This window comes from Arthrobacter sp. 05N33_2 (assembly GCF_056397425.1).
On record NZ_JBFTNJ010000010.1, the window covers coordinates 1 to 86495 of the forward strand.

An 86495-nucleotide genomic window follows, 5' to 3' on the forward strand; every position below is an offset into this window, starting at 1 on the left:
CACTTCGCCGGGCTGGTCGCGGCCGGGCTGCACCCGTCCCCGGTCCCGCACGCCCACGTCACCACCTCCACCACGCACAAGACCCTCGCCGGTCCGCGCGGCGGCATCATCCTCTCCAACGACGCCGAGATCGCCAAGAAGATCAACTCGGCGGTGTTCCCCGGCCAGCAGGGCGGCCCGCTGGAGCACGTCATCGCCGGCAAAGCCGTGGCCTTCAAGATCGCCGCGTCCGAGGAGTTCAGGGAACGCCAGGAGCGTGTGCTGGCCGGCGCCCGGATCCTCGCCGAGCGCCTGGTCCAGGACGACGTGACCGCCAAGGGCATCAACGTGATCTCCGGCGGCACCGACGTGCACCTGGTCCTGGTGGACCTGCGCGAGTGTGAGCTGAACGGGCAGGAAGCCGAGGACCGCCTCGCGGACATCGACATCACGGTCAACCGCAACGCCGTGCCGTTCGATCCGCGCCCGCCGATGGTCACCTCCGGGCTGCGGATCGGCACCCCGGCGCTGGCCACCCGCGGCTTCGGCGAGGCGGCCTTTACCGAGGTTGCCGACATCATCGCCGAGGCCCTGACCGCCGACGCCGGCGCGGACCTGTCCGGTCTGCGTTCCCGGGTGGAGGCCCTCGCCGCCGCCCACCCGCTCTACCCCTCGGTTGCTAACCTCGCCCAGGCGACGTAAGACTGAAGTAGCAGCAGTACAGAACTAACAGCAGTACAGATCACGACGCCGGGTTGCCGCCACAAGCCGCCGCCCGGCGTCGTGCATCCGGCATGCGGCCGCCAACCAGCGCCCGCAGCGCCTTCCGGCAGGACCCTCTGCCGGGCCACAGCAAGACCTAGTTAGGAACCGACAATGGCTGTTGGAGTCTTCGACCTCTTTTCCATCGGAATAGGGCCATCCAGCTCACACACCGTGGGGCCCATGCGGGCCGCCGCCCTCTTCGCCGAGGAACTCAAGGCCTCCGGGGACCTGGAGAAGGTAGCGTCGCTGCGGGTGGACCTGTACGGTTCCCTGGCCGCCACGGGCCAGGGGCACGGCACTATGACCGCGATCCTGCTCGGCCTGGAAGGCTTCCACCCCGAGCTGATCCTGCCCGAGGAAGTGGAGGAACGGCTGGCCACGATCGCTGAGACCGGCACTCTGCAGCTGGCCGGCTCGGTCGCCCTGCCGTACGGGGTGAAGGACATGATCCTGCGGCCGCTGACCATCCTGCCCCGGCACACCAACGGCATGACGTTCACGGTCTCCGACGCCGATGGCGAAGTACTCCACAAAGCCACGTTCTTCTCCGTCGGCGGCGGCTTCATCGTCCGCGAGGGCGAGGAGGACGCGGCCCTGAAGGAACTCGACGAATCCAAGAAGGAACTTCCCCTGCCGTTCCGCACGGCCGCGGAACTGCTGGGCCGCTGCCAGTCCAAGGGCCTCTCGATCGGGCAGATCATGTTCGTCAACGAGCGCGCCTCCCGCACCGAAGCGGAAATCCGCGACGGGCTGCTGCACATCTACTCCGTGATGGAAGGCTGCGTCGAGGTCAGCCTCAAACGCGAAGGGCTGCTGCCGGGCGGGCTCAAGGTCCGTCGCCGGGCGCCCGACTGGCACAAACGGCTCATGAAGGAAACCCGCGGCCAGGACCCCGACTACCGGGACCCGAAGTACTGGCAGGAATGGGTCAACCTGATCGCGCTGGCCGTGAACGAGGAAAACGCCTCCGGCGGCCGCGTCGTCACCGCCCCCACGAACGGCGCCGCCGGCATCATCCCGGCCGTGCTCTACTACGCGCTGCACTTCGCCCCCGGCATGGACCAGGCCACCCAGGCCGACCGGGACGAGACGATCGTCAGGTTCCTGCTGACCGCCGGCGCCATCGGGGTGCTCTACAAGGAGCAGGCCTCGATCTCCGGGGCGGAAGTCGGCTGCCAGGGCGAGGTGGGCTCGGCGTCGTCGATGGCGGCCGCCGGCCTGGCCGAAGTCATGGGCGGCACGCCCCAGCAGGTGGAGAACGCCGCGGAAATCGCGATGGAACACAACCTGGGCCTGACCTGCGATCCGATCGGCGGGCTCGTGCAGGTCCCGTGCATCGAACGCAACGCGATCGCCGCCGCCAAGGCCATCAACGCCGCCAAAATGGCGCTCTGGGGCGACGGCACGCACCGGGTCTCCCTGGACGAAGTCATCGTGACCATGCGCGAAACCGGCAAGGACATGAGCTCCAAATACAAGGAAACCGCAATGGGCGGCCTCGCCGTCAACGTCGTGGAGTGCTAGGAAGCTGACCGCCGCCGGCCGGGACTGACGTGGCGCTGGCCGGCTGCTCCGGCCATGCGGCCTACAGCTGTGCGGCCTGCAGCTGTGCAGGCGCTAGTTGTGCAGTGCCGCCCACAGGTTCAGCGAGGATGCGTACACGATCCACGACAGGTAGGGCAGCATCAGCAGTCCTGCCGTCCGACTGATCGGTCCGAAGAGCACCACCGTCACGGCCACGGCCACGGCCAAAGCCACGATGATCCCGAACGCGATCCACAGCGCCGGCGTCCCGAGCGCCGGGTACAAGGCGAAGAAGACCGGCGTCCAGAGCAGGTTCAGCCCCAACTGCACGCCGTAGGCTGTCAGGGCCGCTTTGGAGCCCGGGGCGCGGCTGCGCCAGACCAGCCACGCCGCGACGGCCATGGCGGCGTACAGGACCGTCCAGACGGGCCCGAAAACCCAGTTCGGCGGGGACCACGGGGCCTTGTCCGCGGTGGCGTACCAGCCGTTGACGTGGTTGGCCGTGGCCAGGCCGCCCAAGGCCGCAACGAGCGCCGACGCGCCGAGGAACAGCAGCAGCGCGACCACGTGGGAGAAGCCGCTGCCCGCGCCGCTTCCAACGCCCTTAGAGTGGCCGCCGGGCGCCCCGGGACGGCCTTCCAGCGGTTGTTGCTGAGCCTGCATGAGACCAGCCTAACCGCCTGACCCGGACCGGCGGCAGGGTGCGGACCGATAGACTTGGGGCTGCATGTCCGCATGCCGCCGAAGCTCGTACCGCAATGATTGGATACCGCACCCTTGCGAGAATTCACTGCCCGTTTTGCCTCTGCCGAAGAGATTGCCAACTGGGATGCCCACGTCACGGCGAACCCCAACGGCGGCAATCTCCTGCAATCGGAAGCCTTCGCCGAGGTCAAACAGCACTTTGGCTGGAAGCCCTTGCACCTGGTGTACGAGTCGGCCGATTACACGAGCTACAACCTGATCCTGGAGAAGTCCTTTCCGGTCCTCGGCAAGCTCTGGTACCTGATCAAGGGACCCGACGTGGCGTCGGTCGAGGACATCCCCGGGATCGTCGCGGCGAACGCGGACTTCGTCAAAAGGGCCAAGCTGGGCGTCTTCGCGATCAAGATCGAACCGGATGTTGTCTTGTCCGACGACGCCGCGCGGATCCTTGAGGCCGCCGGACTGGTCAAGACCCACAACCTGCAGCCGAACGACTCCACGGCGCTGCTCGATATTGCGCCCGAGGAAAACCAGCTGCTGCGCAACCTGCACTCCCGGGGCCGCAACGCCGTGCGCCGCGCCATCCGCGAGGGCGTGGAAGTCCACAACGTCGAGCCCACGGAAGAGAACTTCCGGGCCATGTATGCCCTAATGACCACCACGGTGGAAGCCAAGTCCCAGGTCCGGGTGCGCGAGTACGAGTACTACCGCCAGTTCTGGACCAACTTTCTGAAGCGGGATCAGGGCAGGCTGCTCTTCGTGTACGAAAACGGCGTGCCCTCGGTGGGCGCGTTCGTGATCAACTACGGCCGCAAGGGAACGTACAAGGACGGCGGCTCCCTGCAGAAGCGTGGCCAGTACGGTGACTCGCACCTCGTGCAGTGGACCGCGATCAACCAGGTCAAGGACCTCGGCTGCACCGAATACGACTTCTGCGGCACGCCCCCGAGCGACAAGCTCAAGGACACGTCGAACCCGTTCCATGGGCTGGGGCTCTTCAAGACCAGCTTCAGCAAGACCGTGACCGACTTCGTCGGCTGCTATGACCAAGTCCTGAGCCCACTGAAGTACAAGGCCTGGATGATGGCGGGGGAGCGCGTGGCCCGCCAGGTCTACACCCGGCGCACGGGCCAGCAGTTTTACTAAACCGAGCCAGAGACAATCAAGGTCAGCCAAGGACAGTGAGGAGGCCGGAATGAACAACGGAAACGACGGCCACCGCAGGCCACCCACGGACGGCCTGCCCCGGACCCAGCCAATGTCGGCCATGCAGGTGCGCCAGAACGCCGCCGCCAAGAGGATGCTGCGCCGCCTGGTCCAGGGCGAGAACCCGCCCACCGCGCCGATGAGCATCGTCGACCGGCTCGCCGGCAGCCCCTACGCCAACCCGATGATCCAGGTTGGCGGGGTGGACGCCTCTGCCCGCAAAACCATCGACTTCGCCCTGAAGCTGGCCGAATCCATGTTCCGATACGGGGCCGGCGCCCTCGAAGTCGAGACCAGCATCATCGCCATCACCGCCGCGCTTGGCCTCAAGAACATCGAGGTGGACATCACCAACCAGTCGGTGGCCATCAACTACGCACCCAAGGACCAGACACCCATCTCACTGCTCCGCGTGGTGCGGTCCTGGACCAACAACTACGCGGGCCTCTCGCAAGTGCACCAGCTGGTCACGGACATCGTGGCCGGCGGCGTCGGCCGCGAGGAAGCCGTGCGCCGGCTTGAGGACATCACCCGCAGCGCCAAGCCGTTCCCGCGGTGGATGGTCACCGTGGCCTTCGGCGTGTTCTCTGCCGTTTTCGTCGGTGTCCTGGGCGGCGGACTGGGCGCCTCGGTCGTCGCGTTCCTCTCCAACCTTCTGGTCAGCCTGCTGGCCCGCCAGCTGGGTCGCTGGCGTACGCCGGACTTCTTCATCACTGCCTCGTGTTCGTTCCTGGTGACCATCATCGCCCTGCTGCTGTGGCGCTTCGGCAGCCCGCTGGGAGTGCAGATTGCCCCCGAGATCGTGGTGGTCGGCGGGATCCTGCTGCTCCTGCCGACGGGACGCCTGGTGTCCTCGGTGCAGGATGCGATCAACGGCTTCCCCGTCACGGCGGCCGGCCGGTTCCTGTCCACCATGCTGACTTTCGGGGCGCTGGTCGCCGGAATCGCCGTCGGGTTCGTTGTGGGGGACATGACCGGCATGGATCCCATAGACGTCACCAAAACATTCCCGCCCAAGTATGACTTGTGGGTGATCGTCATCCTGATCGCCATCGCGGTGCTGATGATCGGCATCACGGAACAGACCAGCTGGAAGCTGCTGCTGCCGACGGCGGCCGTGGGGGTGGTGGGCTACCTGGTCCTCATCGGCGGCGACGCCCTGGGCATCGGATCCCGCTTCGCCCCGGCCCTCGCTGCCGTGGTGATCGGCCTGCTGGCCCGCGTCGTGGCCCTCCGGATGGGCGCCCCACAGCTAGTGGTGGCCGTTCCCGCCGCGCTGATTCTGCTCCCCGGACTCACTATATTCCGGTCGATGTATGTATTGACCATCGAGGAATCGGAGATTCTCATGGGCGCCGGCGGCATGCTCAACGCCGGGGCCATCGTGCTCGGTGTCGCTGCCGGCATCGTGCTCGGCGACACCCTGGCGCGGCCCCTGACGCGGAGCCTGGCGAGCAACGAACGGCGCAGGGCCCGCCGCCGCTAGATCTTGCGAGGAATGCCCGTCCGGCTCCCCTAAGGCGCCGGGTTTCCCCACTTTTGCCGGGACGCGACGGCGTGTCAGCCCGCCGCGCCGGCGTGTCCCGGCGTCGTGGTGGCAAAGGTGGGGAAACTCCGCAGCGCAAAATCTCGCGCCGCCTAATCTCGCGCCGCTAGATCTTGCCTCGTTAGATCTTGCCGATGGGGAGCTTCTTCTCCGCCTGGAAGTCGTCCTCCACCCGGCCCTTGGCCCAGTAGCCCGAGAGGGACACCTGGGCCCGCCCCAGCCCGCGCTGCACGTAGAACACGTCCCGGAGGCCCTTCATGTAGCCCCGCTCGCCGTGGGCGAAGACCTGCACCCGGCCCTCGGGCCACTCGGCGTCGCGCACCGCCGTGACCAGCAGTTCGCTCTCACCGGCGGGTGCGCCGCCGCGCAGCAGCCAGCGCAATTCGACGCCGGCCGGCCCGGCGATGGCCTGGACGTCGGCGTCGCTGTCCACTTCGAGCAGGGCGAGGCCGCGGGCATCTTCCGGCAGGGATTCGATCGCCGCGCCGATGGCCGGCAACGCTGATTCATCGCCGGCAAACAGGTACCAGTCCGCGGCCGGATCCGGGTTGTACCCGCCGCCGGGGCCGGTGAAAGTCAGGCGATCGCCGGGCTGGGCCGAGGCCGCCCAGGGGCCGGCGAGCCCCTCGTCGCCGTGGATCACAAAGTCAATGGCCAGTTCCTGCGCCTCCGGGTCCACCCAGCGGACCGTGTAGGTCCGCGTATGCGGCCACTGACTGCGCGGCATGGTTTCCCGGATGGCCCACAAATCCAGCGGATCCGGGTATTCGACGCCGGGTTGCGGAAAGACGATCTTGACGTACCGGTCCACATAGTCGTTGTTGACGAACCCGGCGAAGCCGGGGCCCCCGGCGATGATCCGGACCATGTGCGGGGAGAGCTGCTCCCTGCGCAGGACCGTCAGATCGGTCTGGGGGCGCGAGTTCCGGGTGGCGGTGGTGGCTGCGGGGACGGATGTCATGCAGCTAAGCCTAACCAAGAACCCCCGGCGGGAGCTTTGCGCGGGGGCCTGTTACGGCAACGGCGGAAGCTCCCAGTCGACCGTCCCGTTGCCTTGTTGCAGCAGCAGGGCGTTGGCCCGGCTGAACGGCCGGGACCCGAAGAAGCCGCGCGAGGCCGAGAGCGGGCTGGGGTGGGCGCTGGCGATCACGGCTGCGGACCCCAGCAGCGGCCGCACGGACTCGGCATCCTTCCCCCACAGGATCGCCACCAGGGGGGCATGGCCCGCGCCGGATACGGACGAGCGGCCGGCGACTGCCCGGATGGCCGCCGCCGTCACAGCCTCCCAGCCCCTGTTCCGGTGCGAGCCCGCCGCGCCGGCACGGACGCTGAGCACCCTGTTGAGCAGCAGTACGCCTTGGTCCGCCCAGTGGCTGAGGTCCCCGTGGACGCGCGGGGGGAAGCCGAGATCGGCCTGAAGTTCCTTGTAGATGTTTGCCAGGCTGCGGGGGATCGGCCGGGTGGCGCCGTCCACGGCGAAGGACAACCCCACGGCGTGCCCCGGCGTCGGATACGGGTCCTGGCCCACCACCAGCACGCGGACGCCGGCCAGGGGCTGCCGGAAAGCCCGCAGCAGGTTTGCCGGCGATGGCAGAACGCCATGCCCGGCGGCCACTTCGCCCGCGACAAAGGCGAGGGCTTCGCGCAACTGCGCCTCCACCGGCGCCAGCGGCTCCGCCCAGTCCGGAGCAACCAGCGCGTCCAGCGGCCTGCGTGCCAGGTCCGCGAAGCTAAGGGTGTCCGCGGCTGCGGGCTCCAGCTCGAACAGCGCGTCGGGTTCACTGGCGGGGTCAAACTCGGCATCAAACACAGCACCCATTCTTCCCCAGCTAAGGCCCGTTTCTGCGCCCGCCCGAATGACAACCCTGTCATTCGGCCGTAGCATTGGGACTGACTTTTTAACGGATACCAGCCAGGTTTTTCGGAATCAACCAGGAGTGTGTCGTGGCCGAAACAGCGCAAGAGCACGTGCTCGCGGGGGATTCTGCCGGATTCCCAACCGCCGGCGCGGGCCCGGACGGGGTGTCCGCGGAGTCTGCGCTGAGCGCCCGCGACCAGCAGATGCTGGCCTTGGAGCGGCAATGGTGGAAGTACGCCGGGGCCAAGGAACAGGCCATCCGCGAGCTGTTCGATCTGTCCGCCACGCACTACTACCAGATCCTCAATGCCCTCATCGATACCGAGGATGCGCTGGCCCACGATCCCATGCTGGTCAAGAGATTGCGTAGACTACGTACATCACGCCAACGTGCCCGCACTGCCCGTCGTCTGGGAACAGATTCGTAAAGTCGCGTCACGAGCAGCCGGATGCGCACGTCCTGTTGCGTCCGTTCCGGCCTCGGGCACCCCGTATGAAATCAGCAAGGACGTCGTTTTACCATGACCAAATACGCTCGGGATGAATTTGATCGGGTCCCGGAGACCTCTACCCGGCAGGGAGTCCACCGGGCCGTCGCGGCATCGCGGCGGCGGAGCCTGGCGCCGATCCTGGCGGCTGGCTGCGTAGCCCTGGCCATCGGCCTGGTGGCCTTCCTGATCCTGCCGAAGCTCGGCTTCTCCGCAGGCCAGGCCGCGGCCGTGACGGCCGGTGGCAGCGCGTCCGCATCTGCCAGCAGCAGCCCGTCCGCCACGAGCACCATGAGCCCCAGTCCCACGCCGACGAGCCCGGAGCCGGCCGGCACGGACGCCGCCGCCGCGCCGGCGGCTTCGCCGTCAGCTACGCCGAGCGCCACAGCCGCCGCCGTCGACAAGACGCAGCCGGTGACGATCTACAACGCGACCACCACCGCCGGCCTCGCCACCCGCGTCGGCGGCACCGTCACCTCCGACGGCTGGGTCCTGGGCGAGACAGGCAACTGGGGCGGTGTCCCGCAACAGACGTCGGTGATCTTCTACAGCGGCATCGAGCAGAAGGGCAATGCGGAGGCACTCGGAGCCCTCCTCGGCGTCGACACCCTCGTGGACTCTGCCGAGTTCAACATGCCCCTTGTCGTCGTGCTCGGCCCCGGCTACCAGTAGCCAATCCGGTTACGCCTCAATAACTATTAGGCGGGGGCCCTGCCCGCCGCCGGCGTTCCTGGGGGACGCTGTGGGTACAGTATCTGCGGATTTCTTTTCGCAGTCCGCGGCGCACATCGAGGTGGGCCGCACGCAAGCTAGCTGAAAGTGTGGACACCATGGCACTGGGAACCGTCAAATGGTTCAACGCCGAAAAGGGCTACGGCTTCATCGCCGTGGACGGTTCCGAGAACGACGTCTTCGTGCACTGGTCCGCGATCGTCGGGGAAGGCTACCGCGCCCTGGACGAGGGCCAGCGGGTGGAACTGGAAGTCGGCGAGGGCGAAAAGGGCCCGCAGGCCGAAAGCGTCCGGCCCGCCTAGTGGTACTGGCTGCCGTCACGAACGCCCCAAGGAACGCGGCCGGGCGCCGCGGAGGACATTTGCCGCTGGGCCGCGCCCTGGCGGCGGGCACAGTAGCGGCCCTGGCCCTGACGGGCTGCCTGGGCCCCGCGGGCAGTGCCCGCGTGGCCAGCGCCGACGCCAGCGGTGACGGCACCCTGCGCATCGGCCTGATCCTGGACAACACGGGCAATCAGAACTTCCTCAACGCCTCCGAGCTCGCGGCGGCCAAACTTGCCGTCAAGGAGATCAACGCTGCCGGCGGGCACAAAGGCAAACCGGTGGAGCTGCTGCCGGAAACCATCAGCACGGACACCGCCGCCCAGGCGAAAGCGCTGGTTGCCGCCAAGGCCGACGTCGTGATCGGCCCGACCGATTCCAGCCGTGCCCCGGCCGCCATCGACGTGCTCGCCAACGCCAAGGTAGCCGTGATCTCCCCGGCCAACACCGCCGCCGCGCTCAGCAACTACAAGAGCGGCGGCTACTATTTCCGCACCTCGGCCGCCGACGTCGCCCAGGCATCCGTCCTCGCCAAACTGGTCAAAGACGGCGGCGCCAGGACCCTGGCGGTGCTGCATGAGGAAGGCGACTACGGCAAAGACATCGCCGCCGCCGTCGTTGGTGCGGCGAAACAGTCCGGACTGGAGGTCGTGGCGGACGCGGAGTTCACCCCCGGCCAGGCGCAGCAGGCTGTCGCCGCCGCTAAGGCCGCCAACCCCGACGCCGTCATCCTGGTCTCGCGCGACGGCGCACAGGGCGCCATCGCCGAGCTGAACAACGCCGGCCTCGCCGGCAAGAAGCTGGTCCTCAGTGACGGAGCAGTCAGCAAGTACGGCTCTGGTCTGGGCGCCCGGGCGCTCGAGGGTGCACGCGGGATCCTGCCCGGCGTGTTTCCCTCCGCCGCCTTCCAGGCGGACCTCGTGGCCGTTGATCCCGGGCTGAAGGACATGGTGTTCGCCGCCGAGACGTACGACGCCGTCGTCCTGGCCGCCGTCGCCGCCGCCGCCGCAGAGGACGACGCCGGCACCTCCATCGCGGCGTCCCTCGTCGCGGTCTCCGGCGGAACCCCGGCAGCAGGCGGAACCGGGGCCGGCGGCAGCCAGCCGCCCAGCGAGTCATGCACGAGCTACAAGGACTGCGTCGGCGTCCTCCGGGCAGGCCAGCGGCCGGACTACGACGGCCAGTCCGGACGGATCAACTTTGATGCCCACGGCGACATCACCGAAGCGAACTACATGGTTTCGACCTACGGCGAGGACAACCTGCCCACGGTGGACGGCACAGAAGCCGCGAGCAGCAGCGGCGGCTGATCGCTCGTAGCGTATTGTGCCCGCGTGGCGGCCGGTTCCGGCCCGCCACTGCTTGCACTCTCCCCGGGGGAGTGCTAATTATTGATTTAGCACTCCAGCGCACTGACTGCTAACACGACGCCCGGTCCGCCCGGCCGCGAAGTGGGGCAGCCGGTCCAGGAGCTAAAGAAACACCTTGCTGGGGTGAGATCCCGGACCCGGCGGCATACAGAGGCCGCGGGGTTGGGATCGTCCGTCGCGGGCACCACAGCGAAGGTTCATTCTTAACGACTGTCCCGAAAGGACTACTGCCGTTATGGCCAAGATCATTGCATTTGATGAAGAGGCACGCCGCGGTCTTGAGCGGGGCCTGAACATCCTCGCCGACGCCGTCAAGGTCACCCTCGGCCCGCGGGGACGCAACGTCGTCCTCGAAAAGAAGTGGGGCGCCCCCACGATCACCAACGATGGTGTTTCCATCGCCAAGGAGATCGAGCTGGACGATCCCTACGAAAAGATCGGCGCCGAGCTGGTCAAGGAAGTTGCCAAGAAGACGGATGACGTCGCAGGCGACGGCACCACCACGGCAACCGTGCTGGCACAAGCCCTGGTCAAGGAAGGCCTGCGCAACGTCGCGGCCGGCGCTGACCCGCTGTCCCTCAAGCGCGGCATCGAGAAGGCTGTTGACGCGGTCACCGTCGAGCTCCTGGCCTCCGCCAAGGAAATTGAGACCAAGGAAGAGATCGCCGCCACCGCGTCCATCTCCGCCGGCGACAACGAGATCGGCGCCCTGATCGCCGAAGCCCTCGACAAGGTCGGCAAGGAAGGCGTCATCACCGTCGAGGAGTCGAACACGTTCGGCCTCGAGCTGGAGCTGACCGAAGGCATGCGCTTCGACAAGGGCTACATCTCCGCCTACTTCGTCACCGACGCTGAGCGCCAGGAAACGGTCCTTGAGGATCCGTACATCCTGATCGTCAACTCCAAGATCTCCAACGTCAAGGAACTGGTTGCTGTCCTGGAAAAGGTCATGCAGTCCAACAAGCCGCTGCTGATCATTGCCGAAGACATCGAGGGCGAGGCCCTGGCCACCCTGATCGTCAACAAGATCCGCGGCACCTTCAAGTCCGTCGCCGTCAAGGCTCCGGGCTTCGGCGACCGCCGCAAGGCGCAGCTGGCCGACATCGCCATCCTCACCGGTGGCCAGGTCATCTCCGAGGAAGTCGGCCTCAAGCTTGAGACCGCCGGACTCGAACTCCTTGGCAAGGCCCGCAAGGTTGTTGTCACCAAGGACGAGACCACGATCGTCGAGGGTGCAGGCGACGCCGACCAGATCGCCGGCCGCGTGTCCCAGATCCGCGCCGAGATCGAGAACTCCGATTCCGACTACGACCGCGAGAAGCTGCAGGAGCGCCTGGCCAAGCTGGCCGGCGGCGTTGCAGTCATCAAGGCCGGTGCCGCAACCGAGGTCGAGCTCAAGGAACGCAAGCACCGCATTGAGGACGCCGTCCGCAACGCCAAGGCTGCTGTCGAAGAGGGCATCGTCGCCGGCGGTGGCGTTGCCCTGATCCAGGCCGGTGCCAAGGCATTCGCGAACCTGCAGCTCTCCGGTGACGAAGCAACGGGCGCGAACATCGTCCGCGTTGCCATCGACGCCCCGCTGAAGCAGATCGCCTTCAACGCCGGCCTCGAGCCCGGCGTCGTCGTGGACAAGGTCCGCGGCCTGCCCGCAGGCCACGGCCTCAACGCCGCCACCGGCGAGTACGTCGACCTGCTGGCCGCCGGCATCAACGACCCGGTCAAGGTAACCCGCTCTGCCCTGCAGAACGCGGCTTCCATCGCCGGCCTCTTCCTCACCACCGAGGCCGTTGTAGCCGACAAGCCCGAGAAGGGTGGCGCCCCGATGGGCGGCGGCGACGACATGGGCGGCATGGGCGGCATGGGCGGTTTCTAACCACCCGCGCCAGCCATCACCGGCTGTTCGACGACGGCGGTCCCACCTTCGGGTGGGGCCGCCGTCGCCGGTTAAGCGCTGCCCCTGTCCAAGGGAGCGTCGGTGGGCGTCGGCGGGTTCTGGCAGGATAGGTCAGTGACGATTACAGCAGCGGCCGACGGTTCGGCCTTAGGAAATCCTGGCCCGGCCGGCTGGGCCTGGTACGTGAATGACGACTGCTGGCGGGCCGGGGGGTGGCCCCACGGCACGAACAACCAGGGCGAACTGATGGCGGTGCTGGACCTGTTCCGGGCAACGGCGCACATGCCCAGGGAAGACCTGCTGATCCTCTGCGACAGCCAGTACGTCATCAACGCCGTGACCAAGTGGATGCCCGGCTGGAAACGCAAGGGCTGGCGCAAAGCCGACGGCAAGCCGGTGCTGAACGTGGACCTCCTCAAGGACATCGACCAGGCGCTCGTGGGCCGCAAGTACACCTTCGAGTGGGTGCGGGGCCACGCGGGGCACGAGCTCAACGAGGCGGCGGACGTCCGCGCCCGGGCAGCGGCCACGGCGTACCAGCAGGGCGTGGCCGTCCGGCAGGGTCCCGGGTTCGGCACCCCGGAGGGCGAACCGCCAGCGGGCGAACCCCCAGCGGGCAAAACACAGCAGGGCATGACACAGCAGGGCATGACACAGCAGGACAAGATGCAGCCCGCCGCCCAGTCCGCCGCCGCCCCTGCGGCCGCGACCCGGCCGCAGGCAGCCCCGGCGCCGGCCGGCCAGCAGGAACTCTTTGGCGCGCCGGGGACCTACGACGAACCGGACCTCTTCAGCGAACTCGAAGAAGAACCTGCCGTAGACCGGGCGGAGGCCAGCGCCGAAGCCGTCGTCGAGTCCCTCGAACGCGAACTGCTCCGCCCCGAAACCCGGGCGGACCTGGGCCGCACGGGCGTGCTGCTCCACCCGGACTTCACCGAAATCGGCAGCTCCGGCCGGATCTGGACCCGCGACGCCATGATGATGTCACTCGAGGACAACCCGGGCGGAGCCGTGGAGCTGGAACTGTTGGGCGCGGACCGGCTGGGTGAGAAGACCATCCTGCTGACCTACCGCAGCCACACCCGTGAGGGATCAGCCCTGCGCAGCTCCCTGTGGGTCCTTGAAGGCGCCCAATGGCGCCTGCGCTTCCACCAGGGCACACCCGAGGCCTGAGGGCGCGTGCGGCTCACGTGAAGCGCTGCGCATTGCCCAGTTCCGCCTGCGCATAGGTGGCGGCAGCGGAGTTCAGCGCGAGGTTGATGGACGCCAGGGACGCCTCGACCCTGCCCTGGGTCAGCGTCCACTCGGCCACGAGGGTTTGGAAATTAGTCGCCGCGGAGCCCCGCCAGCTGCCCTGGAGCTCGTCCAGCCCCCGTTTCATGGCGTGGACGTCCGCGCTGATCCTCTCCACTGTGGCCTGCACGTTGGCGGACTTTAGCTGGAGGAGTTCGGTATCGACGGAGATGATGCTCATGGAAATGCCTCTCGAATGCTCGGGAGGCGGCCGCGGCCCGGCGGAGCACGGTGAACGTCAGCGGGTCTGCGGTGAGGTATTGCGGTGACATTTTCGGTGAGAGCTGGCGGGGAGCGGCTGCCTCATCCGGATCTTCCGGACACCTCGAGCGTAGGCGGGCGGCGTGCCGGCCGGACACCGCCGTCGGCCCCTATGTGGATAAGTCCGCTGTGGACCGTTCCGTGGCCTCTTCGTCCAGGAGCGGGATGCTGACCACCAGCGTGGCACCGCCGCCGTCGGTCTTCCCGACCCGCACGGACCCGGAATGCGAGCCGACGATGGCGGCCACGATCGCCAGGCCAAGTCCGCTGCCGCCGGTCTCCCTGGTCCGGGAGGTGTCGGCCCGGTAGAAGCGCTCAAAAATACGGGCCGCCTCCTCATCCGGAACCCCCGGTCCGTGGTCCCGGACCTCGATCACGGACTGCCGTGTTCCGTCCGGTGCGGTCCGGACCCCGACGCCAATTTCGACTGGGGTGCCCTCCGGCGTGTAGCGCAGGGCATTGCCGACCAGGTTGCTGACCACTTGGCGCAGTTTGGCTTCGTCGCCCAGCACCGGGGCGGCGGCCGGGGCCGCGCCGTCAATCCCGGTGAGGGTGATGGTGCGGCTGCGGTCGCTCGCCTGGGTGTCCACCACGGCGTCGTTGGCCAGCAGCAGCAGGTCCGCGGGCTTCTGCTGCAACGGCCGCTGTTCGTCGATCCTGGCCAGCAGCAGCAGGTCTTCGACCATGGCTCCCATGCGTTTGGCTTCGCTTTCGATCCGCCCCATCGCCGTGGCCACGTCTTCCGGGGTGGACAACGCCCCGTGCCGGTACAGCTCGGAGAACCCGCGGATGGTCACCAGCGGGGTTCTCAGTTCGTGCGAGGCGTCGGCGGCGAAGCGCCGCATCCGCGCCTCGGACGCCATCCTGGCGGCGAAGGCCGTCTCAATGTGCGCGAGCATGGCATTGAGCGAGCTCCCAAGCCGGCCCACCTCCGTGCCCGGGTTCTCCACCTCCACACGCTGGGACAAGTCTCCCGCGGCGATCGCGGCGGCCGTCTTCTCCACCCGGGCCAGCGGCCGGAAGGACCGCGTGACGGTCCATGTGGCGATGAAGAACGCCAGGACGAGCGTGAGCAGCCCGACTCCGACCACCACCAGGGCGGCGTGTTCCATGACGGAATCGACCGGGTTCAGGGGGAGGCCGATGACGACGACGGCGCCGCGGTTGTTGTTGTCCACGACGTTGACCGCCACGACCCTCCAGTTGCCGCCATCGGATCCGCGCACCTGGAACGGGACCTGATGGCTCTCCCGGGCCTCGACCGCGGAAAAGGTGGTGATGGCCGGGTGGGAGTCCTTGTCCCCGCCGAAGACCCAGGGCTTCACGCCCGGGCTGAAGAGCATCAGCGAGTAGTCGGTGGGGACGTTGGACGCGGTTTCCTGCAGTTGGGTGAAGGACTGCTGCGATTCGACGGCAGCCCGAAGTTTGTCGTCCACCTGGCCTTGCAGGAAGCTGTGGAGCAGCGTCAGCGTGCCCGCGCCCGTGGCGGTGAGGGCCACGAGCATGAGCGCCATCATGATGGCGACGAGCTGAGAGCGCAGCGACGCCGATTTCCAGCGGTGCAGCAAGGTCAGCGCTTCTCCGCGGTCCGCAGGACGTAGCCGACGCCGCGCTTGGTCTGGATCAGCGCGGGCGCGTCGGGGTCGATATCCACTTTGCGGCGCAGGTAGGAGATATAGGACTCCACGATCGAGGCGTCGCCGTTGAAGTCGTACTCCCATACATGGTCGAGGATCTGGGCCTTGGACAGGACCCGGTTCGGATTGAGCATGAGGTAGCGCAGGAGCTTGAATTCCGTGGGCGAGAGCTCGATCACGGTCCCGCCGCGGCGGACCTCGTGGGCGTCGTCGTCGAGCTGGAGGTCATCGACCCGGATCACGGCGTCGTCGTCGACCTGGGGTTGCGTGCGCCGGAGTACGGCGCGGATGCGGGCCACCACCTCGTCGAGGCTGAACGGTTTGGTGACGTAATCGTCCCCGCCCACGGTCAAGCCGGTGACTTTGTCCTCGGTGTCGTCCTTGGCCGTGAGGAACAGGACCGGGAAGTGCTTGCCGGCGGCGCGCAGGCGGCGGGTAACGGTGAAGCCGTCCATGTCCGGCAGCATGACGTCCAGCACCGCCAGATCGGGGGAGTGCAACTCAGCAGCAGCCAGCGCCTCGCGTCCGCTGCCGGCCGAGACGACTTCAAAACCAGCGAAGCGCAGGGACGTGGAGAGCAGCTCGCGGATGTTCGGTTCGTCATCGACGACGAGGAGCTTGGCTTCGGGACCGTTCTTCTTCATGTTCCCATGATGCTCCCAGACTCTGGGAGTTTTCTGAATGGAGGTTGTGTGTTGCATGGCCGCATCCCCGGCCCCCGCCTAGCCCGCGGTGCCGACGTCCTTGGCGTCCATGATCCGGTAGGCGTACCCCTGCTCGGCGAGGAACCGCTGCCGCTTCGCGGCGAAATCCTGGTCCAGGGTGTCCCTGGCCACGAGCGAATAGAACCGGGCGGAGCGGCCGTCCTTCTTCGGGCGCAGCAGCCGGCCCAGGCGCTGGGCCTCCTCCTGGCGGGACCCGAATGAACCGGAGACCTGGATCGCGACCGACGCCTCGGGCAGGTCGATGGAGAAATTGGCGACCTTGGACACCACCAGGGTCTGCACCTCGCCGGCGCGGAACGCGTCGAACAGCCGCTGGCGCTCCTTCACCGACGTGTCGCCCTTGATCACCGGCGCGCCCAGGCGCTCGCCGATCTCGTCGAGCTGGTCGATGTACTGCCCGATCACCAGGAGCTGTTCCCCGGCGTGTTCGGCGACGAGTTCTTCGACTACCCGGGTCTTCGTCTCGGAGGTTGCACACAGCCGGTATTTGTCGGCGTCCTCGGCCATGGCATAGGCCACCCGTTCGTCGCGGGGCAGGTCCACCCGGACTTCCACGCAATCGGCCGGGGCGATGTAGCCCTGGGCCTCGATGTCCTTCCACGGCGCGTCGTAGCGTTTCGGCCCGATCAGGCTGAAGACCTCGCCCTCCCGGCCGTCCTCCCGCACCAACGTGGCGGTCAGCCCGAGCCGCCGGCGGGCCTGCAGGTCCGCCGTCATCCGGAAGATCGGCGCGGGCAGCAGGTGGACCTCGTCGTAGATGATCAGGCCCCAGTCGTTGCCGTCCACGAGCTCCAGGTGCGGGTACAGCCCGCCGCGCTTCGTGGTCAGGACCTGGTAGGTGGCGATCGTGACCGGCCGGACTTCCTTAACGGAGCCGGAGTACTCGCCGATCTCCTCCTCGGTCAGCGACGTGCGTTTGAGGAGCTCGTCCTTCCACTGCCGCGCGGCGACGGTGTTGGTCACCAGGATCAGTGTGGTGGTGGAGCTGGTGGCCATGGCGGCCGCGCCGACCAGCGTCTTGCCGGCGCCGCAGGGAAGGACGACGACGCCGCTGCCGCCGGCCCAGAAGTTCTCCGCGGCCAGTTGCTGGTAGGGCCGCAGCTTCCAGCCCGATTCGTTGAGCATGATGGGGTGCGGGGTGCCGTCCACGTAGCCGGCCAGGTCCTCGGCCGGCCAGCCAAGCTTGAGCAGCAGCTGCTTGAGCTGGCCGCGCTGGGAGGAATGCACCACCACCGTCTCGCCGTCGATCCGTGGCCCGAGCAGCGGGGCGATCTTCTTGGCGCGGCTGATTTCCTCGAGCACCGGGTAGTCGGAGGTGCGCATGACCAGGCCGTGCTGCGGGTCCTTCTCCAGCCGGAGCCGGCCGTACCGGGACATGGTCTCTTCGACGTCGATCAGCAGGGAATGGGGCACGGGGAATCGGGAGTACGTGAGCAGGGTGTCCAGCACTTTTTCGGCGTCCAGCCCGGCCGCCCGGGCGTTCCAGAGCCCCAGCGGCGTCAGCCGGTAGCTGTGCACATGCTCCGGGGCCCGTTCCAGCTCGGCGAACGCCGCGATGGCGTGACGGGCCTCCGTTGCGAGTTCGTGGTCGACCTCCAGCAGGATGGTCTTGTCACTCTGGACGATCAGGGGCCCGTCATTCACTGGAACAATTCCTCTGTAGCTTCTACGTCGATAATGCGGTGGATGGACAGGACCCGCTCGATTTCCTTGTCCGGATCGAACACCCGCACCCGCCCGCCATTCACTGCTACCGGAACAACCGTCTCGCGGGTGGCATTCCCCATGCTGTCCACGACATTCATGATGACCCGCTGCCTGAGGCGGATCGCCTTCAGCAGGGTCTCGAGGCCCAGCTGGGTCGCTTCCTCGCTGCCCGGTGCCGCCGGCGGGTGGGCGCCGGAGCCCGGCGCCCGGGACCCGTTGGCGCGCAGCACGGCCAGCTGGGCCTCGATGTCGGCCTCCGGCGGAGCGGTCCGAGGGGCGGTGTAGACCGGCCGGCCGCTGCCGGGCGCAGGGGTGCTGCGGCGCAGCCGGACGATGGCGGAGGCAGCTTCCTCCAGGACCGGGGCGAGCCCCAAACCCCGGAGGGCCTGGGCGGTTTCCCGGGGCGCGGCGTGGGAGACGACCACGGTGGGCGCGATGCGCACCAGCCCGAGGCCAGCCACGGCCGGGGCGTTGAGCAGTTCCAGCAGGGCAGCCTCGTCCTCGCTTTGGATAAAACTGGCCGCGGCCCCCACCCGGAGCCGGGAATGGCGCGCGGCGGTGTCTTCGATGAGGTACTGGAGGGGCTGCGGGATGGCGGTGGCCGAATGCTGGCGCAGGAAGTCCAGCATCGCCGCGGCGTCCTGGCCGGTGTCGAGGGCCCGGCGCACGGAGGAGACGGAGAACCGGTAAATGGTGGCCGGTCCCTGCCCTTCGGCCGTGGCCATGGTCAGGAGCCGTTCGCTCAGTTCGGGGTCGAGGTAGCCCGGCGCCACCGCCGTCAGGTCCGCCTGCAGCAACACGTGCTGCAGGGCCGCCGGCAGGTGTTCGCCCAGGATCCCCAGGGCGTCGTCCGGCTGCTCGGCGGCGATCGCGGCGCCCAGCTGGCTCAGCGCCCCGGAGCCGATCAGGCCAAGCATCTCGGCCTCCGCGAGGATGCCGCGGATCAGCGAGCTGAAGCGCCTGGCCATCCGGGGCTGCGTCCACTCGGCACGCTCCAGCACGGCGGCGGCATCGAGGACGGGGGCCTGCCCGTTGGGCGCCACGGCCTCAAGGGTGAGTTCGTGCAGGATTTCCAGGACCCTTTTCCGGACCACCGGGGCGTCCGGCCGCTGCGCCTCGGCGGAGAGCGCATTGATGGTGGTCCCGGCCGGGCCCCGGTGCCCGGCCGGGCCCGGGGCGGCAGCATTCACCGGCTGGCCCACGAGGGACGGTGCGCGCTCGCTGGCCAGCCAGGCGTTGACCAGCCACAGCCACTGCTCCTGCCGCGGCAGCGACAGCCACTCCAGCTGCGGCGGCTGCACCCACGCAGAACTGTCGACGTCCAGCCGCAGCAGACCGGCCATTCCGCAGAGCTCCGCGAGGACGCCGGCCTCGTGCACGTCCATCCGCAGGGAATCCGCCAGCCGCTTCATCTCCCGGACCCCGACGCCCCCGCTTCGCAGCGTCGCCAGCGGCTGTTCGCGCACGGTGTAGAGCACTTCGCCGACGAGCCGCAGCGTCTCGGCGATGGCGCCCAACGCGGCGTTTCGGCGCAGCCCCGCGCTCGTGTTGCCCAGCCGGGGGACAGGCGGCGTGAGCGAAAAGTTCTCGATGACAAACCCGCCGCGCAGCGACACTCCGACGCTGTGCGGCAGTTCGACGTGCGCGGCGTCCAGCGGTACCAGCAGCCCGCGCGCCAGCAGCCAGTCCACGGGGCCGACGTCGGCGCCTTCGTGGAGCACGGACGCCCGGCGCTGCGCCTGCGGGACGGCGCCCATGGCCCAGTTCCCGAACCGGGCCAGAAGGGCGGCGGTCCGGTCCGGTGCGGTGGCCAGGATTTGCTGGAGCGATTCCGGTGTTGCCGTCCAGTGCTGCAGGGACAGGGCGGCTTCCATCGGCGTCGTGGCGGGAGAGATGGACGCCCCGGCGCGGTGAAGTTCCCCCACCAGCTGCACCACGCGCTGCGCGAAAGCAGGCTGGAGCCGCACCAGTTCGGTGTAGCTGCGCCCCAGCCCCGCAGGGTAGATGCCAATCACGTCCTTGAGGCTGCCGACCGGAAGGTAGTGGCGCTGCTTGGCGGCGGCGGGGGTCGCGCCGTGCGGCGGATCTGCGCGGTGGACGAGGGCCAGTTCCTGCAGGGAATGGAGGAGCCGGTCGACGGCGGCAACCGAGGAGCCGTTGATCAGTTTCTTCAGCATCGCCGCCGACGCGCTGTGCCCGGTATCGGCGTTGGTGCACAGGTGCAGGGTTTCCAGGACCTGCATCTGCGGGCGGTTGAGCCGTTCGAGTGCCCGCTGGACGCTGACGCGTCCGCTGGCGCGGGCGGCGAGGGCGGCGAAGTCCGGGACGCCGGGAGAAATCAGGTCCGGCCGCGCGGAGAACAAGGCCCGCAACGATTCGTCGCTTCGTGCCTGAAGTTCCTTGCTGAGCGCGCGGATGAGGGACATCGCTCCAACGTTACCTTTCGTCGGGCCCGCGCGGGCGGCGCCGGGCTGCCACCGCGTCTACAACGAGGGCCAGCATGAGCAGGAATGCCACCGGGAGGCCGTAGAGGGCCGTCGAGGTAATCCAGGCGGGCGCCACGGCATTGTTGAAGGCCATCGCCATGACAGCGCCGACGGCAACGAGGGACAGCACAGCAAGGGTGGCCGCTACGATCATCAAAGGCCGCCGGTAACGCGTCAGTGTCATGGGGGCAACGCTAACAGTCCGGCATCGCCCGCGCCTCAAGCCGTTAAAGTGAACCAGGCAGGATAACCTTGGAGATACAGACCAACACGGTCCGGGCAGTCATACCCTGAACCCGCGTATCCATGCGGATGCGGTGACCGCCGGCCGTGTCCCCGCAGAACGAAGAAGGTTGATTACGTGCCTACCGGCAAGGTCAAGTGGTATGACAAGGAAAAAGGCTTCGGATTCCTCGCGGGCGAGGACGGCCAGGAAGTCTTCCTGCCCAAGTCCGCGCTGCCCGAAGGCATCACGGAGCTCAAGGCCGGCACGCGTGTTGAATTTGGTGTAGCCGACGGACGCAAGGGTGCCCAGGCCCTGGGCCTGCGCGTGCTGGACAAGACGCCGTCCATCGCCAAGGCAAAGCGGCCCAGCGCCAAGGACCTTGCCCCGCTGGTCCAGGACCTCGTCAGCGTGCTGGATAACCTGTCCGGGACCCTGTCCGCGGGCAAGTACCCGGAAGGCAACAAGGGCAAGGCGATCGCAGCGGCCCTCCGTAAGGTTGCCGACGAGCTGGACGTATAAGGCTTTTGATGACTCAGGAACCTGATCAGTTGCCGGCGCCGGATGCCGGAACCGCAGCGCCCGCCGGGGCCAAAGCAACCGGCTCCAAGCAGGGAATCCGCCCGCGCGCCGGCGTGCCCGTCTGGCGCACCGGCAAGCCTGACGCCTTCCTGGCCGCCGCCGTCGACGTCGCCCGCACCGCGGTGGAGGGCATTGCCCCCGCCGAGCAGATCGGCGAGCACATCGGTGCCCGGAGCGAGGGCGACCGCCTGGTGACCCACCTGTTCGAATCCAGGCTCCCCGGATACCTGGGCTGGCAGTGGTACGCCGTGCTGACACGCAACTCGCGCTCCAAGGTGGTCACGGTGGACGAACTTGGGCTCCTGCCCTCCGAGGACTCCATCCTGGCACCGGCCTGGGTTCCGTGGGCCGAACGGGTCCGCCCGGAAGACGCGCAGGCTGACGAGGCTGCCGAGGCGCCGTCCGGTTCCGAAGCGCCGTCACAGGCGTCCGATGCCGACCAGCAGGATGACGCCGACGCTGACACCGACGACGACGCTGACACCGACGACGACACCGACACCGACCACGACGCCGCTGACACCGACCCCGACGTCGACACCGACACCGACCACGACGCCGCTGACACCGACCCCGACGTCGACACCGACGACGCCGAGCGGGAACGCTCAACGGGCGAGGCCGACTAGCGGTTGGAAGCGTCCGGGAGCGTGTCTGGGGAGGGCTGGGGCTGATGTCCACGTTCAAATCCCTGCACATCCTGAACTACCGGATCTGGTTCGTCGGCGCCCTCATTTCCAACGTTGGCACCTGGATGCAGCGCACCGCCCAGGACTGGCTGGTGTTCGCTCACCTGACGGCGCACGATGCCGGGGCGGTGGGAATCACAATGGCCCTGCAGCTGGGCCCGCAACTCTTCCTGGCACCCGTGGCCGGACTGGTCGCCGACCGGTTCAACCGCAAGCGGCTCCTGGTGCTGACGCAGTCCGCCATGGCGCTGCTGAGCGCGGGGCTGGGCATCCTGGTGGTCACGGGCGCGGCGCAGCTCTGGCACGTCTACGCCTTTGCCCTGATGCTCGGGGTGGTCTCAGCCCTGGACGCCCCCGTCCGGCAGACCTTCGTCTCGGAACTCGTCCAGGACGACTACCTGCCCAACGCCGTGGCCCTAAACAGCGCGTCTTTCAATGTTGCCCGGATGATCGGTCCGGCCGTCGCCGGCGTGCTCACGGCCGTCGTCGGGCCCGGCTGGGTCTTCCTCATTAATACGCTCACCTTTGTGCCCCTGTTGCTGAGCCTGGCGAAAATCCCGTCGTCGTCGCTGCGCCGGCTGCCGCGGGCACCGGCGGGCAAGGGCAGGATCCGGGAGGGGCTGCGCTATGTGAGGTACCGTCCGGATTTGGTCGTGGTGCTGGTGGCGATCTTCATCGTGGGAACCCTGGGGCTGAATTTCGCCCTGTTCATCGCGGCCATGGTGGGGACCGAATTCGGCCTGGACGCGGGGGCGTTCGGCCTGATGAATTCGATCATGGCCATCGGATCCGTCGCCGGGGCCCTGCTGTCCGCCGGGCGCGGCAAGCCACGGCTGCGGGTCATCTTCGGGGCGGCCGCCGCCTTCGGCGTGACCTCGGGCATCGCAGCGATGGCCCCGAACTACTTCTGGTACGGCGTCGCACTTGTGCCCGTGGGGCTGTTCGCGATCACCATGATGACGAGCGCCAACGGGTACGTCCAGACCACGACAGAGCCCGTAATGCGGGGCCGGGTGATGGCCCTCTACATGGCGATCTTCATGGGCGGAACCCCCCTTGGTGCGCCGCTCGTCGGCTGGGTGGCAAACACCGCCGGCCCCCGCTGGTCCATGGCGGTCGCGGCGGGCGCCGGCTTGCTGGCGGCCCTGATCGGGCTGGTGTGGATCATCCGCGCGAAGCACCTGCGGCTCCACTTCAACCGCCGCGCCCACGGGATGCGGTACTTCCGCGTCGAAAGCCGGACCGGGGCGGCCGGTGCCGGCAGGGACGCGCTGCCGGAGGCTCAGCAGGGCGGACGGACCTGAAACGACGATGGCGCCGTCACGGCTTAGGTTCTCAGGGGCCGTGACGACGCCGGACGCGGGGCTACTTCTTCAGTTCCGCCACGACGAAATCGATGCACTCGAGCAGTGCCGAGACATCGTCGGGCTCGATCGCCACGAAGGTGGCGATGCGCAGCTGGTTGCGGCCCAGCTTGCGGTACGGCTCGGTGTCGACGACGCCGTTGGCGCGGAGCACCTTGGCGATGGCCGCGGCGTCGATCGAGTCATCGAAGTCGATCGTGGCGATCACGTTCGAGCGGTCCTCGGCCTTGGCCACGAACGGCGTGGCGTATTCGGACGCTTCGGCCCAGCGGTAGATGCGGCCGGCAGAATCCGCGGTCCGGCCGGCGGCGAAGTCCAGGCCGCCGTTGGCGTTGAGCCACTGCACCTGGGCGTCCAGGGTCACCAGGGTGGCCAGTGCGGGGGTGTTGTAGGTCTGGTTCAGCCGGGAATTGTCGATCGCCGTCTGGAGGTCAAGGAAGTCGGGAATCCAGCGGTTGCCGGCCTTGATCCGTGCCGCCCGTTCCAGCGCGGCCGGGGAGAACAGGCCCAGCCACAGGCCGCCGTCGGACGCGAAGTTCTTCTGCGGTGCGAAGTAGTACACGTCCGACTCCGCCACGTCCACGTCCAGCCCGCCCGCGGCCGAGGTCGCGTCCACGAGCACCAGCGACCCCTCGTCGGCGCCGGCCACCCGCTGGACGGGGGCGGCTACGCCGGTTGAGGTCTCGTTCTGCGGCCACGCATAGACGTCGACGCCGGCCTCCGCCCGGGCGGTGGGGCGGGTGCCGGGTTCGGCCTTGATGATGGAGGACTCGGCAAGGAACGGCGCCTTGTTGGTGGCGGAGGCGAACTTCGAGCCGAACTCGCCGAAGGACAGGTGCTGCGCTTTGTTCTCCACGAGCCCGAAGCCGGCAATGTCCCAGAACGCGGTAGATCCGCCGACGCCCAGCACGACTTCATAGCCTTCCGGTGCCCGGAAGAATTCGCTGAGGCCGCTGCGCACCGAGCCGACCAGGTTCTTCACGGGTGCCTGGCGGTGCGAGGTCCCCAGCAGCTTCGACGATGCCGCGGTCAGGGCGTCCATCTGTTCCGGCCGGACTTTGGACGGGCCGGCGCCGAACCGTCCGTCCCTGGGCAGGAGGTTGGCGGGGATCGTGATGCTGGTGTCGCTCACAGTGGCTCCAATTTTCGGCTGGTTCGTAGCGTGGCTGGGAGGTGGCGGGCAGGGATGGCTACCACGGACACCCCTTTTCATTCTGCCTGTTTCATTCTGCCTGTTTTATTTTGCCTGACAGCTCCCGGCGATACGGAAAAAGGCCTGTCATAGTCCGGTCATTGAGACGCCGGGGACGGCCGGCCGGCTGGGGCTGGGACAATAGCTCCAGGTCGATCGAAAGATTATCCGGAGTAATTCAAAATAGGCTAGGCTGGCATGCGAACGTACGGCGGTTCCCGCCTGGGCGCATCCTGCATGCAGCCCGCACGCGGTACGGTGGGAATGACGCTAGGACTGCGCTCGAGGAGCTGAGCTGAATGACGGATCTGATCGATACCACGGAGATGTATCTTCGGACCATTCTGGAACTTGAAGAAGAAAACATCGTTGCCCTCCGCGCCCGCATCGCCGAACGGCTCCGCCACTCCGGCCCCACCGTGTCCCAGACCATCGGCCGGATGGAGCGCGACGGGCTGGTGGTTGTTTCCGGCGACCGGCACCTTGAGCTGACGGAAACCGGACGGAAACGTGCAATCGGTGTCATGCGCAAGCACCGTCTGGCCGAACGCCTCCTCGCGGACGTGATCGGGCTCGACTGGGCCTACGTCCACGAGGAAGCGTGCCGCTGGGAACATGTCATGAGCGAACGCGTCGAGCGAAGAATCTTCGAGATGCTCAACCACCCGACAGTCTCGCCCTACGGAAACCCTATTCCGGGGCTTGCGGATCTTGGCGGCGTTCCCAATGGCGCCCCCGTGGACAGGCCTGTGAACCTGCTGGAGGCCATGGCCGGCTACGGGGTAACTTCCCGGGTTACGGTCAACCGACTCGCGGAGCCGATCCAGGTGGAGCCGGAGCTTCTGGCCCAGCTCGACGAGGGCGGAATCAGGCCTGGCGCGCTTGTCTCGCTGGAGCGGGTGGGGGAGTACATCTCGGTCCGCGTCCCCGATATCGAAGGTGCCCTGGAACTGCCGCCCGAGGTTGCCGCGCACGTCTTTGTAACAGTCGCCTGACCAGCCACTACGCGCCGGTCATGGGACGACCCATGAGTTGTCCACAATTGCGGTTACGGATTTATTACCGGGCGGCTTAATCGCCTATAGTTAGTGCCCAGTACCGATACCAAAGCGTTACCTGATCCGAAGCCGAGCCCTGCCAGCGGATCAGTCGCAGAACTACCTCCTGGCAGGGGCGGGGGAACCACTTTCGGCTGCTACTTCGGCAGCCTTGGGGTGAAGTCCGTCAGCGGCAAGCAGCTTCCACCGAAGGATCCCCTGGGATGCATCTGCGCGTGGCTGCTTGCAACGGCGGACCGGGTCTTTGATCTCTCTGACCCGAATCCGACAGCTAACTTCGCAGGCCATCCAGAGAGGAACCGTTCTTGACCACCCAGACCTCCAGGGGCCGTCGCCGCGCGACCGGTCCCGCACCGGAGCCGCGTCCCGTCGTCGCACACACGGCCGAACGCCCGCGGGACGTGCACCGGGATGAACGCCGTCGCCGTCGCAGTCCGTTCCGCCAGGTCACGGACTTTGCCGCGGCCAGCGGGGTCGGGCAGAAGGCCGGGATCGCCCTGGCCGCAACTGGTCTGGTTCTGACCGTGACGGTCCCCGTCACGAGCCCGGTGATGGCTTCGAATCCGGGCGGGTCCGGCGCACTCTCCGCTGCCGTGCAGCCGGATGTCACCGCTGCTGCCGCCGCCAAAGTCGACTTCAACCGCACGGCCGTCACCACGAAGGGCGATCCGGACGGGAAACTCAAGCAGCTGCTGAGCGCCCAATCTGTGGGAACCATCACCCGCGCGGCATCGGCCGGCACCCTGGGTGCGCCGCTCGACCAGCTGGTCACGGCCTCGCCCTTCGGCTACCGTGTCAGCCCCATTACCGGGGGCGCGGGGGAGTTCCACCGCGGCCAGGATTTCGCCGCCCAGTGCGGCACGGCGGTCCACGCGGCCGCCAGCGGCACCGTGACCTTCAACGGCTGGCATCCCTTCGGCGGGGGGAACCGCGTGGTCATCGATCACGGCAACGGCCTGGAGACCACGTACAACCACCTGTCCTCGGCCTCGGCCAAGGTCGGCCAGAAGGTTTCCCGCGGTGACGTCGTCGCCATGAGCGGAACCACCGGCGCCTCCACGGGCTGCCACCTCCACTTTGAAGTGATGGTCAACGGCGATGTCGTTGACCCGCTCGGCTGGCTCTAAAAAGACGATGGGCTGCTCTCAACTTCCTGTGACACGCCGTGATCTGAATGTGACATTGGATCCGGACTGCTGTAGGGTTTGAAGCACGCCAACTTTTCCGAAGTTGGCGCTCTTGAGTGGATTGCCTAGCTCTGCCACCGCTCAAGGTCCGTTCGCATTACATCGTCTGGCAGGGGCGGGGGAACCAATTTTGGCCTTCGAAAGAAGGCCTTGGGGTTAAGTCGCAAAGCTTCCCAGGAAGCAGCGCGGCCGGGTGACTCCCATCCGAATCCGACAGCTCACCTCGTAGGCATTGGGAGAGGCTACTTTCGTGTCTTCACGCCACAATTCTGCGCGCATGCGCACCGGCGAGGCTCTGTCGAGCCCGCTGGAATCCACATCACGTGCCGCCCTTGCCGGCGCCCGGATTGGATCACGTTCCGCAGGCTCAATCTCTAGCGAGCCCGGACAGCATGCAGTTTCCGCTTTTGGCGCGTCTTCGCAGTACACCCTTCGCTAAGTAACCCATTTCGGGGCGATCCGGCGTACCCCCAAGATGCCGGAGCGTCCTCAGTCCGCGCCCGAAAGCGCGCGGTCCAAGGATCACGAAAGAGAGAACTTAATGACTACTCGTGCAAACGTTGCACGGCACCGCGCCGAGGTCACCAAGACCAACTCGCTGGCTGTTATTGCTAAGGCTGTCGGCGACAACGCCGGCGGCGTGGGCCGTCAGGCTGCGGTCATCGCCGCAGCTTCCGGTCTGGTCCTGACCAGCGGAATCGCAGCCAACGCTGCTGAAACCAATGTTCAGCGCGAATCCACCTCCGCTTCGGCCCTGGAAGTCCAGTCCGCAGCTCCGGCCACCATCTCGGCCGCTTCCACCATCGCGATCTCCTACGAGAAGCCCGCCGTGACCACCACGCCGGCTCCCGTTGTCGAGGCTCCCAAGCCCGTTGTCAAGGTCCAGGACGCCACGGCCACCCGCGCCGGCGGCACCGAGGTTGGCGTCAGCGGCGGCGTCGCTGCCCAGGCCCCCGCTGGCATCGGAAGCGGCGCAGGCGCGACCATCGCCGCCGCTGCCTACGCACAGATCGGCGTGGCGCAGGACTGCACCGCCCTCGCCACCAACGCCCTGGCCGCGGCAGGCATCCACTACCACGGCTGGCCGGCAGGTTACCTGTCCCTGGGCCGCACCGTGAGCGCCGCCGAGGCACGCCCGGGCGACCTCGCTTACTACCAGAACGGCGGCGTGGGCATGGCTCACATCGCGGTCTACGTCGGCAACGGCATGGCAGTGCACGGCGGCTGGAACGGCGGCACCACCGCGCTGTACAGCGTCAACGTCGGCTCCGGCCCGGTCTTCATCCGCGTCGGCGCCTAAGCACGAACCCCAGCATTCCGAAAGACCCCCGCCTGCAGGCGGGGGTCTTTTGCGTTGCCGTGCAGTGAACTTTCCGCGCCCGGGACCGCACCGGTGAAAAAATATTCGGTGATCCGGCACTTGAGTGTTTACTCTTGTGTTGTCGATCCATAGCCCGACCATGCAGAGGGCAGCCGGCCCTCGTGCCGCTGGCGGGTGCGGCCGTGAAGAGGTATGCGGATGCGCACTCTCGTTCTGAATGCTGGATATGAACCGCTGGCGGTCATCACCTTCCGCCGGGCGCTCGTCCTTGTCCTGACCGGAAAGGCCAGCGTGGTGGCCGAAGGGGACGACCCCGTGGTCGGCCCCCAGGACATTTTGGGCCGCCCGTCCGTGATCCTGCTGAACCGCTACATCCGGCCCAGGTACAACACGATGACTGCGGTGAGCCGCCGCGGCGTGCTGCGCCGGGATGCCCACCGCTGCGCGTACTGCGGCAAGGCTGCCCACACCATCGACCACATCCAGCCCAAATCGCGGGGCGGGGCCGACTCCTGGGAGAATCTGGTGGCGGCGTGCCTGCGGTGCAACAACGCCAAGAGCGACCATACGCCGGCGGAGATGGGCTGGAAGATCGGTTTTGTTCCGGGCCCGCCAAAGGGTGCCATCTGGCAGATCAAGGAACTCGAGAAGCCGACGCCGGCCTGGGATCCGTTCCTGCTGCCTGAATCGGCTGCCTGATCTGCCCCCTTGCTGATTGATCAGCCGGTGAAGACGCTGCCGGCGCACGTGACGGCTTGTTCGGTCGCCGCTGGCGCCGCGCTAGGCTGAAACGATGGAGTTCGATGCCATCATTCTCGCCGGGGGGCGGTCCTCACGCCTCGGCGGCGTGCCCAAATCCGGGCTGGTCTACGACGGCGCCACCCTCCTGGAGCGGTCACTGCGGGCCGCCGGCGCGGCGGGGCGCACCGTCGTCGTGGGCCCCGACCCCGGGGGCCTGCCCGGCGGCGTCCTGACCTGCCGGGAAGAGCCGCCCTTCGCGGGTCCGGCCGCAGCCATCGCGGCGGGGCTGGCCGCCCTGGCCGCCGATCACGCGAGCCGGCACGCAGTAGCCGCGCCCTATACCCTCGTCCTGGCGTGTGACATGCCCCGGTCGGAAGGCGCGGTCCATGCCCTGGCCGAGGCGCTGGCCGCGTCCGGTGCAGGCACGCCGGAAAGGGACGCGGCCGACGGCGTCATGGCCGTCTCGGCCGACGGCCGGAAACAGCCGCTCGCGGGCTTTTATGGCACGGCCGTGCTACATCGTTCTGTCGCGGACGCCGCGTCCCGGGACCGGCTGGAAAACGCGTCGGTGTTCGCCCTTCTTGCTAGGCTGGACGTGCGGGAAGTTCGCGTTCCCCCGGGTTCCACGGATGACGTCGACACCTGGGATGACGCGTCCGCACTGGGGGTATCCGGCAGGATTCCCGACGGCGGTCCGGGCTCCGGCCCGGCTCTGCACAGCTGAACTCGACCATGGAGGCAAACGGTGAAAAGCCAGGACGAAACACTGGAAGACTGGTGCCGTGCCCTGCTCCAGGCCCTGGAGCTGGACGACGTTGAGATTGACGTGAATGAGGTCCTCGCCCTGGCCGGCGTGGCCGCCCATTCCGTGGTGCGCCCGGCGGCACCGCTGACCACATTCATTGCCGGCTTTGCGGCCGGCCTGGCCTCAGGCTCCGGGCAGGCCACGGACTCCGTGTCCATGGAGTCCGCGATGGCCGTGGCCCGCCGGCTCGCCAAGGACTACGCAGCCGCCGAAACTTCCGGGGCATGACGGCTGCGGCCCCGGACGGCAACGGCCCCACCACCGCCGCAGGTGGAGATGGCGTCAGAGATGGCGGTGAAGATGGCGTCAACGATACCGGCGGAAATGGCGTCGGAACTGGCGGTGGAGAGGCTCCCGTAGACGGCCCTGGTGGCCCTCACATCGCGGCGCACCAGGATGCAGCGGGCGAAGACACTGCGGACCAGGATGCAGCGGACGAGGAGGCAGGGGACCAGGGCGCCGCGGGCGAAGACACTGCGGACCAGGATGGAGCGGACGAGGACACTGCCGCGGAGCCGCACAGGCACCTGGCCCACACGTGGCAGGAGGCCCGGCAACTCGCGTTCGAGTGCGCTGTTCCCATCCCGGCCGCCCCTGTTCCGCTGCGGCAGGCGCTCGGCCGGACGCTCGCGGCGGACGTCGGTGCCCGGCAGGACATGCCCCATTACGCTTCCTCTGCCATGGACGGCTGGGCCGTCAACGGCAGCGGCCCCTGGATCCTGGCCGAACCCGGCCAGCGTCTGGCACCACATCAGGCCAGCCCGATTGCCACCGGCGGCCTCATCCCGCCCGGGGCCAAGGCAGTGTTGCGCAGCGAAAGCGGCATCATCGACGTCGACGAGGACGGCCTCCCCGTCCTGAAGCTGGGCGGCACCGCGAAGCCGGGAGACCCGCGCAACGGCGACCACATCAGGAAGGCCGGGGAGGAAGCCGCCGCCGGGGACGTACTGATCAAGCGCGGCACGGTCCTGAACCCGGCCCATCTGGCCCTCGCCGCGCTGGCCGGAAGTGACACCCTTCCCGTGCTCGGCAAGGCCGTGGTCCGCCTCGTTTTCACTGGCTCCGAGGTCGTGACGAGCGGGATACCGGCACCCGGGCAGGTCCGCGACACCTTCGGACCCCAACTGGCCGCCGTGGTGGGAATGCTCGGCGGGATCTGTACCGAAGAAGTGAAAGTCGGCGACACCTACGCCGAATGGCTCGCCGCCCTCGAGGACACCGATCCTGCCGGTGAAAACCTGCCTGCCGACGTCGTGGTCACCACCGGCGGCACGGGGCGCTCCGGGACAGACCACCTCAGGCGCTCGGTCGCCGAGCTCGGCGGCCGCCTGCTGATCGACGGAATCGCCATGCGCCCGGGCCACCCCGCCGTGCTGGCCGAGCTGCCGGACGGCCGTTACATCCTCGGCCTGCCAGGAAACCCGCTAGCGGCCATGATGGCGCTGTCCACGATCGGTGCCCCACTCCTGGCGGCACTCGGGCACAGCGCGATCCCCCCGCTCAGCGAGGTGCCCTGCGGCTCGACAATTGACGCCGACCCGGGCCGGACCCGGCTCATGCCCTTCCGGCTGCTCTATGGCATGGCATCGCCGGCGCAGCACACCGGCCCGGGAATGATGCGGGGGCTGGCCGCCGCCGACGGTGTGCTGGTGGTCCCGCCCCATGGCGTGCAGCTGGGGGAACTGGTCCCCGCCTTCGCCCTCCCGTGGGGTGCGCCGTTGCCTGACGCGTCGGCAGCGGCCGCCGAACAGAAGCCGGCGGCGAAGCGGACCGCAAGGAAAACCTCGGCCAGTGACGGGCCGGTGGACTGGAGTGCCCTTTTGGGCTGAGTCCTGGCCCGCTGCGCCGGCGCAGAGACAAGGCACGCCGCCAGGACCAGGCACTTACAATGATGGAACCAGCCAAAGATTCAAACAGCCGCTAGCCTCAACAGCGGCACACTATGTTGCTTAGGAGCACCGGATGGGCCGTGTGACACAGCGCCGCAAGGTGCACAAGATCGTCCTGGACGGGTCCCCGCAGGCCCTCGAATTCCCGGTCCGGCACCGGGAGGACGTCCTTGCCGTCGAGGAACCGCTGGAAATCCGGCTCGGCAACATGTCATTCTCCGTCACCATGCGAACGCCGGGCAATGACTTCGACCTCGTCGCAGGCTTCCTCGTCTCGGAGGGGATCATCTGGGCTCCCGAACAGCTGGTCTCGCTCAGGTTCTGCGCCGGCGAAGACGCCGACGGCATGCAGACGTTCAACGTGGTGGAGGCGCAGCTCAGGCCCGACGTCGTACGGCCCGAGACCGGACGCAACGTCTTCACCTCCAGTTCCTGCGGCATCTGCGGCACTGACTCGATCGATGCCGTACGGAAGTCCTCGCACTACAGCCCGGCACACGATCAGCTGACCGTCCCCGTCGAAACGCTCGCGGCCCTCCCGGACGCCCTCCGGTCCGCCCAGGAGGTCTTCGAAGTCACCGGCGGCGTGCACGCCGCCGGGCTCTTCAGGATCTCCGACGACGGCTCGGCCGAATTGCTGTGCCTGCGCGAAGACGTGGGCCGGCACAACGCGGTGGACAAGGTGGTGGGCTGGGCGCTCCGCGAAGGCCTGCTCCCGCTCCGGGGCACCGTGTTGCAGGTGTCCGGCCGTGCATCCTTCGAGCTCGTCCAAAAGGCGGCCCTCGCCGGCATCCCGGTCCTCGCCGCTGTCAGTGCCCCCTCCAGCCTGGCCGTCGAGCTCGCCGAGGCCAGCGGGATGACACTGGCCGGGTTCAGCCGCGGGACCAGCCTGAACGTGTACGCGGGCCAGCAACGCGTAGCCGTTCCGGCGCCCGCGGCCGGCTAGGGGCAACAGTTGGCCAACGGGTTCTCCGCGGCGTAAGTTTTATCCATCGATTGGAGTCGATCGGCCCCCCCCAGCGCTGAAGAGGATCACATTGCACGACGACCGCCGTCTTACGGAAGTCCGGCTGGACCGCTTTCTGCGTGACCGGATCGGCCCGGCCGTCTACCCGCGCAGCGTGCCGCTGACGCTAAGCAACTGGAACGCGCCGGACGAACCCGTGCCGGTGCTCGAGGCCCTGCGGCAGGAGTTCACGCCCCAGGAACACGGCGCGGCCTGGGGCCGGCCCTGGAGCACCAAGTGGCTCCGGCTCCGGGGTGAGGTGCCGGACGCCTGGGGAACCGCGGCCGGAACCTCCGTGGAAGTCCTCGTGGACCTCGGCTTCAGCGGCGACCTCCCGGGATTCCAGTGCGAAGGCATTGCCTGGCGGTCCGACGGGACCATCATCAAGGCGATCTCGCCGCGGAACCAGTACATCCCGCTCAAGCTCCTGGGCAGTGGCATGGCCGTTGACTTCTACGTCGAAGCCGCGGCCAATCCCGACTTGTCCCAGAACTGGACTTTCGCCGCCACCCCCTACGGCGACAAGGCGACGTCGGGCAGCGAGCCGAAGTACCGCCTCGGCAGGATCGCCATCGCCGAACGCAACCAGACCGTCTGGGAACTGCAGCAGGACATCCTCACGCTCAGCGGGCTGATGCACGAACTGCCCATGGACCTGCCCCGCCGCCACGACATCCTGCGGTCGCTCGAACGCATGCTGGACATCATGGACCCCGACGACGTTGCCGGGACCGCGGAGGCCGGACGGGCCGCCTTGGCCGGAGCCCTGTCCAGGCCGGCCTATGCCTCGGCGCACCAGCTCGTGGCCACGGGCCACGCCCACATCGATTCGGCCTGGTTGTGGCCGGTCCGGGAAACCATCCGCAAGTGCGCCCGGACGTTCTCCAACGTCGTCGCCCTGATGGACGAGAATCCCGATTTCATCTTTTCGTGCTCCTCCGCCCAGCAGCTCGCGTGGATGAAGGAGTACTATCCGGAGCTCTTCGGGCGCATCCGGGACAAGGTCCGCGCCGGCCAGTTCGTTCCCGTCGGTGGGATGTGGGTCGAATCCGACTCCAACATGCCCGGCGGCGAGGCCATGGCACGGCAGTTCCTCGAGGGTAAAAGCTTCTTCCTGGCCGAATTCGGGGTCGATTGCCAGGAGGCGTGGCTGCCGGACACCTTCGGGTATTCCGCCGCCCTGCCGCAGATCATCAAGGCCGCAGGCAGCCGCTGGTTCCTGACCCAGAAGATCTCCTGGAACCAGGTCAACAGGATGCCTCACCACACCTTCAACTGGGAAGGAATCGACGGCACCCGCATCTTCACCCATTTCCCACCGGTGGACAGCTACAACTCCGACCTCAGTGCCCGGGACCTGGCGCACGCAGAACGGAACTACCGGGACCACGGACGCGGAGGCACGTCGCTGGTTCCGTTCGGGTACGGCGACGGCGGCGGGGGCCCAACCCGCGAGATGCTGGCCGCAGCGCAGCGAACGGCGGATCTGGAAGGATCCCCGAAGGTGCGGGTCGGCTCGGCGGCCAGCTTCTTCAGCCAGGCCCAGGCCGAGTATGAGCCCCTTCCGGTCTGGGTGGGGGAGATGTACCTGGAACTGCACCGCGGCACCTACACCAGCCAGGCCAAGACCAAGCTGGGGAACAGGCGCAGCGAGCACCTCCTCCGGGAAGCCGAGCTCTGGAGTGCCACCGCGGCTGTGCGGACCGGGCACCGCTACCCGGCTGCGGAGCTCAAGCGCCTCTGGCGGCTGGTCCTGCTGCAGCAGTTTCACGACATCCTGCCGGGAAGTTCCATCGCCTGGGTCCACCAGGACGCCGAACGGAACTACGCCGCCGTCGAACGGGGACTGGAAGCGATCATCACGAACGCCGCGGCGGCGGCCCTCGGCACCGGCAGCCGGAAATTCCTGCTCAACGCCGCCCCGCACGAGCGCCTGGGCGTGCCTGCCCTGGCGGCTGCTGAACCGGTCCGGCCCGGGCAGCCGGTAGAGGTCACTGAGGACGGCGGCGGCTACATCCTGGACAATGGCATCATCCGTGCCGTGGTGGATGCCCGCGGACTGCTGGTCTCCCTCACGGACCGGGCCACCGGACGCGAGGCGATTGCTCCCGGCGAGGTGGGAAACCTCCTGGAGCTGCACCGGGACACGCCCAATGAATGGGACGCGTGGGACATCGACGCCTTCTACCGCAGGAACGTCGTCCGTCTGGAACAGGCGCTTTCGGTGGCGCTGGAGCGCGACCCCCGGGGCGAAAACCCGGCCGCCGTCGTGGTGGTGGAGCGGATGGCCGGGTCCTCCGCGGTGACCCAACGGATTACACTAGCGCCGGGTGCAGACTCGCTCGCGATCACTACGGCCGTGGACTGGCAGGAGAGCGAAAAGCTGCTCAAGCTGGGTTTTGCATTGGATGTCAGGGCCGACCGGTCGGCGGCGGAGACGCAGTTCGGGCACGTGTTCCGCCCGACCCATGTCAACACGTCCTGGGAGGCCGCGAAATTCGAAATCTGCGCCCACCGCTGGATCCACGTCGCCGAGCCGGGCTATGGGGTGGCGATCTCCAACGCTTCCAGCTATGGCCACGACGTCACCCGCAATGTCCGGGAGGACGACGGCGGCACCACCACCACAGTGCGGCTCTCGCTCCTGCGGGCACCGAAGTTTCCGGATCCCGGCGCGGACCAGGGCAGGCACGAGCTGCACGTCACGGTCCGTCCGGGCGCCACGATCGCCGACGCCGTCGAAGAGGGCTACCGCACCAACCTGGCGCCGCGGATGGTGCACGGGGCGCACGGGGTGGAACCGCTGGTCACGGTGGTCAATCAGGCCCTTGTCATTGAAGCGGTCAAACTCGCTGAAGACGGTTCCGGGGATGTGATTGTCCGGTTCTACGAAGCACTGGGGGAGCGGTCCACCGGCGCGGTGAAGGCCAATTTCCCGGTCCGCGGGCTGCACGCCGTGGATCTGTTGGAACGGCCCGTCGATGCCCCGGGAGTGACGGCGGGCGGCAATTCCGCCGAGCTGACGTTGCGGCCCTTCCAGCTGGTCACGCTGAGGTTTGTGCGCTAACAGGCAGGGCCGCCTGACGCCGCCTTTCCCGCAGGGGAATCCGGCCGGCAGTGTCGGGGAATCCGAATACTGTCGGGAACAACCGGAAAACCCCTTAAACAGGCTGAGTGGGAGCGGTCCTACCGGACCGCTACCACTCATCCCCCCAATGGCGCTTGGACGGCTGCCTCTGCTTCGCACGGCTGACTTCCGTACACGAAGCGATTGCCGCATTCACACATTCATGATTCTCTCACGGTCTAATGATTTTGTGAATGCCTACTTTTGGTTCTTGCGAAATGTTGCGCGAGCGTTATGAGATTCTTTGGCGGCGAGCCCGGAAGCCCAGAACAGTCCCAGGCCCAGGACATAGCCCAGGACGGCCAAATAGTTGACCGTCTGCTGAGCGAGGGTCCACGCTTTCGGGGCGAAGGAGGCAGGTACGCTGCAGGCGGTGGCGAGGGCGCCGAGGCATGTCAGGAGGGCCGCGGCACGCACCAGCCGCGGCAGCTGGCTCCTGGTGGTGGCCACCAATGCCGGCAGCAGGGCGAGGGAGACGAAAGCAGGATAGGTGCGGCCGGCCGCGGCGTAGAACGGCGCCAGGGCGGCATTGCGTCCCCCGTTGTCCGCGATGTCCAGCATGCCGGCCGAGGACCCGCGGGTGTCCATGAAGAAGAAGGTCACCGCCACGACGACGGCGCTGAGGGCCAGGGCCCAGCGCCCTGCCGGCCCAGCGATGAGGCGGTAGCCGGGCTCGTCTGCCAGGCCCCGCGCCACGCGCAGACCGACCAGCAGGACCGCGGCGAATACGAGGAAGCGCAAGATCAGGTGGGCGAGGTTCCATCCCCCCAGCGCCCCATCGATCGCCTCATAGGGGCCGGGCACCGAGAGCAGGCTGCACAGGGTCGCGAGCACCAGGATCCAGAAGACGGTCCTGTTCCGCCCCTGGACCGCATCCGGAACGCGGAGGAGGAGCACCACGGTGCAGATGATCAGCGTGCCCCACTGGAGGGTTGCAATCATTCCCGGTTCTCCCACATCGCTTGCCTGCTCAGCCCCAAAGTGGTCAGATCATGCCAGCATGCTTCTTCGGCGCACGCTTCGCAAGCGTCTTAGCCAGCCAGATCATGCACAGTCCCAGGACAAGGCACAGGACCGCCGAGTAGTTGATGACGAACCGCATGAACCCGAGGGGCGGAGGGATGACCGGGGAGAGCAGGCTGAGGCAGATGGCCACGGTGCCCACGGCCAGCAACCCGGCGCTGGACCGGACAAGGGCCGGAAGTCCGCTGCGCAGGGTCCGCAGCATCGCCGGAAACAGGGCCGCGGTGATGAACGCGGGGTACAGGCGCCCGGCGGCCCCGTAATACTCCACCAGGGCGGCATTGCGGCCGTCCTTGGCGAACACGGCGACCAAACCCGCCGAGGAGCCGGCGGTATCCATCATGAGGAAGACCACCACCACCACAGCCGAGGCGGCAGCGGCTACTGCGATGCCGATGGGGCCGGTGATGAGCCGCAGGGCGTCGCACGCGCTGAAGCCCCGGGCCATCCGGAGACCAAGGAAGAAGATGACGGCGAAAATGACGAAGCGCAGCAGCAGGTTGGCGACGTTCATGCCTCCCAGGGCTTGGTCCACGGCCAGATACGGGGCATCGATGCTGAGCAGGATTGCCAGGGTCATCAGCGCAAGGATCCAGAACAGGGACCGGTTTTCACCCCGCAGGACACTGGGCACGCGGACGAGCGTGGCGACGCAGCACATCGCCAGTGTGGTCCACTGCAGGATCGCGATCATCCGAGGTTCTCCCAAATCTTTTGTGTTTGTGCCTGCTCCTGCTCATGGCGCCGCAGCGATTTTCCGAGCGCCTGAAGACGTTCCCCGGCCAGGGCGCTAAGGTCGCCGTCGGAAAGAGCGTCCAACGCGGCTTGCTTCGCTCCGGCCGTCCAGCCGGCCTCAGCCTCAGATATCAGGCCCGTGGCGACGAGCCCGCCGGTGAAGCCTACGCCCGCCGCGCGGGCCGTCGCGACCGCAAGCTCGGGGGACAGCCGGTTTGCCGTGAGCTGCGCGGAGTAATTTTGCGGTGCCACCCCGGTGGCGGCCGAAACCCGGTGGCGCAATTCACCATCGTCAATCGCATCCACCCAGTTGCGGACCGACGTGGCGTGCGGTGCGGGGCTCAGAGCCGGGGTCATTGAGCTGCCCTGGTCACCGTAGCCGCCGTAGGCCGGGGAAGAACGCGAAATGACGGCGCGCAACAGGTCCATAGTGGCGACCTGGCTGACGAGTTCGGCGGGGGTCGGCGGCTGCGGCGGGGCGGCCAGCTCCGCATAATGCTCGAAGGATGCGAGTTCCGCCAGCGGACTCAAATCCAGGGCCCGGCTGATGCTGACCAGGGTGGTTTCGGCCACCTTCCCGCGGACCAACTGCTGGGCGAAGGTGGTGCGCTTGATCCCGGAGATCCGGCAGAGATCGGCTGTGCTCGCGGACGGGGCAACCCGATGAAGCCAGAGTTGGAACGCCTTTGCGGGTAGTGGCATCTAGGGCTTCCTGCGGAGTCGACGGGCAGTATGTCTACTGGCATGCGGTGGGGCAGCGGCGATTGAGGCGGGGGGTGGCGGCGGTGTGGCGGTGCGGGCTGGGATTTTGCGTGAGGTCCTAATTCAACTATGCTAAATGGTCGAACCCGCTGGTCCGTACACCCCCCAAGTCCGGACCGGCGGGTTCTTCTATGCCCGGCCGGTTTTCTGTCCCGTCCGGACCCGCAGTTTCTCCCAGACGGGAGGCCCGTTTTGGGCCGCAGTGAGAGGATGAAGTAATGACTGCAACCCTTGTTGCCAAGGATCTTTCCGGTGGACACGATCACCGCACACTCTTCTCGAAGCTGTCCCTGACCGTAGCCCCCGGCGACGTCGTCGGCGTCGTCGGCGCCAATGGTGCCGGCAAATCAACCCTGCTGCGGCTGCTGGCCGGCGTCGACGGTCCGCAGGAAGGCACCGTGAGCCTGGCCCCCGCCGACGCCTTTGTCGGCTGGCTGCCGCAGGAACACGAACGGATTGCCGGCGAAACGGTCGCGGGCTACATCGCCCGGCGCACCGGCTGTGCCCAGGCGACCCTGGAGATGGAATCCACCGCGGAGGCGCTGGGCTCCGGCGCTCCGGGCTCCGACGACGCCTACTCCCTGGCCTTCGACCGCTGGATGGCCTCCGGCGCCGCTGACCTGGAGGACCGCATCCCGTCCGTCCTGGCGGACCTTGGCCTCGATGTGGGCCCCGACGCCGGAATGACTGGCCTGTCCGGTGGCCAGGCGGCCCGCGTGGCGCTCGCCGCCCTGCTGCTGAGCCGGTTCGACATCGTGCTCCTGGACGAACCCACAAACGACCTGGACCTCAACGGCCTGGCCAAGCTCGAGGCCTTCGTGCAGGGCCTGCGCGGCGGCGCCGTCCTGGTCTCGCATGACCGCGAGTTCCTGGCGCGCTGCGTCACCACGATCGTGGAACTGGATCTGGCCCAAAACTCGGTGGCGGTATACGACGGCGGCTACGAGGCCTACCTGGAGGAACGCGCCGTCGCCCGCCGGCACGCCCGGGAACGTTTCGAGGAGTACGCGAACACCAAGGCGGACCTCGTCTCCCGGGCCCGCACCCAGCGCGAATGGAGCTCCCAGGGCGTCCGCAACGCCATGAAGAAGAACCCGGACAACGACAAGATCCGCCGGGCGGCCAGCACCGAGTCCTCCGAGAAGCAGGGCCAGAAGGTCCGGCAGATGGAGTCCCGCATCGCCCGGCTCGAAGAAGTGGAAGAGCCGCGCAAGGAATGGCAGCTGCAGTTCAGCATCGGAGCGGCACCCCGCTCCAGCGCCGTCGTGGCCACCTTGCGCGACGCCGTCGCGGTGCAGGGCGACTTCACTCTCGGCCCGGTGAACCTGCAGCTGAATGCGGGGGAGCGGATCGGGATCACGGGTCCCAACGGCGCCGGCAAATCCACCCTGCTCCGGCTCCTGCTCGGCGTCCAGCAGCCCGACTCCGGTGACGCGTCCATGGGCGCGTCCGTGGCCGTCGGCGAGATCGACCAGGCGCGCGGGCTCTTGGCCGGCGGACTGTTGCTCGCAGACGCCGTTGAGGACGTCCTGACAGAGCAGACCCCGGCCGAGGTGCGCACCCTGTTGGCCAAATTCGGCCTCAAAGCCGATCACACCAACCGGGCCGTGGACTCCCTCTCCCCGGGGGAACGGACCCGGGCAGCCCTGGCGCTGCTGCAGGCCCGCGGCGTGAACCTGCTCGTTCTGGACGAACCCACCAACCACCTTGACCTGCCCGCCATCGAACAGCTCGAGGAAGCCCTCGACAGCTATGACGGCGCGCTGCTGCTGGTCACCCACGACCGCCGGCTTCTGGAAAACGTCCGCCTGGACGTGCGCTGGAACGTCGAAAACGGCGTCGTCACCGAACTGCACGCCGATGCCCCGAAAGGCAACACCAAATGAGCATGGACCGGGTCGCCTGGAGCTCCCTCTACAACATCACCCGCGCCTCCAGCGGGTCCAAGCCGTTCTCGAAGGAGACCCTGAAGCGCGTCTTCAGTTTTGCCCGCCCCCACCGCGGCAAACTGATCGCCTTCGTCCTGCTGTCCATCGTGATGGCCTTCCTGGCCGTCGCCACCCCGGTCCTCGCCGGGCAGGTGGTCGACGCGATCATCGCCCACGCGGAGGCCTCCACGGTGATCTGGCTCGCCGTCCTGATCGCCGTCGTCGCGATCGCCGAGGCCGGAATCGGCTTGGTGACGCGCTGGATGTCCTCCACTATCGGCGAAGGCGTGATCGTGGACCTGCGCACGAAGGTCTTCGACCACGTCCAAAAGATGCCGATCGCGTTCTTCACCCGGACCCGGACCGGGGCCCTCGTCAGCCGGCTGAACAACGATGTCATTGGCGCGCAGTCAGCCTTCGCCGGCACGCTCTCCGGCGTGGTCAGCAACGTCGTGGCCCTGGCGCTGACCCTCGCGGTGATGCTGAATAAATCGTGGCTTGTGACCGTGCTCGCCATGATCCTGCTGCCGATCTTCCTGATCCCGGCCCGCCGGATGGGCTCCAAGCTGGCCGATCTGCGGCGCGAAGCCGCCGAACACAACGCCACCATGGGCACCCAGATGACCGAGCGCTTCTCCGCGCCCGGCGCCACGCTGGTCAAGCTCTTCGGCCGCCCCGACGAGGAATCCCGCGAGTTCGCCCTCCGGGCCGGCCGCGTCCGGGACATCGGCGTCCGCACCGCCATGCTGCAGTTCACCTTCGTCACGGCGCTGACACTGGTCTCGGCCTTGGCACTGGCACTGGTCTACGGCCTGGGCGGCTGGCTCGCGCTCGCCGGGCAGTTGAACGCGGGCGACGTCGTCGTGCTGGCACTGCTGCTCACCCGCCTGTACGCGCCGCTCACGGCACTTTCAAACGCACGGGTCGAGATCATGAGCGCCCTGGTCAGCTTCGAACGCGTCTTCGAGATCCTGGACCTCAAGCCGCTCATCCAGCAGAAGCCGGACGCGGTGGCCTCCCCGTCAGGTCCGCTCTCGGTGGAGTTCGACAACGTCCGCTTCGCCTACCCCTCGGCGGACAAAGTCTCGCTGGCCTCCCTGGAGGACGTGCTGACCCTGGACACCCGCGGCGGCGAGGAAGTGCTGCACGGCATCAGCTTCCGGGTGGAGCCGGGCCAGACGGTGGCCCTCGTCGGCTCCTCCGGGGCGGGCAAGTCCACCATTGCGCAGCTCCTGTCGCGCCTGTACGACGTCGACTCAGGCGCCATCCGCTTCGGCGGCACGACGCCCGGCGCGGGCGTGGACGTCCGTGACCTCACGTTCGACTCGATGCGCGCGACCCTCGGCATGGTGACGCAGGACGGTCACCTGTTCCACGAGAGCATCGCCTCCAACCTGCGCCTGGCCCGGCCGGAGGCCACCGAAGAGCAGATGTGGGATGCGCTGCGCCGTGCCCGGCTCGAAGACATGATCCGGTCCCTGCCCGATGGGCTGGACACTGTGGTGGGGGAGCGCGGCTACCGGCTCTCCGGCGGCGAGCGGCAACGCCTGACGATCGCCCGCCTGCTGATCGCCCAGCCGCGGGTGGTCATCCTCGACGAAGCCACCGCCGCGCTGGATTCGACCAACGAGGCCGCCGTCCAGGAGGCGCTGGGCGCCGCGCTGGAAGGCCGTACCGCCGTCGTGATCGCGCACCGTCTCTCGACGATCCGTGCGGCGGACGCGATCCTGGTGGTGGAGGACGGCTCGATCGTGGAGCGCGGCACCCACCGGGAGCTTCTCGCCGCCGAGGGCCGCTATGCGGAGCTGTACCGGACGCAGTTCTCCGAGGCCAGCGCGGTGGCACAGGAATCCGTGCCCGGCTACTGAGCCGCCGTTTGGAAGCCGGCGTTGGAGGTCCTGGCCGGTGGAGGTCCTAGCAGGACGGCTTGGCGGACAGGGCCGGCAGCACATGGTCCGTCAGCAGCGGGGCGAGGTCGCCGGGCAGCTCGGCGGACAGGTCCAGCCAGCGGATCTCGGCGATTTCCGCCGACGGCCGGGCGCTCCACACCCCGGGCGCCGTGAAGACCGTGGCCTCGATCTGGGTGGCCGCCTCGTTGGCGGCATCCGCCAGCCAGCAACCCAGCAGGTCCAGGCGGTCCGGGGCCAGCACGATCCCCACTTCCTCCTGGAGCTCGCGCGCCGCAGCCTGGGCCGCTGTTTCGCCGGCCTCGGGTTTGCCGCCGGGGTGCATGAACTTGTCCGTGCCGCGTTTGCGGACGGTCAGGAGGCGTCCGGAGCGATCGAAAACGCAGACGGCGGAGACGACGATGCGCGGGTTCACCCGGCGCGCCCTGAATCCGGCGCGGCATCCGGTGTCGCATCGGGGGTCACATCCGGCATCACGCGTGGCTTTGTCTCCGGATCCGGATCCGGGCCTGTTCCTGGTCGTGCCTCTGGTCTTGCGTCTGGTTTTGCTTTCAGCCGTCGCAGGACCGACTCCAGCAGCTGGTCCTTGGCCGGCCCGGTGACGTCCCAGCGGTAGCCGCATTGGTCCGGACCGCGGAAGGTGTACGTCACGCGGTACGTGTCAGGGTCGCACCAGTGCTCGTCCTGATTGGTTTGCCCGGCGAAGCCCATGCGGTGGAAGGGACGGCCGTCCGGGAAGTACACGTCCAGGACATCGGGGGTGTCCGCCGGCTGCAACAGATATTCCCGGCTCGCCGGGCCGGAGAACGGCGCGCCGCCCGGGGGTGCCCAGCGCACGGTGCCTTCTTCACGCCACCACAGGCCGCCGTCGTCGTCGGCAGTGAAGCGTACGACGCCGGTGAAGGTTCCGCTGGTGCCGGTGCTGCGGTCCAGCAGGGTGCGGTCGACGGACCAGGAACCGCGCAGGTAGGCGCGGAGGTCAAAGCCCGGACCCGTGTCCGGGGTTTCGTCCGGGGCAGGAATGTTCAAGTGCCCTCGATTGGAATCGAACCAACGACACCGGCTTTAGGAGAGCCGTGCTCTATCCACTGAGCTACGAGGGCGGGTATCCGCGGGCGGCCGGGGCCGGTCCGGTCGGACACGGATATAAGCATACAAGGTGAGCGCGCGTACTACGCTCTTGGCATGACTGCAGGAACCACCGAGCTTTCCGCCGGAGCCCTCTACTACCCCGATGTGGCCGCGACCAGGTTTTACGTCGGGGCCCTGGCGAAGCTGAGCGTGCTGCAGTATTTCGTGGCCGAGTCGGCTGTGATCGGTGCCTGGGCGGGAGCGGAGCCATACAGCCGCCGCACGGGCTACATCAGCGACCTCGGCGCCGTGGCGTGCGGAGAGTTCTCCGGCCGGGACGTCTGCTCGCCGGCGCACCTGCTGATGAACGCGTCATTTGTGGTCCAAGGCCTTGGCATGGTGGTCGGCGCGTTGCTGCTCGGCTCGGCGCTCCTGTGCTGTGCCGCGCGGACCGCAGTGCCAGTTGGGCGCGGCCGGGTATCGGGGCAGGCGCACGGCCGCCTGCGCTGGGGCGCAGGGGTGGTGGCAGCGGCCGCCGCGCGGCTGCTGACCGGCGCCGCCGGGGCAGGAACGGTCATCGTGGGGCTGGTGCCCGAGGACACGGGATCGGCCTGGCACCTGGCCGGCGCCCTGATGTACTTCGCCGCCGGCGCCCTGGCGCTCCTGATTCTCGGTTGGCTTTGGCTCCGGCAGACGCCGCTCGGGTGGTTCATCCTGGGCTGCGGGGCGGTGTCCTTGGGGGCGCTCATTGCGGGCGGGCTGACGGGCATGCACGTGCCGGAACCCGGTGCCCTGGAACGGCTCATGGGCTATCCCATCACCGTCGGCGTCGCCGCGGCCGGCCTTGTCATCGCCCAGCGGGTCCAGCACGAACGCACGGCGCGCAAGCTCGCCCGGGCCCAGGCCCGCTGAGGCAGGCACGTTGAGGCGGGCCCGTGCAGGCCACAAGGCCCGGGCTGGAGGGCCCGGGCCCGGTGAAGCGGGCCCTTAGGGCGCCGGCGCGGACGCCGTCGCGCTGGGAAGCGGGGTGGCAGTCGCCGTCGCCGGGGCCATGAGCTTCATCAGTTCCTCGTCCCGCAGCTTTGACCACGGCGACTCCGGCGATCCCTGCAGCGCAGCTTCGGGGCTGTCGGTCTGGGTCCACCATTTTGCTTCGAAGACCCGACCTTCGAAGAGCACCCGTGCGCCCTTGCGGTAGACCGTGGCGGGCTGCCACGCCGGGGCGGTCCCGGCCGGTGCCGTCAGCTGCGGGGTAGGCCGGTCAGCGGCCAGGACCGGACCGATAATGCGCCAGGGGGTCGCGGTGCCCTGGAGGACGGGATCATCCGGGGTGTCGGCGCGGGTCCACCATTTGGCCTCGTAGACGTTCGAATGCCATACGATCCGCTCCCCGGCGGTGTAGGCGGTGTTCTCGGACCACACCGGGTACGGGCTGGTGGAGGGATTGTCGCTGACGGCCGGGACCGGCGTCGGCGCTGCCGCGGCGGCAGGCGCAGACGACGGGCTGGCCATGACACCCGCGCCGAGGATCGTGGCGAAGGACGAGCTTCCCTGGTCCACGCCGCTGCAGCCATCGGAAACCTTCGTGACGTCCGGGAAGTTCTGGCTGCAGGTGCGGTCACGGTTCAGGGACCACATGGAAAGCCGGCCGATGCCGCGGGCACTGGCGTAGGCGCTGAGTTCCTGGGCGTCCTTGAGGGTGAATATTTCGCCGGCGACGTCGTTCTGGCCGATCATCGGCGTCAACCCGACTTTGCGCCACACCGTTCCGCTGCCGAGTTCGGTGCCGGCGGCCCGGTACAGGCCGGTCAGTTGCTGATGGGTGGCTTCCGCGGCGGATACCGCGTTCTCGTACATCGACCGGCCCGGCAGCATGCTCCCGCCGTAGTCCATGGTCATGGCGTTCACGCCGGTGAGGTCGACCCCCGCAGCGATCATCTTCTGGACAGCGTCGCTGCCGGTCGCCGTGAGGCCGTTGGGATCCGCCGGCAGCGTCAGCCAGACGCTCAGGGACTTGCCCTCGCGCTGGCGCTCCTGCTGGAGCGCGGCGATGGCCACTGAGCGCCGCTGAAGGGCCGCGGGGTCGGACAGGGCCTCGCCTTCCACGTCCAGATCGATGCTGCTGACCTGGTAGCGGTCGACGACGGTCCGGTACGCCGACTTGAGCTGGGCAGGATCGGTGCACGTGACGGCCAACTCCTGGTTGGCCAGCCCGCCGAAGGACACCGCCACGCTGCCGCCGAGCTGCTGAAGCCGGGCCACCCGCCGGTCCAGGTCCAGTGAGGCCGCGGCGTCGGAGAGGGAGTAGGCCGCCCCCCAGGAAGGTGAGCACGGCTCCTTGGGATCAGCCACCACGAAGGACAGCACGACCTTTTCGGCTTCCTTGGACGCCGGGTCCTCGAATGCGTACCGGGGCGTGGCCGTGACATCGACATATCCCGAGAAAACGGACGGGATGGCCTCGGCCGCCCGGACGTCCTGGAAGTTGCCCCATGCGACAACGCCGCCGCCGGCGGCCGCCACCACGGCGCCGATGAGTACACCCAGCCGGACCACAGATAGTTTGCGGCCTGGGAATCGTTCGGACACGGGGCCCCCCTTGTGCGTCTTTCGTTGGGCAGCCGGGCACGCGCCGGCAGCCGGCATCAGCTCGTGAAATTTCCGGGGTGTCTGATGTCCGGCAAGCCTCTGACCTTGCATTATCATAAGGGCACTCACCGGAACATTCCGGTGCGGCGTGCGGGTTTTGCCGTAGGCGCGCGCCAATATGCCGACTTTGCAGTCTTATGGGGACTAATGCCAGATCAGCTTGTCTTGCCGCGCTTGGATTCGGAAAGCGCGACCACCGAACAAAAAGGTGCGGTCCGGCGCCGTCAATGGGGAGCAGAGCGGCGTTCCGAGCCGCTGTCAATTGTTCATCCGAGACCGTCCCGGCGCAAAATAATCCTTGGCCGCCTGGGAATTCTCACGACGCTGGCGGCCTGGGTAACATACGTTATTTCCACCATTCTGAAAGAGCTCGCGGACAACCCCAATGCGGGTTTCCGGTTTCAGTTTGAGACGGTCTCCTACCTAATCGTCGTAACATTCCTGACGTTTTCCGCCCTCATGTACCTGATGGCCCGGCAGGGCGCCCTGTACCGGTTCCGGGACCATGCCAGGGTGCCGCGCGGCGAGCTTGACCGGCACTTCGCCGAGTACGCCGAGGGCATCACCGTGCTGGTGCCCTCCTACGCCGAAGAACCCCAGGTGGTGCGGGCGACGCTGTGGTCCGCGGCGCTGCAGGAGTTCCCGGACCTCAAAGTGGTGTTGCTGCTCGATGACCCGCCGCATCCCTCAGACCTTGGTGACCGGGTCCGGTTGGACAAGACCCGCGCACTGACCGCGGAGATCGCCGCAGAACTCAGCGTCCCGGCGTCGCGCTTCAATGCTGCCCTGGCCGATTTCCGCAACCGGGAAAAGGCGCACGGGCGCGGCACTGCCGCTGAGGTGGCCCTGCTGATCGCCGAATATGAGGCAGCCGCCGAATGGCTTGAATCGATGGCTGCTGCCGAAACGGTGGAGGACCACGTCGACGAGTTCTTCGTCGACCTCGTCCTGATGGGCCTGGCCCGCGAGCTGAGGCTCGTACTCCTGGGACTGAACGCTGCGCTGGCCCAGCAGACCTCGCCGCCGCGCACCCGGATCGAAGAGCTGTACCTCCGGCTGACCTGGATCTTCAACGTCTCCACCGAAACGTTCGAACGCAAAAAATACGAGAGCCTTTCCCACGAGGCGAACAAGGCCATGAACCTCAATGCCTACATTTCCCTGATGGGCCACACCTGGCAGAAGGAAACCACCGCCGACGGCGTGATCCTGCGCAAGGTGGGCGCCGGCGTCGCCCCGGAACTGGACTGCGAGATCATGGACGTCCGGGACACGACTTACCTGTTGACGCTCGACGCCGACTCGCTGCTTCTGCGCGACTACTGCCTCCGGCTGGTCTACTTCCTGGAATCGGCCGGCAACGAGCGCGTCGCGGTCACCCAGACGCCGTATTCCTCCTTCCGTGGTGCCCCCACCCGCATCGAACGGGTCGCCGGAGCCACCACCGACCTCCAGCACATCCTCCACCAGGGCATGACCTACTACGGTGCGACGTTCTGGGTGGGCGCCAACGCCGTCATCCGCAAACGCGCCCTGGAGGACATCGTCGAGGTGGAAACCAACGGGGCCTTCGAGATCCGGACCTACATCCAGGACCGAACCGTCATCGAAGATACCGAATCCAGCATCGATCTCGGCCAGCACGGCTGGACCCTGGTGAACTATCCGGAACGGCTCAGCTACAGCGCCACGCCCCCGGACTTCGGCTCCCTCGTAGTCCAGCGCCGGCGCTGGGCGAACGGCGGCCTGCTGATCCTGCCCAAGCTGTGGGTCCAGCTCCGCCAACACCGGTCCGAGCGCCGCGCGATCCTGTTCCGGGAGGTGCTGCTGCGGGTGAATTACATGGCCTCCATCGCGTGGGCCAGCTTTGGTCTCGTCTTCCTCCTGGCGTACCCCTATGACAGCCGGCTGCTGAGCCCGATCGTATTCATCGCCGCCCTGCCGTACTTCCTGGCCATGGGCAGCGACCTGCGCGACTGCGGCCACCGCTTCAGCGACATCCTCCGGATCTACGGCTTCAACCTCGTGCTGCTGCCGGTCAACCTGGCGGGCGTGCTGAAATCGCTGCAGCAGGCCGTCACAGGCGACAAGATTCCCTTCGCCCGCACGCCCAAGGTCAAGGACCGCACCGCCGCCCCGGCGATCTACGTCCTGACCCCGTACGCGATCGTCGCCTTCTCGCTGCTGACCGTATGGCGGGACGCGCAAGTGGGGAACTGGGGCAATGTGGCCTTCGCCTCCGTCAACGCCATCCTCGCTGCCGGCGCGATCCGCGCCTACATCGGAGTCTTCAACTCCGCGGTGGATGTCTTCCTCGGGGTGGTTAACTGGCTGTATGTCAGTCCCAGGCCCAAGAAAGTGAAGGAGAGTCCCGTGATTGCCAAGACAGCCGAGGAAGTCGACTGGGAAACGATTCTCTATCACGGCGACCGACGGCTGAACCGTGACCTCCGGGGCTCCGCGGACCGCCGCCGTCGAATTGCGGTCCGATGACGCTCGAGGCCCTGGCCGGGCCCGAGGGGCGGCTGCCGGAGGGCCTGCCGGACACGGCAGCGGCCGCGGCCGGTGTCGTTCTGGGGGCGTCGGCGGTCACCGCGGCCAGGGTGACCGACGGTGCGCTCGCCGTCGGCGGTGCCGCCCGTAGCATCGGGGTGCGGATGATCGACGGCGGAATCATCGAGGTCCTGTTGCCCGCCAACCAGGAGATCGAGGGTCCGGAGGCGCGCATCGCCGGCGACATCGTCCGCACGCTCGCCGCGGGACGGCGGATGCCGGTGCTCCTGGTGATCACCGGCGTCGTCGGTGTCAGCATGGAGGCCCGCCGGGTCTACAGCGGTTCCATAGCGGCGACAGCGTTCGCCCTGGTGGGCGAGAGCCCGGTGGACCGGGTCATTGCCCACTACCTCCTGCGGTCCCGAAGCGAGACGATCCCGGCCCAGTTCTTCACCTCCGAATCCGCGGCCGTTGAGTGGCTAAGGCAGTACACCCGTGAAGAATGAATCACCGGACCCCAGGCTGCACGCCCTCGTGGAAGGCATCGTGCGGATCGCCGGCGGCGATCTGAGCACCCGGATCCCGCATTCGGGAGCCCGCGACGACGTCGCCGCCGTCATCGCCGGCATCAACCTGATGGCCGATGACCTGCAGACCATCTACCAGGAGCTGGAAGAGCGGGTCGAAAGCCGCACGGCAATGCTGCGCGAGGCGCAGGTGGAGCTCGAACGCATGGCGCTGACCGACCCACTGACCCAACTCGCCAACCGGACGGCACTGAACTCGGTCCTGAGCCATGCCCTCGCGGAGTCCTCGCGCGGCGAAATGCCGCCGGCCCTCCTGATTCTGGATCTCGATTCCTTCAAGGGCATTAACGACACCCTGGGGCACAGCGCCGGCGACGACGTCCTGCGGGCCATCGCACGCCGGCTCCAGGACGCCGTCCGCGAGACTGACACCGTGGCGCGCCTTGGCGGCGACGAATTCGCCGTCATGCTGCCGAAGTCCAATCTGGTCCGGGCACGCAGGGTGGCGAACAGGATCCTCAAGGCACTCAGTGAGAGCCTCGACGTCGGGGACCTGAAAGTCACCTGCGGAACGAGCATCGGCCTGCGGATCGCGGAACCCGGCCAGTCCGTCGATGACCTGGTCATGGAGGCCGACACGGCCATGTACGCGGCCAAGGCGCAGCAGCACAGCAGCATCAAAGTCTTCGAGCCGGCCCTGCTGTACGCGCGCCGGCTGCAGAGCGTCATGATTACGGAAATGCGCGAAGCCATCCGGCAGGACCAGCTGACCCTGCATTACCAGCCGGTGGTGGACCTCGCGACCGGCAGGATCGAGGGTGTGGAGGCGCTGGTCCGGTGGAACCACCCGGAGCGCGGTCTGCTCATGCCGGACCAGTTCATTCCCCTGGCCGAGGAAACCGGCATGATCGTGGACCTGGGCCACTGGGTGCTGCGCAATGCAGTGCGCCAATTGCGCAAATGGCAGCAGGACTTGCAGGTGGACAGCACCTTTAACGTCCGGGTCAACATTTCCACCACCGAACTGCAAAACCTCGAGCTGATCGAACATGTGCGGGACATCCTCAGGGAGACCGGCGTGGATGCATCAAACCTGATCGTGGAACTGACCGAGTCCATGGCGGTCAACGGCGGCGACGTCGACCAGTATTCGCTCAACGGCCTTCGCCGGCTCGGCGTGCAACTCGAGATCGATGACTTCGGGACCGGCTATTCCTCCATCAGCTACCTGCGCAAGCTGCCGGTGAACGTGGTCAAGATCGACCGAAGCCTGATCAGCGGCCTCGGCGACGACGAGCAACAGCGGGACTTCGTAGCCGCGGTGCTGCACCTCATCCACGCCTGCGGCCTAAAGGCGCTGGCCGAGGGGATCGAGACGGCGGAACAGGCGGAAGTCCTGCGCGAGATGGGCTGCGGCAGCGGGCAGGGCTACTACTTTGGCCGGCCCGCGCCGGCCGGCGAGATCGTGGCGTTGTTTGCGGGGGGTGGAAAGCTCTTGTAGCCCTGGGTTGATGGTTGTTGGGGCGGAGCTGGTTGGTGCTGTGCTTTCGTCTCCATGTCGCCGTGATGCGGTCTAGATGGTGTCCCTTAAATGAAAAGCGGCGGGCCCGGACTTGATGTCCGATGCCCGCCGCAGCCGTTTCGTTTCCGATTAGTTCTTCGGAGTGGAGTTCGGCCACCAGCCGACCGCTACAACGGAGCCCTGGCTCGAACCGCTGGAGGCAGACACTGCTGCAGAGGCGGACAGGCCGGCGCCGGCCAGCGCGCCGGCGACGAGGAGCGTTGCAAGGATTTTCTTCATTTGGACTCCTGATACGTAAGAGGCTGATGTGACTCATGTGATGCAGGTTTAGTATAGGGGAGATCGACACGCCACAAGGTAACAATTTATAAAGAATTGTCGCCGGATGTGATATTCACGCTCGTGTGTGAATCTTGCGTGAACCCTGCGCAGGTCCTTCTTGCGTGGCTGGTTCGATTCCGCTCTCGCGGCAACGGATAATTGAGGCATGCAACGAAACTCAGTTTCACCGTCCTACGCCGCTGCAGAGTTGCAGGCTCGGGAACATCGAAGCAGCCACGACTTCGGCCGTGCGGCCAGCAGCGCCCAGGTGGCCTCGGAAATCGCGACGAACGACGGTGACCTGACGGCTGCCTGGGGCATGCGGCTCTTTCAGGCGGAGAATCTGCTTGACGCCGGCGATTTTGAGGCCTGCGCCGCGCTTGCCGCCGAATTGGTGGATGGCGCCTTCGGAGCTCCGGCTGAAGATGCCCGCGGCAAGGCAAATATCCTGCTCGCAAAAGCCAGGCAAGGCGCCGGGATGTTGGGGCAGGCGGCCGACGCAGCGCGGGTGGCCGCGCGTTTATCTTCGGGGGCGGGTGACGTGGAAAATAACGTCAAAGCCCGGCAGGCCCTCATCGCTGCTCTCGCCGAAAGCGGCAGGTTGGAGGAGGCCTGGAGCGAGAGCCTGATGCTGGCCGACGACATATCCAACGAGGTCGACGACCAGCTGGTCGGCAAGGCCTACTGGGTTATCGGCAATGTTGCGTTTCTCTGCAATAAAGTGGCAGAGGGGCTTGAATATCACGAGCTCGCGGCGGAAACTTTTTCGCCGGCTCGAAATCTTGATATTTGGGCCAAATTCAACAAAGCATCCGCGGCAATGCGCCTGGCCGCCGAGGTCGCCGATGCGGACACACTCCGCTGCATCGAACGCGCTGAACTGGCCACGGACGTCATTGGCGGATCCGATGAGGACCACATTTTGCTGAAACTGAACCGCGGTCACTGGAATTTCCTGGCGGGTGACCCGCAGGCGGCCATCGCCATCCTGACCGAGATCAGCACCGTCGCGGAAAAGACGTCACCGCAGATTCTGGGCGAGGCCTCTCTGTTGCTGGGCCGGTCCCATGCTGCCGTGGGGAACGCTTCCGAGGCGCAGACGCACCTGCTGGAAGCAGCAGACCACTTTGAGAAGGCTGGCGCCCCGCAACGTGCCGAACAGGCCCGGGAATTCCTCACGGCCACGCCCTGAGCCAGCTCTGAGTGGACATGCTCTCCGCTGGACTTGAGGGATGGACATAATGGCAAGATGTCCACCGGCCGGGCCGAACGCTGGACATGTCCCGCGCTCGGGGCCGGGTGCGAGGGACGACTCCAGCCACCGCAACCAAGACTGGACATGTCCCGTGTCCTATGCCGCGGATCGGGAAACAGCCCTGCCGCCGCGACCAGGAATGGACATGTCCGGTGTCCTAAGCCGGGAATAGAGAACTAGCCCTGCCGCGCGAATCAGGACTGGACATGTCCCGGGGTGGCCGAAGCCGCGGCAGCCTTGCGTCCGAGTAACACGGCGGCGACGCCGGCCACGATGCTCAGCGCCAAGAGGACCCAGCCGGCCACGGTGAGCCCGGAGGCCAGGGCGACCTGACCGCCGTCGAGAGTGTCGGCGGACATCATTTCATCGATCACCGTGTTGCCCCACAGCCGGACCGCAGCAAAGAGCAGCGGCAGCGACCACAGCGCCCAGCGCAGGGATTTCCGGGCCACGTTGGTTCCGATCAGCAGCAGCCAGGTGAAGCCAAAGATCAGCGGGAAGAGCATCCCGGCCGTCTTGTGGACATAGTTCAGCTGGCCCCGGGCATCGGCGTCCATGGCCGCGCGCAAATGCTCCACGAACCCCAGGTCAAAGCCGCCCACCAACGAGTCGGGCATTGCCTGGCCGCCCGACAACTGCGTGAGCTGGTTGAGGGTGAGCAGGTGCAGATACCAGAACAGGAACAGGCTGGCCACGACCCCGGCGATGACAATCAGATTGCTGTTACTCTGTGCCTTCTGCGGTGTCCGGCTGGTGGTCGGATTGATCACCGGAGGGAGATGGTGCTGGGGGACCGCCGCGTTGGCGCCGTGCTTTTTGATCCGCTGCGCGGGTGTCTTGGCCATGGCTCCATTATCGCCCGTCCTGCACGCCCCTCCGCGCCGCCGTCTGCCCGGGTGCCCGCGCCGGCTGTTCACTGCCAGCGGGCGCCGATAGTCTGGGACGCGTGACCGAACTAGGAAAACACCGGCTCGGCCGGCACAGCACCGCAGATCTCGACCCCTCACTGGATGACTACCAACTGGCCGAGGCCCTGGTCCGCGAGACCGGCACCCTGGCGCTGTTGATGCGGCAGGCCGGGCTTGAAGGCAGGCAGAAGACGTCGGTCTCGGACGTGGTCACGGCCGCCGACCACGCCGCCGAGTCCTACGTGCTGGAACAGCTTCGGCGCTGCCGCCCCGATGACGCCGTCCTGGGCGAGGAGGGCGCCTCTGTGGCGGGCAGCAGCGGCCGGACCTGGGTCATTGACCCCGTCGACGGGACCTTCAACTTCCTGCATGGATCCACGTACTGGTGCTCGGCCATTGCCCTGAAGGATTCCTCCGGTGCAGGGCTCGGCGCCATCTTCCAGCCGGAGGAGGACAAACTCTGGCTGGGCGGGACGTCCCGTGCGGCGACGCTCAATGGCGAAAAACTGGTCACCTTCCTGCCCGGCGCGTCCGGTGGCACCGGACGTTCCGACACGCCGCTGGCTGATCTCGGCGCGGCAACCTACATCCACCCGACGTGGCTTGCCGATCCGATGTGTGCCATGCCCTGGCACGCGGCAGCGACGTCGGCGGCCGCGCTGCGCATGTTCGGGTCCGGCTCCTGCGACCTCGGCCGGGTCGCGGACGGAGAGCTCGGCTGCTGGTTCCAGCACAGCTGCCCCGAGTGGGACTGGCTGCCCGGGAAGGCGATCGTGGAGGCGGCCGGCGGCGCGACCGACGTCGTGCGCGTCAACGGACTCGACTGGTTCATCGCGGGAGGCACGACGGCGGTCCAGCAGCTGCGCGCCGCGCTCAGCTCCGGGGGCGTCGGCTAGCTTCCCGCCTGCCGGACCTCCCCGCGGGACATGCTCATTTTTCGCGGCGGGGTCCGGGGGACATGCTCATTTTTCGCTGTCAGGAGCGGGCACAAAGGGAGTATGTCCGGTGGGCACAGGTGGCGGAGGACATGTCCGTTGGGCAGAGCTGTGTCCGTAGCGCATGCTCATTGTTCAGAACAACCTCGGCGGTCTTCAGAACAACACGGGTCTTCTCCATGACAGCCTCCGCGGGGCATGCTCATTCTTCGAGGTCAGGACTGGGCGCAGGGGGATTATGTCCACTGGGCGCGGGCAGGGGAGGGCATGTCCCGACGGGCGGACACGGCTGTCAGCGCCACCGCCTAGACTTAGATACACCATGGATATGTTGTTTGACCCTTACGCCGACGGACCCTTCCAAGCTGCCTCCAAGGCGGCGGCAGGCACTAAATCGCGCTCCGGGTCCGGCCTGGCGGGCCTGGATTCCGGACCGGATTCCGCCCCGCACGGCGGAAGCCCGCACGGCGGAAGCCCGCACGGCGGTGCCCCGCACGGCGGTGCCCCGCACGGCGGTAGCCCGCACGGCGCCGCCCCGCACGGCGACGGCCCTGACGGCGGCTGGGACCGCCCGCAGCTTCCGAACGCCGGCGAACTCCTCGAGGGGCTGAACCCCCAGCAGGAAGAAGCGGTCAAACACGCCGGCAGTGCCCTGCTGATTGTCGCCGGCGCCGGGTCGGGCAAAACCCGCGTGCTCAGCAACCGGATCGCCTACCTGATCGCCACGAGGCGGGCGCACCACGGCGAGATCCTGGCCATCACCTTCACCAACAAGGCCGCGGCCGAAATGCGGGAACGGATCGAGGCGCTGGTCGGCGGCCGGGCCAAGACCATGTGGATCTCCACCTTCCACTCCTCCTGCGTCCGGATCCTGCGCCGCGAGGCCAAGAACGTCGGGCTCAACTCCAACTTCTCGATCTACGACTCCGCCGACTCGCTGCGCCTGATCACCCTGGTCGCCAAGAACCTGGACCTTGACCCCAAGCGCTTCGCGCCCAAGGCCATCCAGCACAAGATCTCCGCGCTCAAGAACGAGCTGATCGACGCAGACAGCTATTCCTCAAGCGCCAACTACAACGATCCTTTCGAGCAGGCCGTCGCCGAGGTCTTCAAGGGCTACACCCAGCGCCTGCGCCAGGCCAACGCCATGGACTTCGATGACCTGATCGCCGAGACCGTCTACATGTTCCGGGCCTTCCCGGCGCTCGCCGACTCCTACCGGCGCCGCTTCCGGCACGTCCTCGTGGACGAATACCAGGACACCAACCACGCCCAGTACGCCCTGGTGCGCGAGATCGTCGGCGAGGGCCCCGACGCGGCCGAGCTCACCGTCGTCGGCGATTCAGACCAGTCCATCTACGCCTTCCGCGGCGCGGACATCCGCAACATCGTGGAGTTCGAGAAGGACTACCCGGACGCCCGCACCATCAAGCTCGAGCAGAACTACCGCTCCACCCAGACCATCCTCAGCGCCGCCAACTCGGTGATCTCCCGCAACCCCAACCGGCCGGAGAAACGGCTCTGGACGGCCGAGGGCGACGGCGAGAAGATCGTCGGCTACGTCGGCGAGAACGAACACGACGAGGCCCAGTTCATCGCCAAGGAAATTGACCGGCTCCAGGACGAGGGCAACCTGCGCCCCGGAGACGTGGCCATTTTCTACCGCACCAACGCCCAGTCCCGCTCGATCGAGGACGTCCTGGTCCGCGTGGGCCTGCCCTACAAGGTGGTCGGCGGCACCCGCTTCTACGAGCGCAAGGAGATCAAGGACGCCCTCGCCTACCTGCGCGTCCTGGTCAACCCGGACGACGACGTCAACCTCCGCCGCATCCTCAACGAACCCAAGCGCGGGATCGGTGACCGAGCCGAGGGTGCCGTCGCCGCCCTGGCAGAGCGTGAGCGCACCTCCTTCATGGCCGCCGCGCGGCGCGCCGATGAAGCCCCGGGCATGGCGACGCGCTCGGTCAACGCCGTGCTGGGCTTCGTGAAACTCCTCGACGACCTCGCCGAGGTCGCTTCCGGCTCCGGCGCGGCCGCGGCTCTCGAAGCCGTGCTCGAACAAACGGGCTACCTTGCCGGGCTGCGTTCCAGCACCGATCCGCAGGACGAGTCCAGGGTGGAGAACCTCGCCGAACTGGTCGCCGTCGTCCGCGAATACGAACGCGACAACCCCGAAGGCTCGCTCGGAGCCTTCCTGGAGCAGGTCTCCCTCGTGGCCGACGCCGACCAGATCCCGGACGCCCCCGGCGGTGACGCCGAAAACCTGGCGGCCGCCGTCGCCGAAGCCAAGCGGCTCGGCGTCGTGACCCTGATGACCCTGCACACCGCCAAGGGCCTGGAATTCCCGGTCGTGTTCCTGACCGGCATGGAACACGGGCTGTTCCCGCACCAGCGCTCCGCCACCGATCCCAAGGAACTGGCCGAGGAACGCCGGCTGGCCTACGTGGGGCTGACCCGTGCCCGCAAGCGTCTCTACCTGACCAGGTCCGAGGTCCGCAGCATGTGGGGCCAGAGCCAGTACAACCCCGCGAGCCAGTTCATCGAGGAGATCCCTGCCGAGCTCGTCGAATGGAAGCGCGAAGGCGCCAGCCGCCAGAGCGGAGGCTGGGGGAGCGGTGCCGGGATCGGGTCCAGCCGCTACGGCGGATCGTTCTGGGGTGCCGGGACAGCCCGCGGCGCCGCGGCCAGCCCGTCCGCCGGCTTCAACGCCGACGTTCCCGCCGCGGTGGCCAAGAACAGGGTCCAGCCGCAGAAGGAAGTCGTCGCCGTCAGCGTGGGGGACAAGGTCAACCACACCAGCTTCGGCAACGGCACCGTCCTGGCGGTGGAGGGCGCCGGGGACAAGACGGTCGCCAAGGTCAAGTTCGACATCGGCGAGAAGCGGCTGCTGCTGCGCTACGCGCCGCTGACCAAGCTGGACGCCTAACTGACCGCGTAGCTGGACGTTTGGCTGAAGACCCGGCGGGAGTCCGGAGACCGGTCCGCCGGCACCCCGTGCAGCCGGATGCACGGGCGTTCGCCGTACATTACGAACGCGGGTCTGGCACGGCCGCGCCGGCCTTCGGAGCGCCGTCGGACACCCCAAAAACCCCGTAATCTAGCGGTTTTTCTACGCTCCATAGAATAGTGTCCTTACTCACATAACCGGTACTCTGGAACGGGCTGGTCCGATCGAAGGACTAGAGTTCCCAAAGGAGCATTGCGCCGTGTGGCTCGTTTCCAAGCTTGTCGCAGGGTGCGTTTATTCCGCAGCCCGGTAACCGCGAGTACGTGGGGTCCGGCTGTACAGAAACTACTTCGACGTAGAAGGACACTAAACCGTGGACCTGTTTGAATATCAGGCGCGCGATATGTTCGAGGCGCACGGTGTACCCGTGCTTGCTGGCATCGTGGCGCACACCCCTGAAGAAGCAAAGGCAGCTGCCGAGAAAATCGGCGGCGTAACTGTCGTAAAGGCGCAGGTCAAGGCCGGAGGCCGCGGCAAGGCCGGCGGCGTCAAGGTCGCGAAGACCGCTGACGAAGCGTTTGAACACTCCACCAACATCCTCGGGATGGACATCAAGGGCCACACCGTGCACCGGGTGATGATCGCCCAGGGTGCAGACATCGCCGAGGAATACTACTTCTCCGTCCTGCTGGACCGGGCCAACCGCAACTACCTGGCCATGTGCTCGGTTGAAGGCGGCATGGAAATCGAGCAGCTCGCCGTTGAGCGCCCCGAGGCCCTGGCCAAGATCTCGATTGACCCGGCCGTGGGCATCGACCAGGCCAAGGCCGACGAAATCGTCGCCGCGGCAGGCTTCGCCGAGGAACTGCGTGGCAAGGTCGCCAGCGTAATCCTGAAGCTCTGGGACGTTTTCAAGAAGGAAGACGCCACTCTTGTGGAGGTCAACCCGCTGGTCCTGACCGGCGCCGGCGACATCGTTGCCCTTGACGGCAAGGTCTCCCTCGACGAGAACGCGGACTTCCGCCACCCCAAGCACGCCCACCTTGAAGACAAGGACGCTGCTGACCCGCTCGAGGCCAAGGCCAAGGCGCAGGACCTCAACTACGTCAAGCTGGACGGCGAAGTCGGCATCATCGGTAACGGTGCCGGCCTGGTCATGTCCACCCTCGACGTCGTTGCTTACGCCGGCGAGAACCACGGCAACGTCAAGCCCGCGAACTTCCTGGACATCGGCGGTGGAGCTTCCGCCGAGGTCATGGCAGCAGGCCTCGACGTCATCCTGGGCGACCCGCAGGTCAAGTCCGTCTTCGTCAACGTCTTCGGCGGCATCACCGCCTGTGACGCCGTCGCCAAGGGCATCGTCGGTGCACTGGCCGAGCTGGGCCACTCCGCGAACAAGCCGCTGGTAGTCCGCCTCGACGGCAACAACGTTGAGGAAGGCCGCCGCATCCTGGCCGAGGCCAACCACCCGCTGGTTACCCTGGCCGCCACCATGGACGAGGGCGCCGACAAGGCTGCCGAGCTCGCCAACGCAGCGAAGTAGAGGGACTCGACTATGTCTATTTATTTGAACAAGGACTCCAAGGTCATCGTCCAGGGCATCACCGGCGGCGAAGGCACCAAGCACACCGCCCTGATGCTCAAGGCCGGCACCAACGTTGTGGGCGGCGTCAACGCCCGCAAGGCCGGCACCACGGTCCTGCACGGCGACGCCGAGATCACCGTCTTCGGCACCGTCAAGGAAGCCATGGCCGAGACCGGCGCTGACGTTTCCATCGTCTTCGTGCCGCCGGCCTTCACCAAGGACGCCGTCGTTGAAGCCATCGAGGCCGGCATCGGCCTCGTCGTCGTGATCACCGAAGGCGTGCCGGTCCAGGACTCCGCCGAATTCTGGGCACTGGCCCAGTCCAAGGTGGACGCCAACGGCAAGCAGGTCACCCGCATCATCGGACCGAACTGCCCCGGCATCATCACCCCGGGTGAGGCCCTCGTCGGGATCACCCCGGCCAACATCACGGGCAAGGGCCCCATCGGCCTTGTCTCCAAGTCGGGCACCCTGACTTACCAGATGATGTACGAGCTGCGCGACCTCGGCTTCTCCACCGCCATCGGCATCGGCGGCGACCCGGTCATCGGCACCACCCACATCGATGCCCTCGAAGCCTTCGAGGCTGACCCGGAGACCAAGGCGATCGTCATGATCGGCGAAATCGGTGGCGACGCCGAAGAGCGTGCCGCCGACTACATCAAGGCCCACGTCACGAAGCCGGTTGTTGGCTACGTGGCCGGCTTCACCGCTCCGGAAGGCAAGACCATGGGCCACGCCGGCGCCATCGTCTCGGGCTCCGCGGGCACCGCCCAGGCCAAGAAGGAAGCCCTCGAGGCTGCCGGCGTCAAGGTCGGCAAGACGCCGTCCGAGACCGCCAAGCTCCTGCGCGAGGTCTTCGCGACCCTCTAGGTCCGAAGCACCACGGCAAATAAGCGCCACTGCAATACAGCAACGCGGGGTCACTTACGGCCCATTCCACTCGGTGGGATGGGCGCGGAGTGACCCCGCGTTGTTTCTTTAGGTACGACGGCGGCAGGCCATCTTCCCCGGGGAGGTGACCTGGCGCCGTCGTACTCATTAAGACCCCGAGGTCCTAGACCTTGGCCCCGCTGAGGACTTCCTCGAGCTGTTCGTAGGCTTCGGTCATGCCGCCCTCCATTCCGGACTGCGCCATGCCGTCGCGGGCCTCCATGCTGGGGTAGACCGCGTGGCCGCTGAGCCGCGAACGGCCGCCGCCCAAGTCCTCGAAGGTCAGGGACTCAATGCTCACCACGTCCGGGTAGCCATCGAATTCGAAGGTCTGGATGGCGAAATGATTCTCGCGGACAGTGTGGAAGACACCGGTGAAACCATAGGCGCTGCCGTCCGGCGCGGTGTGGGTGTAGCGGTAGCTGCCGCCGGTCCTGAAGTCGTAGTGGTCAACAGCCATAGTCAGCCGCCGCGGGCCAAGCCATTGGGCGACGAGCTCGGGATCCTTGTGCGCCCGGAACACCTCGGACACCGGAAAATCGAATTCACGCTCGAAATCGATGAACGGCAGACCCTCGGGGACGGTCAATTTCAGTGCGTTGCTCATGATGCATCCTTTGCCTGTGTGCCGCTCTGGGCGGCGCGGATTTCAAGCACGGCGTCAAGGCTGCGGAACTGCCCCTCGCGGACCAGCCGGTACTGGTCGATCCAGGCGGTGAGCGCTTCCAGCCGTGCAGGGTTCAGGTGCACGGGCCGGCGCTGGGCGTCACGGGTGCGCGTGACAAGTTGCGCCTGCTCGAGGACCTGGATGTGTTTCGAGACCGCCTGCTTGGTGATCGCGAAGGGCTCCGCCAGTTCATTGACGGTGGCCGGGCCCCGGCTGAGCCGGGCAATGATGCGGCGGCGGACCGGATCGGCGAGGGCCAGGAAGGCCGCGTCGAGCTCGCTGTCGTCGCTGGAATCCACTTGGTGTCCCCACCTCCCGTCCCGACCATGGATAATCAACCGCCTTGTTGATCAATCTCTAGGTTGTTAACGCTATCCCTGGGCTCCGGCCTGCGCAATACCCCAACGCGGGGTCACTTAGCGCCCATTCCGCACCCGAGGATGGGCGCTAAGTGACCCCGCGTTGCTGTGTGCTGTCACGGAATCCTTGCGCAGCTCCAAATTGCTTTGTTAGTATGTCAGGACAAACCAGTGAAGGAGATGCGAGTGCCTCTCGTACGAATTGACGTCAACCAGGGCCGCGGCGCGGAGCAGCTCCGCGGGCTCAGCCAGGGCATCCACAACGCGATCGTGGCCGAATTTGGCATTCCGGAGCGGGACTACTTCCACGTGCTGACCGAGCATCCCGAGGGGCAAATTGTCGCCCAGGATGCCGGGCTCGGCTTCGAGCGGACGCCGGACGTGGTGATGATCCAGATCTTCACCCAGGCCGGGCGAAGCCAGTCCGCCAAGCAGTCCTTGTTTGCCGCCATTGCGGACAGGCTGGCCGCCGCGGGGGTCGCCGGCGAGGACGTTTTCATCGGATATGTCGAGAACACCGCGGGGGACTGGTCGTTCGGTTTCGGGCAGGCCCAGTACGTCACCGGCGAACTCGGCGTTCCCGCCAGGTAAACACCAGGGTATTTCCGGCGCCTGCCCCGCCGCCGCGGCGCCGCGCGGGGCGTCATTTGAAGTCCCCGTGTCATGTTGTAAATATGTCAGTACAAACCTTTGACAGTACATGGATTCTAAGGCAAAGTAGTGGTTGTGGCCCGGCTCACGCCAGGCCCCAAAGCACCGAATAAGCACCGCAGAAACGCCGAAGCTCAGGCTGCGCAAAGGTATCGAGTCCACACCAGAAAGGTCCACGATCACCGTGACCCACGAACTGCTCACGATCGGGCGCATCAGTGTTGATATCTACCCGAACGACATCGGGGTGGATCTGGAGGATGTCACGTCCTTCGGAAAGTACCTTGGCGGATCCCCATCCAACGTAGCGGTCGCCGCTGCCCGCCATGGCCGCCGCACCGCCGTCATCACCCGCACCGGCGACGACGCCTTCGGCAAGTACCTGCACCGCGAACTGCGCAAATTCAACGTGGACGACTCCTTCGTCACGGCGGTCAAGGAATGGCCCACCGCCGTCACGTTCTGCGCCATCAAGCCGCCGGAGGACTTCCCGCTCTACTTCTATGGACGCTTCCCCACGGCACCAGACCTGCAGATCAAGGCCGAGGAACTGGACCTGGACGCCATCAGGGACGCCGGGATCTTCTGGTCCACCGTCACCGGACTCTGCCAGGAGCCCAGCCGCACCGCCCAGCTCACGGCCCACGAGGCACGGCCCCGCACCGGGCTCAAGGAAGGCCAGTTCACCATCCTGGACCTCGACTACCGGCCGATGTTCTGGGCCTCCGAGGAGGAAGCCCGGGAACAGGTCGCCAGGATCCTGCCGCACGTCACCGTCGCGATCGGCAACGACAAGGAATGCGCCGTCGCCGTCGGGGAGGGCACCCCGGACGAACAGGCGGACCGGCTGCTCGCGGCCGGCGTCGAAATCGCCGTCGTGAAGCTGGGCCCTGAAGGGGTCATGGCCAAGACCCGCACCGAGCGTGTGGTCTCCGCCCCGGTGCCCGTGGAAACCGTCAACGGCCTCGGTGCCGGCGACTCCTTCGGCGGGGCCTTCTGCCACGGCCTGCTCTCCGGCTGGCCCCTGGCCCAGGTCCTCGATTTCGCCAACGCCGCCGGCGCCCTCGTCGCCTCCCGCCTGTCCTGCGCCGACGCGATGCCGACGCCGGACGAAGTCACCGGCCTGCTCGCCGAACGCGGCCGGCTGCTGCCGGGTACCTACGCCACCGAAGGAGCAGCACTTTGAGTGCAAACCCAGCCGTCGCCACCCGTGGGGTGAACGATGATCCCCGCCGCTACGAGCACCTGAGCATTATCCGGCTCGAAGACCCGGAAGCGATTGCCCGCGCCGCCAAGGCACGGCGCCGCCACCCCGGTGTCAGGGCCCACCGGCAGAACTTCATTGTCGCCGCCGACCACCCGGCCCGCGGCGCGCTCGCCGTCGGAAACGATCCGGTGGCCATGGCCGACCGCCGCCAGCTCTTGGACCGCCTGCAGATCGCCCTGGCCAACCCGGACGTGGACGGTGTCCTCGCCTCGCCGGACATCATGGACGATCTGCTCCTGCTCGGCGCGCTCGAGGGCAAGCTGCTCTTCGGCTCGATGAACCGTGGCGGACTGTCCGGCCTGGTGAACGAATTCGATGACCGCTTTACCGGCCACACCGCGGCCGCGCTCGAGGCCCTGGGCGCCGACGGCGGCAAGATGCTGACCCGCATCTGCCTCGGCGACCCGGACACTGTCGCCACCCTCGAAGCGACCGCGAGGGCCATCGACTCCCTCTCCGAACGCAGGCTGATCGCCATGGTGGAACCGTTCCTCTCCGTCCGCGAAAAGGGGAAGGTCCGCAACGACCTCTCCACCAATGCCGTCATCAAGTCAGTCGCCATCGCCGAAGGCCTTGGCGCGAGCAGCGCCTACACCTGGATGAAGCTCCCCGTGGTGGCCGAGATGGAACGCGTCATGGCCTCCACCACGATGCCCACCGTGCTCCTTGGCGGAGACCCGGACGCTGGTCAGGACGAGGTGTTCGCCAGCTGGCAGACTGCCCTCGCATTGCCCGGCGTTCAGGGCCTCACCGTCGGCCGGACCCTGCTCTACCCGCAGGACGGCGACGTCGCCGGCGCCGTGGCAACCGCGGCCTCGCTGCTGCACCACACCGAATCCACCCGCACCAAAGAAGTATCGGAGTAGCTTCCCATGGGAATGAGCACGGCATCAGGAACACGCAGAATGACGGTCGCGCAGGCCGTCGTTGAATACCTGTCCAAGCAGTACACCGTCGATTCGGTCGGCGGCCAGGACTTCCGGGAACGCCTGATTCCGGGCACGTTCGGCATCTTCGGCCACGGCAATGTCGCCGGCGTCGGCCAGGCCCTCAAGCAGTTCCAGCAGCTCGATCCGACGATCATGCCGTACTACCAGGGCCGCAACGAACAGGCCCAGTCCCACCAGGCGGTCGGCTTCGCCCGCCACACCCGCCGCCGCCAGACCTTCGCGATCAGCACCTCGATCGGTCCGGGGTCCTCGAACCTGCTCACCGGCGCGGCGCTGGCCACCACCAACCGGCTGCCGGTCCTGCTGCTGCCGAGTGACACGTTCGCGACCCGCGCCGCCGACCCCGTGCTGCAACAGCTCGAACAGCCCTACGCCTACGACATCACCGTCAATGACGCATTCCGGCCGCTGTCGAAGTTTTTTGACCGCGTCTCCCGGCCAGAGCAGCTGTTTTCCGCGTTCCACCACGGACTCCGTGTCCTCACCGACCCGGCCGAGACCGGCGCCGTCACCATCTCGCTGCCCCAGGACGTCCAGGCCGAGGCCTTCGACGTGCCCGAGGAATTCCTGGCCGAACGCGAATGGCGGATCCGCCGCCCGGACGCCGACGACGAGGACATCCGCCGCGCCGCCGAGGCGATCCGCGCCGCCAAGCGCCCCCTGATCATCGCCGGCGGCGGCGTGCTCTACGCCTACGCCAACGAGGAACTCGCGAAGTTCGCCGAGCTGACCGGCATACCGGTCGGCAACACCCAGGCCGGCGTCGGCGTGCTGCCCTGGGACCACAAGTTCTCCCTCGGGGCCATCGGCTCCACCGGCACGACGGCGGCCAACGCCATCGCCGCCGAGGCCGACCTCATCATTGGGATCGGTACCCGCTACGAGGACTTCACCACTGCCTCCCGGACCGCGTTCCAGAACCCGGACGTGAAATTCCTCAACATCAACGTCGCCGCCCTCGACGCCTACAAGCACGGCACCTCACTGCCGATCGTGGCCGACGCCCGCAAGACCCTGGTCAAGCTGAACCAGGCCCTCGGCGGCTACCGCATCGGCGCGGACCTCGAGCAGCGGATCGCGGCCGAGAAGAAGCGCTGGGACGCCACCGTGGACGAGGCATTCAACACGCGGTTCACGCCGCTGCCGGCGCAGAACGAGATCATCGGCGCCACGAACCGCGCCATGGACGCCCAGGACGTCGTCATCTGCGCCGCCGGCTCACTCCCCGGTGACCTGCACAAGATGTGGCGCGTCCGGGACCCGTTCGGCTACCACGTCGAATACGCCTACTCCTGCATGGGCTACGAGATCCCGGGCGGCCTCGGGGTCAAGCGCGCCGCCCTGGCCGAAGCCGCCAAGGGCGGCACGCAGCGCGACGTCGTCGTCATGGTGGGGGACGGCTCCTATCTGATGATGCACACCGAACTCGTCACCGCCGTCGCCGAGCGGATCAAGCTGATCGTGGTCCTGATCCAGAACCACGGCTACGCCTCGATCGGTTCGCTTTCCGAGTCCCTCGGTTCCCAGCGCTTCGGCACCCAGTACCGGGCGCTGGATGAGGAACACCACAGCTTCGACGACGGCGACCGGCTCCCGGTCGACCTGGCCCTGAACGCCGAAAGCCTCGGCGTGAAGGTGATCCGGATCGAACCGGGGGAGAAGGTCATCGCCGAGCTCGAGCAGGCCATCCGGGACGCCAAAGCAGCCCCCGAACGCGGCGGCCCGATCGTCATCCACGTTGAATCCGACCCGCTGCTGGATGCCCCCAGCTCCGAGTCATGGTGGGACGTTCCGGTCTCCCAGGTCTCCGAGCTCGACTCCACGAAGCAGGCCTTCCAGACCTACACCGACCATAAGGCCCGCCAGCGCAAGCTGCTCGGCTGACCCCCCCTCATCACCACGAACAGCCACAGACCAAGGAAGTCCACCACTATGTCAACGACGACCGTCACCACCATCAGCCACTTCATCAACGGCGCCGAAACCGCCGGTGAGGGCACCCGCACCCAGCCCGTCTACAACCCGGCCACCGGCGCCGTCTCCGCGGAGCTGCGGCTGGCCAACCGGGAAGACCTGGACACCACCGTCGCCGCCGCCCGCGCTGCCGCCGATTCCTGGGGCGACATCTCCCTGGCCAAGCGCACCGCGGTGCTGTTCAAGTTCCGCGAACTCGTCGCCTCCCACGTGGACGAGCTCGCCGAACTGATCACCGCCGAACACGGCAAGGTCCTCTCCGACGCCAAGGGCGAGATCGGCCGCGGACTCGAGGTCATCGAGTTCGCCTGCGGCATCCCGCAGCTGCTCAAGGGCGACTACTCGGACCAGGTCTCCACCGGCATCGACGTCTTCTCCTTCCGCGAACCGCTCGGCGTCGTCGCCGGCATCACCCCGTTCAACTTCCCGGTCATGGTCCCGCTGTGGATGGCCCCGATGGCGATCGCCACCGGCAACGCCTTCATCCTCAAGCCCTCCGAGCGCGACCCCTCCGCCTCGATGCTGCTCGCCAAGCTGTGGAAGCAGGCCGGGCTGCCCGACGGCGTCTTCCAGGTCCTGCACGGCGACAAGGAAACGGTCGACGGCCTCCTGACCCACCCGGACGTGGACGGCATCTCCTTCGTCGGTTCCACCCCGATCGCGAAGTACGTCCACGAGACCGCCACCGCCCACGGCAAGCGCGTCCAGGCCCTGGGCGGGGCGAAGAACCACGCGATCATCCTGCCCGACGCCGACCTCGACAACGCTGCCGACCACCTGGCCGCCGCCGCCTTCGGCTCCGCCGGGGAACGTTGCATGGCCATCTCGGTCGCCGTCGCCGTCGGCGAAGCCGCCGACCTGCTGGTCAAGAAGGTCGAGGAGCGCGCCCTGGCCGTCAAGGTCAACAACGGCACCGTGCCCGACGCCGAAATGGGCCCGGTCATCACGCCGGCGTCCAAGGAACGCATCGTGAAGATCGTCACCGAAGCCGAAACCGCCGGCGCCGCGATGGTGGTGGACGGCCGCGACCTCGTGGTCCCCGGCCACGAAGACGGGTTCTGGGTCGGCCCGACCGTCCTGGACCACGTCACGGCCGGGATGACCGCCTACACCGAGGAAATCTTCGGCCCCGTCCTGGTCGTGGTCCGGGTGGAGGACCTCGACGCCGGCATCGCCCTGATCAACTCCAACCCCTACGGCAACGGCACCGCGATCTTCACCTCTTCCGGCGCCGCGGCCCGGAAGTTCCAGCGCTCCGTCACCGTGGGCATGATCGGCATCAACGTGCCGCTGCCCGTGCCGGTGGCGTACCACTCCTTCGGCGGCTGGAAGGCCTCGCTGTTCGGCGACAAGCACATCTACGGCCCCGAAGGCGTCTCCTTCTACACCCGCGGCAAGGTGGTCACCTCGCGCTGGCCCGAACCGACGCACGCCTCCGGCGCCTCCTACAACTTCCCGTCCAACTGACGCCTCGACTAACCACGATCGACTGCTCCGCAACCCCCGTTTTGAGCGTCCAAAACGGCACCTGCGGAGCACTCGATGAGAAGGAATGGAAATGACAGAGAACAAGCTGATCATCGGCACCGCGCCGGACTCCTGGGGCGTCTGGTTCCCGGATGACCCCCAGCAGACCCCGTGGGAACGCTTCCTCGACGAGGTCGCCGAATCCGGCTACAAGTGGATCGAACTTGGCCCCTATGGCTACCTCCCCACCGATCCGGCCCGTCTCGCCGAAGAGCTCAAGCAGCGCGACCTCAAGATCTCAGCCGGCACCGTGTTCACCGCATTCCACCGCGGGGCCCATCAGTACGACGAAGCCTGGGAGCCGGCCCGCAAGGTCGCCGAACTCACGGCAGCCATGGGAGGCGAACACATCGTGGTCATTCCCGCGATGTGGCGCGACGACGTCACCGGCGAGCCCGTCGAGAGCGGCACGCTCACCGAGAAGGCGTGGAGCGACCTGTTCTCCGGCCACAACCGCATGGGCAAGACCCTCTTGGAGGATTTCGGCCTGAAGCAGCAGTTCCACTCGCACGCCGACTCCCACGTCGGCGCGCAGGAGGACATCGAAACCCTGCTCGCGGCCACGGACCCGAAGTACCTCAACCTCTGCCTGGATACCGGCCACGCCGAATACTGCGGGGCCTCCAGCCTCGACCTGATCAAGAACTATCCGGACCGGATCGGCTACCTGCACCTCAAGCAGATCAACCCGGACATCCTCAAAAAGGTCAACGAGGAAAACATGACGTGGGCCGCCGCCAACCTGGCCGGCGTGATGACCGAGCCGCCGAACGGGCTGCCGGACCTGCGCGCCGTCATCGAAGCCGTGGAGGCGCTCAACCGGCCGATCTTTGGCATTGTGGAACAGGACATGTATCCCGTGGCCTTCGACGTCCCGATGCCGATCGCCAAGCGCACCCGGAACTACCTGCTCTCCTGCGGCTCCCGCACCGCCGTCAACTAGAACTGAGGACAAGATCATGACCAAGACCCTCCGCGTAGCTGTCATCGGCGCCGGCCGTATGGGCGCAGACCACATCCAGCGGCTCAACACCCGCATCCACGGCGCCGAAGTTGCCGCCGTCGTCGACGTCGACCTCGCCCGTGCCCAGGCCGCCATCGAAGGCATCCCCGGCGCCGTCGCCCTCGCCGACGCCGAGGAGGCCCTCAACAACGGCGACGTCAACGCCGTCCTGATCGCCACCCCCGGCTTCCTGCACGAGGACATCCTGCTCAAGGCGATCGCCAAGGACATCCCGATCCTCTGCGAGAAGCCGCTCACCCCGGATGCCGAATCCTCCTGGAAGATTGTCGAAGCCGAGCGGGAGCTGGGCCACAAGCGCATCCAGGTCGGCTTCATGCGCCGCTTCGACGCCGAATACGCCGCCCTCGGCAAAATCATCCGCGACTCCGAACTCGGTGAGCTGCTCATGCTGCACCACCAGCACCGGAACCCCACCACCCCGGCGGGCTTCACCAACGAGATGCTGATCAACGACTCCGTGGTCCACGAATTCGACGCCATCCGCTACTTCACCGGCGAGGAAATCACCTCGGTCCAGGTCCGCCTCGGCAAGGCCACACGGAACGCCCCGGCCGGTCAGCACGACCCGCAGCACGTCCTGATCGAGACCGAGTCCGGTGTCCTGGCCGACGTCGAGATCTACGTCAACGCGAAGTTCGGCTACGAGGTGGCCACCCAGGCCTCCTTCGAAGACGGCATCGTCAGCATCGGCGGCGACAAAGGCCCGTACACCCGCAGCAACGGCCGCTGGGGCGGCCACGTCACCCCCGGCTTCGAGGAACGCTTCGGGGCGGCGTACGACGTCGAAATCCAGTCCTGGGTGGACGCCGCCCTGCGCGATGAGATCGGCGGCCCCACCGCCTGGGACGGCTACGCCACGGCCGCCTGCTGCGAGGCCGGCGTCGAGGCGCAGAAGAACGGCGAAAAGGTCGCCGTGAAGCTCAACGCCAAGCCCGCCCTGTACCGCTAAAACCCCGCCGGCCGGCGCCTTCTACTGCAAAGAACGTGCCGGCCGGCCGCACGCCCGCCAGATCCACAATGGAGTGTTCACCGTGAAAATCGCCCTAGATCCCACGCCGTTCCACCACAGCCACGGACTCCTCGAGTTCCCGCGCGTGGTGGCCGACCTCGGCTACAAGTACATGCAGATGACCCCGCACGCCGATTTCATCCCCTTCTTCAACCACCCGAAGGCCGACGACGAGCTCGTGGGCAAGCTGAAGGCGGCCTGCAAGGACGCGGGAATCGAAATCGCGTCGGTGCTGCCCGTGCTGCGCTGGTCCGGCCCGGACGAGGACGCACGCGAGGCGGCCGTCCGCTACTGGAAACGCGCCATCCAGATCACCGTGGACCTGGGCGTTGGCACCATGAACACCGAATTCAGCGGCCGGCCGGAGAAGGCCGAAGAATCCGAGCGGGCCTTCTACCGCTCCATGGAGGAGCTGCTCCCCATCATCGAGCGGGAGGGGATCGACCTGCTGATCGATCCGCACCCGGACGACTTCGTCGAGGAGGGCCTGGCCGCGATCCGCGTGATCCGCGGGCTGAACTCGAAGAATGTTGGCCTGGTCTACGTGGCCTCGCACAGCTTCCACATGAAGAACGCACCGCTGGAGATCATGCGGGCCGCGGGCGACAAGCTGCGCCTGGTCCACGTGGCCGACACGATGGACCACCACGCCTCACACGGCCTGCGCTACATCACCAACCCGCCCGGCAACCCCGTCCGCGTGCACCAGCACCTGAAAATCGGCGACGGCGACGTCAACTGGGACGAGTTCTTCGGCGGCCTGCAGGAGATCGGCTTCCTGGACCGTGAAGATACGGTGATGGTCTCCAGCGTCTTCGCCGAGGACGACAACGCCGCGGACGTCTCCCGGTACCAGCTGGAGACCATGAAACAGCGCGTCGCGAAGGCGAGCCTATGACGGCGCCCGTCGCCGAGGTGACACGGCCCGTCAACCACAAACGGGCCCTCCGGACCGCGACGATCGTCTCCACTTTCGGCGGACTGCTCTTCGGCTACGACACCGGCGTGATCAACGGCGCTTTGCCGTACATGCAGGTGGACCTGGGCCTCACGCCACTGACCGAAGGGCTCGTGACCTCCTCGCTGCTGTTCGGGGCGGCCTTTGGCGCCCTCTTCGGCGGGCGCCTGGCGGACCGCCACGGCCGGCGCAAAATGATCATGGTGCTGGCCGTGGTGTTCCTCGCCGGCACCCTTGCGTGTACCTTCGCGCCGAACACGGAGGTGATGATCCTGGCACGCCTGATCCTCGGCCTGGCCGTGGGCGGGGCTTCGGTGACGGTGCCGGTGTACCTGGCCGAGGTCTCACCGAGTGCCCGGCGCGGACGAATTGTCACCCAAAACGAGCTGATGATCGTCACGGGCCAGCTGCTGGCCTTCATGTTCAACGCCTACCTCGGCAACAGCTTCGGCGAGGCCGGCGGGATCTGGCGCTGGATGCTGGTCATCGCAACCCTGCCGGCGGTCGCGCTCTGGGTCGGCATGAACTTCATGCCCGAAAGCCCGCGCTGGCTGGCATCGATGGGCAGCTTCGGCGAAACCCTCAGTGTGCTGCAGCGGATCCGCTCCCAGTCCGAGGCCAGGGCTGAATTTGAAGAAGTCAAGGCCATGGCCGTGGAGGACTACAAGGCCAAGATGGGCTCCTGGAAGGACCTCAGTGTTCCGTGGCTCCGGCACATCTTCGTGGTGGGGATCGGGCTCGCGGTCATCCAGCAGATCACGGGCGTCAACTCGATCATGTACTACGGCACGCAGATCCTCGCCGAGTCCGGATTCGGCCGCGAAGCGGCCCTCACGGCCAACATCGCCAACGGGGTCATCTCCGTTCTCGCCACGTTTCTGGGCATCTGGCTGCTGGGCAAAGTGGGACGGCGGAGGATGCTCATCACTGGCCAGCTCGGCACCACGACGGCGCTGTTCCTGATCGGCGTCTTCTCTCTCATCCTCCCCGAGGGCCCCGCCCGGGGCTTCGTTATCCTGGCCCTGACCGTGACATTCCTGGCCTTCCAGCAAGGTGCAATCTCACCGGTCACCTGGCTGATGCTCTCAGAGATCTTCCCGCTGAAGATCCGCGGCCTGGGCATGGGCGCCTCGGCCTTCGTGCTGTGGATCGTGAACTTCCTGGTTGGCTTCGGCTTCCCGCAGCTCCTCGCCGCGATCGGACTGTCCAGCACCTTCTTCGTCTTCGCTGTGCTCGGCGTCGGGGCCATCGCCTTTGCCGCGAAGTACATTCCGGAGACCAAGGACAAGAGCCTGGAGGACCTGGAACACTTCTTCAAACAGGCGGCCGCCAGGGAACCGGTCACCGTCTAGCCGCAGTCAAGAAAGCCCTGCACGCACAAGCCCCGCCCGGGATTCGTCCCCGGCGGGGCTTTCTGCGTACTTTCTGCGTACTCGCGCGAGGCGGTTGCCGCGCTAGGCCGCGTGCAGCCGGGGGAGGGCGTCGACCAGCGGCGCCAGTTCGGGGACCTCCTGGGCCTCGGCCAGCGCCCGCTCCAGCGTGGCGTCGTGGACCGGCCGGCTCTGCTCGAGCAGGGCGATGCCGCTGGGGGTGAGCTCGGTGTAAATTCCGCGGCGGTCATCCGCACACAGGATCCGGGTCAGCAGCCCGCGGTCCTCGAGCCGGTTGACCAGGCGCGTGGTGGCACTCGCGCTCAACGCCGTGGCACGGGCCAGCTGCTGCATCCGCATGTGCCAGCCGTCCTGCCGGCTCAGCGCGTCCAGCACGGTGTACTCCACGACCGAGAGCTGCGCCTCGGCCTGCAAGGACCGCTCCAGCTCGGCCTCGATCAGCCCGTGCAGGGCCGCCAGGGTCCGCCAGCCTTGCGCCCGGACCTCGACGGCGTCGTCCTTGATGCCCATCACGTGTTTCCCTTCAACTCGCGTGCCCGGCGGGGTGGTGACGGGCACATCAAATAATAGTTGCTTGCGCGCTGTATCTGCTTGTGCAAGAATAAATAACGCGTCTGCAACTACTAGCTTACGCGCCATACCCCATCCCGTACAGCTTTGTAAGGAGCACCTCCATGCCTGTTGGCCTGATAGCCCTCGCCCTCGGCGGGTTCGGCATCGGACTCACCGAGTTCGTCATCATGGGCCTGCTGCCGCAAGTGGCCGCAGACTTCCACGTCACCGAGGCGACCGCGGGCTGGCTCATCTCCGGCTACGCGCTCGCCGTCGTGGTCGGGGCGCTTGGCCTCACCGCGGCCGTGACGCGCTTCGAACGCAAGCCCGTGCTGGCGGTACTGATGGTGCTCTTCATCGCCGGCAACCTCGTCTCGGCGCTCGCGCCGGATTACTCGGTAATGATGATCGGCCGCATCATTGCCGCCCTCGCACATGGCGCGTTCTTCGGCATCGGCGCCGTCGTGGCCGCGAGCATGGTGGCGCCCACTAAGAAGGCGGGTGCGATCGCGATCATGTTCACCGGCCTGACGGCTGCGAATGTGCTCGGTGTCCCGTTCGGCACCATGCTGGGCCAGGCCGCGGGCTGGCGCTCCACGTTCTGGGCGATCACCGTGATCGGTGTCCTCGCCCTGGCCGGCATCCTCGCCCTGGTGCCCAGAACAGGTTCGGGAGATTCAGCCTCTGGTTCTGCCTCTGATTCTGCCGCTGGCGGTCTGCGCGGCGAGCTCCGTGCCTTCCGGTCCGGACAGGTCTGGCTCTCCATCCTCGTCACCATCCTTGGGTACGGCGGCATGTTCGGCGCCTTCACCTACATCGCCTTCACCCTCACCGAGGTCACCGGCTTCTCCGCCACCACGGTCCCTTGGCTGCTGATCCTCTTTGGCGTCGGGCTCTTCATCGGCAACACCGTGGGCGGCAAGGCGGCCGACAAGAATGTGGACCGCACCCTGCTGGTAGTGCTCGCCATTCTGGTGGTGGTGCTCGTGGTCTTCGCCCTGACCGCCGGCAACCAGCCGTTGACCATCGCCTCCATGGTGTTGCTGGGCGGCTTCGGCTTCGCCACGGTTCCGGGACTGCAGATGCGCGTCATGAAATACGCCAGCAGCGCTCCCACCCTGGCCTCCGGCGCCAACATCGGCGCATTCAACGTCGGCAATGCCCTGGGCGCCTGGCTGGGCGGCGTCACCATCACCGCCGGCCTCGGCTACACCTCGCCCATCTGGGCCGGCGCCGGGATCACCCTGTTGGGCCTGGCAGTGATGGCGTTCGCCGCGGCTCACGCAAAGAAGCACGACGCCGACCTGCCGGGAACCGGCGGATCAACCGTGCCCGCCGTTGCAGCGGCGGAAACCAGCACAGACCTTCCGGTCACCGAGGCTGCAGCCGTTGCCCGCTGACCGCCCGACCACAACAGACCGCCCGACCACAACTGACCGCTCGAACACAACAGACCGCCCGACCACAACAACAGGAGACACCATGAACTCAAGGCCCCATATCGTCCTCAACAACGGGGTGCGGATGCCGCAGCTGGGCTTCGGCGTCTTTCAGATTCCCGACGCCGAGACCACCGAGGCGGTAGCAGCGGCGCTCGCGGCCGGTTACCGGAGCATCGACACGGCCGCCATCTATGGAAACGAGACCGGAACCGGCCGCGCGCTCGCGGAATCCGGGATCGCGCGGGAGGAGCTGTTCATCACCTCCAAGCTGTGGATCGACGACCTCGGCTACGAACCGGCCCTTGCTGCCTTCGACGCGAGCCTGGACAAGCTGGGTCTCGACTACCTGGATCTTTACCTGATCCACTGGCCGGCGCCGGCATCGGACCGGTACGCCGACTCCTGGTTGGCCCTTGAGAAACTCCTTGCCGACGGCCGGGTCAGGGCCATCGGCGTCTCCAATTTCGAGCCGGGACACCTGCAGCGGCTCATCGACCTGGGCGGAACGGTGCCGGCCGTCAACCAGGTGGAGCTGCACCCGGCCCTTCAGCAGCACGCCGTGACGGTGTTCAACGCGGCGCAGGGCATTGCGACGGAGGCCTGGAGTCCGTTGGCCCAGGGGGCACTGCTGGCGGATCCGGCCATCACGGAGATCGCCGCGCGGCACGGCAGAACCCCGGCGCAGGTCATTCTGCGCTGGCACCTGCAGCAGGGGAGGATCGTCATCCCGAAGTCAGTGACGCCGGCCCGGATCCGGGAAAACCTGGAGGTGTTCGGCTTTGAGCTTTCCGCGGGCGAACTGGCGGCCGTGAATGCCCTTGAGCGGAACGGGCGCACCGGACCGCACCCGGCCACGTTCAATGGCTAGCTGTCAGCGCCTGAGCAGCCGAACGGCCTAGCGGCCGAATGGCAGCCGCGGGTCCAGGTCCTGGCCCTCCCAGGTCTGGCGGATCCAGCCGTGGTGCGGGTCATCGCTGATGAGCCAGTCGCGGACCGGGCCAGGGCCGGCCATGACGTTGAGGTAATACATGTCGTAGCCGGGGGCGGCCATGGCGGGTCCGTGCCAGCCGTAGGGCACCAGAACGACGTCGCCGGTCCGGACCTCGGCCGCAACGTCGATGGGCCGCTCGTCGGAGGCGTAGACGCGCTGGTAGCCGATGGCGTCGTCGGCGCCGGGCCGCTGCGGCGCCCCTGGCGTGACGCGGGTTTCGAAGTAGTAGATCTCCTCGAGGTTGGTCTCGCCGTCTTTTTCCTCGTCGTGCTTGTGCGGGGGATAGGAGGACCAGTTGCCGGCGGGGGTGAGGACCTCGCAGACAATGAAGCGGTCCGCCTCCAGCGCGGCGGGGGTGCCGAAGTTGTGGACCTGGCGGGAGCAGTTGCCCGCCCCGCGCAGTTCCACCGGCGTCTCGGCGGCCGTGATGAGGCGGGTCGGGTAGGAGGCTTTGGCCGGCGCGGTGGCGACTGCCACGCGTCCGCCGTCGGCCGAGGTGATGGTTACTGCCTTGCCGGCTCCGGTGTAGAGCACATCGCTGGGGCCGCTGAAGACGCTGTCCCGGCCGGCCAGGGGATAGTCCTGCCCGTCGACGGTCGCTACGAAAGAGCCGTTGAGCGGGATCACGATGCGTTCCTCCGCCGCCGCGTCCAGGCTGACGGCGCCGCCGGCAGCGAGCGTGGCAACCTTCAGCCCGGTATGCGCCCAGCCGTCCACCTCCAGTCCGGAATCGGACGTCCCGATGGAAATGTCCCACTTGCCTTCGGCTGCGGTGCCGAGCGGATAGACCCAGTTGGCCATGGAAGCTGCCCTTTCGTTGTCGCGCCGGAGGCAGGCGCGTGTGTGCGCGGTTGGAGCGTCTATCTTTGAACCAGCGTCATCTCAAAGCTGTAGGAATCCGCCCGGTAGACGTGGTGGCCGGTTTCCACCATGCGTCCGGTGTCGTCCACCGCGGTCCGCTCCATGGTCACCAGGGCGGAGCCGGGGGTGGTCTCGAGCAGCGGCGCCTGGTAGTCGTTGGCGATCATGGCGCCGATCCGCTGTGAGGCAAGCCGGAAGTTCACGCCGCCGTTGCGGAGGATGGCGTAGAGGCCCTGCGAGCCCAGGCTTGCCTCGTCGATAGCGGTGATGTCGTCCCGCACCCAGTTCTCCATCAGGGCCAGCGGCTTGCCGCCCACTTTCCGGAGCCTGGTGAAGTGGTAGACCTTGGCGCCGGCCGGAAGCTGCAGTGCCGTCCGGATCGCGCCGTCCGCCTCCTCATGCGAGAAGCTGAGCACGTCGGTGGTGGGCTTGCTGCCGTTGTTGCTCAGGTCGTCGTAGAGGCTGGAGAGTTCCAGCGGGCGGCGGACCTGGCTGGACACCACCTGGGTGCCGACGCCGCGCTTGCGGACCAGGAGGCCCGAGCGGACCAGCTCGTCCATGGCTTTTCTCATCGTGGGCCGGGACAGGTTCAGCTGGGCGGCCAGGTCGATCTCGTTTTCCAGCCTGCTGCCGGGTTCCAGCAGCCCGGTGTGGATCGCTGCCTCGATGCCCTGGACCACTTGGTGGTACAGCGGCACCGGGGAAGAGCGGTCGATCCGCAGATTCAGTTGATTCGCCACTGGGCATGCTCCCTTGTGCTCCGCGGCGGTCGTCGTGCCGGCCTGCCCGCGTATGTCAGTGTATGTTCGCTTGATAGGACATACTGCCTTTTTCTGATAGTAGCAGGGCTGCCAAGAGGTGCCAAGGGCTGCTGTGACGGGCCTTGTTTGCGGGGGTCGGGCTGTCGGCGCTGGCCCGTCAAGCCCCGCGAATGGGACATTCCGATCACACTTCGTTACGTCCAAACATCCTAATGTCAGGACAAACTATTGACAACTGTGATTGGAGTCACCATGATCGGTTGTAGATGGCTCATGGACCGACGCGATGAAGCGGCCGGCGTGGCCCGGAATCAAAGGAGATTGATCGTGACCAAGTTCTCGTGGCGGAAGGCGACCCTCGTGGCGGCCGTTGTACCCATGCTGGCCCTGAGCGCGTGTTCGAGCACCGGCGGCAAGCCCGCAGACTCAGGCAATGCGGCTGGCGGAGGCCAGGCAGCCAGCACCTCCCGCATCAAGGTCGCCCTTATCACGCACGCCGCAGCCGGTGACACCTTCTGGGATATTGTTCGCAAGGGCGCCGAGGAGGCATCGGCGAAGGACAACGTTGAGCTCCTCTATACGTCCGATCCCGAAGCCGGGCGCCAGGCCCAGCTCATTCAGCAGGCCATTGACCAGAAGGTCGACGGCATCGCGGTCACGCTCGCCAAGCCCGAAGCCCTCAAGGACGTCCTGAAGAAGGCCTCCGACGCCGGCATCCCGATTGTGAGCCTCAACGCCGGTGAATCGGTCTCCTCCCAGCTCGGAGCATTCACCCACTTCGGTTCCAACGAGCAGCTCGCCGGTCAAGCCGTGGGCACCAAGCTGGCCGCGGACGGCTACAAGCACCCGGTCTGCGTGATTCAGGAACAGGGCCACGTGGGACTTGAAGCACGGTGCGCGGGCGTCAAGGCGAAGGTTCCCGGAACGGAGATCCTTTACGTCGACGGCAAGGATATGACCTCCGTTCAGTCCACCGCGACTGCCAAGCTTCAGGCTTCCAAGGACGCCGACGTCATCATCGGCCTCGGCGCCCCCATCACCCTGACTCTCCTCAAGTCGGTCACTGACGCCGGCAGCTCTGCCAAGGTTGCCAGTTTCGACCTCAACGCGGAGCTCGCCCAGAAGATCGTGGATGGTGCAGTTCTGTTCACCGTGGACCAGCAGCCGTGGCTGCAGGGCTACGGAGCCGTTGACGCCATCTGGCAGAACAAGCGCGGCGGCTTCAAGATCGGCGGCGGCCAGCCTGTGCTGACAGGCCCGGCGGTCATCGACAAATCCAATGCGGCCGATGTCCTGACCTTCGCCCAGCAGGGCGTCCGCTAACAGCCCGCTGGCCGGGCCGGCCCAGGCCGGCCCGGCGGCTAGGAGACTTATCATGACCATCACCCAGACCAAGACAAAGTCGCCGGCGCCCGATGAGCGCGTCGCCAAGCGCAGTCCGTTCCAGAAACTGCTCGGACGTCCCGAGGTCGGTGCCCTGGTGGGCGCGATCGTCCTCTTCATCTTCTTCGCGTTGGTGTCCCCGACCTTTACCCAGCCCGGTGCCCTGGCGACCATCCTGTACGGGTCCTCCACGATCGGGATCATGGCGGTGGGGGTGTCCTTGCTGATGATCGGCGGGGAGTTCGACCTCTCCACCGGCGTCGCCGTGATCACCTCGGCGCTGACGGCGTCGCTGTTCAGCTGGTACTTCACCACGAACGTCTGGGTCGGCGTCGGGCTGGCCCTGGTGGTCTCCCTGTCCGTCGGGTTCATCAACGGCTGGATTCTGATCAAGACCAAGCTGCCGTCCTTCATCGTCACCCTGGCGACGTTCCTGATGCTGACCGGCCTGAACCTGGGCCTGACCCGGCTGATCGGCGGCTCGGTGTCTTCGCCCTCGATCTCGACCATGGACGGTTTCGCATCGGCCCGGGCGGTGTTCGCCTCCTCGGTGAGCGTCGGCGGCGTCGACATCAAGATCACCGTGTTCTACTGGTTCGCGCTCGTCGCGGTCGCGACCTGGGTGCTGATGCGGACCCGGGTGGGGAACTGGATCTTCGCCGTGGGCGGGGACGCGAACGCGGCCCGCGCCGTGGGCGTGCCGGTCAAGGCCACCAAGATCGGTTTGTTCATGGCCGTGGGGTTCTGCGCCTGGATTCTGGGCATGCACAACCTCTTCGCCTTCGACACCGTGCAGTCCGGTGAGGGCGTGGGCAACGAGTTCCTCTACATCATCGCCGCGGTGATCGGCGGCTGCCTGCTCACCGGCGGGTACGGCTCGGCGATCGGCGGCGCGATCGGCGCGTTCATCTTCGGCATGGCCAACAAGGGCATCGTCTACGCGCAGTGGAACCCGGACTGGTTCAAGTTCTTCCTGGGCCTGATGCTGCTGCTGGCCACCATCGTCAACCTCATCGTCAAGCGCCGCGCGGAACTGAAGTAGAAGGGCCCCGGAACCATGAATGCCAAAGAGATCGACCAGCAGACCCTGCTGCAGAACGAAAACGATCCCCTCACCCACACCCCGGTGCACCTGCTCTCCCTCGACGGGGTCGGGAAGCACTACGGGAACATCATCGCCCTCTCCGAGGTCACCATGGCGGTGGACAACGGCCGCGTCACCTGCGTGCTGGGCGACAACGGTGCGGGCAAGTCCACGCTGATCAAGATCATCGCCGGCCTGCACCAGCACGACGCCGGGGTCCTGAAGATCATGGGGGAGGAGCGGAAGTTCAGCTCCCCCCGGGACGCCCTGGACGTCGGGATCGCCACGGTCTACCAGGACCTCGCCGTGGTGCCTTTGATGCCGATCTGGCGGAACTTCTTCCTCGGCTCGGAACTGACGAGCGGCTTCGGCCCGTTCAAGAGCATGGACGTCGAAAAGATGAAGGACATCACGCTCAAGGAACTCGCCGCCATGGGCATCGACCTGCGCGACGTCGAGCAGCCCATCGGCCAGCTCTCCGGCGGTGAACGCCAGTGTGTCGCGATCGCCCGGGCCGTGTACTTCGGCGCGAAGGTCCTGATCCTGGACGAGCCCACCGCAGCACTGGGCGTGAAGCAGTCCGGCGTGGTGCTCCGCTACATCCTGCAGGCCCGCGACCGCGGCCTCGGCGTCATCTTCATCACCCACAACCCGCACCACGCCTTCCCTGTCGGGGACCGGTTCCTGCTGCTCAAACGGGGAAAATCGATCGGCTATTACGACAAGAAGGACATCACCTTGGACGAGCTCACCGCCCAGATGGCCGGCGGCGCAGAACTCGCCGAACTCGCCCACGAACTCGAACAACTCGGCGGCCACAGCGACGTCGTCAAGGAAGTCCAGGGCGAAGTCGCCGACGTGTCCCAGACCACCGGCAAGACCTACGGGTAACGGCCGCCCCAACTCCTGAAAGGACAAGCCTTTGGCTTATCTCAACCGCAACGCCTCCGACGCCGTACTGCCCGTGCGGATCGGACTTATCGGCTCGGGCTGGATGGGCGCCTTCCACGCCGAGAGCATTGCCCGCCGGGTCCCCGGCGCCGTCCTTGCCGCCATCGCGGATCCGAACCTGGAATCTGCCGGGGCGCTGGCTGGCGCCCTGGGCACCGCGAAGGTGACCGCCGACGCTGCCGATCTCCTGGCCGACCCGGCGATTGACGCCGTCGTCATCGCCAGCCCCGCGCGTTTCCATTCCGCCCTGATCGGCCAGGCCGCAGCGGCCGGAAAACACGTCTTCTGCGAGAAGCCCGCCGGTCAGGGGCTCGAGGAGCTCGACGCGGCCCTTGACGCCGTCGACGCCGCCGGGGTGCACTTCCAGATCGGCTTCAACCGCAGGTACGCCGCAGACTTCCAAGCGGCCAAGAAGGACCTCGCCGCCGGAATCGTGGGGCAGCCGCAACTGCTTCGTTCGCTGACCCGGGACCCGGGCACGGGGAGCATCGGCCACGCCGCAAGGATCCCCGCGTGGACCATCTTCCTCGAAACCCTGATCCACGACTTCGACACCCTGAACTGGTTCAACGAAGGCGCCGAACCTGTGGAGGTCTATGCGGTTGCCGACGCGCTTGTGGAGCCGGGACTGCGGGACCAGGGGTTCCTGGACACCGCCGTCGTGACCATCCGCTACAGCAACGGCGCGATCGCCGTCGCCGAGGCGAACTTCAGCGCACTGTACGGTTACGACATCCGCGGCGAGGTTTTCGGCTCCAAGGGCATGGTCCAGGCCGGCCGCGCCACCGAAACCGCCGCCCGCCGGTTCACCGCCGAGGGGATGTCCGCCGACACCCCACGGCTGAACGTCGAGCTCTTCCGGCAGGCCTATACAGACGAGCTGGCGGACTTCGCCGACGCCGTGCGCGCCCGGCGTGACGGTACCGCTCCGGAGTCGAAGCCCTTCACTCTCACTCCGGGAGCCAGCGACGCCCGGCGCGCACTGGCCGTGGCGCTGGCCTGCATAGAGTCCGTCAAGCGGGGGACCCCGGCAACGGTCAACACAGTGGCCGTCAACGAGAACGTGGTCCTCTGATGCGGCTCGCCGTGTGCGCTGAGATGGTCTTTACGGACTTGCCGTTCACGGAGCGGGTGCGCCGGCTCCACGAGGCCGGCTTCGACGTCGAACTCTGGGACTCGCGGCCCAAGGACATCGGCGCGCTCAAGGCCACCGGGGCGGTGTTCTCCTCCATGACCGGATACAGCTCCGGCAGCCTCGTGGATCCGGACACGGCGGACGAGGTGGTGCGGACCGCCGAGTCCCTGATCCCCACCGCCCTGGAACTTGGCGTCAGCCGGCTGGTGGTTCACCCGGCGGAACTCGTCGACGGCCACGCGGCCCGGCCTGTCTACCGCTCCAGCGGACACATGTGGGCCACCGGCGCCCGGACCCTGGAACGGCTCGGGAAGCTCGGTGAGCAGTACGGGGTGACGTTCTGCCTCGAGAACCTCAACACCATCCGGGACCACCCCGGCATCCCGCTGGCACGGGCCAAGGACACCCTGGCGCTCGTGCAGGCTGCCGGGCACCCGAACGCCAGGCTCATGCTGGATCTCTATCACGCCCAAATGGGGGAGGGGAACCTGGTCGAGCTCGTCCGGACCGCCCTGCCATACCTCGGCGAAATCCAGGTGGCAGACGTTCCCGGCCGTTGCGAACCCGGAACCGGGGAAATCAACTACGCGGCCGTCGCCAGGGCGCTCGCGGACGCAGGCTACGAAGGAACCGTGGGCATGGAAGCGTGGGCCAGTGGCGACAGTTATGCGGCCCTGGAGGCCTTCCGTGCGGCGTTCACCGTGCCCGCACCAAACATGAGAGTAGAAGTATGAAAGACGTAATCCTTGGACTCGCCGGCGTTGGGCGGATCGGGGTCATGCACGCCAACAACATCGCCGCCCTCAACGAGGTCCTGAACCCACAAGGGATCCGTGTCCGCCTACGCCTCACCGACGTCGCCGAAGAGCACGCCCGGACGGTGGCACGCGGTCTCGGTGCCGAATTCCTGCCCTCGGTCCAGGCGCTGCTGGCCTCGGGGCTGGACGGCCTGGTCATCGCCACCGGAACCGGAACCCACCCCGAGCTCATCAAGGCCGGCGTGGACGCCGGGATCCCGGTGTTTTGCGAAAAGCCCGTGGCCCTGAACGTGGCCGACGCCCTGCCGGTGCTCGACTACATCCGGGACCGGAACGGCGTGGTGCAGATCGGGCATCAGCGCCGGTTCGACGCCGGCTACCTGGAAGCCCGCCGCGCTTACCAGGCCGGCGAGCTGGGCTGGATCCATTCCCTGCGTGCCGTCACCTGCGACATGACGCCGCCCCCGGTCGAGTTCCTGGCCAGCTCCGGCGGGCTCTTCCGTGACTGCTCGGTTCACGATTTCGACATCCTGCGCTGGCTCACAGGCCGCGAAATCGTCGAGGTCTACGCCAAGGGCTCCAACAACGGGGATCCGGCCATCGGTGCGGCCGGCGATGTGGACACGGCCCTCGCGCTGGTGACGTTCGACGACGGCACCGTGGGAACGGTTTCGGCGACCCGCTACAACGGGGCGGGCCATGATGTCCGGCTGGAAATCCAGGGCTCCCGCGGCTCGCTGATGGTGGGCCTGGACGACAAGACGGCGCTGGCCTCCGCCGAAGCGGGGATCGCTTTCCCCGCGGGGAAGCCGCATCTGACGTTTGCCGAGCGGTTCGAGACGGCGTACCGCTCCGAAATGGAGGCGTTCGTCGAACTGATCCTTGGCCGCCGGGAGAATCCATGCACTCCGGAAGACGCCGTCGCGGCCTCCCGGGTTGCCGATGCCGCCCAGGAATCGCTGGCCACCGGTGCCCCGGTCAAGGTGACGGTGAGCGTCGGCAGCTGATTACGGACCGGGGCGTCCGGCTCAGGGCCGGGTGCGGCACGCCTCGACGAAGGCCCGGAACGGCGCGAGCCGCTCCCCGGCCGGGAGCTCCAGGGCCTCGGGGTGCCACTGGACCGAGGCCACCCAGCGCTCCGGATCCTCCAGCGCCTCGACGGTCCCGTCCTCGGCCACGGCCGTCACCTGCAACCCTCCGGCCACCCGGGCCACGGCCTGATGGTGACCGGAGGCGATCTTCACGTTCACGGCACCGGAACCGCCGCCGTAGAGCGCGGCCACCCTGGAGCCGGCCCGCACCGCCACCTCATGCCAGGCCCACGGGCCGGCCCCGTGCACCGGCGCGGGCTCGCGGTGCGCCACCGTCCCCGGCGCCATGTCCTGGACGAGCGTCCCGCCGTAAAGCACATTGAGCAGCTGCTGCCCGCGGCAGATGCCGAACACAGGCAGCCCGGCGTCGATCGCAAGACGCGCCACGGCGAGATCCAGCGCGTCCTGGGCAGGGCTGACGTCATAGCAGACGTCACCGCGCAGCTCGCCGTAGAGGGCGGGGTCGAGGTCGCCGCCGCCGGGAAGGACGACGCCGTCAAGGCAGGCCATCGCCGCGGCGAGGCCGCCGTCGTCAGGCCCCGAAGCGTCGAGCAGCACCGGTTCGCCGCCGCCCTCGCGCAGCAGCCCCACGATGTACTCGAACAATGCGTTGGCTTCCGCCACGCGCGGGTCGGGATCGGAGGAACTGCTGAGGCGGACGGGAACGCCGATGCGCGGCCGGCCGCGAAGGGGGTTGCGGGAAGTCTGCATGCCTCATTCTGCAACACGATCGCGGACTAGGATTACTAGATGAATCCCCGCTATCTCGTGTCCCGTAGCCGGTACATCGCCGCCGCCCCCGAAGCCATCTTCGAGGTGCTCGCCACGCCTGCCCTGCACAGCGTGATCGATGGCTCGGACACGGTCAAGGGCGCCCAGCCGCGCGGGCCCGGACGGCTGTACCTCGGCGCCAGGTTCGGCATGCAAATGCGCATGCGGGTGAACTACAAGATCCTGAACAGGGTCTGCGAGTTCGAGGAAGGCCACCGGATCGCGTGGCGGCACTTCTACGGCCACGTGTGGCGCTACCTGCTGGATCCGGCCACAGGCCCGGACGGTACCCCCGGCACGCTGGTGACCGAGCAATGGGACGCGCGGCGGGTCCGTGGAAAGAGCTTTCTCCGGCTGGCCGGCTACCTGCGCCGCCATCCGGTCAATTTGGAACAGACGCTTGCCAAGCTCGACGCCTACATGGCTGCGCACCCGGACATGGGTAATGTGGATGGCAGCACGAAACGAGACTGAAGGTGGGAACTGGGATGGGCCGCAGGACACTGGTCGACGATCTCGTCGACGGCCTGCTGACCGAAATCCTTGACGGAAAGCTCCTGCCCCACAACCCGATTCCGCCCGAGGCCGACATCGCCAAGGCCTACGGCGTCAGCCGGCTCACCGTGCGTGAGGCCCTCAAAGCCCTCCGGGCGCAAAACATCCTCTATGTGAAGGCCGGCCGGGGAACGTTCGTCAATCCCACGGACAACTGGACCGGCCTGGACGCGATCTTCAAGGCAGCCTCCCACGGCAATGCGGCCGACCAGGTCTCGGTGGGACTGATTGAGATGCGCCGCATGGTGGAGACCGGGGCCGCGGCGCTCGCCGCCAAACGCTATACCCCGGAGCAGGCCGAGCGCATGCGCGAGTGCATCGCGGACATGAAGCGCTTCCACGACTCCGGCGACCTGGACCGCTTCGTGGAGGCGGACATTGGTTTCCACGACGCCGTCCTGAAGGCGTCCGGCAACCCCTTTGTCCGGGCCCTGTTCGCCCAGCTGGGCCAGCTGCTGTACGTGACCCGGCGCGAAACGTCGGCCGTCGAGGTGATCCAGCAGCACGCCATCGATTACCACCAGCGGGTCCTGGACAGCATTCTCAGCGGCGACGCCGAGCGCTCGCGGCAGGCAATGGATGAGCACATGGACCAGACCAATGCGGACTACGAACGCTACGTCCGGGGCGCCAAGTCCTGACGTCCGCTTCCGGACTCTTGACGTAATCCGAATCACATTCTAAGATTTTGGCTAGTTCCTGAATCAGATGTCTGACATCTGACTCAACAAGTATCCTGCAGCACGCGCTTCCAGGCGGGCAGGATGACCACCCCAATCCACCGCTTTCCTCACCCGGCACAGCCGCAGGGCAGGAAAACACTTAAGAAGGTCGATGATGACTTCATTAACCCCCAAGTCCTTCGGACTCGGCGAACTGGGCGACCGCACGCTCCGCAAGGTCCGCCGCCGCGTCATGCCCCTGATTGTCCTGCTCTACTTCGTTGCCTACCTGGACCGCAACAACGTCGGATTCGCCAAACTCACCATGAGCGAGGACATCGGCCTGAACTCCGCTGCCTACGGTCTGGGCGCCGGCATCTTCTTCCTTGGCTACGCCCTCCTGGAGGTTCCCAGCAACGCCGGCATGTACCGGTTCGGAGCCCGGAAATGGCTGGCCCGCATCCTGATCACGTGGGGCATCTTCGCCACCGCCATGTGCCTGGTGAACGGTGAAACCACGTATTACATCGTCCGGTTCCTGCTCGGTGCCGCCGAGGCCGGGTTCTTCCCGGCGATCCTGTTCTACCTGACGCTGTGGTTCCCTGCCGCGCAGCGCGTCACCGTGCTGGGCATCTTCATCCTTGCCCAGCCCGTATCCAACGCGCTCGGTGCCCCGGTGTCCGGGCTCCTGCTGCAGATGGACGGCGTCATGGGCCTCCAGGGCTGGCAGTGGCTCTACATCATCGAAGGCATCCCGGCGATCGCCCTCGGCCTGCTGACACCCATCCTCATGACGGACCGTCCGCGGGACGCCAAATGGCTCGAAGCCGACGAGCGCAACTGGCTCACCGCCACCATGGACGCCGAACTGGCCGCCAAGTCCCAGTCGGGCAAGCACAACTTCATGGCCGGGCTCAAGGACAAGCGCACCCTGGTCTACTCCGCCCTGTACTTCGGCCTGGTGTGCGGGATTTACGGCCTGGGCCTGTGGATGCCCACCATCGTCGCGGCCCTGGGCAAGTTCTCCACGGCAGAGGTCGGCTTCATCGTCTTCATCCCCTATGCCGTGGCCGCAGTATTCGTCTACTTCTGGAGCAAGCGCGCGGACCGGACCGGCAAGCGTGCCTGGCACGCCTCGGTCAGCATGGTGCTTGCGGGCGTCGGACTCGTGGCCGCCGGCTACCTGCTCCCGGTCAACCCGTTCCTCGCGATGGTCGGTCTGACGCTCTCCGCCATGGGGATCTACGGGGCGATCGCCCCCTTCCTCTCGATGCCCTCCGCGGCACTGACCGGTGCGGCTGCCGCTTCCGGGCTGGCCCTGGTGAACTCCCTCGGAAACCTCGGCGGCTTCATCTCCCCGTACGCGGTCGGCCTCCTCAAGGACGCCACCGGAAGCAACCAGAGCGGGCTCCTGTTCCTGTCCCTGTGCCTGTGCATCACGGCCGTGGCCACCTACCTGTACGCCCGCCGGCGCCCCGAAGGCGACGCCAGCCTTGACCCCGCGGTCGCAGCGGCTGCCGCCGTCGACCCGGCCAAAGTATCCTGATCCGAAACCCCCGAAGGAATCTTCGTCATGACATCAATTACCCCGTTCCCCACTGAACGCACCGTGGTCCTGACCGGAGCCGCGTCAGCCCGCGGCATCGGCCGTGCCGCCGCCGACCGCCTGGCCAGCGAGGGCTGGTCCATCGCAATCCTGGACATCAATGCCGAGGACGCCAGCGCCGCTGCCGCCGAAATCGGTTCCAACCGTGCGGTCAAGGCCATCGGCGTCGGTGCGGACGTCTCCGACGCCGCGTCGGTTGACCGGGCCATCACCGAGATCGAGGGCTCGCTGCCCCCGATCGTCGCGCTGGCCAACCTGGCCGGCATCAGTTCCCCGACGCCGTTCATGGACACCACGGTCGAGGAATGGGACAAGGTCTTCGCCATCAACATGCGCGGATCCTTCATCGTTTCCCAGCGCGTGCTCAAAGGCATGATCGAGCGCAAGCTCGGCCGGATCGTGAGCATCTCCTCGATTTCGGCACAGCGGGGCGGCGGCACCTACTCAAAGGTCGCCTACAGCGCCTCCAAGGCCGGGATCATCGGATTCACCCGCGCCCTGGCCCGCGAGGTGGGCGAGTTCGGGGTCACGGTCAACGCCATCGCCCCAGGCCCCATCGACACCGACATCATGGGCGGCACCCTGAGCGAGGAACGCAAGGCGCAGATGTCTGAGGGCATCATGATGGGGCGGGTCGGCAGCCGCGAGGAAGTGGCGGCCCTGATCGCCTTCCTGCTCGGCCCGGACGCGGGTTACATCACCGCGGCCACCTATGACATCAACGGCGGCCTCCAGGTCTCCTAATCCGCACGCACCCCCGTTGCGCTATCACTTTTGGGCCTTAAGATCCCGGAATGGCCACTGTGGAGTCTCATGACTTAATGGACGTTTCTGTCTCAAGACATCGTGGACAGTGTGTCTCAGGACATCGTGGACACTCGGACCGGTTTTGCTCGGGTCATGAGCAAAATGCACCCCGATATCAAGATCCGGC

At 67.2% G+C, this 86495-nt stretch carries 78 protein-coding genes, 1 tRNA gene and 2 riboswitches; of the genes, 54 read left to right on the plus strand and 25 right to left on the minus strand.

From position 1 onward, the window contains the following. Window positions 1-681: PLP-dependent aminotransferase family protein (locus AC1DHX_RS07555; RefSeq protein ID WP_476899938.1), on the plus strand; the 681-nt coding region annotated here is incomplete at its 5' end. A gap of 174 nt (window positions 682-855) precedes the next feature. Further along, complete coding sequence (locus AC1DHX_RS07560; protein ID WP_476860136.1) at window positions 856-2268, plus strand: L-serine ammonia-lyase; 1413 nt, start codon at window positions 856-858, stop codon at window positions 2266-2268. 93 nt (window positions 2269-2361) lie between these two features. Here AC1DHX_RS07560 and AC1DHX_RS07565 read toward each other — a convergent pair whose 3' ends face one another. Then, on the minus strand, window positions 2362-2931 hold the full coding sequence (locus AC1DHX_RS07565) for a TspO/MBR family protein (protein WP_476851261.1): 570 nt from the start codon (window positions 2929-2931) through the stop codon (window positions 2362-2364). Window positions 2932-3045: 114 nt separating this feature from the next. On the opposite strand from AC1DHX_RS07565, the gene AC1DHX_RS07570 reads away from it, so the two are divergent. After that, window positions 3046-4119 carry a lipid II:glycine glycyltransferase FemX gene (locus AC1DHX_RS07570; protein ID WP_476858012.1) on the plus strand — a complete coding sequence of 358 codons (1074 nt, stop codon included), beginning with the start codon at window positions 3046-3048 and terminating at the stop codon, window positions 4117-4119. Window positions 4120-4168: 49 nt separating this feature from the next. Beyond that, window positions 4169-5665 (plus strand): threonine/serine exporter family protein, encoded by a 1497-nt coding sequence (locus tag AC1DHX_RS07575; RefSeq protein WP_476851263.1) that lies wholly within the window; start codon window positions 4169-4171, stop codon window positions 5663-5665. Between the two features lie 181 nt (window positions 5666-5846). Here the strand turns inward: AC1DHX_RS07575 and AC1DHX_RS07580 are convergent, their stop codons facing one another. Both AC1DHX_RS07580 and AC1DHX_RS07585 read right to left on the minus strand, forming a co-directional pair. Continuing rightward, window positions 5847-6686 (minus strand): siderophore-interacting protein, encoded by an 840-nt coding sequence (locus tag AC1DHX_RS07580; RefSeq protein WP_476860137.1) that lies wholly within the window; start codon window positions 6684-6686, stop codon window positions 5847-5849. Between the two features lie 51 nt (window positions 6687-6737). Further along, the gene (locus AC1DHX_RS07585; protein WP_476860138.1) at window positions 6738-7544 is read right to left on the minus strand and encodes a uracil-DNA glycosylase; all 807 of its coding nucleotides are present in this window, start codon (window positions 7542-7544) and stop codon (window positions 6738-6740) included. 203 nt (window positions 7545-7747) lie between these two features. Between AC1DHX_RS07585 and AC1DHX_RS07590 the strand changes: the two genes are divergently transcribed. The 6 genes from AC1DHX_RS07590 (at window position 7748) to AC1DHX_RS07615 (ending at window position 13560) form a co-directional block, all read left to right on the plus strand. Continuing rightward, window positions 7748-8011, plus strand: a complete 264-nt coding sequence (locus tag AC1DHX_RS07590; protein ID WP_223915291.1) for a DUF3263 domain-containing protein — start codon at window positions 7748-7750, stop codon at window positions 8009-8011. Window positions 8012-8104: 93 nt separating this feature from the next. Next, on the plus strand, window positions 8105-8743 hold the full coding sequence (locus AC1DHX_RS07595) for a LytR C-terminal domain-containing protein (RefSeq protein WP_476860139.1): 639 nt from the start codon (window positions 8105-8107) through the stop codon (window positions 8741-8743). A gap of 158 nt (window positions 8744-8901) precedes the next feature. Beyond that, window positions 8902-9105, plus strand: coding sequence for a cold-shock protein (locus tag AC1DHX_RS07600; protein WP_230008017.1), 204 nt, complete (start codon window positions 8902-8904; stop codon window positions 9103-9105). A 59-nt stretch (window positions 9106-9164) separates the two neighbouring features. Beyond that, window positions 9165-10433, plus strand: a complete 1269-nt coding sequence (locus AC1DHX_RS07605; protein WP_476860174.1) for an ABC transporter substrate-binding protein — start codon at window positions 9165-9167, stop codon at window positions 10431-10433. A gap of 295 nt (window positions 10434-10728) precedes the next feature. Continuing rightward, window positions 10729-12366 carry a chaperonin GroEL gene (gene groL, locus AC1DHX_RS07610; protein ID WP_079555368.1) on the plus strand — a complete coding sequence of 546 codons (1638 nt, stop codon included), beginning with the start codon at window positions 10729-10731 and terminating at the stop codon, window positions 12364-12366. Window positions 12367-12501: 135 nt separating this feature from the next. Next, the gene (locus AC1DHX_RS07615) at window positions 12502-13560 is read left to right on the plus strand and encodes an RNase H family protein (protein WP_476860140.1); all 1059 of its coding nucleotides are present in this window, start codon (window positions 12502-12504) and stop codon (window positions 13558-13560) included. Window positions 13561-13573: 13 nt separating this feature from the next. On the opposite strand, the gene AC1DHX_RS07620 is transcribed toward AC1DHX_RS07615, so the two are convergent. The 6 genes from AC1DHX_RS07620 to AC1DHX_RS07645 form a co-directional block, all read right to left on the minus strand. Continuing rightward, window positions 13574-13861, minus strand: a complete 288-nt coding sequence (locus AC1DHX_RS07620) for a WXG100 family type VII secretion target (RefSeq protein ID WP_026538909.1) — start codon at window positions 13859-13861, stop codon at window positions 13574-13576. A gap of 190 nt (window positions 13862-14051) precedes the next feature. Next, a complete protein-coding gene (locus tag AC1DHX_RS07625; protein ID WP_476860141.1) occupies window positions 14052-15509 on the minus strand; it encodes a sensor histidine kinase in 1458 nt (485 codons plus the stop codon). 2 nt (window positions 15510-15511) lie between these two features. Then, window positions 15512-16222 (minus strand): response regulator transcription factor, encoded by a 711-nt coding sequence (locus AC1DHX_RS07630; RefSeq protein ID WP_018775770.1) that lies wholly within the window; start codon window positions 16220-16222, stop codon window positions 15512-15514. 78 nt (window positions 16223-16300) lie between these two features. Next, entirely contained in the window at window positions 16301-17947 is a 1647-nt protein-coding gene (locus AC1DHX_RS07635; protein ID WP_476858019.1) for a DNA repair helicase XPB, read from the minus strand. After that, the gene (locus AC1DHX_RS07640; protein ID WP_476860142.1) at window positions 17944-20436 is read right to left on the minus strand and encodes a helicase-associated domain-containing protein; all 2493 of its coding nucleotides are present in this window, start codon (window positions 20434-20436) and stop codon (window positions 17944-17946) included. Before AC1DHX_RS07640 ends, AC1DHX_RS07635 begins: the two co-directional genes overlap by 4 nt. A gap of 10 nt (window positions 20437-20446) precedes the next feature. Next, window positions 20447-20680: a hypothetical protein gene (locus tag AC1DHX_RS07645; RefSeq protein ID WP_476860143.1), complete on the minus strand. Its 234-nt coding sequence runs from the start codon at window positions 20678-20680 to the stop codon at window positions 20447-20449. Between the two features lie 177 nt (window positions 20681-20857). Between AC1DHX_RS07645 and AC1DHX_RS07650 the strand changes: the two genes are divergently transcribed. Genes AC1DHX_RS07650 through AC1DHX_RS07660 form a run of 3 tightly spaced genes read left to right on the plus strand, consistent with a single transcriptional unit; the run spans window position 20858 to window position 23294 of the window. Beyond that, on the plus strand, window positions 20858-21241 hold the full coding sequence (locus AC1DHX_RS07650) for a cold-shock protein (RefSeq protein ID WP_120955117.1): 384 nt from the start codon (window positions 20858-20860) through the stop codon (window positions 21239-21241). Window positions 21242-21249: 8 nt separating this feature from the next. After that, the gene (locus tag AC1DHX_RS07655) at window positions 21250-21930 is read left to right on the plus strand and encodes a DUF3027 domain-containing protein (protein WP_476860144.1); all 681 of its coding nucleotides are present in this window, start codon (window positions 21250-21252) and stop codon (window positions 21928-21930) included. 44 nt (window positions 21931-21974) lie between these two features. Next, entirely contained in the window at window positions 21975-23294 is a 1320-nt protein-coding gene (locus AC1DHX_RS07660) for an MFS transporter (protein WP_476858022.1), read from the plus strand. Window positions 23295-23355: 61 nt separating this feature from the next. Here AC1DHX_RS07660 and serC read toward each other — a convergent pair whose 3' ends face one another. Then, entirely contained in the window at window positions 23356-24486 is a 1131-nt protein-coding gene (serC, locus tag AC1DHX_RS07665; RefSeq protein ID WP_476860145.1) for a phosphoserine transaminase, read from the minus strand. A gap of 359 nt (window positions 24487-24845) precedes the next feature. On the opposite strand from serC, the gene AC1DHX_RS07670 reads away from it, so the two are divergent. From AC1DHX_RS07670 to AC1DHX_RS07710, 9 genes are all read left to right on the plus strand, one after another. Further along, window positions 24846-25541: an iron-dependent transcriptional repressor DtxR gene (locus AC1DHX_RS07670; RefSeq protein WP_079555358.1), complete on the plus strand. Its 696-nt coding sequence runs from the start codon at window positions 24846-24848 to the stop codon at window positions 25539-25541. A 150-nt stretch (window positions 25542-25691) separates the two neighbouring features. After that, window positions 25692-25905: riboswitch (cyclic di-AMP (ydaO/yuaA leader) on the plus strand. A 4-nt stretch (window positions 25906-25909) separates the two neighbouring features. Continuing rightward, complete coding sequence (locus AC1DHX_RS07675) at window positions 25910-26731, plus strand: M23 family metallopeptidase (protein ID WP_476860146.1); 822 nt, start codon at window positions 25910-25912, stop codon at window positions 26729-26731. A 136-nt stretch (window positions 26732-26867) separates the two neighbouring features. Then, a riboswitch (cyclic di-AMP (ydaO/yuaA leader) is annotated at window positions 26868-27037 on the plus strand. Between the two features lie 295 nt (window positions 27038-27332). Continuing rightward, entirely contained in the window at window positions 27333-28091 is a 759-nt protein-coding gene (locus AC1DHX_RS07680) for an NlpC/P60 family protein (RefSeq protein WP_476860147.1), read from the plus strand. Between the two features lie 219 nt (window positions 28092-28310). Further along, window positions 28311-28811 carry an HNH endonuclease gene (locus AC1DHX_RS07685; RefSeq protein ID WP_026266867.1) on the plus strand — a complete coding sequence of 167 codons (501 nt, stop codon included), beginning with the start codon at window positions 28311-28313 and terminating at the stop codon, window positions 28809-28811. A gap of 94 nt (window positions 28812-28905) precedes the next feature. After that, on the plus strand, window positions 28906-29577 hold the full coding sequence (mobA, locus tag AC1DHX_RS07690; protein ID WP_476851274.1) for a molybdenum cofactor guanylyltransferase: 672 nt from the start codon (window positions 28906-28908) through the stop codon (window positions 29575-29577). Between the two features lie 21 nt (window positions 29578-29598). Continuing rightward, window positions 29599-29886 (plus strand): DUF6457 domain-containing protein, encoded by a 288-nt coding sequence (locus AC1DHX_RS07695; protein ID WP_079555354.1) that lies wholly within the window; start codon window positions 29599-29601, stop codon window positions 29884-29886. Beyond that, window positions 29883-31487 (plus strand): molybdopterin molybdotransferase MoeA, encoded by a 1605-nt coding sequence (locus tag AC1DHX_RS07700; RefSeq protein ID WP_476860148.1) that lies wholly within the window; start codon window positions 29883-29885, stop codon window positions 31485-31487. Before AC1DHX_RS07695 ends, AC1DHX_RS07700 begins: the two co-directional genes overlap by 4 nt. A gap of 133 nt (window positions 31488-31620) precedes the next feature. Further along, complete coding sequence (gene fdhD / locus AC1DHX_RS07705) at window positions 31621-32493, plus strand: formate dehydrogenase accessory sulfurtransferase FdhD (RefSeq protein ID WP_476860149.1); 873 nt, start codon at window positions 31621-31623, stop codon at window positions 32491-32493. Between the two features lie 91 nt (window positions 32494-32584). After that, entirely contained in the window at window positions 32585-35620 is a 3036-nt protein-coding gene (locus AC1DHX_RS07710; protein WP_476860150.1) for an alpha-mannosidase, read from the plus strand. 258 nt (window positions 35621-35878) lie between these two features. On the opposite strand, the gene AC1DHX_RS07715 is transcribed toward AC1DHX_RS07710, so the two are convergent. From AC1DHX_RS07715 to AC1DHX_RS07725, 3 genes are read right to left on the minus strand one after another with little or no spacing between them, the layout of a single operon-like run. Then, a complete protein-coding gene (locus AC1DHX_RS07715) occupies window positions 35879-36622 on the minus strand; it encodes a hypothetical protein (protein WP_476851277.1) in 744 nt (247 codons plus the stop codon). 43 nt (window positions 36623-36665) lie between these two features. Further along, window positions 36666-37397: a hypothetical protein gene (locus tag AC1DHX_RS07720; protein WP_476858029.1), complete on the minus strand. Its 732-nt coding sequence runs from the start codon at window positions 37395-37397 to the stop codon at window positions 36666-36668. Then, the gene (locus tag AC1DHX_RS07725) at window positions 37394-38140 is read right to left on the minus strand and encodes a hypothetical protein (protein ID WP_476860151.1); all 747 of its coding nucleotides are present in this window, start codon (window positions 38138-38140) and stop codon (window positions 37394-37396) included. The genes AC1DHX_RS07720 and AC1DHX_RS07725 overlap by 4 nt, the downstream gene beginning before the upstream one ends. A 278-nt stretch (window positions 38141-38418) precedes the next feature. On the opposite strand from AC1DHX_RS07725, the gene AC1DHX_RS07730 reads away from it, so the two are divergent. Beyond that, window positions 38419-40086 carry an ABC-F family ATP-binding cassette domain-containing protein gene (locus tag AC1DHX_RS07730; protein WP_476860152.1) on the plus strand — a complete coding sequence of 556 codons (1668 nt, stop codon included), beginning with the start codon at window positions 38419-38421 and terminating at the stop codon, window positions 40084-40086. Continuing rightward, window positions 40083-41996 (plus strand): ABC transporter ATP-binding protein, encoded by a 1914-nt coding sequence (locus AC1DHX_RS07735; RefSeq protein WP_476860153.1) that lies wholly within the window; start codon window positions 40083-40085, stop codon window positions 41994-41996. The genes AC1DHX_RS07730 and AC1DHX_RS07735 overlap by 4 nt, the downstream gene beginning before the upstream one ends. Before the next feature lie 46 nt (window positions 41997-42042). Here the strand turns inward: AC1DHX_RS07735 and AC1DHX_RS07740 are convergent, their stop codons facing one another. The 3 genes from AC1DHX_RS07740 to AC1DHX_RS07750 form a co-directional block, all read right to left on the minus strand. Then, window positions 42043-42450, minus strand: coding sequence for an NUDIX hydrolase (locus AC1DHX_RS07740; RefSeq protein ID WP_223914278.1), 408 nt, complete (start codon window positions 42448-42450; stop codon window positions 42043-42045). Beyond that, a complete protein-coding gene (locus AC1DHX_RS07745; protein WP_476860154.1) occupies window positions 42447-43064 on the minus strand; it encodes a DUF6314 family protein in 618 nt (205 codons plus the stop codon). Before AC1DHX_RS07745 ends, AC1DHX_RS07740 begins: the two co-directional genes overlap by 4 nt. A 1-nt stretch (window position 43065) precedes the next feature. After that, window positions 43066-43138, minus strand: a tRNA-Arg gene (locus AC1DHX_RS07750). A gap of 82 nt (window positions 43139-43220) precedes the next feature. On the opposite strand from AC1DHX_RS07750, the gene AC1DHX_RS07755 reads away from it, so the two are divergent. After that, window positions 43221-44018 carry a DUF998 domain-containing protein gene (locus AC1DHX_RS07755; protein WP_476860155.1) on the plus strand — a complete coding sequence of 266 codons (798 nt, stop codon included), beginning with the start codon at window positions 43221-43223 and terminating at the stop codon, window positions 44016-44018. Between the two features lie 75 nt (window positions 44019-44093). On the opposite strand, the gene AC1DHX_RS07760 is transcribed toward AC1DHX_RS07755, so the two are convergent. Further along, window positions 44094-45695, minus strand: a complete 1602-nt coding sequence (locus AC1DHX_RS07760) for a chitinase (RefSeq protein WP_476858034.1) — start codon at window positions 45693-45695, stop codon at window positions 44094-44096. Between the two features lie 519 nt (window positions 45696-46214). On the opposite strand from AC1DHX_RS07760, the gene AC1DHX_RS07765 reads away from it, so the two are divergent. From AC1DHX_RS07765 to AC1DHX_RS07775, 3 genes are read left to right on the plus strand one after another with little or no spacing between them, the layout of a single operon-like run. Then, window positions 46215-48248, plus strand: a complete 2034-nt coding sequence (locus AC1DHX_RS07765; protein WP_476860156.1) for a glycosyltransferase family 2 protein — start codon at window positions 46215-46217, stop codon at window positions 48246-48248. Continuing rightward, window positions 48245-48754 (plus strand): DUF7793 family protein, encoded by a 510-nt coding sequence (locus AC1DHX_RS07770; RefSeq protein WP_476860157.1) that lies wholly within the window; start codon window positions 48245-48247, stop codon window positions 48752-48754. The genes AC1DHX_RS07765 and AC1DHX_RS07770 overlap by 4 nt, the downstream gene beginning before the upstream one ends. Then, window positions 48744-50276, plus strand: coding sequence for a putative bifunctional diguanylate cyclase/phosphodiesterase (locus AC1DHX_RS07775; RefSeq protein ID WP_476860158.1), 1533 nt, complete (start codon window positions 48744-48746; stop codon window positions 50274-50276). The genes AC1DHX_RS07770 and AC1DHX_RS07775 overlap by 11 nt, the downstream gene beginning before the upstream one ends. Window positions 50277-50426: 150 nt before the next feature. Here AC1DHX_RS07775 and AC1DHX_RS07780 read toward each other — a convergent pair whose 3' ends face one another. Further along, window positions 50427-50576, minus strand: a complete 150-nt coding sequence (locus AC1DHX_RS07780) for a hypothetical protein (RefSeq protein ID WP_164468567.1) — start codon at window positions 50574-50576, stop codon at window positions 50427-50429. A 208-nt stretch (window positions 50577-50784) separates the two neighbouring features. Between AC1DHX_RS07780 and AC1DHX_RS07785 the strand changes: the two genes are divergently transcribed. Further along, the gene (locus AC1DHX_RS07785; RefSeq protein WP_476860159.1) at window positions 50785-51810 is read left to right on the plus strand and encodes a hypothetical protein; all 1026 of its coding nucleotides are present in this window, start codon (window positions 50785-50787) and stop codon (window positions 51808-51810) included. 257 nt (window positions 51811-52067) lie between these two features. Here AC1DHX_RS07785 and AC1DHX_RS07790 read toward each other — a convergent pair whose 3' ends face one another. Further along, a complete protein-coding gene (locus AC1DHX_RS07790; protein ID WP_476860160.1) occupies window positions 52068-52718 on the minus strand; it encodes a hypothetical protein in 651 nt (216 codons plus the stop codon). Window positions 52719-52819: 101 nt separating this feature from the next. On the opposite strand from AC1DHX_RS07790, the gene AC1DHX_RS07795 reads away from it, so the two are divergent. The 4 genes from AC1DHX_RS07795 (at window position 52820) to sucD (ending at window position 59121) form a co-directional block, all read left to right on the plus strand. Next, the gene (locus tag AC1DHX_RS07795; RefSeq protein WP_476899939.1) at window positions 52820-53677 is read left to right on the plus strand and encodes an inositol monophosphatase family protein; all 858 of its coding nucleotides are present in this window, start codon (window positions 52820-52822) and stop codon (window positions 53675-53677) included. Between the two features lie 361 nt (window positions 53678-54038). After that, window positions 54039-56642: a DNA helicase PcrA gene (pcrA, locus tag AC1DHX_RS07800; protein ID WP_476860161.1), complete on the plus strand. Its 2604-nt coding sequence runs from the start codon at window positions 54039-54041 to the stop codon at window positions 56640-56642. Between the two features lie 394 nt (window positions 56643-57036). Next, complete coding sequence (sucC, locus tag AC1DHX_RS07805; protein ID WP_018776032.1) at window positions 57037-58206, plus strand: ADP-forming succinate--CoA ligase subunit beta; 1170 nt, start codon at window positions 57037-57039, stop codon at window positions 58204-58206. Between the two features lie 12 nt (window positions 58207-58218). After that, on the plus strand, window positions 58219-59121 hold the full coding sequence (sucD, locus tag AC1DHX_RS07810; RefSeq protein ID WP_028275595.1) for a succinate--CoA ligase subunit alpha: 903 nt from the start codon (window positions 58219-58221) through the stop codon (window positions 59119-59121). Between the two features lie 184 nt (window positions 59122-59305). Here the strand turns inward: sucD and AC1DHX_RS07815 are convergent, their stop codons facing one another. Both AC1DHX_RS07815 and AC1DHX_RS07820 read right to left on the minus strand, forming a co-directional pair. Then, complete coding sequence (locus AC1DHX_RS07815; RefSeq protein WP_476857098.1) at window positions 59306-59788, minus strand: SRPBCC family protein; 483 nt, start codon at window positions 59786-59788, stop codon at window positions 59306-59308. Then, on the minus strand, window positions 59785-60147 hold the full coding sequence (locus AC1DHX_RS07820) for an ArsR/SmtB family transcription factor (RefSeq protein ID WP_223914265.1): 363 nt from the start codon (window positions 60145-60147) through the stop codon (window positions 59785-59787). The genes AC1DHX_RS07815 and AC1DHX_RS07820 overlap by 4 nt, the downstream gene beginning before the upstream one ends. Before the next feature lie 246 nt (window positions 60148-60393). On the opposite strand from AC1DHX_RS07820, the gene AC1DHX_RS07825 reads away from it, so the two are divergent. The 9 genes from AC1DHX_RS07825 to AC1DHX_RS07865 all read left to right on the plus strand — a co-directional run bounded on the left by AC1DHX_RS07825 (window position 60394) and on the right by AC1DHX_RS07865 (window position 70919). Next, window positions 60394-60798 carry a tautomerase family protein gene (locus AC1DHX_RS07825; RefSeq protein ID WP_223914264.1) on the plus strand — a complete coding sequence of 135 codons (405 nt, stop codon included), beginning with the start codon at window positions 60394-60396 and terminating at the stop codon, window positions 60796-60798. Between the two features lie 244 nt (window positions 60799-61042). Further along, on the plus strand, window positions 61043-62044 hold the full coding sequence (gene iolC / locus AC1DHX_RS07830) for a 5-dehydro-2-deoxygluconokinase (RefSeq protein WP_223914263.1): 1002 nt from the start codon (window positions 61043-61045) through the stop codon (window positions 62042-62044). Then, a complete protein-coding gene (locus tag AC1DHX_RS07835) occupies window positions 62041-62991 on the plus strand; it encodes a Cgl0159 family (beta/alpha)8-fold protein (RefSeq protein ID WP_476860162.1) in 951 nt (316 codons plus the stop codon). Before iolC ends, AC1DHX_RS07835 begins: the two co-directional genes overlap by 4 nt. 39 nt (window positions 62992-63030) lie before the next feature. Beyond that, window positions 63031-64959 (plus strand): 3D-(3,5/4)-trihydroxycyclohexane-1,2-dione acylhydrolase (decyclizing), encoded by a 1929-nt coding sequence (gene iolD / locus AC1DHX_RS07840; protein WP_476860163.1) that lies wholly within the window; start codon window positions 63031-63033, stop codon window positions 64957-64959. A 48-nt stretch (window positions 64960-65007) separates the two neighbouring features. Beyond that, on the plus strand, window positions 65008-66516 hold the full coding sequence (locus tag AC1DHX_RS07845; RefSeq protein ID WP_476851294.1) for a CoA-acylating methylmalonate-semialdehyde dehydrogenase: 1509 nt from the start codon (window positions 65008-65010) through the stop codon (window positions 66514-66516). A 91-nt stretch (window positions 66517-66607) separates the two neighbouring features. Continuing rightward, a complete protein-coding gene (locus tag AC1DHX_RS07850; RefSeq protein WP_476860164.1) occupies window positions 66608-67519 on the plus strand; it encodes a sugar phosphate isomerase/epimerase family protein in 912 nt (303 codons plus the stop codon). Between the two features lie 16 nt (window positions 67520-67535). Then, window positions 67536-68549: a Gfo/Idh/MocA family protein gene (locus AC1DHX_RS07855; protein ID WP_476857103.1), complete on the plus strand. Its 1014-nt coding sequence runs from the start codon at window positions 67536-67538 to the stop codon at window positions 68547-68549. A gap of 82 nt (window positions 68550-68631) precedes the next feature. Beyond that, window positions 68632-69507: a sugar phosphate isomerase/epimerase family protein gene (locus tag AC1DHX_RS07860; protein WP_476851295.1), complete on the plus strand. Its 876-nt coding sequence runs from the start codon at window positions 68632-68634 to the stop codon at window positions 69505-69507. Further along, a complete protein-coding gene (locus tag AC1DHX_RS07865; protein ID WP_476860165.1) occupies window positions 69504-70919 on the plus strand; it encodes a sugar porter family MFS transporter in 1416 nt (471 codons plus the stop codon). Before AC1DHX_RS07860 ends, AC1DHX_RS07865 begins: the two co-directional genes overlap by 4 nt. A 102-nt stretch (window positions 70920-71021) precedes the next feature. On the opposite strand, the gene AC1DHX_RS07870 is transcribed toward AC1DHX_RS07865, so the two are convergent. Next, on the minus strand, window positions 71022-71468 hold the full coding sequence (locus AC1DHX_RS07870; protein ID WP_476860175.1) for a MarR family winged helix-turn-helix transcriptional regulator: 447 nt from the start codon (window positions 71466-71468) through the stop codon (window positions 71022-71024). A 164-nt stretch (window positions 71469-71632) separates the two neighbouring features. On the opposite strand from AC1DHX_RS07870, the gene AC1DHX_RS07875 reads away from it, so the two are divergent. Further along, the gene (locus AC1DHX_RS07875) at window positions 71633-72910 is read left to right on the plus strand and encodes an MFS transporter (protein ID WP_476860166.1); all 1278 of its coding nucleotides are present in this window, start codon (window positions 71633-71635) and stop codon (window positions 72908-72910) included. A gap of 82 nt (window positions 72911-72992) precedes the next feature. Then, on the plus strand, window positions 72993-73820 hold the full coding sequence (locus AC1DHX_RS07880) for an aldo/keto reductase (RefSeq protein WP_476857106.1): 828 nt from the start codon (window positions 72993-72995) through the stop codon (window positions 73818-73820). Window positions 73821-73847: 27 nt separating this feature from the next. Here AC1DHX_RS07880 and iolB read toward each other — a convergent pair whose 3' ends face one another. Both iolB and AC1DHX_RS07890 read right to left on the minus strand, forming a co-directional pair. Continuing rightward, complete coding sequence (gene iolB, locus AC1DHX_RS07885) at window positions 73848-74744, minus strand: 5-deoxy-glucuronate isomerase (protein WP_476860167.1); 897 nt, start codon at window positions 74742-74744, stop codon at window positions 73848-73850. Window positions 74745-74803: 59 nt separating this feature from the next. Next, window positions 74804-75544: a GntR family transcriptional regulator gene (locus AC1DHX_RS07890; protein ID WP_223914252.1), complete on the minus strand. Its 741-nt coding sequence runs from the start codon at window positions 75542-75544 to the stop codon at window positions 74804-74806. 348 nt (window positions 75545-75892) lie between these two features. On the opposite strand from AC1DHX_RS07890, the gene AC1DHX_RS07895 reads away from it, so the two are divergent. The 6 genes from AC1DHX_RS07895 to AC1DHX_RS07920 are packed head-to-tail and all read left to right on the plus strand — an operon-like array spanning window position 75893 to window position 81883. After that, a complete protein-coding gene (locus AC1DHX_RS07895) occupies window positions 75893-76888 on the plus strand; it encodes a substrate-binding domain-containing protein (protein WP_028275612.1) in 996 nt (331 codons plus the stop codon). 52 nt (window positions 76889-76940) lie between these two features. Then, a complete protein-coding gene (locus AC1DHX_RS07900) occupies window positions 76941-77990 on the plus strand; it encodes an ABC transporter permease (RefSeq protein ID WP_028275613.1) in 1050 nt (349 codons plus the stop codon). 15 nt (window positions 77991-78005) lie between these two features. Next, complete coding sequence (locus AC1DHX_RS07905; protein WP_476851300.1) at window positions 78006-78923, plus strand: ATP-binding cassette domain-containing protein; 918 nt, start codon at window positions 78006-78008, stop codon at window positions 78921-78923. A gap of 31 nt (window positions 78924-78954) precedes the next feature. Continuing rightward, window positions 78955-80058 (plus strand): Gfo/Idh/MocA family oxidoreductase, encoded by a 1104-nt coding sequence (locus tag AC1DHX_RS07910; RefSeq protein ID WP_476851301.1) that lies wholly within the window; start codon window positions 78955-78957, stop codon window positions 80056-80058. Beyond that, entirely contained in the window at window positions 80058-80852 is a 795-nt protein-coding gene (locus AC1DHX_RS07915) for a TIM barrel protein (protein WP_476860168.1), read from the plus strand. The genes AC1DHX_RS07910 and AC1DHX_RS07915 overlap by 1 nt, the downstream gene beginning before the upstream one ends. Further along, window positions 80849-81883, plus strand: a complete 1035-nt coding sequence (locus tag AC1DHX_RS07920) for a Gfo/Idh/MocA family oxidoreductase (RefSeq protein WP_476860169.1) — start codon at window positions 80849-80851, stop codon at window positions 81881-81883. The genes AC1DHX_RS07915 and AC1DHX_RS07920 overlap by 4 nt, the downstream gene beginning before the upstream one ends. A 21-nt stretch (window positions 81884-81904) precedes the next feature. Here the strand turns inward: AC1DHX_RS07920 and AC1DHX_RS07925 are convergent, their stop codons facing one another. Then, on the minus strand, window positions 81905-82678 hold the full coding sequence (locus AC1DHX_RS07925; protein WP_476860170.1) for a gamma-glutamyl-gamma-aminobutyrate hydrolase family protein: 774 nt from the start codon (window positions 82676-82678) through the stop codon (window positions 81905-81907). A 39-nt stretch (window positions 82679-82717) separates the two neighbouring features. Here AC1DHX_RS07925 and AC1DHX_RS07930 point away from each other — a divergent pair, with 39 nt between their 5' ends. The 4 genes from AC1DHX_RS07930 (at window position 82718) to AC1DHX_RS07945 (ending at window position 86305) form a co-directional block, all read left to right on the plus strand. After that, on the plus strand, window positions 82718-83212 hold the full coding sequence (locus AC1DHX_RS07930; protein ID WP_223914246.1) for an SRPBCC family protein: 495 nt from the start codon (window positions 82718-82720) through the stop codon (window positions 83210-83212). 14 nt (window positions 83213-83226) lie between these two features. Continuing rightward, the gene (locus AC1DHX_RS07935; RefSeq protein ID WP_079550394.1) at window positions 83227-83934 is read left to right on the plus strand and encodes a FadR/GntR family transcriptional regulator; all 708 of its coding nucleotides are present in this window, start codon (window positions 83227-83229) and stop codon (window positions 83932-83934) included. Between the two features lie 193 nt (window positions 83935-84127). After that, the gene (locus tag AC1DHX_RS07940; protein ID WP_476851305.1) at window positions 84128-85501 is read left to right on the plus strand and encodes an MFS transporter; all 1374 of its coding nucleotides are present in this window, start codon (window positions 84128-84130) and stop codon (window positions 85499-85501) included. 27 nt (window positions 85502-85528) lie between these two features. Further along, entirely contained in the window at window positions 85529-86305 is a 777-nt protein-coding gene (locus AC1DHX_RS07945; protein ID WP_018775918.1) for an SDR family NAD(P)-dependent oxidoreductase, read from the plus strand. The last annotated feature ends 190 nt before the right edge of the window (window positions 86306-86495 follow it).

Excerpts from the sequence above, each read along its gene's own strand:
- AC1DHX_RS07560 (WP_476860136.1), top strand. The coding sequence starts at position 856 with ATGGCTGTTGGAGTCTTCGACCTCTTTTCCATCGGAATAGGGCCATCC.
- AC1DHX_RS07565 (WP_476851261.1), bottom strand. The coding sequence starts at position 2,931 with ATGCAGGCTCAGCAACAACCGCTGGAAGGCCGTCCCGGGGCGCCCGGC.
- AC1DHX_RS07575 (WP_476851263.1), top strand. The coding sequence starts at position 4,169 with ATGAACAACGGAAACGACGGCCACCGCAGGCCACCCACGGACGGCCTG.
- AC1DHX_RS07580 (WP_476860137.1), bottom strand. The coding sequence starts at position 6,686 with ATGACATCCGTCCCCGCAGCCACCACCGCCACCCGGAACTCGCGCCCC.
- AC1DHX_RS07585 (WP_476860138.1), bottom strand. The coding sequence starts at position 7,544 with ATGGGTGCTGTGTTTGATGCCGAGTTTGACCCCGCCAGTGAACCCGAC.
- AC1DHX_RS07595 (WP_476860139.1), top strand. The coding sequence starts at position 8,105 with ATGACCAAATACGCTCGGGATGAATTTGATCGGGTCCCGGAGACCTCT.
- AC1DHX_RS07600 (WP_230008017.1), top strand. The coding sequence starts at position 8,902 with ATGGCACTGGGAACCGTCAAATGGTTCAACGCCGAAAAGGGCTACGGC.
- groL (WP_079555368.1), top strand. The coding sequence starts at position 10,729 with ATGGCCAAGATCATTGCATTTGATGAAGAGGCACGCCGCGGTCTTGAG.
- AC1DHX_RS07620 (WP_026538909.1), bottom strand. The coding sequence starts at position 13,861 with ATGAGCATCATCTCCGTCGATACCGAACTCCTCCAGCTAAAGTCCGCC.
- AC1DHX_RS07630 (WP_018775770.1), bottom strand. The coding sequence starts at position 16,222 with ATGAAGAAGAACGGTCCCGAAGCCAAGCTCCTCGTCGTCGATGACGAA.
- AC1DHX_RS07640 (WP_476860142.1), bottom strand. The coding sequence starts at position 20,436 with ATGTCCCTCATCCGCGCGCTCAGCAAGGAACTTCAGGCACGAAGCGAC.
- AC1DHX_RS07645 (WP_476860143.1), bottom strand. The coding sequence starts at position 20,680 with ATGACACTGACGCGTTACCGGCGGCCTTTGATGATCGTAGCGGCCACC.
- AC1DHX_RS07655 (WP_476860144.1), top strand. The coding sequence starts at position 21,250 with ATGACTCAGGAACCTGATCAGTTGCCGGCGCCGGATGCCGGAACCGCA.
- AC1DHX_RS07660 (WP_476858022.1), top strand. The coding sequence starts at position 21,975 with ATGTCCACGTTCAAATCCCTGCACATCCTGAACTACCGGATCTGGTTC.
- AC1DHX_RS07670 (WP_079555358.1), top strand. The coding sequence starts at position 24,846 with ATGACGGATCTGATCGATACCACGGAGATGTATCTTCGGACCATTCTG.
- AC1DHX_RS07680 (WP_476860147.1), top strand. The coding sequence starts at position 27,333 with ATGACTACTCGTGCAAACGTTGCACGGCACCGCGCCGAGGTCACCAAG.
- AC1DHX_RS07685 (WP_026266867.1), top strand. The coding sequence starts at position 28,311 with ATGCGCACTCTCGTTCTGAATGCTGGATATGAACCGCTGGCGGTCATC.
- mobA (WP_476851274.1), top strand. The coding sequence starts at position 28,906 with ATGGAGTTCGATGCCATCATTCTCGCCGGGGGGCGGTCCTCACGCCTC.
- AC1DHX_RS07700 (WP_476860148.1), top strand. The coding sequence starts at position 29,883 with ATGACGGCTGCGGCCCCGGACGGCAACGGCCCCACCACCGCCGCAGGT.
- fdhD (WP_476860149.1), top strand. The coding sequence starts at position 31,621 with ATGGGCCGTGTGACACAGCGCCGCAAGGTGCACAAGATCGTCCTGGAC.
- AC1DHX_RS07715 (WP_476851277.1), bottom strand. The coding sequence starts at position 36,622 with ATGATTGCAACCCTCCAGTGGGGCACGCTGATCATCTGCACCGTGGTG.
- AC1DHX_RS07720 (WP_476858029.1), bottom strand. The coding sequence starts at position 37,397 with ATGATCGCGATCCTGCAGTGGACCACACTGGCGATGTGCTGCGTCGCC.
- AC1DHX_RS07725 (WP_476860151.1), bottom strand. The coding sequence starts at position 38,140 with ATGCCACTACCCGCAAAGGCGTTCCAACTCTGGCTTCATCGGGTTGCC.
- AC1DHX_RS07730 (WP_476860152.1), top strand. The coding sequence starts at position 38,419 with ATGACTGCAACCCTTGTTGCCAAGGATCTTTCCGGTGGACACGATCAC.
- AC1DHX_RS07735 (WP_476860153.1), top strand. The coding sequence starts at position 40,083 with ATGAGCATGGACCGGGTCGCCTGGAGCTCCCTCTACAACATCACCCGC.
- AC1DHX_RS07755 (WP_476860155.1), top strand. The coding sequence starts at position 43,221 with ATGACTGCAGGAACCACCGAGCTTTCCGCCGGAGCCCTCTACTACCCC.
- AC1DHX_RS07765 (WP_476860156.1), top strand. The coding sequence starts at position 46,215 with ATGTACCTGATGGCCCGGCAGGGCGCCCTGTACCGGTTCCGGGACCAT.
- AC1DHX_RS07770 (WP_476860157.1), top strand. The coding sequence starts at position 48,245 with ATGACGCTCGAGGCCCTGGCCGGGCCCGAGGGGCGGCTGCCGGAGGGC.
- AC1DHX_RS07780 (WP_164468567.1), bottom strand. The coding sequence starts at position 50,576 with ATGAAGAAAATCCTTGCAACGCTCCTCGTCGCCGGCGCGCTGGCCGGC.
- AC1DHX_RS07785 (WP_476860159.1), top strand. The coding sequence starts at position 50,785 with ATGCAACGAAACTCAGTTTCACCGTCCTACGCCGCTGCAGAGTTGCAG.
- AC1DHX_RS07790 (WP_476860160.1), bottom strand. The coding sequence starts at position 52,718 with ATGGCCAAGACACCCGCGCAGCGGATCAAAAAGCACGGCGCCAACGCG.
- pcrA (WP_476860161.1), top strand. The coding sequence starts at position 54,039 with ATGGATATGTTGTTTGACCCTTACGCCGACGGACCCTTCCAAGCTGCC.
- sucD (WP_028275595.1), top strand. The coding sequence starts at position 58,219 with ATGTCTATTTATTTGAACAAGGACTCCAAGGTCATCGTCCAGGGCATC.
- AC1DHX_RS07815 (WP_476857098.1), bottom strand. The coding sequence starts at position 59,788 with ATGAGCAACGCACTGAAATTGACCGTCCCCGAGGGTCTGCCGTTCATC.
- iolD (WP_476860163.1), top strand. The coding sequence starts at position 63,031 with ATGACGGTCGCGCAGGCCGTCGTTGAATACCTGTCCAAGCAGTACACC.
- AC1DHX_RS07845 (WP_476851294.1), top strand. The coding sequence starts at position 65,008 with ATGTCAACGACGACCGTCACCACCATCAGCCACTTCATCAACGGCGCC.
- AC1DHX_RS07850 (WP_476860164.1), top strand. The coding sequence starts at position 66,608 with ATGACAGAGAACAAGCTGATCATCGGCACCGCGCCGGACTCCTGGGGC.
- AC1DHX_RS07855 (WP_476857103.1), top strand. The coding sequence starts at position 67,536 with ATGACCAAGACCCTCCGCGTAGCTGTCATCGGCGCCGGCCGTATGGGC.
- AC1DHX_RS07865 (WP_476860165.1), top strand. The coding sequence starts at position 69,504 with ATGACGGCGCCCGTCGCCGAGGTGACACGGCCCGTCAACCACAAACGG.
- AC1DHX_RS07870 (WP_476860175.1), bottom strand. The coding sequence starts at position 71,468 with ATGGGCATCAAGGACGACGCCGTCGAGGTCCGGGCGCAAGGCTGGCGG.
- AC1DHX_RS07875 (WP_476860166.1), top strand. The coding sequence starts at position 71,633 with ATGCCTGTTGGCCTGATAGCCCTCGCCCTCGGCGGGTTCGGCATCGGA.
- AC1DHX_RS07880 (WP_476857106.1), top strand. The coding sequence starts at position 72,993 with ATGAACTCAAGGCCCCATATCGTCCTCAACAACGGGGTGCGGATGCCG.
- iolB (WP_476860167.1), bottom strand. The coding sequence starts at position 74,744 with ATGGCCAACTGGGTCTATCCGCTCGGCACCGCAGCCGAAGGCAAGTGG.
- AC1DHX_RS07900 (WP_028275613.1), top strand. The coding sequence starts at position 76,941 with ATGACCATCACCCAGACCAAGACAAAGTCGCCGGCGCCCGATGAGCGC.
- AC1DHX_RS07905 (WP_476851300.1), top strand. The coding sequence starts at position 78,006 with ATGAATGCCAAAGAGATCGACCAGCAGACCCTGCTGCAGAACGAAAAC.
- AC1DHX_RS07915 (WP_476860168.1), top strand. The coding sequence starts at position 80,058 with ATGCGGCTCGCCGTGTGCGCTGAGATGGTCTTTACGGACTTGCCGTTC.
- AC1DHX_RS07920 (WP_476860169.1), top strand. The coding sequence starts at position 80,849 with ATGAAAGACGTAATCCTTGGACTCGCCGGCGTTGGGCGGATCGGGGTC.
- AC1DHX_RS07925 (WP_476860170.1), bottom strand. The coding sequence starts at position 82,678 with ATGCAGACTTCCCGCAACCCCCTTCGCGGCCGGCCGCGCATCGGCGTT.
- AC1DHX_RS07930 (WP_223914246.1), top strand. The coding sequence starts at position 82,718 with ATGAATCCCCGCTATCTCGTGTCCCGTAGCCGGTACATCGCCGCCGCC.
- AC1DHX_RS07935 (WP_079550394.1), top strand. The coding sequence starts at position 83,227 with ATGGGCCGCAGGACACTGGTCGACGATCTCGTCGACGGCCTGCTGACC.
- AC1DHX_RS07940 (WP_476851305.1), top strand. The coding sequence starts at position 84,128 with ATGATGACTTCATTAACCCCCAAGTCCTTCGGACTCGGCGAACTGGGC.
- AC1DHX_RS07945 (WP_018775918.1), top strand. The coding sequence starts at position 85,529 with ATGACATCAATTACCCCGTTCCCCACTGAACGCACCGTGGTCCTGACC.